Origin of the sequence: Klebsiella sp. 141240 (assembly GCF_050600805.1) — a bacterium.
GTDB classification, from domain to species: Bacteria; Pseudomonadota; Gammaproteobacteria; order Enterobacterales; family Enterobacteriaceae; genus Klebsiella; species Klebsiella aerogenes.
This window is the reverse complement of sequence record NZ_JAQIRK010000011.1, coordinates 1-112,841: the sequence shown is the minus strand read 5'-3', so window position 1 is coordinate 112,841 and position 112,841 is coordinate 1. Positions and strand designations below refer to the sequence as shown.

Genomic DNA, 112,841 nt, shown 5'->3' with positions numbered 1-112,841 from the left:
CAGGCATCAATTCGTAGGCCGGATAAGCGAAGCACCATCCGGCATATCAAGGGATTAGTAGCTGCTGGCGCTCTTACCGTCGCCGTGACCCAGGGCTTTCAGCAGGCTAGCCAACAGGCTTGATGCGCCGAAACGGTAGTGACGGGAATCAGCCCAATCGGCACCGAACAGTTCATCGGCAATCGCCAGGAACTGCTGCGCGTCTTCCGCGCTGCGCACGCCGCCGGCAGGTTTGAAGCCAACGGTTTTCTCAACGCCCATATCGCGGATGACTTCCATCATGATGCGCGCGCTTTCCGGCGTCGCATTTACCGGCACTTTACCGGTCGAAGTTTTGATGAAATCCGCGCCCGCTTTAATAGAGATTTCAGACGCTTTACGAATCAACGCTTCTTCTTTCAGTTCGCCGGTTTCGATGATCACTTTCAGCAGCACATTCGCCGCCGCACAGGCTTCTTTACAGGCTTTCACCAGATCAAAACCAACCTGCTCGTTACCAGCGATCAGGGCGCGGTACGGGAAAACCACATCCACTTCATCCGCGCCATAGGCGATTGCCGCGCGGGTTTCCGCCAGCGCGATATCGATATCGTCATTACCATGCGGGAAATTAGTCACCGTCGCGATACGGATGTCCGGCGTTCCTTGTTCGTTCAGCGTCTTACGGGCAATCGGGATAAAACGCGGGTAGATACAGACAGCGGCGGTATTGCCCACCGGGGTTTTCGCCTGATGACACAGCGCGATCACCTTCTCATTGGTGTCGTCATCATTCAGGGTGGTCAGATCCATCAGTTTCAACGCGCGCAGGCTGCTTGCTTTCAAATCAGTCATTTCATACTCCGACGGCGTATTGCCGGTTCAATAGTTTGTTCACCTTGCGAGCCTGTTACTATTGTAACAACCGCTCGCCATTACACTTCGACATTCATCACAGTTAATGAAAACTAATTACTAATTTGCATTACTGTAACGTGACATAACTCACAATTAACCATCGATTACCGCCAATCTACCGGTCATGTCCTGTTTAAGCATAATCGGCAAACCTAAGTTCTTATCGATGTTATTATTCTAACATATCAAAACGTATTATCTCGACGTTATGGCGCACAAATTGTGCAACCACTGGCCATAAATATACTTTCTAATTGAAATGTAATAGATTTTAGATTTACAAAAAATGATGGGATTATCACACCCTGCCAGAGCCGGGGACGACTTTGCCCAGAAGGTGGGCCGTTAGAGAGTGAGCGCGGTAAAGAGGCTTTTGGTATTCGCCAGTAGTGCCGCTTCAATTTCCTGCGCCGGTTCCGCGCGCAGTTCACATAACGCGTCAAAGACGCGGGCCGCCTGTTCCGGACGGTTTGGCTGCCCCTGAAAACCATTCAGCGGCATATCCGGAGCATCGGTTTCCAGCAGCAGTGAAGAAAGCGGCAGGCGCGCCATGACATCGCGAGTTTTGCTGGCGCGGGGATAAGTAATGGTGCCGCCAACGCCAATCTTATAGCCCAGTTGTACAAAACGCTCCGCCTGCTGCAGACTGCCGGAAAAACCATGCACCACCCCGGCACGCGGCAGGTTATGTTTTTTTAGCATCATCGCCAGCTTATCGTGCGTGCGCCGCGAATGCAGGATCACCGGTAAATCGTAACGCTTCGCCAGCCGCAACTGCGCTTCCAGCAGCGCCTGCTGGCGGTCGAATTGTGGATCGTCGCGGTAGAGATCGAGGCCAATCTCTCCGATGGCCACGAGTTTTGGATGACGCAGTGCAAGATAGCTTTCCAGTTGCGCTAACCCGCGGTCATCATGCTGTTCGATAACAATAGGATGCATCCCTAGCGCGGCATACAGCGGCTCGTGTTGCTCCGCCAGCGCCAGCACGCGAGCAAAGCGCCCGGCGGATATTGACGGCACGATAATACGCCCAACGCCCAGCTGCGCCGCCCTCGCGATACTCGCGGGTTCATCATCTTCAAACGGGGGAAAATCGAAGTGACAGTGGGTATCAATAAAGCGTAACGTCACGCCAGATCCTCGTTATTAAAGCTGGGGTCATTGGCCTGCGGCGCGGTGATAATCGCCTGTTGCGGCGCTTCATTCGCTACCGGCAGCGGCGGCACCACCACCGGCGTCGGCCTTGCCACACGCGGCGCATGGCGTAACAGCGGCGGTTGTTCGGTCAGCAGCTTCCCTACCGTGGCGAGGAAGTAGCGGCCGCACTGGCGCCCGGTTTTATAATCTTCCAGCAGCGCCGGCAGACGGCTGCCAAGCGCCATACTGCGCAGCGGCCGTTGCGGATAGATTTCGAATATCCGCAGTTTACCCGGCGGTTTTTCAATAAACTGCTGCGTCGCGCGATAGGTGGTTTCGTGGTGCTGCACCAGGTTCACAAAAGGCTGCAGACTGCTCTCCCCAAGCCAACGTTCCATTCGTTTAAACCACTGCGGAGTGTAGAACATCTGCGAAGGGACGGTACGGATCACCACGATAGTCTGCGCGCCGCGCCGCGCCGCTTCCTGCACCGGGATCGCATCGCTGACGCCGCCATCGAGGTAGTTCACGCCATCCAGCAGGACACCGCTACGGTAAAAACCGGGAATGGCGCTGGAGGCGCGGATCAGATCAAGCCAGGTCTGACGGGTGGGGGAAAAATAGTTTGCCGTGTAATCGTCACCGCGGCAGGCGCACATCCACAGCTCTTTACCCAGCGCGAACTGCTCCTCGGCATAGTTCATCGCCAGCGGCATTTGTTGTGAAGTGGAATCGACCAGCCAATCGAGATCGATAAGATTGCCGCCGCGTACGAAGCGCATCGGGTCGAAAAACTGCCGCGAGGTGGTATAACGCGTAATGACTTTACGGGCGTAGCCCTGCTGATTACAGATATAAGCGGAGATGTTTTGCGCGCCAGCGGAAGTACCAAGCATCAGGTCGAAAGGGTTAAATCCGGCGCGCATGAATTCGTCCAGAACCCCGGCTGTGAAAATACCTCGCTGACCACCGCCTTCGCACACCAGAGCAAGTTTGCCCGGACGGAAGGGTTTTACCGCTAACGGGGCGATATTGCCCAGCGTCACGGGAATGCGCTGCCCCACCCTGCTTTCCTGTTTGTCTATTTTGTATCATTAAAGTAACGCAAATTGTCGTCCCCTGAAACCGCAAAAGCCAGTCACATTGACTGGCTTTATGTAAGACGTTATGTCATCACTGCGCGGTTATTGATTCACGCCTTTCGGCACATGGCCTCTAGGGTCGTTTTCGCCCGGTAAACAGGCTGACCAGGAAAATGATAATACCGACAACAAAGACGATTTTAGCCGCCCACGCCGCGGTACCCGCCAGACCACCAAAACCCAATGCGGCGGCAATCAACGCGATGATCAGAAAAATAATGCCCCATCTAAACATACTGTTCTCCTTACCATATGATTAACGGTCGCTTTTCTGCGCGCTCAGGCCGCGCATACATCAACCCTGCGTACAACTCGCTCAGCGGTATCGCCGCTGGCGAATATCTTTTAATGAATACCTTTACTGCACTTTAAGATCGTTCTTCACGCTCTTAACACCGGTTACCGCTTTGGCAATGTCTGCCGCACGATCGACCTGCTTGCTCGATTCCAGGGTTCCGGAGAGGTGTACCACTCCGTTGCTGGTTTCCACCGTCACCTTACGCGACGGAACGATATCGTCCGCGAGCAGTTTAGCTTTGACTTCGCTGGTGATAGCGGTGTCGCCAGCATAGCCCTTCAGGCTTGCCGATTTTTCACCTGCCACGGTCAGCTTGTCGCTTACCGAACTCACCCCTTCGACGCCTTTCGCCGCGCTAACGGCCTGTGATTTTTGCTCAGCGCTCTCAACAGTCCCGCTTAAGGTCACGACTTTGTTTTCCGTTTTCACCGAGATATCGGTGCTACGGATACTTTTGTCATCGATCAGCGCCGCTTTGACACGGGCGGTGATCGTGCTGTCATCCATAAAATCGCCAACCTTGTTGATCGATTTATCGACGCTTTCTCCCGCGCTGGTCGCGGCGGCCTTCGCGCTATCGGTTGCGGTGGTTTCCGCATAGGTCGAGGCGCTTATCAACGCTGAGCCTAAGAAGAGAGGCAGCAATAGCCTGGCGCTCTTTAGTCTGGTCATTGGTATGCCCTCACGATGTCTGCTTTGGTAAAACAAATGGCTATTTATTCAGCCAGGTTTCTGAAAAGTGCTTAATAAATATAGTAGATGAGCGGAGATGCGGCGGAGGGTTTGAATAAAAAAGCTACGATTTGCGCAGATTTAAGAACTTTCTATGGTAAGGAGGAAGACGAGCAAAACAGGCTGGAGCGCAGCATCGCCGCGCTCCAGAGAGGTATTAGTGTTCGCGCGTTTTGCGGAACACCACATCAGGATAACGCTCTTGCGTCAGGTTCAGGTTCACCATCGTCGGGGCGATATAGGTCAGATTATCGCCGCCATCCAGCGCCAACTGAACTTCGTTCTTACGCTTGAACTCTTCGAATTTCTTCACGTCTGTTGATTCAACCCAACGCGCGGTGGCCACGTTGACAGATTCGTAAATCGCTTCAACGTTGTATTCGCTTTTCAGACGCGCTACTACCACGTCAAACTGCAGCACGCCGACGGCGCCAACGATCAGATCGTTATTAGCGATAGGGCGGAAGACCTGTACCGCGCCCTCTTCAGAGAGCTGTACCAGCCCTTTCAGCAGCTGTTTCTGCTTCAGCGGATCCTTGAGGCGAATACGACGGAACAGTTCCGGCGCGAAGTTCGGAATACCGGTGAACTTCATCATTTCGCCCTGGGTAAAGGTGTCGCCAATCTGAATGGTGCCGTGGTTATGCAGACCAATGATATCGCCCGGGTAGGCTTCTTCAACGTGCGAACGGTCGCCCGCCATAAAGGTCAGCGCGTCGGAAATCACCACGTCCTTGCCGATACGCACCTGACGCAGCTTCATGCCTTTCTCGTATTTGCCGGATACCACGCGCATAAAGGCCACGCGGTCGCGGTGTTTCGGGTCCATGTTGGCCTGAATCTTAAACACGAAGCCGGTGAATTTCTCTTCTGCGGCCGTCACTTCACGGGTATCAGTGTTACGCGGCATCGGCGCTGGCGCCCATTCCACCAGGCCATCCAGCATATGATCCACGCCGAAGTTGCCTAATGCGGTGCCGAAGAACACAGGAGTAATTTCGCCCGCCAGGAACAGATCTTTATCGAACTCGTTCGAAGCGCCCTGTACCAGTTCCAGTTCATCGCGCAGCTGCTGCGCCAGATCGTCGCCCACCGCGGCATCCAGCTCAGGGTTATTCAGCCCCTTAACAACGCGCACTTCCTGAATGGTGTGCCCTTTACCGGTCTGATAGAGGTAAGTTTCATCTTTATAAAGATGATAAACCCCTTTAAACAGCTTGCCGCAGCCGATAGGCCAGGTAATCGGCGCACAGCCGATTTTCAGCTCATTTTCGACTTCATCCAGCAATTCCATCGGATCGCGAATATCACGGTCGAGTTTGTTCATAAAGGTGAGGATCGGCGTATCGCGCAGACGGGTAACTTCCATCAGCTTGCGGGTACGATCTTCGACGCCTTTCGCCGCATCGATAACCATCAGACAGCAGTCAACCGCCGTCAGGGTACGGTAGGTATCTTCGGAGAAGTCTTCGTGCCCCGGGGTATCCAGCAGGTTAACCAGGCAGTCATGGTACGGGAACTGCATCACCGAGGTGGTGATTGAGATCCCACGCTGCTTTTCCATCTCCATCCAGTCGGATTTAGCATGCTGGCTGGAGCCGCGGCCCTTCACGGTGCCGGCGGTCTGAATCGCCTGTCCGAACAGCAGCACTTTTTCAGTGATGGTGGTCTTACCGGCATCCGGGTGAGAAATAATGGCAAAAGTGCGGCGTTTGGCCACCTCTTGCAGATAAGGAGACAACGTCATAATTCAATCTTCTAAGTAAACGCGGCAACGGGCCGCGCATGTGGAATACGAAAAATTGCGGCTATTTTACCCATCAATGGGGGGGAGGCAATTAGTGTTTACACAGGAGTTGCTCCAGTTCGCTTAAAGAGGTCACCGTCCAGTCGGGCTGCAGGTCTGCCGGCAGCGTTTGCTGGTGCGCATTCAGCCAACAGGTGGCAAGCCCGGCATTGACGCCGCCGCGGATATCCGACTCGGCGGTATCGCCGACCATCAATACCCTGTCGCGCGACGGATTACCCGCCTGCGCCAGCGCATAGTCGAAGATACGCACATCCGGCTTCGCGACGCCGACTTCCTCAGAAATAATCAGCAAATCAAAATGATCGCGCAGGCCGGTACGCTCCAGACGAGTCTGCTGCAACGAGGTAAAACCGTTGGTGATGATGCCCATTTTTACCTTGCCCTGCAGCGCATCCAGCAACGATACGGCGCCCGGCAGCGGCGCGCAGATTTCTGCCATCGCATTCATGAAAGCGTCGTTCAGTTCGCCCGGGGGGACGTTCAACCGTTCCGCCCAGCTATCAAAACGCTGATGCTGTAATTGTAGCGAGGTGATGGCGCCGTTTTGATAATCCACCCACAGCGGCTTATTAACGGCCTGATAGTCCTGAAAATCTTCGGCGGTAAATGTCACGCTATAGTCGAGAAACATCCGCTGTAAGCCGCTGAAAGAATCAAACGTAAACAACGTTTCATCGGCATCAAAGAAAATCCAGTCCCATTTCATCGTTTCACCTTGTCTTACATACTGATTGGCAGAGCCATGATAATTGCGTCTTCACGCCCGTCGGCCGTAGGGTAGTAATTGCGGCGGATAGTCGCCTCGTTAAAGCCTAAGCTTTCGTAGAGCGCGATGGCGGCGACATTCGATGCCCGCACCTCCAGCCACAGCGTGGCGACGCCGAGTTTTTCAACTTCATCAATAACATGTTCCAGCAGTTCCCGTCCCAGGCCGCGGCGCTGGTATGCGGGGTCGACGGCGATGTTAAAAAGCGTCGCTTCATCAAGAACAATCTGAGTAATGGCAAATGCCGCCATTTCCCCATCGACTGCTAGTTGGTAATTCAGATAACGTTCACCCTGATTGCTGGCAAAGGTTTGTTCGCTCCACGGAAAAGCGTGAGCGCGTTTTTCGATTTGCCAGGCTTTGGATAAATCAGCCGTGCTGAGGGTAGAAATCGTGTTCATGTGCGCAGATTTGTTGCCAGAGCGCGATGCGAGCCGGCGCGCTGCTCTGAAGTTCATCAAAAACGGGCGTCGAGACCTGGGCGCCCGCCAGCGACAGCGGCGTCTCGCAGCCCAGTCGCCAGCTGTTGCAGCGGCTATTTTGCGGCAGCATCGCTACCCGGTCCGGCGTAAGCTGCAGTACCTGATCGGCGCGAATCGAGAGCGCGCGCAGAATATCGCTAATGAGCGGTTCAGTCAGCGACGGCGGGGTTTCCGCCACCATCACCAGACGAATATGTTCAGGAAGCGAGATAGCGATTTCGCCCTGCAACGCCCCCGGGCGACGCAGCGACCACTGGGTAATTCCCAGTTGCTGTAATTGCCAGTCTCGTCGGGAAGTCATAGCGAAACACTCCTGTTAAACAAGCGCGCAATATAGCAAATCCGTCGTATCTGCGCCAACAAACTACTATAATCGGCGCCAGTCTTATTGAAGGAGTGTTTCATGTCAGCTTTTACCCCGGCAAGTGAAGTCTTGCTGCGCCACAGTGATGATTTCGAGTCCGCCCGCGTTCTGTTTGCCGGTGACCTGCAGGATGACCTGCCTGCACGTCTGGATACCGCGGCCAGCCGCGCTCACACCCAACAATTCCACCACTGGCAGGTCCTGAATCGCCAAATGGGCGACAACGTTCGCTTTAGCTTAGTGGCCGAGGCCGCCGACGTCGCCGATTGCGACACCCTGATCTACTACTGGCCGAAGAACAAGCCGGAAGCGCAGTTCCAACTGATGAACCTGCTCTCTTTGCTGCCGGTAGGGATCGATATTTTCGTGATCGGCGAAAACCGCAGCGGCGTACGTAGCGCCGAGCAAATGCTCGCCGAATACGCGCCGCTGAATAAAGTGGATAGCGCCCGCCGCTGCGGTCTCTACCACGGCCGTCTGGAAAAACAGCCCTCCTTCAACGCCGAACAGTACTGGAACGAGTACGCGCTTGATAACCTGACCATTAAAACGCTGCCGGGCGTGTTCAGCCGCGACGGCCTTGATGTTGGCAGCCAACTGCTGCTGTCAACCCTGCAACCGCATACCAAAGGTAAAGTGCTTGATGTCGGCTGCGGCGCTGGGGTGCTGGCCGCGGTACTGGCCAGCCATTCGCCGAAGGTACGCCTGACGCTATGCGACGTCAGCGCTCCGGCGGTTGAAGCCAGCCGCGCGACGCTTGCCGCGAATGGTTTTGAAGGCGAGGTCTTTGCCAGCAACGTCTTCTCTGAGGTCAGCGGCCGTTTTGACATGATCATCTCAAATCCGCCATTCCACGACGGCCTGCAAACCAGCCTGGAAGCGGCGCAGGCGCTGATCCGCGGCGCGGTCCGCCATCTGAACAGCGGCGGCGAGCTGCGTATCGTCGCCAACGCCTTCCTGCCGTATCCGCAGGTCCTGGATGAGACGTTTGGCTTCCACGAAGTGATCGCCCAAACCGGCCGTTTCAAAGTTTACCGCACGGTGATGACTCGCCAGGCGAAGAAATAATCATTGTTCCTTGCCGGCGGCGCTCCCAATGCGCCGCCGGTACTTCCCTCCGCTCTGAATAGCCGATTTTTGCAGCAATCGATAAAACCTGCATAATTAACTATTGACGTGTCGCCGAAAACCACTAGAATGCGCCTCCGTGGTAACGATACTTTTTATAGTGTCGATGGTATGCGAAGGTGGCGGAATTGGTAGACGCGCTAGCTTCAGGTGTTAGTGTCCTTACGGACGTGGGGGTTCAAGTCCCCCCCCTCGCACCATAATCCACGTTGATATCGCTCGCACTGTGCGAAGGTGGCGGAATTGGTAGACGCGCTAGCTTCAGGTGTTAGTGTTCTTACGGACGTGGGGGTTCAAGTCCCCCCCCTCGCACCAACGAGGCGATATCAGATTAAGAATACTGTGCGAAGGTGGCGGAATTGGTAGACGCGCTAGCTTCAGGTGTTAGTGTCCTTACGGACGTGGGGGTTCAAGTCCCCCCCCTCGCACCAATATTCTTACCCTTCTCTGTTTTATCCCATCAGCTTCAAATTCAACATTATCAGCATTATTCCACTAACCAACGCTACGCTTGACGGCAACAGTACGAAATGACGCAACTGACGGTGCCAGATCATAGCCGCCGATAGTAATAACCCCAAAGCAATCATCACGCGCCAGGCTTCCACCGGCAGACCAATCATGCCTAACACCATCACCAGGACGCCCGGCAGCAGAATTCCCCAACCACTCCCTAAAGCTCGCTGCAACATGGTTTTGCCTCTTACAACGATAATGATAACCAATATCATATGATAATTTTTATCATTTGTCATCTCAGGGCGTTCAACTTTTATTACTCTTGCACTCAGGGGTAATGACATACATTCATTGGGATGATAAATTAAGCAAATTAAATCTATATATTAAATTGTCTGATCATTTGCGCAGATATCCTTATATTATGCATTGTTTTATATTTTCCCCCTTTGGCAGCCATCATCTTGAAACTTAACTACTAATAATGATAGTACCTATATGACTGCACAAACCTGGCGGGCTCATTATGAGCAAAAATATCAGTATTCCTTACGACTTTTTTTATTACTTAATTGTGTTTCTGCTGCTCTGGCGCTGTTCAGCCCGCTGTTTACCATTGTCACCGTCACATTGCCGAGTGCGCTGATCTGTGCGGCCAGCATGGGCTTATTGTTATGGAATTGGAAATTCCCAAAACAGAAAATAAATATTCCTGTTATTTCTCTGTTATTTGGCGTGCTATGGGCCTGGCACATCGTAATAAAATCCTCATTGTTACCCCCTCCGCATTTTAACTTTCTGGTTATTGCCTTATTAAGCATCCTGTTTATTGGAACTATCGCTTTTTCTAACAATATCATCGCCTTTACTCTACATTCTCTACCGACTTTTATGGTGTGTCTGGCGCTGGCTGGCGGTGAACAATGGCTGCGGATGTTTTACTGCTTTGTCCTGCCTGTTGCCGGGATTACGTTGCAAAACATTATGCAAAAGCGCAGCGATAATTTTACCCAAGGGCTAATGGATAAATTGCTGCAAGAGCGTAACACCCTGAACGATCTCAGTATGCTTGATCCTTTGACCGGTCTTTATAACCGTCGCGGCTTGCAAAACCGGATGGATAACATCCTGGCAGTGGATTCGCGCGAACATTTCATCCTGCTGTTGGATATTGACCATTTCAAAGCCTACAACGATAACTATGGCCATATGATGGGCGACCAGGCGTTAATCCAGGTATCGGCGGCGATTCGTAATTCCGTGCGCTCACGCGATATCGTCGCTCGCTTTGGCGGTGAAGAGTTCATGGTCGTGCTAACCAGTAGCACGGCGGAAACCGCCTTCCAGACGGCAGAACGCATTCGCCAGCGGGTTTACGATTTAAAAATCGCGCATCGTTTTAACGAGAGCGTCGCTACCAATGTCACCATCAGTATAGGTATGACCCCGCTGGTGGATGGCGATATCGACAGTGCGATAAAACGCGCCGATAGCGCGCTATATGAAGCCAAAAATCAGGGGCGTAATATCATTCTCGTCAACTAACGCTTCCAGCCCGCCGCAAGGGATACGCGGCGCTGACAAATCGCTTGCGCTCCCTGCGCTGAACAACTAGTATCAGCAATCATTATCATTTAGATTTGTATCTGGAAATCTGATGGCTTACCGTACCTTCTCCTTCAGCGATGATATTATTTGGCGTGCGCCGCTTGCGCCCGTCGAGCACGCTTTGGCGAATGCGATACGGGAAAAGATCGCGGCGGTACGCCCGCATCTGCTGGATTTCCTGCGTCTGGATGAAGAAGCGCCGCCGCTTACCCTGACCCTCGCGGAATGGTCGCAACCCACCACCCTCATTTCGTTGTTGGCCACCTATTCCGATCATATTTATCGCCATCAGCCCGGCCAGCCGCGTGAACAAAAACCCCTGCTGTCACTCTGGGCGCAGTGGTATATCGGCCTGCTGGTACCGCCGCTGATGCTGGCGTTACTAACAGAAGAACAAGCTATTAGCCTTGAACCGGAGCATTTTCGCGTTGAGTTCCATGAAAGCGGGCGCGCGGCTTGCTTCTGGATTGACGTGCATGCCGACCATGATGCGCTAATGCTTTCCGCGCAAGCGCGTATGGATATGTTGGTCAATAAAGCCCTGAAGCCGGTGGTGGAAGCGCTGGAAGCTACCGGCGACATTAACGGTAAGCTTATCTGGAGCAATACCGGCTATTTGATTAACTGGTATCTCGGTGAAATGAAAAATCTGCTTGGCGACGAGCAGGTTAACGCGCTACGTCAACACTGTTTTTTTGCAAAACAACAGGCCAGTGGCGAGGATAATCCGCTGTGGCGGACGGTAGTCGTGCGCGAAGGGCTACTGGTACGCCGAACTTGCTGTCAACGTTATCGCCTGCCGGACGTTCAGCAATGCGGCGACTGCACGTTAAAGTAATCATCTGACGGGCGGCAATATGCCGCCCGTTGTTATTTTATGCGGTCTGCTCGTTCTCCTGCTCGGCGCGCTGCGCCTCTTCAGCTTCCTGCGCCAGCAGTTGCTTTTCGTACACCTTAAAGAACGGGAAGTAGATGATTGCCGATACGCAGGCAAGAATAACGACCAGGATCGCCGCGCGGAAATCCCATCCCAGAGCCCATGCGCCGCCAATCGGCGCCGGCGCCGTCCACGGTACGACCGAGATAACTCGGCCTATCAGATCCAACTTCATGGCCGCCCAGGCAATCACCGCGTTAACCATCGGCGCCAGCAGGAACGGAATAAAGAATACCGGGTTCATGACGATAGGCGTACCGAAGATAACCGGCTCGTTAATGTTAAACAGGCTTGGCACCACGCTTAAACGACCAATAGAGCGCAAATGCGCAGAACGACTGCGTAGATAACAGAACACCAAGCCCATCGTGGCGCCAGAACCGCCTACGACAATAAAGAACGTCCAGAACGCTTCCATGAAAATATGCGGCAGCGGCGCGCCCTGCGCCAGAGCCTGCTGGTTCATCCCCAGATTAGTGAGCCAGAACATCTGCAGCATACCGGAAACAATCGCCGCCCCGTGAATCCCTGCGAACCACAGCAGGTGGCCAATCAACACTGCCAGCAGAATAGCCGGTAATGAATCCGCGGCGGATACCAGCGGCTTAAAGATAGCCATAATGGCCTGCGGGATCAGCAGGTCGAAATGATGCTGGATAAACAAGCTCAGAGGATAGAGCGTCAGTACCACCACCAGAACCGGGATCAACAGATCGAAAGAGTTTTTGATCATCGGCGGCACTTGATCCGGCAGGCGGATCCCGATGTTGTGCGCCCTTAAGAAACGCATCATCTCAACACAGTAAATCGCGACCAGGATCGCGGTAAAGATCCCGGTACCTCCCAGGCTATCAACCGGCAGAGTGCCGTTGGTTTTTGGCGCAGCGATCAGTAGAAAGGCCATGATCGACAGCATGGCGCACATGAAAGGATCGAGCTGGTACGCCTTTTCATAATGTTTGCCCAGGTTGTAGGAAATCGCCGCGCAGATATAAATAGACATGATGCCCATGGTCATATCAAAAGGCGTCAGAATGCGTCCTTCGAACTCTTTGGCCAAATCCAGCCAGGCGCGGGCGAAGCCCCAGGTGGTATCCGGTGAAAACGGCGGATAGGCGAAGACCAAGAGAAAGGAGCCTACAATCATAAACGGCATGGCCGAGATAAATCCGTCACGAATAGCCATGACGTGGCGCTGCGATGAAATGCGCCCGGCAACGGGACTTATATAGTTCTCTACAAAGCGAAATATCAGATTAAACGCAGCATGGTTTGCAGACATAGCAGCCCTCCTGACAGGCTATCGAAACAGGACCAACAACGGTAATCTTGCCGCTATGCTGAAATTAACTGCAGACGGATTGTGGCTGACCGGGACTGACGGTTGCCATAATGCCAGCAGGAGGATCTCATGCGCGGCTGTTAGTTATCTTTGGTACAGGGAGTTACCATGTCAGTATTCATCGACGAGCGCGATCCTGCAACCGGTTACAGTAACCGGTTGCGGCGATTGTGAAGAAGATCCAGAAATCAGAATAATTCCTGATTATCCATCGACAATATTTACAGATTTCCGGCCTTGTGACAGATTTAAGCGGATAACTACCAGGAGAACCCCATGAGTCTGCAGTCCGTGAGGCAGTTTTTTGCTGAGCATGCCCCCGATATTGAAATCATCGAGTTGAATCAAAGTACGGCGACCGTTGCGCTTGCCGCCGCCGCGCATCGTGTCGAGCCGGGGCAAATCGCTAAGACTTTATCCTTAAAGGTAAAAGAACGGGTTATATTGATCGTCGCTAAAGGCGATGCTCGCCTTGATAATAAGAAGCTGAAAGACGCCTTCGGGGCAAAAGCGCGGATGCTCAGCAGTGATGAAGTCGTTACGCTAACCGGCCACCCCGTCGGCGGCGTCTGTCCGTTTGGCCTGGAAAACCCTCTGCCGGTCTATTGCGATGTTTCACTCAAGCAGTACGCCGAAGTTCTACCGGCAGCAGGGGCAATTCATAGTGCGGTACGAATTTCGCCTGAGCGCATGGCACAACTGACAGAAGCCGATTGGGTGGACGTCTGCCTGTAACTTGCCGGTTATTGCGCCAGGCACATTCCTGGCCCATCGTCGTTATTCGCCGGCAGACACAGCAGAATGTCCGCCGCGCTAAGCAGGCCAATATCAGAGTTAACGCCCAGTTTGGTCATCGCGTTAAATTTATGTGCGCGAATGGTTTTGATATTTCTATCAAGCTGGGTGGCAATTTCGGGCAATGAATAGCCATAGGTCATATAACGCAGTATCGTATGCTCCGTCGGGCTAAGAATTTGCCCACAGGAGCTGTAGCTGCGCTCCAGAATGCTTTCTTTATCCAATGGCGCCTGCTCGATCAGCTGCAGTAAACGTTCCTGCAGACGAGTAAGGCAAGATGATTTATTCAGAATCGTTTGCGGGCTTGAAGGTGTCAGATGACTGATCAGACGCATTTCCGCCGTATTATCCGCCAGTACAATTCGCTGTATTTCGGGTCGCGTTTGCGCTATTTCATGTAAAAAAAGCAGGCTTTCCAGACGAATACGTCGGCTACCGGAAAGAGAAAAAATAACGGCGATAAAGTTTTTGGAAGCGAATTCACGCTTTAAGGCCTGAGTATCTTTATAAAAATGAATGCTATATTTTTTACCTGCTTCATTATCTAAAATATAACGAAGCGCCATCTCAGTCATTGCGCATTTTTCTACGATAGCGACACATCGTGTTGTGAGATTTTTTTCCATTCCGTGTTATCTCCATAGGCTGAATACAGATTCAGTTCCTTCATTCCTTGAGCGCTATTGATCCAGGCATACATTTCTGCATTACTGCGTAACGAAAGTCGGCGCATGGCGCTATTTTTCTGCGCGCTTATCGTTTTATTGCTTTTTTTCAACAAGGCAGCAATCTGGTTAATTCCCCACCCTTTTGCCAGTAACCGCAACACTTTGCGCTCTGAAAAGGTTAAGATGACCGTATCGCTAGCATCATCACCTAAGTTGTCCATCTCGGGTGAAAAGAGTGTCTGGCTAATTCTTTCGGCAGAAGCTTTACCAGCTCGGATAACCTCAATGAAACGTTTGACCGGCTCGCTATCAGAAATCAGAGAACTTTCCGGCCGCATCAGAAACTCAACTGCCAGTGGGAAGCAGGAGTGACCAACCATAAAGATCCAGTGAATATCCCGGTATTGATTCATTAACGAATAATAATGCTCACAAATATCTCGCGGGCGTTCAATGTGACCGGAGAGGTCGACGAGAACCAGCACGGCGCGGCGAAGCTGAAGCAGCGTGAGTTCATCCTGTGAACCACAGAAACTCAGATCGTAATCAGGGAGATGCTCCCTTAAAATAGCCTTCAAACCCGATTGCATAACCGGTATTCTACTAATGATGACGCCAAATTTACCTTGTCCTGGCAACATAAAACCTCCACCTCCTGTCAAAGATTCACACCCGAAATAAATAACGGATGAATGGCTACTATAATATTATTTCGCCAATTGAATCTTTATCGTCCCTGGTGGGCATGACGTATGCCCTGAAGTTAATTCCATAACCGTGAGGGATATTTTTGCATTACTCTCACCAACGATTTACCCTAACACAAAATGATGCCATCAATAAATTAGAAAAAATTAAAAGCCTCATTAGAAAAATTACCTTAAGAATTAAATAAATAATTTATTTAATTTCTTTCCTAAATGCTTTCGGTGAGACCCCACTATATCGTCGAAAGAATCTCGAAAAATAAGCAGCATCAGTAAACCCCAAATAATCAGAAAGTTGGGTGATAGTCATGCTGGTATATTGCAGGTTACGCCGCGCTTCCAACATTAAACGTTGATGTAATACGCCTAATGCGCTGCAGCCATGAAATTCACGACACAAATAATTTAAATGCGTTGCGGAAAGCCCCACTAGCTTTGCATATTCAGCCAGCGGCAGATGTTCCCGGTAGTGGCTTTCAATCAGACGGGAAAAATGGCGCATGACGCTGCGCTTACGTTCGGCTTTGTCTTCTGTCACGGGTGTCGGCCGGCACTGGCGGTTTAACCATACTAATAGCGCTCCCAGCAGCGAATGGAGCATCATTTCGCGCGCATCATGCTCTTCGCAATATTCTTCACGTAAGGCGGTAAACAACGAACGAATATGGCCGCGGGAGCGTTTCACCGCCACGCACTGCGGCTGCGATAGCACATCAAGCGTGCGCCCAAACTGGCTTTCAAAGCGGCTCAGCAACGGCTGCGACAGCGACAGGACAAACCCTTGCGTGCCGGGCGAGAAACGAAAGCCATGAATACATAATGCCGGCACGACCTGTATACAGGCTTCGGTCATCACCCTGGTGACGCCTTCGATTTCAATTTCAGCGCGCCCCTTATGCAGATATAAAAGCTGCACCATTTCGGCATGTTGATGTACGCGGATATGCCACTCATAAAGGCTGCTGCGCTGCAAAATGGATTCGCAATGCAGCAGATCCGGCGTCGGCCAACCGCGCTCTTCGCCATACAGGGTAAAAACGGGAATCGTGTTCGCGGTTAACATGGTCTCTCCAGTTTTCGTTTGTCGTTACGTGACGCGCTCCATCGGCAGCCCCACATAATTTTCGGCAATGGTCGTTAGCCCGGCTCGAGAACCCAGATAGTAGCGGCGGTCGGCGGCCTGCATTTTTTTATCGAATTCATTCTGTTCAGGAAAGTCGTGCAACAGGCGAGTCATAAACCAGCTGAATCTTTCTCCTTTCCACACGCGGTCGAGAGCAAAGCGCGAATAGCTGGCAATAAGATCCGCGCGGCCATGGTGATAATATTCGCGCAGGATCCGCCATAAATAATTGACATCCGACGCCGCCAGATTCAGCCCCTTTGCGCCGGTTGGCGGCACGATATGCGCGGCATCTCCGACCAGAAACAGTCTGCCGTACTGCATCGGCTCAACGACATAACTGCGCAGCGGCGCAATGCTCTTCTCAAGTGAGTGACCAGTTACTAACTTATTTGCCAGATCCTCCGGCAGGCGGCGTTTTAGCTCATCCCAGAAGCGTTCATCAGACCACGCCGAGACGCTATCGCTTAGCGGCACCTGCAGGTAATAGCGGCTGCGGGTGAGTGAGCGCTGACTACACAATACAAATCCGCGTTCGTGATGAGCGTAAATCAGCTCCGGATTCACCGGCGGCGTATCCGCCAGCAAACCTAACCAACCAAACGGCCACACGCTTTCATACTCTTTGAGAATGTCACGTGGAATACTTTGCCGCGAAACGCCGTGGAAACCATCGCAACCGGCAATAAAGTCACACTCCAGTCGACACTTTTCGCCGCCGCTCACGTAGGAGACCACCGGCCGGTCGCTCTTAACATCCTCGATTGCCACCTCGCTAACGCCATAGATAATCGCCGCGCCGCTGTCGCGTCTTGCCGCCATCAGGTCACGGGTGACTTCAGTCTGACCGTAAACCATCACGCTTTTACCGCCGGTCAACTCGCTAAGCGGTACCGGTACCCGCTGGCCTTCAAATAAAAACTCCACGCCATGATGAACCAGCCCTTCCGCGTCCATGCGCTTCGCCACCCCCGCTTCACGCAGTAGTTCGACGGTACCGTTTTCAAGTATCCCCGCGCGGATGCGCCCCAGCACATATTCCGCACTCTGACGTTCAAGGATGACGGTATGAATACCAGCGTTATGCAGCAGTTGGCCTAACAGCAGCCCCGAAGGGCCCGCGCCAATAATGGCAACCTGTGTTCTCATAGGGTACTCGCTCTCGAAAGTTAATTATTTGTTTGTTTTTTGTTTATTAAAAGTTCACAGATGCATTTTTGATAACTCAAACGGGAAAAAGAAGGGATGAATGGCGGTAAAAATTGCACTTTCCAACGAAGTGGTGAAAGTGTGGCGCGGTTCAAATTTCAGCCAACGCCATTGATGGAGCAATTTTTGCACATTGTTTGATCCGGCACGCCGCACAACGGGGTGGAGTTCAGGTACAAGTATTAATAGAGACGCGGACAGCAGGTACTTATGCAGGCAGATAAATCAGAGCAGCGCGCCGTCACCCGGTTGTGCATCCAGTGTGCCCTTTACTTACTCCAGCACGGTGCGGAAAGCGCGCTGGTTGAGGAGCTTTCTACCCGCCTCGGGCGAGCGTTAGGTATGGATAGCGTTGAGAGCGCCATCTCCTCTAACGCGATTGTGCTCACCACGATTAAAAATGGTGAATGCCTGACTTCTACCCGCAAAAACAGCGATCGCGGAATTAACATGCACGTGGTGACGGAGGTACAACATATCGTGATCATGGCCGAACATAAGCTGTTGGATTACAAAGATGTCGAGAAGCGCTTTTCGCAGATCAAACCCTTGCGCTACCCGCGTTGGCTGCTGGTATTGATGGTTGGCCTCTCCTGCGCCTGCTTTTGTAAATTGAACAACGGCGGCTGGGATGGCGCGGTGGTTACCTTCTTTGCCAGCACCGTCGCCATGTATATTCGCCAGCTGCTGACCCATCGTTCCATGCATCCGCAGATTAATTTCTGCATTACCGCCTTCGTCGCTACCACGATTTCCGGGCTGATGCTGCGTCTGCCGGCCTTTAGCGACACGCCGACTATCGCCATGGCCGCCAGCGTGCTGTTGCTGGTTCCCGGCTTTCCGTTAATTAACGCCGTGGCCGATATGTTCAAGGGCCATATTAATACCGGGCTGGCCCGCTGGGCGATCGCCAGCCTGCTGACGCTGGCGACCTGTATTGGGGTGGTGATGGCAATGACCGTGTGGGGGCTACGCGGATGGGCATAATCTCTTATCTTTTCGACCTGGCGCAGGATATGGCGCTGGCGGCCATCCCTGCCGTCGGCTTTGCGATGGTGTTCAACGTTCCACAGCGCGCGCTGCGCTGGTGCGCGTTACTGGGGGCTATCGGCCACGGCTCGCGGATGATAATGATGAGCGCAGGCTTCAATATAGAATGGGCCACCTTTCTCGCCGCGTTACTGGTTGGCAGTATCGGCATTCAATGGTCGCGCTGGTATCTGGCGCACCCGAAGATATTTACCGTCGCCGCAGTGATCCCGATGTTCCCTGGGATTTCGGCTTATACGGCGATGATCTCGGCCGTTAAAATCAGCCATTTTGGTTACTCCGAAGAGATGATGATTATGCTGTTGAGCAACTTTTTAAAAGCCTCCTCCATCGTCGGGGCGCTCTCTATCGGGCTATCTATTCCCGGTTTGTGGCTCTATCGCAAACGCCCGCGCGTATAACCGGCAGCGCTGCTTCCTGGCCTCGCACTATGCTACTATGTCAGCAATTCCCCCACTCTTTGCTGTTCAGAGTTGAGATAGCGTTATGTCTTCACGAATTTTAACCACCGACTTTTGCGGTCTTGACGATTTCGTCGAGAACCACGCGGCCAGGCTGCAAAAATCAGCCAGCGGCGCCGTCGCCGTGTTTGCCAATAACGCCCCGGCGTTTTACGCGCTGACGCCGGAGCGCCTGGCGCAGTTGCTGGAACTGGAAGCGAAACTGGCGCGCCCCACCAGCGATATCGCGCTGGATGCGCAGTTCTTTGACGAGCCGAGCGCCGCGCCCGTCGCCGTGCCGATGGGGAAATTCGCCATGTATGCCGGCTGGCAGCCGGATACCGATTTTCAGCGTCTGGCGGCGCTGTGGGGCATCGCCCTGACGCAGCCGGTCACCCCTGAAGAACTGGCTGCCTTTGTCGCCTACTGGCAGGCGGAAGGCAAAGTTTTCCACCACGTGCAGTGGCAGCAAAAGCTGGCGCGTAGCGTGCAAATCGGCCGCGCCAGCAACGGCGGGCAGCCGAAGCGCGATGTGAACACCATTAGCGAACCCGATAACCAGATCCCGCGAGGTTTCCGAGGATGAGCATGAAAAACGTTGGCGATCTCATGAAGCGCCTGCAAAAAATGATGCCAGCCCACGTGCAACCGGCGTTTAAAACCGGCGAAGAGCTGTTGGCCTGGCAAAAAGAGCAAGGTAAGCTGCGTTCAGAGGCGCTGGAGCGGGAAAATCGGGCGATGAAAATGCAGCGCACCTTTAACCGCTCCGGGATCCGTCCATTACATCAGAACTGTTCATTTGATAATTACCGGGTCGAAAACGACGGGCAGATGATAGCCCTATCCCGCGCCCGCCAGTACGTTGAAGAGTTTGACGGCAATATTGCGAGCTTTATCTTCTCCGGCAAGCCGGGCACCGGTAAAAATCATCTTGCCGCCGCTATCTGCAACGAGCTGCTGCTGCGCGGTAAATCGGTATTAATCATCACCGTCGCCGATATTATGTCGGCGATGAAAGATACCTTTGGTAATCGGGAAACCAGCGAAGAGCAATTGCTAAGCGACCTGAGCCGGGTCGATCTGCTGGTTATCGACGAAATCGGTATGCAAACCGAATCGCGCTACGAGAAAGTGATCATCAACCAGATTGTCGATCGTCGCTCCTCCTCGAAACGCCCGACCGGCATGCTGACCAACAGTACCATGGATGAAATGAACAAACTGCTCGGCGAACGCGTCATGGATCGCATGCGCCTTGGTAATAGCCTGTGGGTAAACTTCACCTGGGATAGCTACCGCGATCGCGTTACCGGTAAAGAGTATTGAGAGATTTCCGAGCTCAAGCGGCGTTATACTGAAGAGATTCTTAAGTAACGACGAAGAGTACGTTTATGAAATCTTTGCAGACAGCTTTTTGCGCCGCTATCGCAGCCGGCGCGTTGATGGCGGCCCCCACCTACGCCGCCTCCTGGCAGGACTCACTCAATAGCGCCGCCAGCCAGCTCAGCAGCAGTTCCCAGCAAAGCGGCGGTGGTATGTCGATGTCGTCCTTAACCAGCCTGCTCAACGGCGGCAACCAGGCGCTCACCTCCAGCAGCATGAACAATGCCGCCGGCGTTCTCTCTTATTGCGCGCAAAAAAAACTGACCTCGGTCACCAACGCCGACAACGTGAAAAACCAGGTACTGGATAAGCTTGGCCTGAGCACGCCGGAGAAACAGAAACAGGATACCGGTTATCTGGAAGGGCTACAGGGATTGCTGAGCAGTAATAACGGCCAGCAGTTGAATCTGAACACCCTGGGCAGCAGCCCGCTGGCTGAAAAAGTGAAGACTAAGGCCTGTGACCTGGTACTGAAACAGGGCGTTAACTTCCTGTCTTAAATTTCCCCGCCGATGCCGCGTTTGGCGCTTTAGCGTCGCCAGCGCGGCCGCAATCGCTATTTTTACTTTTCTGCTCCTGTTTTCCCCGTGACGACAGGATGAGACATCGTACAAAAAAGACGCTTTCTAAACCAATTCTGAATCACAGCACACTTTCATGACACTACAATTGCAGCAGAAAGACGCTGCCATTACAGTGTAGCGTGAAAATCGATCTATCCGGCCAGCCCGCCGCTGGCGCACATGAGGGTTAGCTGTGTCAGAGTTGTTATCCATCGCCTTGTTTCTCGCCTCGGTGGTGATCTATGCCTGGAAAGCCGGTCGCAATACCTGGTGGTTCTCTGCCACTCTTGCGGTGCTGGGGCTGTTTGTTGTGCTCAATATCACCCTCTACGCCAGCGACTACTTCACCGGCGACGGTATTAACGACGCGGTACTCTATACCCTGACCAACAGCCTGACCGGCGCGGGCGTCAGTAAATATATTCTGCCGGGTATCGGTCTGGTGCTGGCGCTGGTCGCCGTATTTGGCGCCCTCGGTTGGATATTACGCCGTCGCCGCCACCATCCGCATCACTTTGGCTACAGCCTGATAGCGCTGGTACTGGCGCTGGCCTCCGTCGACGCCAGCCCGGCGTTCCGCCAAATCACCGAACTCGTGAAATCGCAGTCCCGCGACGGCGATCCGGACTTCACGGCTTACTACAAAGAGCCGTCGAAAAGCATCAACAATCCGCAGCTGAATCTGGTCTATATCTACGGCGAGAGCCTGGAGCGCACCTATTTCAATAACGAGGCTTTCCCGGAGCTCACGCCGGAACTGGGTAAAATCAAAAGCGAAGGACTGGATTTCAGCAATACCGCACAGCTTCCCGGCACCGATTACACCATCGCCGGTATGGTCGCTTCCCAGTGTGGTATTCCGCTGTTCGCGCCGTTCGAAGGCAACGCTTCCGCGGCGGTATCCAGCTTCTTCCCGCAAAATATCTGTCTCGGCGATATCCTGAAAAATTCCGGTTACGAAAACTACTTTGTACAGGGCGCCAACCTGCGCTTCGCCGGTAAAGACGTTTTCCTCAAATCCCACGGTTTCGATCACCTGTACGGCGCGGAAGAGCTGAAAACAACGGTGGCCGACCCGTCCTACCGCAACGACTGGGGCTTCTACGACGACACCGTGCTTGACGAAACGTGGAAAAAGTTCGAAGAACTCTCCCAATCCGGCAAACGCTTTTCGCTGTTCGCCCTCACCGTCGATACCCACCATCCTGACGGCTTTATTTCGCGCACCTGCGAGCGTAAACGCTATGACATGGATGGCAAAAAGAATCTCTCCTTCAGCGCCGTGGCCTGTAGCCAGGAGCACATCGCCGCGCTAATTGAAAAGATTAAGGCCTCGCCGTACTTCAAAAATACGGTCATCGTGGTCTCGTCCGATCATCTGGCGATGAAAAACAGCGCCTGGGATTATCTGAACAAACAGGATCGCAGTAATCTGTTCTTTATCCTGCGCGGCGACCAGCCTCAGCAGGATGTGCTGGCCGTGAAGCGTAATACCATGGATAACGGCGCGACGGTGCTGGATATTCTCGGCGGCGATAACTATATCGGCCTTGGCCGCAGCAGCCTTTCCGCAGAATCGCTCTCCACTATCTTCATGAACATGAAAGAGAAGGTGCTGGCATGGAAACCGGACGTCATTCGTCTGTGGAATTTCCCGAAGGAGATTAAGAGCTTCAGCATCGACTCGCAGAAGAACATGATCTCATTCTCCGGTAGCCATTTCCGTCTGCCGCTGCTGCTACGGGTCTCGGATCAGCGCGTCGAGCCGATTCCGGAAAGCGAGTATTCCGCGCCGCTGCGCTTCCAGTTGGCGGACTTCGCCCCACGCGACAATTTCGTATGGGTCGACCGCTGCTACAAGATGGGCCAACTGTGGCGGCCGGAACTGGCGCTGTCCACCGACTGGTGCGTCTCGCAAGGTCAGCTGGGCGGCGAACAGCAGGTACAGCACGTCGACAAGCCGCAATGGCAGGGCAAAACCGCCTTCAAAGATACCGTTATCGATATGGAGCGCTACAAAGGCAACGTCGATACGTTGAAAATTGTCGATAACGATATTCGCTATAAAGCCGATAGCTTTGTGTTTAATGTCGCCGGCGCGCCGGAGGAGGTCAAACAGTTCAGCGGCATCTCGCGGCCTGAGCTGTGGGGACGCTGGTCCAACGCCCAGCTCGGTGACGAAGTGAAGATTGAATATAAAGAACCGCTGCCGGAAAAATTCGATCTGGTGATCACCGCCAAGGCCTTCGGCCCGAACGCCAACCAGCCAATACCGGTGCGCGTCGGGAAAAGTGAGCAAGTACTTACTTTAGCCAATGAAGTGACTACGACGACGCTGCATTTCGACAATCCGGCGCGCAGCAACACCTTAACTATCACTCCGCCGGAGCCGCAGTCCACCAACGAAGGCAATATTGTCGGCCACGCGCCGCGCCAGTTGGGCATTGGCATGGTGGATATTAAAATCGTCGGTCGCGAAGGTTAACACCTACGGCCCGGCGTCTGCGCCGGGCTAGTTCAAGCGCAGGCACATCTCGTACTGCTGCAGCGCCAGCGGCGCATAACCCGCCGATTTAAACAGCGGCGTGAAGGTTTCCGGGATGGTCACCGAAGTGCTTAATCCCGGAAACTGTTGAGCCAGCGCGATCAGCATTTCCCGCCCCAGCCCGCGTCCGCGCGCCGCCGGCGTCAGCCATAAAAACTGCAGCTGCGGCTTGCTGGCAGTGGTTGCCAGCACGGCGAAGGCCTGCTGCTGCAGCGTCAACGCCCGACATGGCAAGGTAATAAAGGTCAGTGGATCCAGCAGCCACGGCAGTTGTCCTTCCTGCTCCAGGCTTGCATGACGCAGCAGACTCAGCAAATCGTAATCCTCCAGGGGAGACTCACGCGGCTCCGCTTGCGTCTCGCTGAGATAGCCGCACAGCCCGTGACGCACCGCAAAGCCCAATGACTGATACAGCGCCACCGCCCGGTGGTTATCGCGGATTACCTCCAGCCACATTCGCTGTACGCCCTGAACCCGTAAATCGGCGATAAGCGAGGTCATCAATTGTCGCCCTCGTCCTTTGCCGCGAAATCCGGGATGAATAGCAAAAGCCGCCAGTCGCGCATCGCGCCCGCGGCGGGCGATGAGCCCGATAGCCGCCGGTTCATCTCCTGCCAGCCACACCTTAGACTGCAACAGGTTTAACCCTTCGGCGCTAAAGCGCTGTACAAACAGATCTACCGACATCGATACCGGCACCAGATAATCGGCAAAGCAGTCATTCAAAATCGTAGTCAACTGCGCGCCGCTAAACTGGACGGCAGGAACGGCGGTGAACTCCATGCATTTCTCCCTGAGGCTGCTATGCTGAGGCGATGAAAACTAACACTATAAACCCCACTTTCACTTTTCGCCTGACCGAAGAAGGCGATCTGCCGCTGCTGCCCGCGCTGGAGCGTTCGGCGGCACAATCCTTTGCGCGCATTCCCGCTTTCGCCTGGCTGGCGGAAAGCCCGGTAATGAGCGTTGAACAGCACCGGCAATACCTGGAAACCGGCCATAGCCTGCTGGCGCTTGCTGACGACAGGCCCGTTGGTTTCCTGCTGAGCGAGCCGCTGGACGATGCCCTGTTTATTGTAGAAATCTCCGTCCACCAGCAGTGGCAGGGCCAGGGTATTGGCCGCGCCCTGCTTAGCCAAACTATCGACAACGCCCGCCGCGACGGCTTCCCGGCGGTGACGCTCACCACCTTTCGCGAGGTGCCGTGGAACGCGCCCTTTTATACCCGGCTGGGCTTCACCATCCTCAATGAACTGCGCCTACCCGAAGGGCTGGCGGCGAAACGCGCGCTGGAAACGGAGCATGGCCTGACGGCGGAAACCCGCTGTGCGATGCGCCTTGATTTTTAACGCCGCGAGAGGCGCCGCGCTGATTTTGTCACCGGTATATGGTACAAAGTACCATTCCCAATACATAACCTAATACATAACCTGATACCCGGAATGGCCTACTCGATCGATATCATCTCCTGCATCACCGACCGCTTTATGGCGCTGACCGCGACCGAAAAGCGCATTGCGCAGTTTATTCTCGACGACGTCGCCGCCGCGGCGGAAATGCCGATTGCCGAACTGGCGCGCCTGACCGACACCAGCCAGGCATCGGTGACGCGCTTTGCGCGTGCGCTGGGCTGTAAAGACGTACGCGAACTGAAAATGAAGCTCGCCCAGTCGCTGGCCATTGGTCAGCGCTTTATTCTCGACGTACCGGATCTGGAAGGCGTACAGGGAATTTATGAATCGATCATTAGCGTACTGGAAACCAACCGCCGGGCGCTGGATCTTGCGGCGCTGAAACGCGCGGTGGAATGGATTAGCGACGCCCGCCAGGTGCTTGCGCTGGGTATGGGCGGCGGCTCGACCATCTGCGCGCAGGAGATCCAGTATCGCCTGTTCCGCCTCGGGTTGCCGGTAGTCAGCCAGAGCGACGGCCTATTGGTACGCATGATGAGTTCGGCGGTGACGGCGAAAGATGTGGTAATTGTGCTGTCGCTCGGCGGCTATACCAAAGAGATGATTGAAAGCGCCGCTATCGCCCGGCAATACGGGGCGAAAATTGTCGCTATTACCCCGCCGGAAACGCCGCTGGCGGCGCAGGCCGATATCGTGCTGCCGCTTCTGGTGAGCGAAAACGACTATATCTTTAAGCCCAGCGCCTCACGCTATGCGATGCTGGCGATGGTAGATGTGCTGGCCACCGAGCTGGCGATGGCCAATAAACCGCAGGCGAAAGACCGCCTGCGCCGCATTAAGCTGGCGCTCGACGACCACCGCGACGGCGTCGACCGACTGCCGCTCGGCGATTAATCGCCGCAGGCGGCGATAAAGCGTTGCGCCTGCTGGCGGGTACGCGCCAACGGCTGCCCGGCGCGGTAGAGATCGCTGCCTAGCCCTGCCCCCGCGCAGCCCGCCTGACGCCAGCTGGGCAGATTTTCCGGCGTCACGCCGCCGACCGCCAGCACCGGCACCTCCGGCGGCAACACCGCTTTCAGCGCGCGGATATAGTCCGGGCCGAATGCCGATGACGGAAAGATTTTCAGCCATTGCGCCCCGGCATCCAGCGCGCTAAACGCCTCCGAGGCCGTCGCGCAGCCGGCGCACACCAACATCCCCTTATCTACCGCGCGGCGGATCACCGCCGGGGCCGTATTGGGCGTCACGATAAGTTTCGCCCCGGCTTCAGCCAGAAAATCAACCTGTTCAACCTTCAGCACCGTCCCCGCGCCAATCACCGCCCGCTCGCCAAACTGGCGCACCATCGCCGGAATACTTTGCTGCCAGTCCGGCGAGTTAAGCGGAATTTCAATATAGCGAAAACCCGCATCGATAAGCGCGGCGATATGCTCCGCCGCCTCACCAGGCTGAATACCGCGTAAAATCGCCACCAGTTTAACCTTGTCCATCAATCATCCTCGCTATACCCGAAAGAAACGCCGCCTCGCCGGAACAACAGGAAACGGCTAACCCGCGCGCCGCCATCGCCTGCTGATAACGGGTGCTGAGCGAGTGCTCACCAACCAGCACCACGCGGCTGGCGCGATAGCGTTCGCTAAAGGTCGCCACCTCCGCGCCAATCAACAGCCCGGAGAGATAATCGCTCACCGAAGTCGCCGCCAGCGCGCCTAACACCCGCGCGGCCCGAGCGCTGAATAACCCGTCCAGCAGCGCTGGCTGAGTTAGCCCTTTTTCCATACCGAGAGCGAAAGCGGCGTCATCGGGTTGTTGTACCGGCAGTTGCTGGCCGAGCAGCGAATGGTTAAGCAGCAGGTGATGCAGTTCGCCGGTCATCGCCGTGGCGAACTGGCGCACCACGCCGTTTTGCACCTGCACCCATTTGCAGTGGGTGCCGGGCATCACGTAACACTCCGCGGGCATCAGTTGCCAGGCGCCCAGCAGCTGCGTTTCTTCACCGCGCATCACGTCGTAATCTGCGGCCTGCGCCACTTTCAGCCCCGGCACGATCCACACGTTTTCCGCCACCTCATGTAACTGACCGTTGAGCGCCTCCAGCGCCAGCGGGCAGGCCAGATAAGGCACCGGTTGCCAACCGGCATCGCTGCCGATCATCCCCGCCATCACCACCGGCAGCGCGGGGTCGCCGCGCCACGGCGCCAGCTGCTGCTGAAATACCGCTTCGGCGCGCTGCCCGTTCAGACGCGTGACGCCGCAGGGCAGCTTCAGCTTGTCGATGCATTCGCCATCACGCATCCGCCATGCCCGCAGCTGCGTAGAGCCCCAATCGACGGCAATATACTCGTTCATGATTGCCCCTTACCCGCGTGAGGTATGACGTTTGCCAATCGGCAGCGGCGGCGGCGTTGGGCGGCTTTCACGCTCGCGGGTAATCATCTCCAGCGCCTGCTCGCGGCTCATGCTGCTGGCCGGGGTCAGTAACGTCACCACAACCGAAGCCACCAGGCTCGTCAGTACCGCCGGAATACACGGGTTGCCCCAGAACGCCAGCCAGTCGCTATCCACCAGCACCGCAACCGATGCTCCAGCGCCGCCGGCCAGCGCGGCGACCGCGCCCTGCCAGTTAAAGCGTGTCCAGAAACGACCAAGCATGGTGCAGATAAACATGCCGGACATAATCATCGAGATCATTTTGGTGATATAGCTGATGATGTCGTTGGAGGTCAGGGCAAACAGCAGCGCCAGCGCAATCACCAGAACCAGGAAGATCCGCGACAGGCGAATGGCTTTCTCCGGCGCGGGCATATGGCCGGTCACCAGGGTGTAGAGGTCGCGCAGCATGATGGACACCGCGGCGATGGCATCAGAGCTACCGGAAGACATATTGGCCGACATGCCGGCAATCAGGATCGCCATCGCCAGCACCGGCGGCAGCACCTGGGTGGCAAATAAGAAGGCGAAGCCGCTGTTTTCCAACTGCGGGTTCATGGTCCATACCGCCATACCGATGATCGCCGGCAGGAAGGAGAAGCCCAGATACAGCAGGCCGGTAATCGTGAAGGACTGACGTACCGAGGAGACGGTCTTCGCCGAGTAAATGCGCTGGCGATAAGAAGGCGTCGCCAGCACGCCGACGCCGATCACCATCGCCAATGATAGCGCCGGCAACACGCCTAATTTATCGACCGCGAACAAGCTTTGCGCCGCCGGATCGACGGCCTGCTGAATATGGCTCCAGCCGCCAACGTGATGAACCGCCAGCACCGCCATTAAAATAAAGCCGACGAACAGTACAATCGATTGAATGGTATCGATCCACACCACCGCGGAATAGCCGCCAATACCGACATAAACCACAAAAGCCAGCGCAATAATAATTTTTGCGACATTAATATCAATGCCGCTGGCCCACGCCAGATATAATCCGCCACCTAATATATGCGCCCCCAGCCAGCCGATAGAAGCAATAAAAATAAGTATCGCGACGAGGTTTTTAATTATTTTACTGCCGCCGGTGTAATACGACATTTCTTCACTCATGGTCATGAAGCGAAGTTTGCGTACCGGAGCGAATAACCATGCCACCAGCAGAATCCCCACCGCGCCGCCGAGGCCGTAAAGCATCCCGGCCCAGCCGTTGCTGTAGCCAAAGCCGACGGCGCCGACGCTGGAGCCGGTGCCCACCATGGTGCCGACCGTCGAGCCGAGAGTGAGGATCATCGGCAGCGAACGGCCGCCAAGTAAAAAGTCTTCGCCGGTTTTCTGTTTGCGCGAAACGTACCAACCTAAGGTAATCATCGCGCAGGCATAAACGGAAAACCAAATCATAAATGACATATTATTCATGGCTCACATCCAGACGTAATAAATAATATTCGTGCCGCTGAATATTATGAGTTAACAGGAACCATGCCTGAAAAAAGGCATAGCGAACCCAGTGGCACCGATTTATTTATTCACTCTGGTGCCGATATCACACTTTTTTGATGCTCCCTCCCGGAAGGGAGGGATTTATTTTTAGGTTTCGAGCGTTATTGTCGTGCAGCGTTAAAACAGGTCACATCCACTTCAACTTTGCAATCCACCACCAGGTCCGCCACGCAGCAAATGCGCGCTGGCGGATTATCGCCAAAGAACTCGCGAAATACCTTATTGAACGACTGGAAATAGCGCGCGTCGGTGAGGATCACTTTGACGTGCACTACGTCCGCCAGGCCGTAGCCGGCTTCGCTCATGATGTCGACGCAGTTCTGGATCGCCAGCCGCGATTGTTCGACGATGCCGCCTTCTACGACTTCGCCATTTTTCATTGGCGTCTGCCCGGAAACGTACAGCCAGCCGCCGGCTTCCACCGCGCGGGCGAACGGCAGATGCTGACCGCCGGTTCCGGTACCGCCTTCTACGCCATAACGTTTGATACTCATATTCAACTCCTTAGTCCATCCGACGGCGCAGGAAACGCCCTGCCCGCCCGGTAATTTTCTTATCACTGCCGTAGCTCATCACGCCGTTGACCATCACCGCCTCAATGCCGTCCGCCGGTCGTTTCGGATCGGAGAAGCTAGCAACATCGCGCACCGTCTGCGGGTCAAACAGCACCAGGTCGGCGAAGTAGCCAATTTTCACCAGCCCGCGATCCGCCAACTGGAAGCGGGCCGCCGACAGCCCGGTCATCTTGTGTACCGCGGTAGTCAGCGGGAATAGCTGCTCGTCGCGGCTATAGTGGCCGAGTACCCGCGGGAAGGCGCCCCACAGGCGCGGATGCGGCATCGGATCGTTCGGTAGCCCGTCAGAGCCAATCATGGTGACCGGATAGCGCATCACCCGCCGTACGTCCTGCTCATCCATGTTGTAGTAGATAGCGCCCGCCGGCATCAGCCGCGCCGCGGCGTCGTGCAGGCTCACCTGCCACTCATCGGCGATCTGCTGCAACGTTTTCCCGGCCTGTTCCGGCTGCGCTTCGGACCAGGTGATCACGATATCAAACTCGTCGGTCACCTGTTTCATATCCAGCGTCGACGAGCTGGCGGAGTAGGGATAACAGTCGCAGGCGATATCCTGCTGCTGGCGCATCTCATCGAAAAACGCCAGCGTCTCTTTGGTACGCCCCCAGTTTTTCGCCCCGGCGCACTTGTGGTGCGAAACCACCACCGGCACGTTGCCGTGGCGGCCGATGCGGAAGGCTTCGTCCAGCGCCTCGAGAATCGGCTCAAACTCCGAGCGTAAATGGGTGGTATAGACGCCCTTCCCGGCTGCCAGCTCTTCCGCCAGCGCCATCACCTCTTCGGTAGTCGACTGGAAGGCGCTGGCATAGGCCAGCCCGGTACTGAGCCCTAACGCCCCCTGGCGCAGCGCATCGCGTAGCTGTACGCGCATGCCGGCGATTTCCGTCTCGTTCGCCGGACGAAACAGATCGTCCATATGGTTATTGCGCAGCGCGGTGTGACCGATTAACGTGCCGACATTCAGCGACGGTCGCGCCGCTTCCACCGCATGGGCATAAGCCTCCACGGTGGGATAGATAAAGTGCTGCTGCTCGCCGAGGAGATTCATCGGGTCCGGCACTTCCCCGCGCATGGTAGCGGTCGCCGCGCTAATCCCGCAGTTGCCGACGATCACCGTCGTCACCCCCTGGCTGAGCTTCGGCAAGTACTCTGGCATGCGGATAACGTTGATATCATCATGGGTATGCACATCAATAAAGCCCGGCGCCAGTACCCGCCCTTGGCCATCAATTTCCTGCTCCGCCGCGACGTCCAGCGCCGGGGCGATAGCCATTATTCGGTCGCCCTTCACCGCCACATCGGCACGGTATTGCGGCCCGCCGCTCCCGTCGATCACCGTGACGTTTTTGAAAAGCCAGTCAACTTTCATAGCAATTACTCCCTTTCGACATGCCGATAAGTTAACCATTTACAAGCGCAAAAAACAGTGGAAAACTACGCAAAACCCAGATCATTTTGTGATACTTTTATTCAAAACGAATAACATTTTTATATTAAAAATATATTTATCAAATAGTTATAAATGATACCCAGCGATTAACCGATTATAAACCCTGAAAGGATAGTGTTATGAAATACCATTCAGCACCGCTCATCCCGCACAAATCCGCCCTCATGTTCGCACCGGCTAATCTGCTGGCGGAAGAGGTCTGTCTGCCCGCCGCGCTGTTAAAAAAGTCGGCGCTGGAAAACAATATTTCATGGATGCAGCGCTATGCCGACGCCCGCGGCGTGTCGCTGGCGCCGCATGGTAAAACGACAATGACGCCATGGATATTTCAGGCGCAGCAGCGAGCGGGAGCGTGGGGGATCGGCGTGGGCAGCGCCTGGCAGGCCAGCGCGGCGATGGCCAGCGGCATCCAACGCGTCCTGATGGTCAATCAGCTGGTCGGCAAGGCCAATATGCAGGTGGTCGCGCAGCTAAAAGCCCACTATCGGGCAGTGGATTTTATCTGCTGCGTCGATAGCGAGGCCAACGTGCGCGCCCTTTCCGCGTTTTTCGCCGCCCAAGGACAAACGCTGGATGTGCTGATTGAACTTGGCGTGCCGGGCGGGCGCTGCGGCTGTCGTAGCGTCGATGACGCGCTGGCGCTGGCGCAGCGGGTAAGCGACCTGCCGGGACTACGGCTACGCGGGCTGGAATTGTATGAAGGGGTGCTGCACGGCGACGATCCGCAGCCGCAGGTGGAAGCGCTATTACAGCAGGCCGCGGCGCTTGCCTGCCGCATGGAGCCGCTGGTTGACGGCGAATTTATTCTCACCGGCGCGGGCACCGTCTGGTATGACGTGGTGTGCAACATCTGGCTGGCGGCGGCAAAACCGCGCCGCTGCCGTATCGTCATCCGCCCTGGCTGTTATATCACCCACGATCGCGGGATCTACGATCTCGCACAACAAGAGCTGATCGCCCGCGATCCAATTGCCTGCGATCTCGCCGGCGATCTCACTTCAGCGCTGGAGCTGATGGCGATGGTGCAATCGGTACCGGAGGCGGATCGCGCGGTGGTGAATTTCGGCAAGCGCGACTGCGCTTTCGACGCCGGGCTGCCGCAGCCGATCGCCCATTATCGTAACGGCCAGGAGTTAGCGCTGCGCGCGGAGTCGATCGTCAGTATCGGCATCATGGATCAACACTGCATGCTGCGCCTGGCGCCTGGCAGCGATGTGCAGGTCGGCGATATTCTGCTGTTCGGCACCTCGCACCCGTGTCTGACCTTTGATAAGTGGAAGACGTTGCTGCTGGTCGATGACGACTACAACGTGCTGGACGAGCTCGACACGCTATTTTGACAGGCATCCCGGGTGGCGGCGCTTCGCGCCTTACCCGCCCTGGCGCAAGGCGCAAATCTCATCATGCAATGAACGGCTGATGGCGACCCCCTGCCGCTCACTCTGCTGGCGGCAGGCGAAACGCCGCTCGCCCGGCAGCCGCGCCCCCTGATCCTGCATCGCATTGAACAACGTTTCGGCGCGCGCCAGCTGCTCTGGTGCCTGCGCGCCGAGAAAGCGCTGCGGATCCAGCGCCAGGATAAGCTCACCGCCGTAGGGGAGACCGCCCGCGCCGTTATCCCACGCCAGCGATTCGGCGCTGGTCATATCGCCGATAAGCGGCCCAGCCAGCAGCTCGACCATTGCCGCCAGCGCCGAGCCCTTATGTCCACCAAAGGTTAACATCGCGCCGTTCAGCACCTCTGCGGCATCGGTCGTTGGCTGTCCCTGACTGTCGATTCCCCACCCTTGCGGTAGCGCTTTACCGGCGCGCTGATGCAGTTGGATCTCGCCGCGCGCCGCGGCGCTGGTCGCCATATCAACAATAAACGGCGGCTTATCCCGCCGCGGCCAGCCAAAAGCGATAGGGTTGGTGCCGAACAGCGGACGCGTGCCGCCCGCCGGGGCTACCCAGGCGTGGCTTGGCGTACAGGCCAGCCCCACCAGCCCTGCCTCGGTCAACGGCTCAATATCGGCAAACAGCGCGGAAAAATGGACGCAGCGATTAATCGCCAACGCCGCAATGCCGTTGTGCCGCGCCTTCTCCAGCAATAACGGCAGCGCGCGCTCGTAGGCCAGCAGCGAAAAAGCGCCACCGGCGTCCGCCCGCACAATCGCCGGCGCCTGGTCGTGGATTTGCGGCTCGGTATCAGGCGATACCTTACCTTTACGCAAGGTATCGACAATGCCCAACAGCCGCCACAGGCCGTGGGAAGCGCAGCCGTCGCGCTCTCCGGCGGCCACATTACGTGCAATGGCCGCCGCATGGTCGGCGCTAAATCCATTGGCGCTGAGTACCTCCAGCGCCAGATCATAAGCTTCAGGTAACGATAGAGTTACCGATTCCATACTGTTCTCCTTTACTCTTCTTCGTCTCCGCTAAAGTTAGCCTGCGGCAGGCAGCTGCGCGCGCCCCAGTAGTAAATCCCCAACGACATCGCCGCCACCAGCACCGTATCCCAGGGGTGACCGATAACATTAAGCCCGCCGAAGCTGCCCAGCCAGGAAAAGAGGATAATCAACGCATAAAAAACGATCAGCCACAGCGAAGACTTCACCTGCTGCGCCAGGCTCACGGTATGTTCCGGCACCTTACCTTTGCACATCACGTAGACGACAAACATCACGATTTGCAGCCCCAACAGCCACGAGAGCGTATTCCAGCCGGACCAGTAGACTATCAGCGCCGAGATCATAAACGATATCGGGCCGATGATGCCGAAGGCGCGCACGCGGAACGGCCGCGGTAGATCCGGCGCGTTGCGGCGCAGCCCGGCGGCAGTCACCGGGGCGATGGCGTAGCTCAGCACCAGGGCAGCCGACACCACGCTAATGAGCTGTTCCCAGGAGGGGAACGGCAGCGTCCAGAAAATCGACAGTCCAAAAGTCAGCCATAGCGCCGGGCGCGGAATACCGGACTCTTTATCAATATGGGTAAAGGCTTTAAAGAAGGTACCCGCCTTCGCCCAGCCGTAGATCACCCGCGGCGTCGCGTTCATATAGATATTGCCGGTGCCGCTCGGGGAGATGATCGCATCGCTTATCACCATAAAGGCCAGCCAGCCCATGCCGAGGGTAATAGCGATATCGCGATACGGTAGCGAGAACTGTTTGCTCACCTCGGCCCAACCGCCGTTCAGCATCTCGGTGGGGATACTGCCAAGGAACGCCAGCTGCAGCAGCACGTAGATAATCGTCGACAGCACCACTGATAAAATCAACGCAATAGGGATAGTCCGCTGCGGCTTTTGTACTTCGCTGGCTACCGAGATAATCGGCGTCAATCCCAGATAAGCGAAGATAATTCCGCCCGCGCTGATCGCCGCTTCCACCCCGGACATGCCAAATGGCGCAATACCCTGAGCGTGCAGATTCTCCGGTTTAAAGAAGGTGAACAGCGTCACCACCACCAGCAGCGGCACCAGAAACTTGAGCACGCTGATGAAGTTGTTCGATCGGGCGAAGGTCTTGACGCTGTAGTAGTTCAGCGCAAAGAAGAAACAGAGCAGCAGGAACTGCACCACCCACCCCAGCAGCGTCGGCGAACTGGAGCCCGGCTGGGTCAACGCCGGAAACCAGGCCGCGGCATATTGCCGGGCGGCGACGATTTCAATCGAAATCAGGCTGGAGAACGCGATCAGGGTGATGAATCCCAGCAGATAGCCCATCAGCTCACCATGGGAAAAGACCGGGTAGCGAATAATGCCGCCGGCGCGCGGCAGCGCCGCCCCCAGCTCGCAGTACACAATCCCCAGTAGCAATACCGCAAAGCCGCCGATCACCCACGACGCGATCCCGGCCGGACCGGCGATGGATGCGACGTGGCTGGCGGCGAATAACCATCCGGAGCCGAAAATCGCCCCCAGGCCGATAAAGGTGAGATCGGTTAGGGTCAACTGTTTTTTAAACTTACCCGACTCTGCAACGCGGGTTTGACTGTTATGCGTAGAGTGAATGGTCATGGTGATGCCCTTGCGTCAATGAGAGGAGGAAATCGCTTCCCGGGTCCACTGGCCGTTGACCAGGCGCAGCAGGTTCAAAGGGTTCGCATCCTGCAGCGCCGGCGGTAACAGGGCGGCTGGCGCGTTCTGCAGACAGACCGGGCGCAGAAAGCGCTCAATCGCCCGGCTGCCGACCGAAGTCCCGCGGGCGTCGGTGGTCGCCGGCCACGGGCCGCCGTGGACCATCGCATCGCACACTTCCACGCCGGTGGGATAACCGTTAAACAGCACCCGTCCGGCCTTTTCGCAAAGCAGCGGTAGCAGGCTCGCCGCCAGCGGGCCATCATCCGCCTCAGCATGCAGCGTCGCGGTGAGCTGCCCCTGCAGCGCTTTCACCACCGCCTGCAGTTGGGCCACGTCGTCCACTTCCACCAGTAGCGATAGCGGGCCGAAAACTTCGGTCTGCAGCAGCGTATCCTGCGCCAGCAGATCCTCGACCTGAGCCTGCCACAGCAGGGTTTGCGCCTGCCCGGCGCCGGCGGCGATGCCGCTCGCCAGCTTCTCGATACGCGGGTGCGCCGCAAGCGCCGCCACGCCCTGGCGGTAGTGCTGAAGGGTCGGCGCATTGAGCAACACCTGCGGCGAAGAGCCCGCTACCGCCGCACACAGCGCCGACTTAAAGCGTTCCAGCCCGGCGCCGCGCAGCGCCAGAATCAGCCCCGGACGGGTACAGAACTGGCCGCCGCCGAGGGTGAATGACGCCACCAGCTCGTTCGCCAGCGCCTCTGCCCGCGTCTGCAGCGCCTGTGGCAGAATAATCAATGGGTTAATCGCCGACATTTCAGCAAACAGCGGGATTGGCTGCGGGCGCTGCTGCGCCAGCTGATACAGCGCCTTACCACCAGCCAGAGAACCGGTAAAGCCAACGGCCTGAATCGCCGGATGGCGGACTAATTCGGCGCCGATATCGGTCCCGAAAATCATATTGAATACGCCGCCGGGTAAACCGCACCGCACTACCGCCCGGACGATCGCTTCAGCAGTCAGCTCGGCGGTGGCCATATGGCCCGGATGGGCCTTCACCACCACCGGGCAGCCAGCCGCCAGCGCCGAAGCGGTATCGCCGCCGGCGGTGGAAAAGGCCAACGGAAAGTTGCTGGCGCCGAACACCGCCACCGGTCCTAACGCCTGCTGATACTGGCGCAGATCCGGGCGCGGCAGCGGCTGGCGATCGGCTAAGGCGGTATCAATACGGGCGGCGAAGGTATCGCCGCGCTGGATCACGCCAGCAAACATCCGCAGCTGGCCGCTGGTGCGCGCCCGTTCTCCCTGCAGCCGCGCCAGTGGCAGCGCGGTCTCCTGCCCGGCGATAGCAAAAAACGCCTCGCCCAGCGCATCCAGTTCATCAGCAATGGCGTTGAGAAAGCGCGCCCGCTGCTGCGGCGTGGTTTGTGAATAGACGGCAAAGGCCTGCTGCGCGGCTTCTGCGGCCTGAGCGGCTTCCTCGCGTGAAGCCGGATAAAAGCGGTGGCCGGTGGCTTCGCCGTCCACCGCCCGCAGGCTCAATAGCGTCGCCTCACCGCTGGCAATACGGCGTCCGGCAATAAACTGCCGTCCCGCCGTGGTCTGAGATGCATTCATATTGACTCCTGAGCTCAGAGGCCGACATCCGGCAGCGTCGGACGAGTCGCCAGCGCCTGTTCAACGATCGCCACCACCTGCTGGCGCGTTTCGCCTTCCAGCGCCAGACGCGGCGGACGGGTGATGGCGCTACCGCGACCCAGCAACTCTTCACACAGCTTGATGCACTGCACCAGATCCGGACGCGCATCGAGATGCAGCAGCGGCATGAACCAGCGGTACAGCGCCATCGCCTCTTCGTAACGCTGCTGGCGCGCCAGGCGGAACAGCGTTTCCCCTTCGCGCGGGAAGGCGTTGGACATCCCGGAGATCCAGCCTTCCGCACCGACGGCGATGCTTTCCACCACCACGTCATCCAGCCCGGCAAACAGCACAAAGCGGTCGCCAACGGTGTTACGCAGGTCGATAAAGCGGCGGGTATCGCCGGAGGAGTCTTTAAAGCAGACGATATTGTCGCAGTCGGTCAGGGTGGCGAGAATGTCCGGCGTCACGTCGTTTTTGTAAATCGGCGGGTTGTTGTAGACCATAATCGGCAGGTCGGTAGCGCTCGCCACGCTGCGGAAGTGGGCCGCGGTTTCATGCGGTTTTGAGGAGTAGACCAGCGCCGGCATCACCATGATCCCGTCAACGCCGACGCGCTCCGCCTCTTTCGCCATTTTCTGGGCAAAGGCGGTGGTGAACTCGGCCACCCCGGCGATGACCGGAATTTTTCCGCCGGCGGCATCCTTCGCCACCTCGATAATCTGCAGTTTTTCATCGGTGCTCAGCGAGGTGTTTTCACCTACGCTGCCGCACACCACCAGCCCGGAAACGCCGTCTTTAACCAGGTTTTTCATCACCGCGTGAGTAGCGTCTAAATCGAGGGAGTAATCGCTACGAAACTGCGTGCTGACCGCCGGGAATACGCCACTCCAGTGAATCGCTTTTTTGCTCATGCTCGGTTCCTTGTCGTCGTTTTGTTAAGTCAAAGTGAATGAATGGTGAATATTCACTGACAGATTGACGTGTCGCGGAACCGGCGGCTTGTCGGTTTTCCCTCAATACGATGACGAAATTAGCACAGTCGACAAAAGTGTGAGCCAGCGTTTATCCGAGCAGCGTGAGGCGAAAATCACGCGGCGTCGAGCCGGTCATGGCCTTGAACTGGCGGCTGAATGCGCTGTGATCGGTATACCCGCACTGCAAGGCGATATCGGTAATCGGCGTATCGCCGGCCAGCAGTTCGGTGGCTTTTTCCAGCCGCACTTTGTGGATCATCTGCCGCGGGGTGAGATGAAAGATCCGCTTGCAGTAGCGTTCGATCTGCGCAATCGACATTCCGCTTAAGGCGGTTAACTCTTCCATGGCGATCGGCCGGTGATAGTGGCGGCGAATATGATCGTCGACGATCGCCAGCCGCTGCCACGCCGGATGGCGGGCGTGGGCCTCCTGCAGATCGTGCGAGATCCCGGCCATGCCGATCACCTGGCCGCTGATATCGCGTAGCGCCAATTTCTGCGTCAGGCACCAGCCGCGCTCGCGGCCATTGTAGAGATGCATTTCCAGCTGATCGCGCAGGGTCACGCCTTCCCGCAACACCCGAAGATCCTGCTCGGTGTAACCCTGGCCCAGCGCGGAAGGAAAGACATCGGCGGAGGTTTTGCCCAGCAGCGAGGAGACGCTTTTGAAACCACAGCGGCGGGCCAGCGTCAGGTTCGCCAGCAGATAACGCGCTTGGCTATCTTTGATAAAAAAGACCACATTAGGAATAGCATTGAGCAGGGGCGCAATCAGCGCCAGCGCATTCAGCAGCGCCGGCATATTTTCCGGCCGCTGGCGCGCCAGCCCTTCGCAGATCTGGCTTAGCTCATCGACGGCCAGCTCAGGTTGGTTAACCGCGCGCGGCGGCGCCGCATCAGAAACACCGATCATAAGGCCTCCTCATGGTAAGTGACCGAAGGATATTTATTCACTTTCCGTTAACACCACAAGCAGCAAGCGCTGGATTTGCGATCCTGGATCCGCTTTACGCCTTCCCCTGATTTAGCCACTGGCGCAATGGTCACTTTCGGTTTACCACAGCATTAAGCAAATGATTAATAAGAAATAACTATGTGGAATAGAAATATACCGCGCTCAGTACTATGCAGATTTCGTCATTTTCTCTGACGAAAGCGCTCAAGCAGGTCGGGAAAGGTTGCGCCAGCATGATGAAACATGTTGTTAACTTTCGGAGAGCCTGATGACCGCGCCACGCCCCCCTATTACGCTGAGAGCTATTGATTCACACACCGGCGGCGAACCGACCCGCCTGATCGTTGACGGCTTCCCCGATCTCGGCGGCGGTAGCATGGCGGAACGCCGCGACCGCTTCGCCCGCGACTTCGACCATTGGCGTCAGGCGGCCATTCTCGAACCGCGCGGCAATGACGTACTGGTCGGCGCGCTGCTGTGCAAACCGGTCTCGGCAGCGGCTACCGCTGGCGTGATTTTCTTCAACAACGCCGGTTTTCTGAATATGTGCGGCCACGGCACCATCGGGCTTATCGCCTCGCTGGCCTGGCTTGGACGTCTCCAACCCGGCGTACATCTGATTGAAACGCCGGTCGGCGACGTAAGCGCCACGTTGCACGACGATGGCAGCGTATCGGTGCAAAACGTCCCGGCCCGCCGCTGGAAAAAACAGATCCGCGTTGAGACCGCGCTGGGTCCCGTCATCGGCGATATTGCCTGGGGCGGTAACTGGTTTTTCCTGATTAACGACCATCCATTCGCCATTACCCCCGAACATATTCCACAGCTCACCGACTACGCCTGGGCGGTGCGCGAGGGATTGGAGACGGCGGGGATCCGCGGCGACGACGGCGGCGTTATCGACCATATCGAACTCTTCGCCGATGACGATACCGCCGACAGCCGCAGCTTCGTGCTCTGTCCGGGAAAGGCCTGGGATCGCTCGCCATGCGGTACCGGCACCAGCGCCAAGCTGGCCTGTCTGGCGCAGGATGGCAAGCTGCAGCCGGGGGAAATTTGGCGTCAGGCCAGCATCATCGGCAGCCAGTTTACCGCCTGCTACCAGCGTACCGCTGAAGGCATCATCCCAACGATCCGCGGCGAAGCCTGGGTGTGCGGCGATAACCAATTGATCCTCAACCCTGACGATCCCTTCTGCTGGGGGATCGCGCCGTGAAGCAGTGTGATGTCATCGTGATCGGCGCCGGGATCATCGGCGCCGCCTGCGCGTGGCAGCTGGCGAAGCGGGGGCAGAGCGTGACGCTCATCGATAACGGTCAGCCCGGCGCCACGGCGGCCGGTATGGGCCATCTGGTGTGCATGGATGACGACCCCGCCGAGCTTACCTTGTCGGCGTGGTCGCTGGAACGCTGGCGCGCTATCACGCCGCGGATGCCCAACAATTGCGCCTGGCGCGGTTGCGGCACGCTGTGGCTGGCGGAAAGCGAAGAAGAGATGGCCGTGGCTGACGACAAACAGCGGCGGCTGGCCGGCTATCAGGTCCACAGCGAACTCCAGACCCCGCAGCAGATCGCCGGGCGCGAGCCGCTGCTTCGCGGCGGGCTGGCCGGCGGGCTATGGGTGCCAGGCGATGGTATCGTCTACGCGCCGAACGTCGCCCGCTGGCTGATAGCCGATGCCGGAGACCATCTCACCTGCCTGCGCGATAGCGCACAGACGATTGAAGAGCCGCAGGTGCTGCTCGCCAGCGGCCAACGGCTACAGGCGCGGGCGATCGTGGTGGCCTGCGGACTTGAAGCCAACGCGCTGTTAGCGGAAAACTGGCTGAGACCGAAAAAAGGCCAACTGGCGATTACCGATCGCTACCGGCCGCTAGTGCAGCACCAGCTGGTTGAACTGGGTTACGGCGCCAGCGCCCACGGCGGCGGCACCTCGGTGGCGTTTAACCTTCAGCCGCGGCCCACCGGCCAGCTGCTGATTGGCTCTTCGCGTCAGTTTGATAACCGCGAGCGCGAGTTGGATCTGCCCTTGCTGGCGCAGATGCTCGATCGCGCCCGCCATTTCGTACCAGCGCTGGCGACATTGAATATCATCCGCTGCTGGAGCGGCCTGCGCGCCGCCTCGCAGGATGGTAATCCGCTGATCGGCCCACACCCCACCCGCCGTGGCGTATGGTTAGCGCTGGGCCATGAAGGGCTGGGCGTCACCACCGCCCCAGGCACGGCAGAACTGCTGGCGGCGCAGATCCTCGATGAACGCTGCCCATTGGCTCCCGACGCCTGGCTCCCGGCTCGTTTGTCTCAACAGGAGGCGATTGCATGAATGCCACTCTCAACATCACCGTCGATGGCCAGCCTCTGACGGTGCCGGAAGGGATCAGCGTGGCGGCGGCGCTGGCGTTGACTGGCGATCCTACCACCCGCCAGGCGGTTAACGGCGAGCTCCGCGCGCCATTTTGCGGTATGGGCGTCTGCCAGGAGTGCCGGATAGCCGTCGATGGCCTACGGGTGCTGGCCTGCCAGACCTTGTGCCGGGCCGGTATGCAAATAGAAAGGAGCCGCTATGCAAACGCTGCGCTGTGACATTTTAATCCTCGGCGCCGGCCCCGCAGGGATGGCGGCCGCGCTCTCCGCCGCCGCCTGCGATAAACAGGTCATCATCCTCGACGATAACCCCGCCCCTGGCGGGCAAATCTGGCGTGCCGGTCCGCAGGCGACGCTACCCGACCTGGCCCGGCGCTACCGCCACGCCATCGCCGCATCTGCCGCCATCCTGGTGGTGAACGGCGCGCGGCTGATTGCCCGCCCCTCCGAGCACAGCGTGCTGTTTGAAACCGCCGACGGCGGCGGCGTGGTTCACTGGCAGAAACTGATCCTCTGCTGCGGCGCGCGCGAGCTGTCGCTGCCCTTTCCCGGCTGGACCTTACCCGGCGTGACCGGCGCGGGCGGCCTGCAGGCGCAAATCAAACAGGGCCTGTCACTGAAGGGAGAAAAAGTGGTGATTGCCGGCAGCGGTCCGCTACTGCTGGCGGTGGCGGATACGGTGAACAAGGCCGGAGGCGAAGTAACGAATATCATTGAGCAAGCGCCGCTCCCGGCGCTGCTACGCTTCGCCAGCGGGCTGTGGCGCTGGCCGCAGAAACTGCGCCAGTTAGCGACGCTGGCCCCGAAAGGCTATCTCAGCAACGCGCAGGCGATCCGCGCTCACGGCACAACGCGGCTGGAAGCGATTACGTTACGCCAGCGCGGCGTCGAGCGGACTATCGCCTGCGATCGGCTGGCTATCGGCTACGGGCTGATACCCAATATCGAGACGGCGCTGCTGTTCGGCTGCGCCACGGCGCAGGAGGCGATACAGGTTAACCGCTGGCAGCAGACCAGCATCGCGGATATCTACGCCGCCGGCGAGTGCACCGGTTTCGGCGGCAGCGAACTGGCGCTGGCGGAGGGCGAAATCGCCGGTTTTGCCGCCGCCGGGGCCAGCCATCAAGCGCAGGCGATTTTTGCCCGCCGCGCCCGCTGGCAGCGCTTCGCCGAAGCAATCAACCGTACCTTCCGGCTGAGGGAGTTCTTGAAAAACGCCGCGACGCCGGAAAGCCTGCTGTGCCGATGCGAAGATGTACGCTGCGGCGACGTTGACGCCGCCGGAGGCTGGCCGCAGGCCAAACTTAGCCTGCGCTGCGGAATGGGCGCCTGTCAGGGGCGCACCTGCGCCGCCAGCGCCCGCTGGTTGTACGGCTGGCCGCTACCGCAGCCAAGAGAACCGCTGGCCCCCGCCCGCGCGGAAACGCTTATTGCCCTCGCCCGGCCGAGCGCCGAGCCTTAACCGCTACTCTTCTTCATCACCGCGCGCGGCAGGGACGCCAAGCGCAATAAACTCCTCCAGCAGCGTGGTCAACTGGCGCATCTTCTCCGCCGTAAACTGCGCTTCTATCTGCCGGTAGGCCTCTTCCACCTGCGCCTGGGCGCTCTCATACAGCGCCAGCCCTGCGGGCGTCAGCGACAGGTAGAGCTTGCGCTGATCGTTGACCGGTTTTAAGCGCAGCACTAAACCGTCGCGCTCCATGCGCGTCAGAATCCCGGTCAGGCTGGGGCGCAAAATGCAGGCGCGCCAGGCCAGGTCGTGAAAATCCATCGATGGGTTTTCCGCAAGGATACGCACAATACGCCACTGCTGTTCGGTCAGGTTGTGGCGTTTAACGATCGGCCGGAAATGGCCCATCGCCGCTTCTCGCGCCTGCAGCAGCGCAATGGTTAATGAATCATGCATGGTATCCCCTCAACAACGCTCACCAAAACTTATTAACAATTTAATAATTAGCCATAATCCTGCCATGTACAACCGGTTTCTGCACCTGAAAAGTACCAGCCGCTATCAAAAATAAATATATGTAATTGATATAGAAGATATAAATAAAAAACATGTAAATATTGTGTTAATCCGATCACAAAACATTCACTTCTATTTGCCAAACCGGCGCGCAAAGAATAAAAGATGATCATTAACATATTAATGAAATCCCTTTGAATCCAAAATCAGTACCAGAGGAGTGGTGAATGAAAGGTACCATCTTCGCCGTTGCGCTCAATCATCGCAGCCAGCTCGACGCCTGGCGCGAAGCGTTTCAACAGGCCCCCTACAAGACGCCGCCGAAAACCGCGGTCTGGTTCATCAAACCCCGTAATACCGTGATTGGCGATGGCGAAGCCATTCCCCATCCGCAGGGCGAGACCGTACAAAGCGGCGCGACGGTGGCGCTGATTGTCGGCAAAACCGCACGTAAAGTGGCGACGGAAGAGGCGGCGAACTATATCGCCGGCTACGCGCTGGCTAACGACGTTAGCCTTCCGGAAGAGAGTTTTTATCGCCCGGCGATAAAAGCCAAATGCCGCGATGGCTTCTGCCCCATCGGCGCGCTGTCGGCGGTGCGCAATGTTGATGACCTGACCATCATCACCGAAATCAACGGCCGCGAAGCAGATAGCTGGCATACCGGCGATCTGCAGCGTAACGCCGCGCAGCTGCTTAGCGCCTTGAGCGAGTTCGCCACCCTCAATCCCGGCGACGCGATCCTTATCGGCACGCCCCACTCTCGCGTTACGCTGCGCCCCGGCGACCGCGTACGTATTCTCGCCGACGGTTTCCCGGCGCTCGAAAACCCGGTTGTCGCAGAAGGAGAGCTGGCATGAAACAGGCACGCATTGAATGGCAAGGACAGGTACGTGACGTGCTGGTCGATGAACGCGACCAGGTGCGCCTGCCCGATGGCACGGTATTGAAAGAAGGTGAATTCCGCTGGCTGCCGCCCGCCGACGGCACGCTGTTCGCGCTGGGGCTGAATTACGCCGATCACGCCAGCGAGCTGGAGTTTAAACCGCCAACCGAGCCTTTGGTATTCATCAAAGCGCCGAACACTTTTCTTGGCCACCAGCAGCAGTCGGTACGCCCGGATAACGTCGAATACATGCACTACGAAGCCGAACTGGTGGTGGTGATCGGGAAAACCGCGCGCCGCGTCAGCGAAGCCGAGGCTATGGATTATGTCGCTGGCTATACCGTGTGCAACGACTACGCGATCCGCGACTATCTGGAAAACTACTACCGCCCGAACCTGCGGGTGAAAAGCCGCGATACCCTGACGCCGATCGGCCCGTGGATCGTCGCCAAAGAGGCGATCCCGGCCCCGCATAATCTGGCCTTGCGCACCTGGGTCAACGGCGAACTGCGCCAGCAGGGCACCACCGCCGATCTGATCTTCAGCATCCCGTTCCTCATCGCTTATTTAAGCGAATTTATGACCCTGCAACCGGGCGACATGATCGCCACCGGCACGCCGAAAGGGCTATCCGATGTGGTGCCGGGCGACGAGGTGATCGTTGAAGTCGAGGGCGTGGGCCGCCTGGTCAACCATATCATCAGCCAGCAAGCGTATGAGGAGACACTGTCATGAAAAAGATTAACCATTGGATCAACGGTAAAAACGTTGCCGGCGCAGACTATTTTCATACCACCAACCCGGCCACCGGCGAGGTACTGGCTGAAGTCGCCTCCGGCGGTGAAGCCGAAATCAACCAGGCGGTAGCGGCGGCGAAAGAGGCCTTCCCGAAGTGGGCTAACCTGCCGATGAAAGAGCGCGCGCGCCTGATGCGCCGCCTGGGGGATCTGATCGATCAGAACGTCCCGGAGATCGCAGCGATGGAAACCGCCGATACCGGCCTGCCGATCCACCAGACCAAAAACGTGCTGATCCCGCGGGCGTCGCATAACTTCGAATTTTTCGCCGAAGTGTGCCAGCAGATGAACGGCAAGACCTATCCGGTCGACGACAAGATGCTTAACTACACCCTCGTGCAGCCGGTTGGCGTCTGCGCACTGGTGTCGCCGTGGAACGTGCCGTTTATGACCGCCACCTGGAAGGTGGCGCCATGCCTGGCGCTGGGCAATACCGCGGTGCTGAAAATGTCCGAACTGTCGCCGCTGACCGCCGATCGTCTGGGCGAGCTGGCGCTGGAGGCCGGGATCCCGGCAGGCGTGCTCAACGTGGTGCAGGGCTATGGCGCCACCGCTGGCGACGCGCTGGTACGCCATCATGATGTGCGCGCCGTCTCCTTCACCGGCGGCACCGCCACCGGGCGCAACATCATGAAGAACGCCGGCCTGAAAAAGTACTCCATGGAGCTCGGCGGAAAATCGCCGGTGCTGATTTTTGAAGACGCCGATATTGAGCGCGCGCTCGACGCCGCGCTGTTCACTATCTTCTCGATCAACGGCGAACGCTGCACCGCCGGTTCGCGTATTTTCATTCAGCAGAGTATTTATCCGGAGTTCGTTAAGCGTTTCGCCGAGCGCGCCAACCGCCTGCGCGTAGGCGATCCGACCGATCCGAATACCCAGGTCGGCGCGCTGATTAGCAAACAGCACTGGGAGAAAGTGTCCGGCTACATTCGCCTCGGCATCGAAGAGGGCGCCACCCTGCTGGCCGGCGGCGCGGATAAACCGTCCGACCTGCCGGCGCATCTGAAATCCGGCAACTTCCTGCGCCCGACGGTACTGGCGGATGTCGACAACCGCATGCGCGTCGCCCAGGAAGAGATTTTTGGCCCGGTCGCCTGCCTGCTGCCGTTCAAAGACGAAGCGGAAGGGCTGCGTCTGGCCAACGATGTAGAATACGGTCTGGCGTCGTACATCTGGACCCAGGACGTCAGCAAAGTGCTGCGCCTGGCGCGCGGTATTGAAGCCGGAATGGTGTTCGTCAACACCCAGAACGTGCGCGACCTGCGTCAGCCGTTCGGCGGCGTGAAGGCCTCCGGCACCGGCCGCGAAGGCGGCGAGTACAGCTTTGAAGTGTTCGCCGAAATGAAGAACGTCTGCATCTCGATGGGCGACCATCCGATCCCGAAATGGGGAGTCTGATATGGGTAAGTTAGCGTTAGCAGCAAAAATCACTCACGTGCCGTCGATGTATCTGTCTGAGCTGCCGGGGAAAAACCACGGCTGCCGTCAGGGCGCGATCGACGGGCATAAAGAAATTGGCAAGCGCTGCCGTGAAATGGGCGTCGATACCATCATCGTGTTCGATACCCACTGGCTGGTCAACAGCGCCTATCACATCAACTGTGCCGACCATTTTCAGGGCGTCTACACCAGTAACGAACTGCCGCATTTTATTCGCGACATGACCTACGACTACGACGGCAACCCGGAGCTGGGCCACCTGATTGCCGACGAGGCCGTCAAGCTTGGCGTACGCGCCAAAGCGCACAATATTCCGAGCCTGAAGCTGGAGTACGGCACCCTGGTGCCGATGCGCTACATGAATAGCGATAAGCATTTCAAAGTGGTATCCATTTCCGCCTTCTGTACCGTTCACGATTTTGCCGACAGCCGCAAGCTGGGCGAGGCCATCCTCAAGGCCATCGACAAATATGACGGCACCGTGGCGGTGCTGGCCAGCGGTTCGCTGTCGCATCGCTTTATCGACGACCAGCGCGCCGAAGAGGGGATGAACAGCTATACCCGCGAGTTTGATCATCAGATGGATGAGCGCGTGGTGAAACTGTGGCGCGAAGGCAAATTCAAAGAGTTCTGCACCATGCTGCCGGAGTACGCCGACTACTGCTACGGCGAAGGCAACATGCACGACACGGTGATGCTGCTCGGTCTGCTGGGTTGGGATAAATACGACGGCAAGGTGGAGTTTATCACCGAGCTATTCGCCAGTTCCGGTACCGGCCAGGTGAACGCCGTGTTCCCACTGCCGGCGCAGGCGTAAGGAGGCCGTATGCCGCATTTTATCGCCGAGTGTAGCGACAATATCCGCGAACAGGCCGATTTACCGGGCCTGTTCGCCAAAGTCAACGAGGCGCTGGCCGCCACCGGCATCTTTCCGATTGGCGGTATTCGTAGCCGCGCCCACTGGCTGGATACCTGGCAGATGGCCGACGGCAAGCAGGATTACGCCTTCGTGCATATGACCCTGAAGATCGGCGCCGGACGTAGCCTGGAGAGCCGTCAGGAGGTGGGCGAAATGCTGTTCGCGCTGATTAAAGCCCACTTTGCCGCGCTGATGGAGAGCCGCTATCTGGCACTGTCGTTCGCCATGGAAGAGCTCGACCCGACGCTGAACTACAAACAAAACAACGTGCACGCGTTATTTAAATAACGTGCAAATTGCCCGGTGGCGCTGCGCTTACCGGGCCTACAACGGCCATGAATTTGTAGGCCGGATAAGCGAAGCGCCATCCGGCAATACAATGCCACAGGAATCACTATGCTCGATAAACAGACCCGAACCCTGATTGCCCAGCGGCTGAACCAGGCCGAAAAACAGCGTGAACAGATCCGCGCGATCTCGCTGGATTATCCGTCGATCACCATTGAGGACGCCTACGCCGTCCAGCGCGAGTGGGTCGAGATGAAGATCGCCGAAGGCCGCGTGCTCAAAGGTCATAAGATTGGCCTGACCTCTAAAGCGATGCAGGCCAGTTCGCAGATCAGCGAACCGGACTACGGCGCGCTGCTCGACGATATGTTCTTTCACGACGGCAGCGATATTCCCACCGACCGCTTTATCGTGCCGCGTATTGAAGTCGAGCTGGCCTTCGTGCTGGCCAAACCGCTGCGCGGCCCGAACTGCACGCTGTTTGATGTTTACAACGCCACCGACTACGTCATCCCGGCGCTGGAACTTATCGACGCGCGTTGCCACAACATCGACCCGGAAACCCAGCGCCCGCGCAAAGTGTTCGACACCATCTCCGACAACGCCGCCAACGCCGGGGTGATCCTCGGCGGCCGGCCGATTAAACCAGATGAGCTCGACCTGCGCTGGATCTCCGCCCTGCTGTATCGCAACGGCGTGATTGAAGAGACCGGCGTCGCCGCGGGCGTGCTCAATCATCCGGCCAACGGCGTGGCCTGGCTGGCCAACAAACTGGCACCGTACGATGTCCAGCTCGAGGCCGGGCAAATCATCCTCGGCGGCTCCTTCACCCGCCCGGTCCCGGCGCGCAAGGGTGATACCTTCCACGTCGACTACGGCAACATGGGCGCCATCAGCTGCCGCTTTGTTTGAGGAGAGCAACATGAACAACGCATTTAAAGAGGCGCTCAAGGCCGGGCGTCCGCAAATCGGCCTGTGGCTTGGGCTGTGCAGCAGCTACAGCGCCGAACTGCTGGCCGGCGCGGGCTTCGACTGGCTGCTGATCGACGGCGAACACGCGCCCAACAATGTACAAACGGTGCTGACCCAGCTTCAGGCCATTGCGCCCTACCCCAGCCAGCCGGTGGTGCGTCCGTCGTGGAACGATCCGGTACAAATCAAACAGCTGCTGGATGTCGGCGCGCAAACCCTGCTGGTGCCAATGGTGCAGAACGCCGACGAGGCGCGGCTGGCGGTAAAAGCCACCCGCTACCCGCCTGCCGGCATCCGCGGTGTCGGCAGCGCGCTGGCCCGCGCCTCGCGCTGGAATCGCGTCCCGGATTATATCCACCGGGCCAATGACGCCATGTGCGTACTGGTGCAGATTGAGACCCGCGAAGCGCTGAAAAATCTGCCGCAGATCCTCGATGTCGAAGGGGTGGATGGCGTGTTTATCGGCCCGGCGGATCTGAGCGCTGATATGGGCCACGGCGGCAACCCACAACACCCGGAAGTGCAGGCCGCCATTGAAGATGCCATCCAGCAAATCCGCCAGGCCGGAAAGGCGCCGGGGATCCTGATGGCCAATGAACAGCTGGCGAAACGCTATCTCGAACTGGGCGCGCTGTTCGTCGCCGTCGGCGTCGATACCACCCTGCTGGCCCGCGGCGCAGAAGCGCTGGCGGCCCGTTTTACCCACACCGCAACCACCACAACCGATAACAATAAATCCGTCTATTGAACGGATAATGTGGAGCGCAACATGACTACCTCTACCCTGCAACACAATGATAATAAAGCCGTTGAAGTAGAAAACCGGGTGATCAAAAAGCTGTTCCGCCGCCTGATTACCTTCCTGTTTGTTCTCTTTGTTTTCTCATTTTTGGATCGCATTAATATCGGCTTCGCCGGCCTGACGATGGGTAAAGATATCGGCCTGACCTCCACCATGTTCGGCCTGGCGGCGACGCTGTTCTACGTCACCTACGTGCTGTGCGGGATCCCCAGCAATATCATGCTGGCGAAAGTTGGCGCGCGCCGTTGGATCGCCGGGATCATGGTGGTCTGGGGGATCGCCTCGACCTGTACCATGTTCGCCACCAGCCCGCATACGCTATACATCCTGCGCATGCTGGTCGGCATCGCCGAGGCCGGTTTTCTGCCGGGGATCCTCGTCTATCTGACCTGGTGGTTCCCGGCCTACCATCGCGCCCGCGCCAACGCCCTGTTTATGATCGCCATGCCGGTGACCATGATGCTCGGCTCGATACTTTCCGGCTATATTCTGGCGCTCGACGGCCTGTGGAACCTGAAGGGCTGGCAGTGGCTGTTTCTGCTGGAAGGCCTGCCGTCGGTGGTGCTCGGCGTCGTCACCTGGTTCTTCCTCAACGACACGCCGGATAAAGCCAACTGGCTGGATAATGAAGAGAAACAGGCGCTGAAGGCGATGATCGATCGCGAACGGGAACATGCGGCGATCGTCCCGGCTTCGCCGCGTTCCACGCTGCGCGAAGTACTGACGCCAGCGGTGCTGATGTATACCCTCGCCTACTTCTGCCTGACCAATACCCTCAGCGCCATTAATATCTGGACGCCGCAGATCCTGCAGAGCTTCAACACCGGCAGTAGCAACATCATGATTGGCCTGCTGGCGGCGATCCCGCAGTTCTGCACCATTTTCGGCATGATCTGGTGGAGCCGCCGCTCCGACCGGCGCAAAGAGCGCAAGATGCATACCATCCTGCCCTACCTGTTCGCCGCGGCGGGTTGGCTGCTGGCTTCGGCAACGCACCACAGTCTGATCCAGCTGATCGGCATTATTATGGCTTCGGTGGGATCTTTTACCGCGATGGCCATTTTCTGGACCACCCCGGATCGGGTGATCAGCCTGCAGTCGCGCGCGGTAGCGCTGGCGGTGATCAACGCCATCGGCAACGTCGGCTCTGCCGTCAGCCCGCTGTTGATCGGCATTTTGCGCGATACCACCGGCAGCTTTAGCTCCGGGCTGTGGTTTGTCGCCGGGCTGCTGATCGTCGGCGCGCTGGTGCTCACCCGCATTCCGATGAGCCAGCGTGAGGACGCTGCCGCCGCGCCGGGCTTAGCGGCGCAAAAAGGCCACTAAGGAGCGGGTATGTGCCAGCATTCAATCGCCAACATCGACATCAATAAAGATTACGACGAGAGTCTGGGCACCGAAGAGGTGCACTATCAGTCGTTTGCCCGCATGGCGGCCTTTTTTGGCCGCGACATGCAGGCGCATCGCCACGACCGTTATTTTCAGATGCACTTTCTTGATACCGGACAGATTGAGCTACAGCTTGATGACCACCGCTATTCGGTGCAGGCGCCGCTGTTTGTGATAACGCCGCCTTCGGTGCCGCACGCCTTTATTACCGAGTCCGATAGCGATGGTCACGTGTTGACGGTGCACGAAGAACTCATCTGGCCGCTGCTGGAGGTGCTTTATCCCGGCACGCGGGAGACCTTCGGCCTGCCGGGGATCTGCCTGTCGCTGGCGGATAAACCTGACGAGCTGGCGGCGCTGGCGCACTACTGGCAGCTGATTCGCCGTGAATCCACCGCTCAGTTGCCGGGGCGCGAGCATACCCTGGCGCTGCTGGCGCAGGCGGTATTTACCCTGCTGCTGCGCAACGCCAGGCTCGACGATCATGCCGCCAGCGGGATGCGCGGCGAGCTGAAATTATTCCAGCGCTTTAACCAGATGATCGACAGCCACTTTCATCAGCACTGGACGGTACCGGATTACGCCAACGAGCTGCATCTGACCGAATCGCGGTTGACCGACATCTGCCGCCGCTTCGCCAACCGCCCGCCGAAGCGGCTGATATTCGACCGCCAGCTACGCGAGGCTAAGCGGCTGCTGCTGTTTTCCGATAGCGCGGTCAATGAGATAGCCTGGCAGTTGGGGTTTAAAGATCCCGCTTATTTTGCGCGCTTTTTTAGCCGCCAGGTCGGCTGCTCGCCCAGCAGCTACCGGGCGCAAAAAGTACCGGTGTCGTAATTCCCCGGTGGCGCTGCGCTTGCCGGAGCTACGGTCCATAGGGCCAGTTAGCGCCGCGCCACCCGCCAAAAGCTGCAGAGATCACAAAATTTACTCCCGCCTGAAAAGTACCCGCCGTTGTCGCAAACGTCCCTTCACGACAAGCGCAATAACCGCTTCAATTAAACAACAAAAACAAAACATATATTTAACATTATTATTCCGATAAATACTGAAGAGGCCCCTATGAAACCTGAAGATTTCCGCGCCGACGCGAAGCGCCCGTTAACTGGCGAAGAGTATTTAAAAAGCCTGCAGGATGGCCGCGAAATTTATATCTACGGCGAGCGCGTGAAGGATGTCACTACGCACCCGGCTTTCCGTAATGCCGCGGCTTCTGTCGCTCAGCTGTACGATGCGCTGCACAAACCGGAGATGCAGGATTCCCTGTGCTGGGGCACCGATACCGGTAGCGGCGGCTACACCCATAAATTCTTCCGCGTGGCGAAAAGCGCCGACGACCTGCGCCAGCAGCGCGACGCCATCGCCGAGTGGTCGCGCTTAAGCTACGGCTGGATGGGCCGCACCCCGGACTATAAAGCCGCCTTCGGCTGCGCGCTGGGCGCCAACCCGGCGTTTTACGGCCAGTTCGAGCAGAACGCCCGCAACTGGTACACCCGCATTCAGGAAACCGGCCTGTACTTTAACCACGCTATCGTCAACCCGCCGATCGACCGCCACAAGCCGGCTGATGAAGTGAAGGATGTCTACATCAAGCTGGAAAAAGAGACCGATGCCGGGATCATCGTCAGCGGCGCGAAAGTGGTCGCCACCAACTCGGCGCTGACCCACTACAACATGATCGGTTTCGGCTCCGCACAGGTGATGGGCGAGAACCCGGACTTCGCGCTGATGTTCGTCGCGCCGATGGATGCCGAAGGCGTCAAGCTTATCTCCCGCGCCTCCTATGAAATGGTCGCCGGCGCGACCGGATCCCCGTACGACTATCCGCTTTCCAGCCGTTTCGACGAGAACGACGCGATTCTGGTAATGGATAAGGTACTGATCCCATGGGAGAACGTGCTGATTTATCGCGACTTTGACCGCTGCCGCCGCTGGACGATGGAAGGGGGTTTCGCCCGCATGTACCCGCTGCAGGCCTGCGTGCGCCTGGCGGTAAAACTGGACTTTATCACTGCCCTGCTGAAGCGTTCTCTGGAATGTACCGGCACCCTCGAATTCCGCGGCGTACAGGCCGACCTCGGCGAAGTGGTGGCGTGGCGCAACATGTTCTGGGCGTTAAGCGATTCCATGTGCTCGGAAGCGACGCCGTGGGTCAACGGCGCATGGCTGCCGGATCACGCCGCGCTGCAGACCTACCGCGTAATGGCGCCGATGGCCTACGCCAAGATCAAGAACATCATCGAGCGTAACGTCACCAGCGGCCTGATTTATCTGCCGTCCAGCGCTCGCGATCTGAACAACCCGCAGATCGACCAGTATCTGGCGAAATACGTGCGCGGCTCCAACGGTATGGATCACGTTGAACGTATCAAGATCCTCAAACTGATGTGGGACGCGATCGGCAGCGAATTCGGCGGTCGTCATGAACTGTATGAGATCAACTACTCCGGTAGCCAGGATGAAATTCGCCTGCAGTGTCTGCGTCAGGCGCAGAGCTCCGGCAATATGGACAAAATGATGGCAATGGTCGACCGCTGCCTGTCCGAGTACGACCAGAACGGCTGGACGGTGCCGCATCTGCACAATAACGCTGATATCAACATGTTGGATAAGCTGCTGAAGTAATTCACAGCGGGAGGTCATAATGCAATTAGATGAACAACGCCTGCGTTTTCGCGATGCCATGGCCAGCCTGTCGGCGGCGGTTAACGTTGTCACCACCGCAGGCGAAGCAGGCCGCTGCGGCATTACCGCCACGGCGGTTTGCTCGGTGACGGATACGCCGCCATCGGTAATGGTTTGTATCAACGCCAACAGCGCGATGAACCCGGTCTTTCAGGGCAACGGCAAGTTGTGCATCAACGTGCTGAACCACGAGCAGGAAATCATGGCCCGTCACTTCGCCGGGATGACCGGGGTGACGATGGAAGAGCGGTTTGCCCTCAGCGGCTGGCAGCAGGGCGCGCTCGGGCAGCCGGTGCTGAAAGGCTCGCTGGCCAGCCTCGAAGGCGAGATAAGCCAGGTGCAAACCATTGGTACCCACCTGGTTTATCTGGTGGAGATCCGCAATATTACCCTGAGCCCGCAAGGGCACGGCCTGATTTACTTTAAACGCCGTTTCCATCCGGTGATGATGGAAATGGAAGTCGCGGTGTAATGGCCTCGTCAGCTCCTCTCCGCCAGGGGAGGAGCCTTATCTTACATGACCATCTTCCCGGTCATAATACCCTGTGATCTCAATCACATATTTATCTCCTGTTCACTTCATAGCCAACCGCTTACCCCAGCTAGCGACCGCTTAACCCCCCATACAACCACTCACTCATTTACCCAACTTTACGCGCGCGCAGTTCTGGCAAGATCGACGTTAGCCTAGCTAATCAATACCTCAACCAACCCAAACACAAAACCAGACGGCTTCGGCCAATTATTAATCTAATTAACGCCAGGTTTTACTATGGATACCAAAAAACTACTCAAGCACATACCCTGGGTGATTCTTGGAATCATCGGGGCATTTTGCCTCTCAGTCGTCGCGTTGCGCCGCGGTGAGCACGTCAGTGCGCTGTGGATCGTCGTCGCGTCGGTTTCCGTGTACCTCGTCGCCTACCGTTATTACAGCCTGTATATCGCGCAGAAGGTGATGAAGCTTGACCCAACGCGCGCGACGCCGGCGGTCATTAATAACGATGGCCTGAACTACGTGCCAACCAACCGCTACGTGCTGTTCGGCCACCACTTCGCCGCTATTGCCGGCGCCGGCCCGCTGGTCGGCCCGGTACTGGCCGCGCAGATGGGCTATCTGCCGGGCACCCTGTGGCTACTGGCCGGCGTGGTGCTGGCGGGCGCGGTACAGGACTTCATGGTGCTGTTTATCTCCTCGCGGCGCAACGGCGCCTCGCTGGGCGAGATGATTAAACAGGAGATGGGGCCGGTACCGGGGTCTATCGCCCTGTTCGGCTGCTTCCTGATTATGATCATCATCCTCGCGGTGCTGGCGCTCATCGTGGTGAAAGCGCTGGCGGAGAGCCCGTGGGGCGTCTTTACCGTCTGCTCGACGGTGCCTATCGCGCTGTTTATGGGTATTTATATGCGCTTCCTGCGCCCTGGCCGCGTCGGTGAAGTCTCGGTTATCGGTATCGTGCTGCTGGTGGCGTCTATCTGGTTTGGCGGCATCATTGCCCACGACCCGTACTGGGGCCCGGCGCTGACCTTTAAAGACACCACCATCACCTTTACCCTGATTGGCTACGCGTTTATCTCCGCGCTGCTGCCGGTATGGCTGATTCTGGCGCCGCGTGACTATCTGGCCACTTTCCTGAAAATCGGCGTGATCGTCGGCCTGGCGCTGGGGATCGTTATCCTCAACCCGGACCTGAAAATGCCGGCAGTGACCCAGTACATTGATGGTACCGGCCCGCTGTGGAAAGGCGCGCTGTTCCCGTTCCTGTTTATCACCATCGCCTGCGGCGCGGTCTCCGGCTTCCACGCGCTGATCGCCTCCGGTACCACGCCGAAGCTGCTGGCCAACGAAACCGACGCCCGCTTTATCGGCTACGGCGCGATGCTGATGGAGTCGTTCGTCGCCATCATGGCGCTGGTCGCGGCATCAATTATCGAACCGGGTCTCTACTTCGCGATGAATACCCCGCCGGCAGGCCTTGGCATCGTCATGCCGAACCTGCACGAAATGGGCGGTGAAAACGCGGCGATGATCGCTGCGCAGCTGAAAGAAGTGACCGTCCACGCGGCGGCTACCGTCAGCTCCTGGGGCTTCGTAATTTCACCAGAGCAGATCCTGCAGACGGCGAAAGATATCGGCGAACCTTCAGTACTGAACCGCGCCGGCGGCGCGCCGACGCTGGCCGTCGGTATCGCTCACGTGTTCCACAAAATCATCCCGATGGCGGATATGGGCTTCTGGTACCACTTCGGTATCCTGTTTGAAGCGCTGTTTATCCTCACCGCGCTGGATGCCGGTACCCGCGCAGGCCGCTTTATGCTGCAGGATCTGTTGGGTAACTTCGTGCCGTTCCTGAAAAAAACCGACTCGCTGGTCGCCGGTATTATCGGTACCGCCGGCTGCGTCGGCCTGTGGGGTTACCTGCTGTATCAGGGCGTGGTCGACCCGCTGGGCGGCGTGAAGAGCCTGTGGCCGCTGTTCGGTATTTCTAACCAGATGCTGGCCGCGGTGGCGCTGGTGCTCGGCACGGTGGTGCTGATCAAAATGCAGCGCACCAAATATATCTGGGTTACCGTTATTCCGGCTGCGTGGCTGCTGCTGTGCACCACCTGGGCGCTGGGTCTGAAACTGTTCAGCACCAACCCGCAGATGGAAGGCTTCTTCTTTATGGCTCAGCAGTATAAAGAGAAGATTGCCGCCGGCGGCGAGCTGACCGCGCAGCAGGTCGCTAACATGAACCATATCGTGGTTAACAACTACACCAACGCCGGCCTGAGCATCCTGTTCCTGGTGGTGGTGTACAGCATCATCTTCTACGGCATCAAAACCTGGCTCAATGTCCGCAACAATAAGGTGCGTACCGACAAAGAGACTCCGTACGTGCCGGTACCGGAAGGCGGCGTGAAAACCTCGTCACATCATTAACCCTGATGCCGGATAGCGCTACGCTTATCCGGCCTACCAAAAACGCATTAACGTAGGCCGGATAAGGCGCGAGTCGCCATCCGGCTTTATTCGTTATCTGGAACTTACAATGTTTGGTAACTTAGGTCAGGCAAAAAAATATCTCGGTCAGGCGGCGAAAATGCTGATCGGCATTCCGGATTACGACAACTACGTCACCCATATGCAAACCAACCATCCGGATCAGCCGTACATGACTTATGAAGAATTCTTCCGCGAACGCCAGCAGGCCCGCTACGGCGGCGACGGCAAAGGCGGCGTACGCTGCTGTTAATGGAGGCAATAATGGCACCGATTGCAGTCACCCTATTAACCGGTTTTCTCGGCGCAGGAAAAACCACCCTGCTGCGCCATATTCTTAACGAGCAGCACGGTTTCAAAATCGCCGTGATTGAAAATGAATTTGGCGAAGTGTCCGTTGACGATCAGCTGATCGGCGACCGCGCCACGCAGATTAAAACCCTGACCAACGGCTGTATTTGCTGCACGCGCTCCAACGAACTGGAAGATGCCCTGCTCGATCTGCTCGACAGCCGCGATCGCGGCGAGATTGCCTTCGACCGACTGGTGATTGAGTGCACCGGCATGGCCGACCCGGGGCCGATTATTCAGACCTTTTTCTCCCATGAGGTGCTTTGCGAACGCTATCTGCTGGACGGCGTGATCGCCCTGGTTGACGCCGTCCATGCCGACCAGCAGATGGATCAGTTCACCATTGCCCAGTCGCAGGTCGGCTACGCGGACCGGATTCTGTTAACCAAAACCGATGTCGCCGGCGACAGCGAAAAGCTGCGCGAACGGCTGGCGCGCATCAACGCGCGGGCGCCGATTTATACCGTCATCCACGGCGATATCGATTTAAGCCTGCTCTTTAATACCAGCGGTTTTATGCTGGAAGAGAAGGTCGTAAGCGCCACACCGCGCTTTCATTTTGTGGCAGAAAAACAGAACGACGTCTCGTCGATTGTGGTCGAACTCGACTATCCGGTGGATATCAGTGAAGTCTCACGGGTGATGGAAAACCTGCTGCTCTCCTTCGCCGAGCAACTGATGCGCTATAAAGGCATGCTGTGGATCGACGGCGAGCCAAATCGCCTGCTGTTCCAGGGCGTGCAGCGCCTCTACAGCGCCGACTGGGATCGCCCGTGGGGCGATGAAACGCCGCACAGCACGCTGGTGTTTATCGGCATTCAGCTGCCGGAAGAGGAAATCCGCGCCGCGTTTGCCGGGCTTCGTAAATAGCCGACGCAAGGAAGTATCCCTCCCCCAATGGGAGAGGGATACTTCATGATGGGTGGTTTAGCGGCGAACGACCACCAGCTTCTGATTCACAAACTCTTTGATACCTAGGTCGGAAAGCTCACGGCCAAACCCGGAGCGCTTCACGCCGCCAAAAGGCAGCTCCGGCGCGGTATCCGTTAACCAGTTGATATAGACCATTCCAGTCTCAATCCCCGAAGCCATGCGCTTCGCCCGCTCAATGTCCTGACTGAACACCGCGCCGCCCAGGCCGTAGTGAGAGTCGTTGGCGAGCGCAATCGCCTCATCATCGTCTTTCACCACGTAAATCTGCGCCACCGGGCCAAAGAACTCCTCGAAGTACGCCGGGTTATCACGGGTAATTCCCGTCAGAATGGTGGGTTCATAGAAGTTGCCTTCGCCGGAAACCGGCTTGCCGCCAAGGTGTAATTTGGCGCCATGCTTCACCGCCTCGTCGACCTGCTTGCTTAAGGTTTCCAGCGCATCTTTCGAGGAAAGTGGGCCAAGCGTAGTGCTTTCATCCAGCGGATCGCCGATCTTCACCTGGCGGAAGGCATCGCTAAATTTGGTCAGGAACGACTCGGCGATCTTTTCATGCAAAATAAAGCGCTTAGCGGCGGTGCAAACCTGCCCGGCGTTGTTCAGCCGCGCCTGTACGCCAATTTTCACCGCGCGTTCCAGGTCGGCATCGTCGAGCACTACAAACACATCGTTGCCGCCCAGCTCCAGCGTCGCTTTCTTGATATGCTTCGCCGCCTGCGACGCCACGATGCCGCCCGCTTTTTCCGAGCCGGTCAGCGCCACGCCCTGCACCCGGTCATCCGCGATAATTTTCGCTACCTGATCCTGAGAGATAAACAAGTTGGTCCACGCCCCTTCCGGCGCGCCAGCCTCGCGCACCAGATGCGCGAAGGTCTCGGCGCAGTGCGGAACGATGCTGGCATGCTTGGCAATCACCGGGTTACCGGCCGCCAGATTTGGCGCCAGCACGCGCATTAACTGGTAATAGGGGAAGTTCCACGGCTCCACCGCCATCAAGACGCCGATGGGATGATGCTCAACCCAAGCTTCGCCAAGCTCGGAGGGATACTTCACCGGCGCCAGGAACCGTTCGGCGTTGTCGGCATAATAGCGGGCGATCTGCGCACAGAGTTTGACCTCGCCGCGGCTCTGTTTAATGAGTTTGCCCATCTCCTGGCTGGCGATTTTCGCCAGCTCCTCCGCCCGGCTGTCGATAAGGTCGGCCAGCTTATGCAGCACCGGCAGACGCTGCGCAATATCGCCTTTCGCCCACGCAGAATGATAAAGCGCATTTGCCTGCTGCAGCGCCGCCTCCACGTCAGCATCGCTGTGTGCGGGATAGCTTTTAATAAGCTGATTATTCGCAGGATTCACTGTCTGATAAGCCATATCGCATGTCTCCTTGTTATCGCTATTAATGCAGTCAAAAATGCCGCTAAGGATATTAAGGGTAGTCGAGATAGCTGGCGATGCGGGTAAAGTTAGGTATATCCGGAATATTCCATGAGAGTGGATAGCAGGGACGCCCCTAAGGGCGCCCCGGCATAACGGCTTTATCAATGTGGTAACGTGGCTATCTCTTCGGCAGCCAGACCGGTAATTTTCAGCACGGTTTCACGTGCAATACCGTCGGCAAGCATCATCCTCGCAATCCGCAGCGCCTCGGCGTGCCGCCCTTCTTGCCTGCCTTCTTGCCGTCCTTCTTGCCTGCCTTCAAGCCGCCCTTCACGTTTGCCTTTTCTGCGGCCAACTTCCTGTAATCTTTCTGCGATGGTCATCAATCTCTCCCTGTGTTGAGGAACCCGATGCGCGACTTCGCGAATAAACCGGCCAAATCGGCGCGCGTTGCCAGTTTGCAGTAAATAATTAAATAGCGTTTTTAGCTGCCTGTCATTAGCGTAACCGCTAAGTAAAATTGACGTTAGCTGCTCGACTATGCCCATTAAATCGCGCTGACGAATATGTTTTTGGATAAGTTCTAATAGCGCCACGCGTCGATGTCCCACAATTTCATCATCCGGGATAACCGTAATATCCACCAGTGGAAAGGGTGACGAATAAAGCGCCTTCGCGAGTTGTGGGTCAGCGAACCTATCGAGCCAGTTAAGCGACCACGGATACGGAGACACGGAACCATGGTAGAACAACATAGGTACCACCAGCGGCAAGGTTTTATGGCCGCCGTCGAGATGACGTTGCATCGCAGCAATAGCATAACGCATCAGGCGAAACGCCATCTGCGCATCGGGTGAACTCTGATGTTCGATAACAACATAGATGTAGCCCTCGCCAGAAACCGTTTTTAGCGACCACAGCACGTCCGAATACCAGGCTCGCAGGTTCTCCTCAATAAAACTAGCCGATTCAAGCTGTAACGAATTGAGATCGCAGATCTGATGTAGCGCGGGCGGTAAATGGATCGCCAGAAAATCACGGGCGGTATCAGCCTGCGTAAGAAACTTTTTGAAAACCGCATCATGCGGCGTAGACGTTGTGGACCTTTCCATGTGTTCGCCCCTGCCAGCCAATTCTGCTGCGACTCTACGCTGCAGATCTCCCTCTGACACCTGGCAAAAAGCGTTTTCTCGAGCCGTGCCGAAAGCTAATTTCTGCGTGCTGCAATCGTTATCTTACCCTGGCAGCCCACTCGCAAATTGACCCGCGCATACAGGAAGTTGTGCCGATTTTTGCATGACCTCGCCGTCAGGTTATATGCTTAACCCTATGGAAAAACTCGCTGAATTAAAACGCGCCAAACTGCTGGCGCTGTCGCTGCTGCTGATTGCGGCGGCGCTGTTTATCACTACGCTGCTGCTACCGCCGACGCCATGGGTCAGCGCGCTGAAGGCTATTTCCGAAGCGGCGATGGTCGGGGCGCTGGCCGACTGGTTTGCGGTGGTGGCCCTGTTTCGCCGCATTCCGCTGCCGTTTGTCGCCCGCCATACGGCGATCATTCCGCGCAATAAAGACCGGATCGCCGATAATCTTGGCCATTTCGTGCAGGAGAAGTTTCTTGATACCCCATCTCTGGTGGCGCTGATCCGCCGCTACGAACCGGCCCTGATGCTCGGTAACTGGTTCAGTCAGCCCGAAAACGCCCGCCGTGTCGGCCAACATCTGCTACAGGTGATGAGCGGTTTTCTCGAGCTCACCGACGACACCCGCATTCAGCGTCTGCTGCGGCGCGCGGTGCACAAGGCTATCGATAAGGTCGACCTGACCCAGACCAGCGCCATGATGCTGGAGGGGCTGACCCGCGACAATCGTCATCAGAAGCTGTTGGATTCACTGATAAGCCAGCTTATCGCCCTGCTACAGCGCGACAGCTCCCGCGCCTTTATCGCCCGCGGCATCGTGCACTGGCTGGAGACCGAACACCCGCTGAAGGCCAAACTGTTACCCACCGAGTGGCTTGGCGAGCACAGCGCCGAGATGGTGACAGACGCCGTGAATACGCTGCTCGATGAGGTCACTCAAGACCGCACGCATCAAATTCGTCAGGCCTTCGACCGCGCGGCGCAGAAGCTTATCGACAATCTGAAATCGGATCCGCAAATGGCGCAAAAAGCCGATAACATCAAAGCGTATCTGAAAAACGATGAGACCTTTAATCGCTATCTGGGCGAGGTGTGGGCGGATCTGCGCGGTTGGGTGAAAAACGATATCAGCAGTGACGATTCGCGCATCAAGCAGCGGATCGCCGAGGCCGGTCAGTGGTTCGGCGAAACCCTGGTGCGCGACGACGCGCTGCGTGAATCGCTGAATGAGCATCTGGAGCAGGCGGCGCATCGGGTGGCGCCGGAATTCGCCGCCTTCCTGACTCGCCATATCAGCGACACGGTCAAAAGCTGGGACGCGCGCGATATGTCGCGACAGATCGAGCTCAACATCGGCAAGGACCTGCAGTTTATTCGCATCAACGGCACGCTGGTTGGCGGCACTATCGGCCTCGGCCTGTGGCTGTTATCGCAAATTCCGGCGCTGCTGCATCTGCATATTGGCTGACAATGGTAGCATCATAACTATTCTGACGATCACTACCCGACGGCAAGGAGACGGCTATGTCATGGATTTCGCGATTGAGCGCCCGCTACGGCGCATCGCTGTTCTTTCCGATGGCGCTGATCCTGTATGACTTTTCCGCCTACCTGACCACCGATCTCATCCAGCCGGGAATCCTGCACGTGGTGCGGGATTTCAACGCCGATGTGGCGCTGGCGCCGGCCTCGGTGAGCCTGTATATGGCCGGCGGGATGGCGCTGCAGTGGCTGCTGGGGCCGCTTTCCGATCGTATTGGCCGCCGGCCGGTACTGCTAAGCGGCGCGCTGATTTTTACCCTCGCCTGCTTCGCCACCCTGTGGACGACCTCAATGACCCAGTTCCTGATTGCCCGCTTTGTGCAGGGCACCAGCATCTGTTTTATCGCCACCGTTGGTTACGTCACCGTGCAGGAGGCCTTTGACGAAAAGCGGTCAATCAAGCTGATGGCGGTGATTACCTCCATCGTGCTGGTGGCGCCGATCGTCGGCCCGCTTTCCGGCGCGGCGCTGATGCACTTTATCCACTGGAAAGCGCTGTTTGGCATTATCGCCGCGATGGGGCTGGTGGCCTGGCTGGGTTTACTGTTTAACATGCCGGAGACGGTGCGTCGCGGCGACGTGCCGTTCAGCCCGCTCGGCGTGGTGCGCGATTTTCGCGACGTCTTCCGCAACCGCATCTTTTTACTCGGCGCCGCCACGTTGGCGCTGAGCTATATTCCGCTGATGAGTTGGGTGGCGGTGTCACCGGTGATTTTAATGGACGCCGGCGGGCTCACCACCAGCGAGTTTGCCTGGAGCCAGGTGCCGGTTTTCAGTGCGGTGATTATCGCTAATCTGTCGGTGGCGCGCTGGGTGAAAGACCCGACTCGCCCGCGCTTTGTGTTAAGCGCAGTCCCCATCCAGATGGTTGGTCTGGCGATCCTGATTATCGGTAATCTGACGTGGCCGCACGTCTGGCTGTGGTCGGTGCTCGGCACCTGCTTCTACGCCTTCGGCATCGGGCTGATTTTCCCGACGCTGTTCCGCTTTACCCTTTTTTCCAATGACTTGCCGAAAGGGACCGTTTCCGCCTCGCTGAATATCGTGATCCTTAGCGTCAGCGCATTGTCGATTGAAGGCGCGCGCTGGTTATGGTTCCATGGCGGTAGATTGCCGTTCCACCTGCTGGCAGTGGCCGCCGGGATCGTCGCCGCCTGCTGTCTGGCGGGGCTACTCCACAATCTGCGCCAGCGTTCAGAGGCGGTCATCGAAGCCCGGCAATCCTGACTAACTCACCGAGATTAACCACGCATGAGCGATATTGAACTCAGCCCGGCGCAGCGCGATCTGCTGCGCGAGCGGCTAAGCAAGTACTGCGAAGAGACCTTTAACCTGGAGCTGGAACAGTTCGACGCCGAGTTTTTTGTCGACTTTATCGCCAAAGAGCTGGGGCCTTTGTTCTACAACGCCGGCATTGAAGAGGCCATCCGCACCCACCTGGCATGGAGCGAACGTATCCAGGAAGAGATGGATTTGAAGAAGGTCTATTAACGCCACCGGGATGGGCGGGTGATCAATAAATACACACAAACAACATGGTTATAATGGCGACTCTTTCATCATCTCCCGTGTACGGGGAAGGAAAATCATGTCGCTCATCACCGATCTACCCGCCCTCTTCGATCAATTCTCAGAAGCTCGCCAGAAAGGCTTTCTCAGCGTAATGGAACTCAAAGAGCAGAACGTACCGCTGGTCGGTACCTACTGCACTTTTATGCCCCAGGAGATAGCCATGGCGGCGGGCGCCGTGGTCGTCTCACTGTGTTCCACTTCTGATGAAACTATTGAAGAGGCGGAGAAAGACCTGCCGCGCAACCTCTGCCCGCTGATTAAAAGCAGCTACGGCTTTGGCAAAACCGATAAATGCCCCTACTTTTATTTCTCCGATCTGGTGGTCGGCGAAACCACCTGCGACGGCAAAAAGAAGATGTACGAGTACATGGCCGAATTCAAGGCGGTACACGTAATGCAACTGCCCAATAGCGCCAGCGATGCCGCCTCCCGCGCGTTGTGGAAAGCGGAAATCAAACGCCTGCAGCAGGTCGTTGAAACCCGGTTTGCCACGCCCATTAGCGAAGCGGCGTTGCGTGAAGCCATCGTACTGAAAAATCGCGAACGCCGGGCGCTGGCCAACTTCTATCGCCTCGGGCAACTCAATCCGCCGGCGCTTAGCGGCAGCGATATTCTGAAGGTGGTTTATGGCGCGACCTTCCGCTTCGACAAAAGCGCGCTGATTGACGAACTGAACGCGATGGCGGAACGTATCCATCAGCAATGGCAAGGAGGCCAACGGCTGGCGTCTCGTCCGCGTATTCTGATCACCGGCTGCCCGATCGGCGGCGCGGCGGAAAAAGTCGTCCGCGCTATCGAAGAAAACGGCGGCTGGGTGGTGGGCTACGAGAACTGTACCGGCGCGAAGGCCACCGAGCGCTGCGTGGCGGAAGATGGCGACGTCTACGATGCCTTAACCGATAAATATCTCGCCATCGGCTGCTCCTGTATTTCACCTAACGACCAGCGCCTGCAATTGCTAAGCCAGATGGTTGAGGAATACCAGGCCGACGGCGTGGTCGATGTCATTCTGCAGGCTTGCCATACCTACGCCGTGGAATCGCTGGCGATTAAGCGTCACGTTCGCCAGCGGCACGACATTCCTTATATCGCGATCGAGACCGATTATTCGACGGCAGATCTCGGCCAGCTCAGTACCCGCGTCGCCGCGTTTATCGAAATGCTATAAGGAGCAAGCGTGATCTACTCGGTAGGTATTGATTCCGGCTCCACCGCCACCAAAGGCATCCTACTGGCAGACGGCGCCATCGTGCGCCGTTTCCTCATTCCGACGCCCTTTCGCCCCGCCGATGCCATTCACGAGGCCTGGGAGACGCTGCGCGCGGACCTCGCGACAACGCCTTTTTTAACCCTCACCGGCTATGGTCGCCAGTTGGTCGATTTCGCCGATAAACAAGTCACCGAGATTTCCTGTCACGGGCTCGGCGCGCGCCTGCTGGCGCCGGAAACCCGCGCGGTGATTGATATCGGCGGCCAGGACAGCAAAGTCATCCAGCTTGATGAGCAGGGCAACCTCAGCGACTTTCTGATGAATGACAAATGCGCCGCTGGTACTGGGCGCTTTCTGGAAGTTATTTCACGGACCCTCGGCGCCAGCGTCGACCAGTTGGACACTATTACCGAAGGCGTAGAACCGCACGCCATCACCAGCATGTGTACGGTTTTTGCCGAATCGGAAGTCATCAGCCTGCGTTCCGCCGGAGTCGCGCCGGAGTCAATTCTGGCCGGGGTGATCAACGCCATGGCGCGGCGCAGCGCGAACTTTATTGGCCGCTTATCGGCACAGGGGCCATTGTTGTTTACCGGCGGCGTCAGCCGCTGCGTCGCCTTCGCCCGCATGCTGGAGAAGCATGTTGGCATGCCGGTCGCGACCCATCCCGACGCCCAGTTTGCCGGGGCGATCGGCGCGGCGCTGATCGGCCAGCACCAGCGGAGACGCGGATGAGCAAATATCTATTCTTATTCCATTCAACGGTGGGCGTCGTGCGGATGCGCAAAGCCCTGCAGGCGGCAGGGATGACCTTCGAGGTAAAAGATATTCCCCGCCAGCTGCGCAGCGGCTGCGGGCTGTGCGTATTGATTGAGGGGGGCGAAAAAACAGCGCGAAGTTGGATAATCGCCGGGCATACAGCGGCGCTTTATCAGCAAAACGGGGAAGCGTGGCGCTGCATCGCCCGCTTCCCGCAGGAGGATTAATCGGTAACCACAAACCGCGTCGGCGCGAAGCAGTTCAGTACTCGATGGACCAGAAACACCATAGTCAGCGTCGCCACCAGCGAGACCGTGACCGAAGTAATACGGTACAGGTCGCTGAACACCAGATCCTGATTCGGATGCAGGTTCTGGCCAAACATAATACCGATGGTGGTGATACTGGCGAAACCTACGCCCGCGCCCACTTTTTCCATCACGTGCAGGCGGGCGCTAAAGGCCAGGCCAAGACCAATTAGCGGCATCATCAGGATCATATGGTTGCTGAAATCATAGATAATCAGCTGCACCACCAGAATGTACAGACAAGCCAGCACGACCCCCGCCACACGCCAGATCGAGCTTATCACCGCGCCGCGATAGTGCATCGGAAACAGGATCAGCACCCCGGCCATTAGCGCCGATAGCGAATCGCTCAGATCGCAGATCTGAAAGATCACAAAGATAATGGTCGCAACCGTGCCGGAAAGCAGCGATTCATGGCGGATCCGCGCGGCGTCTTTCTCTATGCGCGGCGGCGGCTTACGCGGTTCAACATCCGGGATCAAATAGTGCAGCAGCGCGCTCAGCGCCACCGCCATCACGCAGGCCTCCATATTGGAGAACATCAGCGTGTGCCAGTTGCTGGTGGGATAGCTCATAAAATTGAGCATCGTGCTCTGGCACACCACGCCCATCGATCCCAGCAGGAACAGCGGCCCCTGGCTCATAAAGCGAAAACGCATCACGTACAGACCAAAGACGACTAATGTCATAATTACCGGCCACTGCGACAGATAGCCGACGATGAGCACCATTTCGACGCAGTTAACCGCCGCGCTGAACACAAACTGCCGGGCGACGTGGCGATTAAAAACCGGCACCAGCGACAGCAGCATCAGCGGATAAACCACGAAAAACACGCCGTACTGCACGTCGTAGAAGGTCGAAATACTCAGCGCGATGGTGCCGGCGACGGCGATGCGTATCGTCTGACGAAAATCATTGGCCGTGTAGACGATATTGCCATGCGGGGTAAAGACGCGCGCGAGGGTGTTAATAGACATAGTGCAACAAACTCACCAGATGGATCTGCAGGCCGGCAAAGGTGCGGGCGAATGGCCCATCGCTATTGTACAACTGGACGGTGGCACGGGCCCCGGTGGGCAGCGGCTTATCCAGCGGTTGATCCAGCGCAACGTGGATCCGCATGCGCTGCGCATCGCGCACCCAGCGGGTAGACTGCTCAGGCTGCGACAGCTGGCCATTCACCGCTTCCTGACCGGCAAGAATACCGGCGTCGCTGCTGGTCACGTGCGCCGGGAAGACTTTACCCGGCAGGGCATCGAACACCACCGCCGCATCGGTATTCACCGCCGTATGGCGCAGGCTTTTTTCACGAAAGTCGGCGACGATATCGGTATTGTTGTTAACCAGCGCCAGCACGGCGGTGGCGGCGGTGGCGTAAATACCCGGATTAAGCTGCAGGTTGCTGACCATACCGTCGGTCTCAGCGCGCACCTGGGTCCAGCCGAGGTTGAGCTGCGCCTCTTCCAGCGCGTTGCGGTATTTCTGCAGCGTCACGTTGCGCTTGTCGTCGCGCTCGCCGCGCTGGATCAGCAGGTTCTGAATCTGCGCATTCAGGGCGCTGACCGATTGTTCGCTGGTCTGCCATGTCGTGCGCACCTTATCGAGATCCGATTGCGACACGTTTTGCATGGTGCTCAGGCGCTGGTAGCGGTCGAGAGTGACTTTGTCATTACGCGCGGTGTACTGCGCGGTGCGCAGGTTGGCGCGAGCGGCGGCGATTTGCGCATCCAGCTGCTGGTTGCTCAGTTTGGCCTGTTGAAGAGCGATTTGCGCCGCTTCAACTTTATTAATGAATGGCGTGGGATCGAGCTCATACAGCAGGTCGCCCTTTTTCACCTGGCTATTGTTGTGCACGTAGACGTGCGAGACGTAGCCGGAGACCCGCGACGAGACCGGAGTCACCACGCGCATCACGGTGGAATCCGGGGTTAGCGGGATCCAGATATCGGCAACGATAAACCAGGCGAATATCACCAGGAAAGCGGCAATACTTACCCTTACCCAGCGGGCAAATTTTTGTTCTGGCGTCATCATAGTGTTTTAGATCTTGTTATCTTCTTCGCGGATTGTCCGCAAGTTGCAGGCGATTTGATTTAACGTGGCGCTGAAGGTGTCGAGATCCGCATCGGGGATGGTTTCCGTCACGCGCTGTTGATAGGTCTCAATGACGCGGTTCAGCTTTTCCAGGATAGTACGGCCTTCCGCCGTCAGCGTAAGCAGGCGGATGCGTTTGTCATATGGCGATGTTGAGCGCAGTAGATACCCCTGCTTTTCCAGCTGCGTGAGAGTGCGCATCAGCGGCGGCAGCTCAATACCCTGCACTTCCGCCAGTTCGCTTACCGAGACGTTGCACCCCAGCTGATGCAGCTGCATCAGCACCGTCCAGCTTGACTGGGTCAGGCCGGTATCGGTAATGGCGCTGTCGATAATCGCGCGCCACTGGCGCACCACCATCGCCATGCGCATCCCCATCGGGCGGCGGGCAAACAGTTCGTCTTCGGTCATGTTACTTTCCTCACTTAGCTGTGGGGAAAATAATACTTATCATGGTAAGTATCAAGAAACGATGGGAGTAGAAGCATCAATTGATAAATTTTGTGAATGTAATTCCCCGGTATCGCTGACGCTTACCGGGGCTACAAAAAAGCACTTTTTAATTGATCTGATCCCGGCGCAACCCGACATCTTTCAGCTGTTCGTCGCTCATTCGCTGCAATACTTTGCGCGTTTGCCCACGAAGCCACCATTTTCTAATCGCTCGCGCCAGAAATACCCAACCGATAAACGGCTGTTTTGCCCGATTTTCGTGAAATTCCATCCTCTACCTCCTCGCCTTGCCAGAGGCTTTATCTTCACGGATCCGGGCCCAAACAATACAGATTCACAAAACACTTTTCTTTAACATACAGATTGGCTAAAACGTACACCATGCCCCATTTTTGACCGCCATCTGTACTGGTTTATCTATCTGTATGGCGATAATTAAGGATACAGCATGACCCGCTACCAACATCTGGCCAGCCTGCTGGCCGAGCGTATCGAACAAGGGCTGTATCGCCACGGCGAAAAGCTGCCGTCGGTGCGCAACCTGAGCCAGGAGCATGGCGTCAGCATCAGTACAGTTCAGCAGGCCTACCAGACGCTGGAACAGCAACAGCTGATCGTGCCGCAGCCGCGCTCCGGCTATTTCGTCGCCCCGCGCAAAGCCCAAGCGCCGGTGCCGCCGATGTCACGCCCGGTGCAGCGCCCGGTGGAGATCACCCAGTGGGACCAGGTGTTGACCATGCTCGATGCGCGCAATGATAAATCAATCATTACCTTCGGCGGCGGCTCGCCGGACGTCACCCAGCCTAGCCTTAAGCCTATCTGGCGCGAACTCAGCCGGGCAATTCAGCACAACCTCAGCGAAGTGCTCAACTACGACGAACTGGCCGGGCGTCGCGAACTACGCGAACAGATCGCCCGCCTGATGCTCGACGGCGGATCGGTCGTCACCGCCGACGATCTACTGATCACCAGCGGCTGCCACAGCGCACTATCGCTGGCGCTGCTGTCGGTGTGTCATCCCGGCGATATCGTCGCCGTCGAATCCCCCTGCTACTACGGCACCATGCAAATACTACGCGGCCTGGGGCTGAAAGCCATTGAGATCCCAACCGATCCGGAATCCGGGATCAGCATCGAGGCCTTAGAGCTGGCGCTGGATCAGTGGCCAATCAAAGGGGTGATCCTGGTGCCTAACTGCAACAATCCGCTGGGATACATCATGCCTGACGCGCGCAAACGCGCGGTGCTGTCCCTTGCCCAGCGCCACGATATCGTGATTTTCGAAGATGATATTTACGGCGAGCTGGCGACGGAATACCCGCGCCCGCGTACGATTCATTCATGGGATATCGACGGTCGGGTGATACTTTGCAGCTCGTTTACCAAGACCATCGCCCCCGGCCTGCGCATCGGCTGGATTGCCCCCGGTCGCTACTACGATCGTCTGCTGCAGATGAAGTACGCCGCCAGCGGCACTAACGTCCCTTCAACCCAACTGGCGGCCTGTAACTTTATTCGCGAAGGCCATTACCACCGCCACGTGCGGCGGATGCGGCAGATCTATCAGCGTAATATGGAGATCTATACCTGCTGGCTGCGGGAGTTTTTCCCCTGCGGGATCTGCGTTACCCGGCCAAAAGGCGGCTTTATGCTTTGGGTCGAGCTGCCGGAACAGGTGGATATGGTCTGCGTCGCCAAGCAGCTGTGTCGGCTGAAGATCCAGGTTGCTCCGGGATCGCTGTTTTCGGCATCCGGGAAGTATCGCAACTGCTTAAGGATCAACTGCGCCCTGCCGCCAATCGAGAAGCATAAAGAGGTGATGGTCAAGCTGGGGGAAGCGGTGAAGGTGGCGATGGAGTGATTTTCCGCTGACGCTGTACTCACCGGAGCGATGGGTTTATCACCCTGCGCCAGTTCGTTGCCAGGCAAGAGATTGCTATCTTCTTCTCTGCTCAGTCGAAGTGCTGGCGAAAATAGTAAGAGTTATTGATAATTACTATGGGTGTATCTCGCGGATCGCCAATTTAATTATACTTGGCATAATATGCTGCAAAATAAGCAGGTGAGCAGTAAAAATCAGGAAATTAGCTATAGTGAATAAGACAATAAACAAAAAAACATTAGATACACCACTTTATTATATTTAATACAACCAAGTATAACATTTTGATTTTAAATAATAATCACCGCAAACACTCTTAGGCCACTCATAATTGCCTTCCTGCGATATTCCCGATACATTCACCCTTTCCCCGACGGGAAATACCAAATAAAAAAACACAACAATATTACCGGGATGAATCTAATGAAAATAACCAAAGATCGGGTGGTTTACGCCATGTCGCGCGATAACGTTCCTGTCGCCACCGTCAACAGTGGAAGTGAAGTGTTATTCGAAACCTGCGACTGCTTCTCCGACCAAATTACCTCAGCCGATGCCGTCTTTAATGAACTGGACTGGCAGCGCATTAACCCGGCGACCGGCCCCGTCTTTATTGAAGGCGCAGAGCCGGGCGATTGCTTAAAAGTCAGCATCAAACGCATCACCCTGACGGCTCAACAGGCGGTGATGGTGACCGCGCCGCAGCTCGGCGTCATTGGTGATGAACTGCATGAGCCCACGGTCACCATCGTCCCAATCGTCGAGGATCATGCGGTCCTCCCGGGGAACGTGCGCGTGCCATTGAAGCCGATGATCGGCGTCATTGGCGTTGCTCCAGCAGGAGAACCCATATCCTGCGGCACGCCGGATAGTCACGGCGGCAATATGGACTGCAAAATGATCGCCGCCGGCAGCACGCTGTGGTTGCCGGTCAACGTGCCCGGCGCGCTATTCGGGCTGGGCGATTTGCACGCCGCGATGGGGGATGGCGAAGTGTCTGTCTGCGGTCTGGAAGTGCCGGGCGAAGTCCTCGTCGAGTTAACCGTTGTTAAAAACCGTCAGCTACCCTTACCGATGCTGGAAAACAACGAAACGATTTTCACCCTCGCCTCCGCCGTTACCCTCGACGATGCGGCAGCCCTTGCGGCACGTAATATGGCCCATTTCATCGCCGACAATACCGCATTAACGCTGGCTGAGGCGATCAACGTGCTGAGCATCGCCGGAGACCTACAAATTTGCCAGGTCGTTGATCCGCTGAAAACCTGCCGCTACGCGCTGCCGAAAACGGTCGCCGAACAGCTTTCTCTGTCGATTGATGGGGGCAAGCATGAGCGTTGAACAGTTCGGCTATAAACAGGAGCTCCATCGAGCGCTGACCTTCCGCGATCTGCTGGTTTACGGCATGATTTTTATGGTGCCCATCGCCCCTTTCGGCGTCTTCGGCTACGTCTGGGATGGCGCGCAGGGCATGGTGGCGCTGGCTTATCTGATCGGCATGGTGGCAATGTTTTTCACCGCCATGAGTTACTGGTCGATGTCGCGCGCATTCCCGGTTTCCGGTTCGGTATACGCTTACGCTCAGCGCGGAATACACCCTATCGTCGGCTTTTTTGCCGGCTGGCTGATATTGCTGGACTACATTCTGGTGCCATCGCTGCTGTATATCGTCAGCGCGGCGGCGCTGGGGCCGATGCTGCCGGGCGTTCCGGGCTGGGTCTGGATTATCGGCTTTATCGCAATTAACAGCCTGATTAACTTACGCGGCATTACCTTTACCGCGCGGGCGAATAATACCATTTTGGTTGCTGAAATCGTGGTCCTCGCGATTTTTGTGGTGCTGGGATTGATTGCACTTTATTACGGAGCCGGGGCAGGCCACCTGACGCTCGACCCCTTGTATAATGCCGATAAATTCAGCCTGCCGCTGGTGATGGGCGCAGTCTCGATTGCCGTACTCTCTTTCCTCGGCTTCGATGGTATATCGACGCTGTCGGAAGAAACCAAAGGCGGCGTCGATACCGTCGGCAAGGCCTCGTTAGGCGCCCTGATGCTGGTGGGTACGCTGTTCATTGTCCAGACCTGGATTGCCGCGGATCTGGCGCAGGGTATGAAATTTGGCAGCCTCGATACCGCGTTCTACGACACCGCCAATCTGGCCGGCGGCCAATGGCTGAAATACGTCACCATGTGGTCCACGGTGATTTCCTGGGGGATCGCCAACGCGCTGGTTGCTCAGGCGGCGGTTTCACGCATCCTGTTTGCGATGGCTCGCGATAAGCAGCTCCCGCAGCTGCTGGCGAAGGTGCATCCACGACTGAAAACCCCGTATGTCAGTACCTTATTTGTCGCGCTGATTTCACTGGTTTCCGGTCTCTGGTTCTACGGCGATATCGACAACCTCAGTCGGCTGGTGAACTTCGGCGCGCTGATGGGCTTCCTGGTGCTGCACGTGGCGGTGATCAACCACTATCTGATCCGCCAAAAGTCGCGCAATCTGGTGATGCACCTGCTCTTCCCGGTGATTGGGCTGTGCATTATCGGCTTTGTCATTTATGAGATGGATGTTGAAGCCAAAGTGCTCGGCCTGAGCTGGCTGGCCGTCGGCGTGGTCTATTACGCCATTATGCGTCTGGTGCTTAAGCGCAACGTGGAGCTGAATCTGGAAGGGTAAACACCACCGGGCGTCGGGCTCGCCGTTATTTGCGGGCCCGGTAGCCCCTGAGTATTTCCCCGCTCGCGCTGCGCTTAGCGGGGCTACTGGTTCACAGCCGTTTGCGGGCCGGTAGCCCGGAAAAGGCGCGGCAAGCGCCGCCTTCGGCGGTATTTCCCCTACTAATTCGAAGCTATCAACGTTTACCTACAACAGTTTCGAAGAAGAGATATATATTACTTTAACCATTTTGGTATATTATATTCAGGCAAAGGCGCCGCTATATATGAATCTTTCCTGTTACTCCCTTGTTGACAAGTTAACTCATAGAAACCCCATTTATCATTTTTATCCGAATAAAAAACAGTATATTTCCCAGTATTAAAACCAAAGTATTTTTCATTTTTATTATTGATTTTTAGATCGCCACACTTTGCTTCGTCACGCCATTCATAATTGATGGCGATTTTTAACACATAGTAAGCAACATCACCAATCAATTTAGGAACCAGTAGAAACAAAAAAACTGACATAATAAAGGCACCCGTTAATGTAAATATTCGATACCCTTTCGCCTTATCACCGTAAATGATAAATAATCCATAACAAATTGGTTGTGATAGCCATAGGAAGAACATAAGGAATGCCGTGGCTTTCCAGCAATATTCTAACCATGGCGAGGAAGATAGCGCCAGATTGCTGATTTGCCAGAAAATACTGGCTGAATAACTACTGGTAAATGTAAAAACACCGGAAAACACGGTAACAGCAAAGCCGATAATTTTAAGGGTTTTTGCTGTATTTTTTCTGGCAATATCTAAAACAGTCAAAATGCTGCTAATAAGGATAGAGACTGAAAATAAAATTGCTAACCAATACGTTATGGCGTTTACAAACACATTAGCAGACAACAATAAGAGCAAGAAAATTGACCATGCAGATAGCGATAGAATGCCAGCACACCGAGTCAATAAGTGATCATTGCCTGTGCGTACAAAGAAACTGATATATTCCCTAATCCGTATTTCTTGAGTACAAGTAAAAATTAGAACAAGTACAAAAAGAAATGCAACCAGGTAATTTTTTAAAGGAAACTTATAGGGAATTAAATAGATTGCGATTATGCCGTAAAGAACTACCGCAGCATCCAATTTTTTCCGTTTAAAATACTGAAAAAACGTCCTCCATACTTGAATAATTTCCATATTAAAACCTCATTTATTTGAACATAACATTCACGAATGCATCTAAGACACTGAGTTAACACTAATAATGCACACAGACTGTAATGATTTCTCCTAATTTTCTGTGTAGAATTTGTCCATTGCTATTTGATGAGACAACCCAATGGCTGAGCTGAACCTGAGTACCCTGACGGAAGCAGACATCATCACCAAACGCGTTATGCCCGCCATCCTTGATGCTGGCTGGAACGACACAACGCAAATCAGACAAGAGGTCAAACTCCGGGACGGTAAGGTCATCGTGCGCGGCAAAGTCGCGGCGCGTAGAACGGTGAAATCCGCCGATATCGTGCTCTACCACAAACTCAATATGCCACTAGCTGTTATCGAGGCCAAAGCCAATAAGCATGAAATCGGCAAAGGTATGCAGCAGGCTCTAGGTTATGCACATCTGCTGGATGTTCCCTTTGCATTTGCTTCTAACGGCGATGGCTTTATCTTCCACGATAAAACAGCAACCGGTGCGATTGAGCGAGAAATTACCCTCGACGAATTCCCAACGCCTGATGAACTGTGGCAGAAATATTGCCTCTGGAAAGGTTATACCGCCGCCCAGATGCCGATCGTTACACAAGATTATTACAACGACGGCAGCGAGAAACGGTTGCGCTACTACCAGCTTCAGGCCATCAACAAAACGCTGGAAGCCGTGTCAACCGGGCAAAAGAGATTATTACTGGTCATGGCAACAGGAACGGGTAAAACGCTGACGGCGTTCCACATCATCTGGCGCTTATGGAAAGCTGGCGTAAAAAAACGCATCTTGTTCCTGGCTGACCGAAACGTCCTTGTTGATCAAACCCGACTTGATGACTTTCAGCCTTTCGGTTCTGCAATGACCAAAATCACCGGGCGCACTCTCGATCCCGCTTTCGAAATCCATCTTGCGCTTTATCAAGCGTTAACCGGCAATGAAGAGCATCAAAAAGCGTTTAAGCAGGTTTCACCAGATTTCTTTGATCTGATTATCATCGACGAGTGCCACCGCGGTAGCGCCTCTGAAGACAGCGCCTGGCGTGAAATTCTGGATTATTTCAGCACCGCTACCCAGATTGGTATGACTGCCACGCCGAAGGAAACGCACGAGATCTCCAATAGCGACTATTTTGGCGATCCGATCTACACCTATTCGTTGAAAGAAGGCATTGAGGATGGGTTCCTCGCACCTTACAAAGTGGTACGTGTCGATATTGATGTTGATTTACAGGGCTGGCGGCCCGTGCGTGGCCAGAGTGACCTCAACGGTGAACTGATTGACGACCGAATCTATAACCAGAAAGATTTCGACCGCACGATGGTCATCGACGAGCGTACTGAACTGGTGGCAAAAACCATTACCGATTACCTCAAACGCACCAATCCGATGGATAAAACCATCGTATTTTGCGAAGACATTCCTCATGCTGAACGAATGCGTCGGGCGCTGATCAATCTCAACCCGGAGATGGTAAAACGTAACGATAAATACGTGATGAAAATTACCGGCGACGACGAGGAAGGAAAAGGTCAGTTGCAGAATTTCAGCGACAAGAAAAAAGAATGGCCGGTAATTGTGACCACCTCAGAACTGATGACCACCGGCGTGAACGTCAAAACCTGCAAACTGATCGTGCTGGATCAAACCATCCGCTCGATGACCAAATTTAAGCAGATTATCGGCCGTGGTACTCGCATCGAAGAAAGCTACGGCAAACTGTGGTTCACCATTCTCGACTTTAAAAAGGCCACTGAGCTCTTCGCCGATGAGCGTTTCGACGGTATCCCGGAAAAAGTGATGGAAGCCACTGCGGATGACATTACCGACCCGAATTCCGGGTTCGATGAAAAGCTGGATGAAGACGATTTTGACGTTTTTGCAGAGGACGACGTTACAGGGGCAGATGAAGATCCGGCAACGTATACAACCGGCTCATTCGACAATTCAGGCCTACTTCCGGAAGAAGAAGACAACCGAATCCGCAAATTCCATATTAACGGTGTCACCGTAAGCGTCGTGTCTCAGCGCGTTCAGTACTATGATGCCGACGGCAAGCTGGTCACCGAGTCATTCAAAGATTACACCCGCAAAACCGTGCTCAAAGCCTGCGCCTCACTGGATGATTTTGTTCAGAAATGGCAAGATGCTGACCGCAAAGCGGCGGTAATCAAAGAGCTCGAATTGCAGGGAATCCTTTGGGATGTACTGGCGGAAGAGGTTGGCAAAGATCTCGACCCGTTCGACATGCTCTGCCATGTGGTGTATGGTCAGCCGCCGCTCACGCGCAAAGAGCGTGCAGACAACGTTCGCAAGCGTAATTATTTCACTAAATATTCCGATGTCGCGCAGACCGTGCTCAGTAATCTGCTGGACAAATACGCTGATGCCGGCGTCGAAGAAATCGAGAATATTCAGGTGCTGAAGCTCAAACCGTTCGACCAGATGGGAACTCTGCAGGAGATCATCACCGACGGTTTTGGCGATAAAGGCACCTATATGCAGGCAGTGATCGACCTGGAAAGCGAAATTTACCAGCTTCCTTCCCGCTCCGCCTGAACATCCTGATTACGCCACCTGCGGCCCGTCTGCCGCAGGTGGCTTTGTTTTTTTATAAAGGGACGACCCCATGTCAATCAGCTCGGCTATCAAATCATTACAAGACATCATGCGCAAAGATGCAGGTGTCGATGGCGACGCACAGCGTCTGGGTCAGCTCTCCTGGTTACTGTTCCTGAAGATCTTCGACGCCCAGGAGCAGGCGCTGGAAATCGAGCAGGAAAAATACAGGCTGCCCATGCCGGAGCGCTACCTGTGGCGCAACTGGGCGGCCGATAACGAAGGGATCACCGGCGATAAACTGCTGGCGTTCGTCAACGACGACCTGTTTCCAACGCTGAAAGATCTGCCCGCGCAGATTGATATCAATCCGCGCGGCTATGTGGTTAAGCAGGCGTTCAGCGATGCCTACAACTATATGAAAAACGGTACCCTGCTGCGTCAGGTGATCAACAAGCTGAACGAGATCGATTTTACCCGCGCCAGCGAACGTCATCTGTTCGGCGATATCTACGAACAAATACTCCGGGATTTACAGGCCGCAGGCAACGCGGGTGAATTCTATACCCCACGCGCCGTGACCCGTTTTATGGTCGACCGCGTTGATCCGAAACTCGGCGAGTCGATTATGGATCCGGCTTGCGGCACCGGCGGCTTCCTCGCCTGCGCGTTTGACCACGTGAAAAACAATTATGCGCACACGGTGGCTGACCGCCAGATCCTGCAACAACAGATCCACGGTGTGGAGAAGAAACAGCTGCCGCACCTGCTTTGTACCACCAATATGCTGCTCCACGGCATTGAGGTACCGGTACAGATCCGCCACGATAACACCCTGAACAAGCCGCTCTCCTCCTGGGACGAGCAGATGGATGTGATTATCACTAACCCTCCCTTCGGCGGCACCGAAGAAGACGGTATCGAGAAGAACTTCCCTTCCGATATGCAGACCCGCGAAACGGCGGATCTGTTCCTGCAATTGATTATTGAAGTGCTGGCGAAGAACGGTCGTGCGGCGGTGGTACTGCCGGATGGCACGCTGTTTGGCGAAGGCGTGAAAACCAAGATCAAAAAGCTGCTCACCGAGGAGTGCAACCTGCACACCATCGTGCGTCTGCCGAACGGCGTGTTTAACCCGTACACCGGGATCAAAACCAACCTGCTGTTCTTTACCAAAGGCCAGCCGACGAAAGAGATCTGGTTCTACGAGCATCCGTACCCGGCGGGCGTGAAAAACTACAGCAAAACCAAACCGATGAAGTTTGAAGAATTCCAGGCCGAGATCGACTGGTGGGGCAACGAAGCCGACGGCTTCGCCAGCCGCGTTGAGAACGAGCAGGCGTGGAAGGTCAGCATCGACGAGGTAATTGCCCGCAACTTTAACCTCGATATCAAAAACCCGCACCAGGCGGAAACCGTCAGCCACGATCCGGACGAACTGCTGGCGCAATATGCCAAACAGCAGGAAGAAATTCAGACCCTACGCCACCAGCTGCGCGATATTCTCGGCGCGGCGCTCTCCGGTAAGGAGGCCAACTGATGGCGGTGGAAAAACTGATTGTCGACCATATCGACACCTGGACCACGGCGCTGCAAACCCGCTCCACCGCCGGGCGCGGCAGCTCGGGCAAGATTGACCTGTACGGCATTAAGAAGCTGCGCGAGCTGATTCTGGAGCTGGCGGTGCGCGGCAAGCTGGTGCCGCAGGATCCGAACGATGAACCGGCGTCGGTGCTGCTGGAGCGTATTGCGGCGGAAAAAGCCGAGCTGGTGAAGCAGGGGAAAATTAAAAAGCAGAAGCCGCTGCCGGAGATTAGCGAGGAAGAGAAACCTTTTGAGCTGCCGGCGGGGTGGGAATGGGTTGCATTACAAGAAATATGTTCATTAGAAAATGGTGACAGAAGTAAAAACTATCCGAATAAGTCAACACTAGTAGAGACAGGAGTACCATTTGTCAACGCAGGTCATCTTGAAAATGGAAATATACGACAAGAAGACATGACATTCATTACACCAGAACATTTTAGCATTCTCCGTTCAGGAAAATTCCTCAATGGTGATATTTTATTTTGTCTTAGAGGTTCTCTAGGTAAATCAGCAATTGTACAAAACCTATCAGGAGCAATTGCTTCATCACTAGTAATCGTTCGTGTTTTTAAGCCTACATTTAATAAATATATTCATTTGTATTTCGATGCGCCATTATCTTATGATTTTATAAATAAATATGATAATGGGACAGCCCAACCTAATCTGGCAGCTACAGATTTAGCTCGTTTTTTAGTTCCATTACCACCCTTAGATGAGCAGTCTCGCATTGTTAATAAAATTACGGAGCTAATGACACTCTGCGACCAACTGGAACAGAACTCCCTGACCAGTCTGGATGCTCATCAACAGCTGGTTGAAACCCTACTAACTACGCTAACCGACAGCCAGAACGCCGATGAACTGGCCGAAAACTGGGCGCGTATCAGCGAGCATTTCGATACGCTGTTTACCACCGAAGCCAGCATTGACGCCTTAAAGCAAACCATTCTGCAACTGGCGGTGATGGGTAAATTGGTGCCGCAGGATCCGAACGACGAACCGGCTTCTGAACTGCTCAAACGTATTGCGCAGGAAAAAGTGCAATTGGTAAAAGACGGGAAAATTAAAAAGCAAAAACCACTGCCGCCGATTAGCGATGAGGAAATACCGTTTGAACTGCCGGAGGGGTGGAAATGGTGCCTATTCGAAGACGTCGTTGATATTCAAAGCGGTATAACTAAAGGAAGAAATTTAGCCAACCGAAAACTAATTACTATTCCTTATCTACGCGTAGCTAACGTTCAGCGTGGTTATCTTGATCTATCAGAGGTTAAAGAAATTGATATTCCTGAGGAAGAGCAAGATAAATATCATGTTATTAAAGGTGATCTTTTAATAACAGAAGGTGGTGACTGGGACACTGTTGGTAGAACAACTGTGTGGTGTCATGAATGGTATATAGCTAATCAAAACCATGTTTTTAAAGGAAGAATTATAGGAAAGGAGATTGATCCATACTGGCTTGAGACATACATGAATAGTCCTTATTCAAGAGATTATTTTGCTAGTGCCAGCAAGCAAACAACCAACTTAGCATCCATTAATAAGACTCAATTAAGAGGATGTCCTGTAGCGATCCCTCCAAGTAGTGAAGCAAACAAAATCATGCTCAAATTAAATGATTTTAATGAATCATGTGAAAAACTTAAATTACAGCTCCAATCCGCCCAACAAACCCAGCTCCACCTGGCCGACGCCCTCACCGACGCCGCCATAAATTAACCCGCCCCCAGAAACCAATAAAGCGGCTAAATGGCCGCTTTATTCTCATCATCAGAAATAATGTTTCTCTTCATCCACACCGTTATTTTCATTGATTTTCAGCTGGACTTTCCTTCTATTCCCTGATGATATGTACAGGTATTTATCGCGAGACGCCCGTGCTGCAACACGAGCGCCTCGCTAATCACAATCACTATTCATAGGAAATAGCCATCATGACTACCCCGCATTCTATTGCAGAATTCAACGATCCAGAAGTCTCCCCGGAAAATAACCGTAAAGGCACCGTCAGTTACGCGAGCCGCTTTGAAGATCATCAGCGTATCCCGGCGATTATCATGAAAGGCCAGTGGCTGGAAGCCGCCGGTTTTGCCACCGGCACTAAAATTGATATCAAAGTAATGGAAGGCTGTATCGTGATTACCGCGAAGCAGCCTGAGCCCGAACTGGTGGAGTCTATGCGCCAGCTGCATAAGCTGTCGGCGCGCAAACAGAAGCAGGTGCATGAGTTTATTGCCGTCATTGCCAACAAGCCCCGCAGGCAGAAACATTAAAACCAGCCACCCGGCAGCCCCTGCGCTGCCGGGTTGACATCGCGGCTAAACCGCCGCGCTATCCATCTGTTTTTCAAACGCCTGGCGGATCAGTCCCATCACATACGGCAGTTGGGCAATATCGCTGAAACCGACCTCCACATCACCATTGCCCCAGCGACCAAGATCCGTTACGTCTTTCGCCATTCCTTTCGGGTCAACCAGCTCATGGAACGGCATATTCAGCGACAGGCGCAGTCGGCTTTTCTGCGGTACCACGTCGACAAAATTGGTCTCCGCCTTGAAGGCAATATACAGCTTCAGCACCTCCTGGGTGATGCTTGCATCCAGCTTTAAAATTTCCGGCGCCAGCTGGTCAAACAGCATCCGGCTGTGCGAACCAACTTCCAGTTGATGAAAGTCCGACAGACTGTAGTTCATGGTTTTTTCAGGCTGCTGGCGATACTGGCTCAGCACCTCTTCACTCAGCGCAGGCGCGCGCCAGACCTGAACGGCACGCTTCGCCAGACGCTCGGCCCGCGCATCCATTGCCGCTTCATCCCATTTCTCGCACTGCCCTAACCCGGCGTTTAAATGCAGCGGGCTTTCCTTGAAACCGCCAGCAATATCGCGTTTTTCCACAAAGGCTTTATCACTGTAACGCGAGTTATAGCCGGTTAACGTCAGATTCCCCAGCGTATGCAGCCGTTCTTTATGTATCCGCTGCCAGTCGCTGCCCAACTCTTCACGCCATTTTGCCGGCAGATTTTCATTCTGCGGCATAATGTGTTCAATCGTATATTCATCCACCGCCACGCGCTCTTTACGCTGATAATTTTCCAGACGACGCAGCCAGTAACTGCGGCTGCGGAAGTTATACAGATCGCGCTCTTTTAATTTAAGGCTGAATTCATCATCATCCGGAAAACGTCGGTAGCTCGGCAGTTCCAGTAAATGCGCCTGAATACTATCCAGATAGTTTTCTTTATTTAATACCTTATAAAACGTGGCGAAGGTTTTGTTTAGCGAGTTAGTGGGAATGGCGCAAACCGCGCGGCGGAAAACATACGACTCAATCAGCCTTATTGCACTCAGGAAATCGTCGGGCAATAAATCACCCTCACGGTAATCGTGATACATCGCCAGCAGGAATGGATAGGCAACATCGACCTTTAACTCGCGCAAATCCTGAAACGCAGTCGCGAGAGATTTATCGCTCTCTTTGCCCAACGCCATCGCACAAAAATATTCCGCATAGCGTTGAATATCCGCCACCAGCGCATCGACCCCCGCTTCGGCGACAGGCAGGCTACGCGCATGCAGCTTAAAGGCTTCATAAACTTCATCGGTACGGGGAATATCCCCCGTTTTGACCGTCAGATAATGGCGCATAAAGCTGTCGAAATATTCACTGTAGCCTTTCTGCCCGAAGGCAATTTCCATCGGCCGCCAGTGGTCATCATACAGCCGCGTCTGATGCTCCGGCTCCAGCCCCATCAGAATAAAGTTACGCACTAAATCGGCCTGGCTGAGCGCTTTCCCTGTGGAGTTCATGCTTTCAAAAATCAGCTGCGGATTGTCCTGCCCGCGATTGAGCGCCACGTCGACAATCAATAGCTTTGATAATCCACGACACAGCGAAATCAGGTCATCGCCTAATTTACTGATTTGCTCATCGAAGAATTCAAAATTGGCCGCAATACGCTGCGAACCGTTTTCAGGCAGCGGTTTTTGTTTTATCAGCGCCAGCAGGCTGTCTTTATCGGTCTCCGTCAGCAGCAGCTTATAGCCTCTCTCCCCGGATTCATAAGGGTTGAGCAAATAGTAATTGCGTAATTTCATAGCAGAAAAGCCGTCAATCAGCTCTTCATCGCCAAGGTGACGGGATAGCGCTTCAAGCAGCAACATTGCGGTGGTCAGACGCTGCTGACCATCAATAACCAGCAACGGAGAAATCCCCGACACCTGATACAGCCCCTGCTCGATATAAACAACGGAGCCAATAAAATGCGCAGAAATATCATCGCGCTGCCCGGCACGAATAATATCGTCCCAAAGTTGGCGACATTGTTGCTCAGACCATGAATAGGTACGTTGGTAGATCGGGATAACAAATTGCTGTGAGCGTTTGAGAAAATCAAGTAATCGGGCTTCTGTGGCTTTCATTTTCAGAGCTCTCTTCCATGAAAAATTAAGTATGCCAATAATAACCACGCCTTTTAAGAAGTTAAATGTAAATACTGATATAAGGCATGATCGCATACTCCTTCCCCGCTCGCGCTGCGCTTAGCGGGGCTACTATTCAGTCGCCAAAAAACACCATCCCCTTATACGGTTGTTCGCGGCAGGCGGCCAGGCGCTGGGCGAGGTTGCCAACATGTAGTTCCAGCTTGTGGCCGTCGGGGTCGAGGAAATAGTGCGATTCGCCTTCGCTACGGTTTAGCTTCCATACCGCTACGCCAGCGACCTCAAGACGGGCGGCAAAGCTGGCGAAATCCGCCTCGCTGATGCTAAACGCATAATGGGTGTAGTCGCTCTCCTCCGGCGGAGTGACGCGCCGCTGCGGATCCAGCGACAGGCACAGCCACAGATCGCCGCAGGAAAGATACGCGCCGCTATCCCAGCGCGCGTGCAGCGTCATGCCGAGTAGCTGATGATAAAACGCCACGCTCGGCGCCAGCTGGCTGACCGCCAGGGTCAGATGATTTAATCCGCTCAACATATCTGTTCCTCCGGTGAGATGCGCTAACCATACCCAATCCCACCCTAAACCACCATTGTGGCAGCGAAAGGACACCCTGCTGGCCGCTAAGACCGGCAACTTCGCCCCCGGTCTCTTTCTGACGCCGCGTAATAGTGTATGTTCTCAACTATCGACATTGAACAACCCGGTAACGAGATGAGACGTATTGAGATAGTACTGCGGGAGCTGGAGAGGCTGAGCCAGGCCGTGACGCTGGAGGATTTAGCCAGGGGCTCGAACGCCTTCACCGCAGAGCAAATCGGCTTTAACCTCGGGCTGGCGCGCAACTCGGTGAGTAAAGATCTCAATCAGCTATGGAGCGACGGGCTGGTGATTAAAACGCGCGGCCGCCCGGTATTCTTTTTACATCGCCGGACGACGGAAACGCTACTCGACCGTACGCTGACGGAAAGCGAACGCGAGCCGGCAACACTCGCCGATCTCCTGCCGCAGCCACAAGATAACAATGAGGCTGTCGATCCGTTCGCCATGCTGATCGGCCACGATCGCAGCCTGCACGATGCCGTGGAAAAGGGTAAAGCCGCGGTGCTGTATCCCCACGGCCTGCACGTCCTGCTGACCGGCCCCTCCGGCGTGGGTAAAACCTTTTTTGCCGAGCTGATGCACCGCTACGCCTGCGAGCATGCCGGTGAAAAACGGCCGCCGCTGGTCTACTTCAACTGCGCGGAATACGCCAACAACCCGGAGCTGCTGTCATCGCATCTCTTTGGCCACCGCCAGGGCGCTTTTACCGGGGCGATGGAAAACAAAAGCGGGCTGATCGAACAGGCCGACGGCGGCTATCTGCTGCTGGATGAAGTGCATCGCCTGCCCTATGAAGGGCAGGAAAAGCTCTTCTCGCTGCTGGATAAAGGCGAATATCGCCCGCTCGGCGCCAGCGGCCCGGCGCGCAATATCGCCGTACGTCTGATTTGCGCCACCACCGAGCCCATCAGTTCATCGCTATTACGCACCTTCCAGCGCCGTATTCAGGTCACCATCGATCTACCCGGTATTCGCCAGCGTTCGGTAGAGGAGCAGATTGAGCTGATCATCGGCTTTTTACAGCGTGAAAGCCGCAAGATCGAACGCACGGTAAGCGTAGATAAACCCTTGCTGCTGTGGCTGCTGAACAAGCCGCTGGAGGGCAATATCGGCCAGCTCAAAAGCGATATCCAGTTTTTATGCGCCCAGGCATGGGCATCCGGGATGGCGGCCCATAACGAAGTATTGCTACTGGATAGCAAACTGGCGGACGGCCCGATCAATGCCACGCCGGAGCAACGACAGCTGGTCGATGCGCTGTTTAATGGCCGCAACCTACTGAATATCGACGCCCGCACGCTACCGCAGTTGAAAAGCCCGGCAGCCGATGACAGCGTCGAGGAGAGCGACCTGTTCTACAGTTTCCTGACCCGCGAGTACGTTAACCTGCGCAACAGCAACGTGCCGCCCGCCGAGACGCTGGCGATCCTTAAAAATAAGCTCAGTTCGATTTTTGAATATGGCCTCTATAGCCGCGATAACGCCAGCCATGCCCCACGCTATGGCGATCGGATTGAAGAGCGGGTGGGTCTGCTGATCGGTTACGTTGAGCAGGTACTCGGCTTCGCCCTGCCGGAAAACCTGGTCAACCCGCTGCGTAAACACTTTCTCGCTCTCATCAGCTACGTACAACGCGGCCTGATCCCGCAGTTATACTCTTCGAGCCTGATCCTCGATCGCTGCAAAGATGAATACGATAATGCCACTCTGTTGTGCAAGAAGATCAACGATCTGCTGCATATCCAGTGCCCGGCCACCGAGGTGGTCTGGCTGTGCCTGTTCCTCAAAGAGTGCCGCCATTACCGCCAGCGCATCAGCGCCAGCCCGGACTGCGGGGCGATCCTCATAGCCCATGGCGCCACCACGGCCACCAGCATGGCGCAGTACGTCAATCGGGTGCTGGAGCGCGAATTGTTCAACGCTATCGACATGCCGTTCGAGCAATCGGTGCACGATACGCTGGAAAAACTGATCCAACTGATCCACAGCAAAGGCTGGCAGCGGCTGATCCTGATGGTTGACATCGGATCGCTGGTCCATTTCGGTAGCACCATCAGCAAACTGTTCCAGATTGATGTCCTGCTGATGCCGAATATCACCCTGACCAGCCTGCTGGAGATCGGTCTCGATCTCAGCTACGAAACCGGCGATCTGCCGCGGTTGGTCAATCTGATGCAGGAAAAAGGCATCGCCAGCCAGCTGTGCACACCGCAGCAGGAGAACGCCGGCAAGGTGCTGGTGATCTCCTGCATTACCGGCATGGGTACGGCGGAAAAAATCAAAAAGGTGCTGGAGGAGAGCTTTGGCGAGCTGATGTCGCAGGATACCCGGATGGTTATCCTCGATTACAACGAAGTTCGCAGCCCGGAGCGCCTGCAGCAGGCGATCAGGGCGCATGAACGGCTGGCGGGTATTGTCGGGACATTCCAGCCGGGGCTGCCCGATATCCCGTTTATCTCGCTGGAGGAGCTGTTTTCCGAGCAGGGGCCGGAGCTGGTGCTCAGCCTGCTGACCCCCGATTTGTCCAGCAGTGAACGTCGTCTGGAGATGGAGCGCAGCGCTTCACGGTTTATCAGCGCCCTGACCATGGAAAGCATTATCAACCATATTTCGGTGCTCAATCCGCAGCGCATATTAAAAGAAATGGAAGGGATCCTGAACCATCTCAGGAACGCGCTGGCCATCGCGCCTAACCGCCAGGTGACACTACGCTTTCTGATCCACTGCTGCTGTATGGTCGAGCGTATCGTGATTAACCGTAAACCGTTACAGATGGCGCTGGAAACGCGGCCGGATATGGACGCTCAGGCATTTAGTGTCATCAAATCGGCTTTCCATCCGGTTGAAGAGGCCTACGCCATCCGTTTATCCGATGCCGAGTACATTTATATCTACGAATTATTATTTAGTTAACGCCTGTTCTGGCGCGGCTTTGCGACCCGCCAGCCCTTTCCTCTTTGGTAGATGACACAAATTGTGGCACGCGCTTTGCTCTTATTAGTGCGTCAACGATTCGGCGCCAGGAGGCCACTTTGTCATCCACTGAACCTACCACCCAGTTACCCCAGATTCTGCTGCTGACGCACGGCGGCTGGGGCACGCAACTTTGCGACAGTCTGCGCATGGTGACCGGCGAAATCGCCGGCGTCAGCGAAATCGCGCTTATGCCGGTCGATACCCTCGGCGAGTTTTATCAGCGCGTCGAAGCGGCCGTACAGGCGATGCCGGCAGGCTCGCTGATTTTGACCGATTTTCTCGGCGGCACCACCTCCAACGTCGCCGCGCGCCTGAGCGCGGATTACCCCATCGCCGTCGTCTGCGGGCTCAACGCCTCGCTGCTGCTGGAGGCGTTGGATCTGCGCGAACAGGGTCCGCTCACCGGCTGCGTTAATGCGCTGGTCGAAGCCGGACGCAGCAGCTGCCGCGACGTTGTCGCCCACGTGAACCAGTTAACCTCTTAAGGAGCCCATCATGGCAAAAATCGTTTTATGTCGTATCGATAGCCGTCTGATCCACGGTCAGGTCGTCACCAAATGGGTCGGCCAGTCGCAGGCCAATCGTATCGCCGTGGTCAGCGACGAGCTGGATGCCGATCCGTTTATGAAAAATATCTATTTAATGGCCGCGCCGCCGAACATCAAAGTCGACTGTTACGGCAACGCCAGCTTCGCCGCCGCCTGGAAAGAGAATCAGCTCGGCGATGGCAATGTGCTGGTACTGTTCCCGTCGCTGTCGGCCGTTCAGGAAGCCGTCCAGTTGGGCTTTGACGTGCAGACGATTCAGGTTGGCGGGCTGGGCGGCGGGCCGAACCGCAAGGCCGTGTTCCAGAACATCACCCTTGATGAAAAAGACGTCGGCATCCTCGGCGCTCTGAAAGATAGCGGCATTCAGGTGTTCTTTCAGACCATCCCGGAAGATAAACCACAGTCACTGGACGACATCCTGAAAAAATTCTAACCAGTTGATAAAAAGGTAAAAAACTATGGATCCCTTACTTTTTGCGAGCCTGATGGGGTTGTATTACTGGTTCGCCCGCTTACGTTTAGGCTATACCTTCTCCGCCATGTTGCTGCAGCCCGTGGTGATCGCCGTATTCGTCGGCCTGCTGCTGGGCGATATGAAAACCGCGATGATCATCGGCGCGGGTATGCAGCTGGTCTATCTTGGTGTGACCTCCACGCCTGGCGGCAACGTGCCGTCGGACCCGGCGCTGGCCGCCTGTATCGCCATTCCGATCGCCGTGAAGGCCGGGATGGAGCCCAACCTGGCGATCGCGCTGGCAATCCCGTTTGGCGTCATCGGGGTATTCCTCGATCAGCTGCGCCGCACGCTCAACGCCGCGTGGGTGCATATGGCCGACAAACACGCCGAAAGCGCCAACATGGCGGGCATCATGCGCTGCGCCTTTATCTATCCGGCGCTGCTGGGGCTGGTGCTGCGCTTCCCGGTGGTCTTCGCCGCCAACTACTTTGGCCAAAGCGTAGTGGAAAAATTCCTCAAACTGATGCCGCACTGGCTGACCCACTCGTTTGAAATTATGGGCGGTATCCTGCCGGCGCTGGGCTTTGCCATCACCATCATGGTGATCGGCAAAAAGAGCCTGCTGCCGTGGTTTATCGGCGGATTTTTCGCGGTGCTCTACCTGAAGGTGGACATCATGGCGATGGCGATTTTCGGCACCTGCGTCGCCTTCCTGATTAAAGGCCTGGCCAAAAATGAAGGAGCTGCATGATGAGTAGCGATGTAATGGAACATGAACTGGTTGAACGCGCCCGCGAAACCCAGGCGCTGAGCAAAGCCGATATCACCAAGGCCTGGCTGATTTACTGGCTGGGGGCGGAGGTATCCAGCTCCTACGAACGTCTGCAGAGCCTGATTTTCTGCGCCTCAATGACGCCCATCATCAAAAAGCTGTACCCGGGAAAAGAGGAGCAGGCCGAGGCGCTCAAACGCCACCTGAACTTCTTTAACTCGGAACAGACTTTCGGCTCGGTTATCCAGGGTATCTCCATCGCCATGGAAGAGCAGAAAACCCGCGGCGAGCCGATCAGCGATGCTTCAATCACCGGGATCAAAACCGGCCTGATGGGGCCGCTGGCCGGGATGGGCGACTCGATTATCTGGGCCGCGGTGATGCCGTTGCTGATTGCCATTTTCATCCCTTTCGCCGCCAGCGGCAGCGCGTTCGGCGGGATCGCCCCGCTGATCCTCTACCCGGCGATCACCATGGCGATAAGCTACGGACTGGTGCATAAAGGCTACACCCTGGGCCGTGACTCCATTATCGGCCTGCTGCAAGGGGGGCGAATTAAAGAATTGATTTACGGCGCCAACGTGCTGGGTCTCATCATGATGGGCGCGCTGTCGGCAAGCTACGTCAAAATCACCACCCCGCTGAAAATCAGCGCGCTTAAAGGCTCGGAAGTGGTGGTCCAGCAGATCCTCGACTCGATTGCCCCCGGCCTGCTGCCGCTGGCGGCGGTGTTCGCTATCTATTTCTACTTACTGAAAAAAGGGCCGCGCTACACCACCATTTTACTGTCAATCGTTGCTATCAGCATCGTCTGCTCGCTGTTGGGAGTGCTGTAAATCATGAACGGCAATATCTACCAGCAACTGGGCTTAAAACGGGTGATTAACGCCTGCGGCAAAATGACCATCCTCGGCGTGTCCGCCGTCGACCCGCAAGTGATGCAGGCCACCGCGCAGGCGGCGGGGGCCTTCGTCGAAATCGATAAATTAACCGACCGTGCGGGCGAGCTGGTTTCCGCCCACACCGGCGCGGAAGACAGCTATATCACCTCCTGCGCCTCCGCCGGGATCGCTATCGCCGTCGCGGCGGCGATCACCCGCGGCGAGCCGGAAAAGGTGGCGCAGATGCCGGACAGCAGCCAGTGGCCGAACGAGATAGTGATACTGCGCGGGCATAATGTCGATTACGGCGCGCCAATCACCAGCGCCATCCGCCTCGGCGGCGGGCGCATTGTCGAAGTCGGTTCCAGCAATCTGGCGGCGCGCTGGCAGCTGGAGAGCGCGGTGAACGCACGCACGGCGGCGCTTCTGTATGTGAAATCGCACCACTGCGTGCAAAAAGGCATGCTCGGTATTGACGATTTCGTGCAGGTCGCTCGCCAGCATAATCTGCCGCTGATCGTCGATGCCGCCGCCGAAGAAGACTTGCGCCAGTGGGTCGCCAGCGGCGCGGACATGGTTATCTACAGCGGAGCGAAAGCCTTTAACGCCCCAACCTCAGGCTTTATTAGCGGCAAGCGCACCTGGATCGCCGCCTGTAAAGCCCAGCACCACGGTATCGCGCGGGCGATGAAAATCGGCAAAGAGAATATGGTCGGTCTCGTCTACGCGCTGGACCGTTACCGGACGGCGGCGCCGGCGCCTGACGCCGCCGCGCTGCGTCCATTCGCCGAGGCGATTTCCGCGCTACCCGGCCTGTGCGCCGATATCGAGCAGGATGAAGCCGGTCGCGCCATCTGGCGCATTCGGGTCAGCGTCGACGCCAATGAACTGGGACTCAGCGCCCGTGAGGTTGAAGCTCAGCTACGCGGCGGCGATATCGCTATTTACGCCCGCCGCTACTATCTGCATGAGGGCCATTTTAGCCTTGACCCCCGCACCGTCGGCGAAGGAGAAATGTCGCTCATCGTCGCGCGCTTACAGGAGATTACGCAGCATGCAGCGGATTAACTTTTATCGCCAGCGGGTGGCGATTAACGTGCTGGCGAAGGATATCGCCAACGCCCGGGAAATCTATGACGCCGCTGAAGGGCACGCGGTGATTGGCGTACTCTCGGCGCAATTTACCGACGTTGAGCAAGGCGTTGCAGAAGTGCGCCGCTGGATGGCGGAAGTGCCTTCTATTTCCGTCGGTCTCGGCGCCGGCGATCCGGCGCAGTTTTACAAAGCGGCAATGATCGCCGCGCAGGTCCACCCCGCTCACGTCAACCAGACCTTCACCGGCAGCGGCTTTGCCGCCGGGGCGCTGGCGGCGACCGGCGGCCAGCAAACCTTTATTAATGCGCTGGTCAGCCCCAGCGGCACGCCCGGTGAAGTACGTATCTCCACCGGCGTGCGCAGCGCCAAGGGCATCCCGGCCCAGGTTTCCTGCGATGCGGCGGTCAGAATGATGTTGGATATGGGCGCGCAGGCGGCTAAATTTTTCCCGATGGGGGGCGAAAAGTCGCTGGCGGAGCTGAAAGCGCTCGCCCAAAGCGCGGCAGAAAACGGTATGACGCTGATTGAGCCCACCGGGGGCATCGATCTCGATAACTTTGCGCTGATTCTGCAAACCTGCCTGCAGGCCGGCGTCGCACAGATTATGCCGCACGTGTACAGCTCCATTATCGATCCGCAAAGCGGCAATACCCGCCCGCAAGATGTCCATGCTCTGATGAACATCGTCAAGGAACTGGTCGATTAATCCCCCCGCGCGTGCGGTGTAGGCCACTATTACCGCACGCGCTAACTGCCTGATCTGCGGAAGGTCACTGTCAATCTGTGAGCCTCCACGCAATAACCGCATCCCGCCGTGCAAAGCGCCCTCTCATATTGATAGCGATCAAGAATAATCATACCGTCTGGTCGGTATGATCCGGGCCATGAACATGGAAGCCCAGCATCGTAAAAAAGACCCCGTCCGTTTGCATCGTCAACTGCTTGAATCGGCGGCGATGATTGCCGGCCGGGACGGTATCGCCGCCCTGTCGCTGAACGCCGTCGCCCGCGAAGCTGGCGTCAGCAAAGGCGGGCTCATGCACCATTTTCCCAATAAACAGGCGCTAATTTTCGCCCTGTTCGCCCGGCTGTTGGCGATTATGGAAAAGGCGATTAGCGAGCTGATGGCCGCCGATAACATCGCTTACGGGCGCTTTACCCGCGCCTATTTGCGCTATCTCTCCAACCCGGAGCTGACGGATACCCACGAAAGCCGGCAACTGATGGTGCTGTCGCTGGCGATGCCCGACGAACCGGTGCTGCGAAAATGCTGGCGCGACTGGATGCTGGATCATCTGGCGCAGGGCGATGCGCTCGATAACGGCCCAACCGGCACGCTGGTGCGCTATGCCGCCGACGGCATCTGGTTATCGGAACTGACCGAAGGGCGCACCATGAGCAGCGAACACCGCCAGGCGCTGGTAAACGATCTGACAAAAATGACGCTTCCCGCGTGAAGCGAGTAGAGTGAGGCCGCGATGCGCTACAACATCAATGCCCGTCTCATTTATGACGCAACGGACGGCACCCTAACATTACCGGGCGGCAATGAGCCGGATAGCCAGCTATCCATTACCGCCAACGCGCTGCTCTATTTTTTTCTTCGCCATACCGGCGTCGTCAGTCGCGATGAAGTGTTGAAAAAGGTCTGGGACGATAACGGCTTAACCTCATCCAACAGCAATCTCAATCAATACCTGAGCATGCTGCGCAAAACCTTCCGCCACTACGATATCGATAACATTATTGTCACCGTGTCGCGCGGCATGCTGCAGCTGAATCAGGATCTCAGCATCGAACTGCTCGATGCCGAGCCGACGCCCGCCGATGCCGTTCTCACATGCGCTACGCCTGATGAAGCCGCCCCCGCTGCGGCGCCAACGCCGCCCGCCGCATCTCTACATGCGCGTGGTATGTGCTGGTATCTGGCCGGCGGCTGTCTGCTGCTCATCGCCCTGCTGCTGGTGGCATTTAGTCTCGCCGGCACCCACGTCGCCCGGCCAATCAATCTGACGCTGATGAGCCACAGCCAGTGCGAACTGCTGGCCAGCGATGAAATGCTGCGTTCGGTTTCCGCCACGGCCTACGGTAAGAATTTTGATGAGGTGCGTCAGCGGCTGAAGCTCAGCTGCAAGCCGGGGGAGCGTTTCGTTTTCTTCTACGGCGACCGGCTGGAGACTAACGGCCTGGGCCGGGTATTTCTCGCCCACTGCGCGATGCACGAAGACAACCCATTTAGCTATTGCGATAACTACTTTTACTACTCCTGGAAGCCGCAATGAGACTCGCGCCCCGCCCCTTTTTCGCCCTCTCCGCCCTCGCATTTATCGCCGCCGCCGGTTTTAGCGCCTGGCGCCTGTTGCCGGATGCCAACGATGGCGTGATGAGCTGCTCCACCAAAGCGATCATGCGCTTTGAAAACATGGAAAAAGAGAATGTGAACGGCAATATCCATTTTAATTTTGCCGCCAACGGTAACGGTTCGATGGTGGTGGAAGGCTATACCGACTCCGCCGCCGGCTGGCTCTACCTGCAGCGCTACGTCAAATTCAGCTACACCAGCCAACGTATCTCGGCAACTGAACGCCACTACCGCATTAAAAAATGGGAATCCAGCGCCTCGTCCATCGACGAATCGCCGAATGTCATCTTTGACTACTTCATGCGCGAGATGTCCGACAGCCACGATGGCCTGTTCCTCAACGCGCAGAAGCTTAACGACAAAGCTATCCTGCTGAGCTCTATCAACTCACCGCTCTACATCTGCACGCTGAAGTCCGGCAGCACGCTTAACTAACCCGTCACCCCTGAACCGCCGCGAGGAAAATGCGCCCTCGCTCACGCTCCGTTATTGCCCCCTCTTTCCACGATGCTAAAAGCGCACGTTTTGCATTTAGCTTCGACGCCAAAACTTGCGCATACCCACAATTATCACGCGGCTATATTACCGCCTGCTGGCAAGTAATTAGCATCTTATTAACATTCACCTCTCGCCGATAAACAGTCTAAAAAAGCGCCGTATCATCATAAAAATCAACACGCATAAAACAGAACGAAAAGATAAATGGAAGGCTAAATAAGGCTAAATCACAGAGTAAAAACCTAAAATATTCATCTCCACGGATTTAAATTTCACTTCTTTCCCCATTCCCTATAGTGAACCCCGAACGCCGCTTCCGCGTGTTGATGCCGTTACGCGGACGGTTTTCCCGAATAACAAAACCTGTTCTGGAGGAAATCACGATGGGTGATGCATTGGGGCTTATCGAAACCAAAGGTCTGGTGGCCTGTATTGAAGCAGCGGACGCGATGTGTAAAGCCGCCAACGTCGAACTGATCGGCTATGAAAACGTCGGCTCTGGCCTGGTCACCGTGATGGTGAAAGGCGACGTCGGCGCGGTGAAAGCGGCGGTGGATTCCGGTGTGGAATCCGCGCAGCGCATCGGCGAAGTGGTGACCTCGCTGGTCATCGCGCGTCCGCATAACGACATCAACAAAATCGTCATTAAACACAAGGCCTGAAGGCCAGGAGAACGCAAATGGGTGATGCATTAGGTCTGATTGAAACCAAAGGTCTGGTGGCCTGCATTGAAGCGGCGGATGCGATGTGTAAAGCCGCCAACGTCGAACTTATCGGCTATGAAAACGTCGGCTCCGGCCTGGTCACCGCGATGGTGAAAGGCGACGTCGGCGCGGTGAAAGCGGCGGTGGATTCCGGCGTGGAATCGGCGCAGCGCATCGGCGAAGTGGTGACCTCGCTGGTTATCGCCCGTCCGCATAACGACATCAACAAAATCGTCTCGCATTACAAGATTGCGGACTAACGGAGAATCCTGATGAAAGAAGCGCTTGGTCTTATCGAAACCAAAGGTCTGGTGGCCTGCATTGAAGCCGCGGACGCGATGTGTAAAGCCGCCAACGTCGAGCTTATCGGCTATGAAAACGTCGGTTCCGGCCTCGTCACCGCAATGGTGAAAGGCGACGTCGGCGCGGTCAACGCGGCGGTCGACTCCGGCGTGGAAGCGGCGAAACGCATTGGCGAAGTCGTCAGTTCTCGCGTCATTGCGCGTCCACATAACGACATCGAAAAAATCGCGGCGCAGCACAAAGCATGACCTGACAGGGCGCGCCCCGTCTCCACTCTTTTCGTCTGATGAAGGATAGACTCATGATTGAACTGGATAACGATTTGCAGTCCCGGCAGAACGCGCGGGAACTGGTGCGCAACGCCAAAAAGGCGCAGGCGATTCTGGCCACCTTTTCGCAACAGCAAATCGACGCCATCGTGAAAAACGTGGCCCAGGAAGCAGCGCACCACGCCGAAGCGCTGGCGAAAATGGCCGCGGAAGAGACCGGTTTTGGCAACTGGCAGGACAAAGTGCTGAAAAACCGTTTCGCCTCGCTGCGCGTCTACGACGCCATCAAAGATATGAAGACCGTTGGCATCATTCATGACGACCCGGTAAAAAAAGTGATGGACGTGGGCGTGCCGCTCGGCGTGATTTGCGCGCTGGTCCCCTCAACTAACCCAACTTCTACGGTTATCTACAAAGCGCTGATCGCCCTCAAGGCCGGCAACGCCATTATCTTCTCCCCGCATCCGGGCGCGCGTCAGTGCAGTTGGAAGGCGATTGAAATCGTCAAACGCGCGGCAGAAGCGGCCGGCGCCCCGGCAGGCAGCGTTGACGGCATCACCCAGTTAACGCTCGAAGCCACCTCCGAACTGATGCACAGCAAAGACGTGTCGCTGATCCTCGCCACCGGCGGCGAAGGCATGGTGCGAGCGGCATACGCTTCCGGCACCCCGACCATCAGCGGCGGCCCGGGTAACGGCCCGGCGTTTATCGAACGCAGCGCCGATATCCACCACGCGGTGAAAGATATCGTCACCAGTAAAACCTTCGATAATGGCGTGATCTGCGCCTCCGAGCAGTCGATTATCGTCGAACGCTGCATTTACGACGAGGTTCACCGCGAGCTGGAAGCGCAGGGCGTCTACTTCATGAATGAAGATGAGGCGGCGAAAATGGCGGCGCTGCTGCTGCGCCCGAACGGCGCCATCAACCCGAAAGTGGTCGGCAAAACCGCGCTATACCTCAGCCAGATGGCGGGATTCTGCGTCCCGGCCAGCACTAAAGTGCTGATCGCCGAGCAAACCACCGTATCGCCGAAAAACCCCTACTCGCGCGAAAAACTGTGCCCGGTACTCGGCCTGTACGTGGAAGAAGACTGGAAAGCCGCCTGCCACCGCGTGGTGGAGCTGCTGACCAACGAAGGACTCGGCCATACGCTGGTGATCCACACCCGTAATCAGGACGTCATCCGCCAGTTCAGCCTCGAAAAACCGGTCAACCGCATTCTGATTAATACTCCGGCGGCGCTCGGCGGTATCGGCGCGACCACCAACATCTCTCCGGCGCTGACCCTCGGCTGCGGCGCGGTCGGCGGCGGCTCCAGCTCCGACAACGTCGGCCCGATGAACCTGCTCAATATCCGCAAAGTCGGCTATGGCGTGCGTTCGATTGACGAGCTGCGCGCGCCGGGCAGCCGCCCTGAGCCCCAGCCGACCATCGTTACTCCGGCGAGCGATCCGCAGCGCAGCATTCTTGATGACGCGCGTTTCAACGCCCCGGCCAACGCCGCGCCAGCGCGCACTGCAGGCAACGATGACCGTTTCGCCAGCGTAGGCGCCGCCAGTATGGAAGGTGAAATCAACGAACAAAACGTGGAACGCGTTATTCGCCAGGTGCTGGAGCGCCTCGCTAAGTAACGCACTGATATAAGGCGATAAACGATGATTCTCGCAAAGGTAACCGGCCATGTCGTCGCCACGCAAAAATGCGATGAGCTACGCGGCAGCAACCTGCTGTTGATCACCCGCTTAGATGACAAACAGCAGCCGATGAAAGACCAGACCTGGGTCGCCGTCGATAACGTCGGCGCCGGCATGCACGACATCGTGCTGGCGGAAGAGTACTTCGCGCTCAATAAAGACCGCTACAAAGCGATGTCGGTGGTCGCCATTGTCGAGAACGTGTTTCGGGACGCCTAACAGGAGTGAATAGCCCAATGAGTGAATTTTTACTGAAACCGCGGATTTGCTTCGGTCAGAACGCCCTCTCGGTGCTGAACGAACTTTCCGCCCGCAGCGTGCTGCTGGTGACCGATAAAGCGATGGTGAAGTTTGGTCTCGCCGAGCGCGTCACCGCCCTGTTGCGCCAGCGCGGGATCGCCTGGCAGATGTGGGACGACGTAGTGGCGGATCCGGATATCGCCACCGTGGTGCGCGGCATGAAGTTAATGGATAACCACTATCCAGATCTGGTTATCGCGCTCGGCGGCGGTTCGGTAATCGATGCCGCCAAAGCGGTTATTTTCTCCCTGGCGCAAACCCGTCCGCAGACTGACCGCCCGCGTCCATGCTTTGTCGCTATCCCAACCACCAGCGGTACCGGCTCGGAAGTCACCGCCTTTTCGGTGGTGAAAGCCAACGCGGAGAAGCTGGTGCTGGTGGATGCGTCGCTGCTGCCGGATATCGCCATTCTTGACCCGGCGCTGGTGGCTTCGGTGCCGCCGGCCATTACCGCCGACACCGGCATGGACGTGCTGTGTCACGCCCTTGAGGCCTACGTCTCCCGCGCCGCCAGCGACTTTTCCGACGCGTTGGCGGAGAAAGTGGTGCAGCAGGTATTTCGCTATCTGCCGACCTGCTGGCGCAGCGGCGACAACCTACAGGCGCGTGAAAAGATGCATAACGCCTCCTGCATGGCGGGGATGGCCTTCACCAACGCCTCGCTTGGGATCACCCACAGCCTGGCCCACGCCCTCGGCGGCATCTTCCGCGTGCCACATGGCCGCGCCAACGCCCTGTTGATGGCGCAAGTCGTCGCCTGGAACGCCGATTTCGACGGTCAGTGCGACACCCTTGCGGCAACGAAATATGCCCGTCTGGCGCATCTGCTGGATCTGCCAGCCGCCTCGCCGCGCCAGGGCGTCGCCAGCCTGCTGGTCGCCATTCAGGCTTTAAAAGAAGAGATGAGCATGCCCTCCGGCATTAGCGACACCGGCATTGAGGCGGCTGAATTCGAACGCCGTTTGCCGGAGATGGTCGGCCAGGCGCTGCGCGATAGTTGTACCCCTACCAACCCACGCGCGCCGGACGCTAACACGTTAACCGAGCTTTATCGCCGGGCCTGGTCCGGTCATCCCGTACAGGGCCACTGATAACAAGATTTGGAGAACCTTACCCATGGCACACTACAGCTTAACGCCGCGCGTCAAAGTGCTGGCAGACCGTTTACGCTCACAGGCAAGCAGCCTGTGCACCGAGCACGCCGCGATCCTCAGCGCGCTGGATAGCGATATCGCAGGCATTCCCGCCGCCGTCAAACCGGCTCGCCGTTTCTATGAACTGATGCGCCAGCTGCCGCTGACCATTAGCGCCGACGAACTGATCGTCGGTAACCAGACCCGTAAACCGCACGGGGCGATTTTCCATGATGAAAGCGCCGCGCATCGGCCATCCGTATTCCAGTTCCTCAACCTCAACAGCGATCTCGATTCACCGGACTACAACCTGGTCGTCGAAAAAGGCGTGCTGGCGATTAAGCACCAGTTGGAAGAGAAAACCCGAGCCCTCGGTAGCGCCGTTAGCCGCAGCGGTATGGATGAAGTCAACGGCTGCCGCGCCGCCATCTACGCCTGCGATGCCCTGCTCGCGCTGGCGCAAAATCTGGCCAACAGCGCCGAGCAGCTGGCAGCTGCAGAAACCAATACTTATCGCAAAGCCGAGCTGCTCGATAGCGCGGCCATTCTGCACCACGTTCCGGCCCATCCGGCGCGTAATTTCAAAGAAGCCTGCCAGGCGTTCTATCTGTTCCAGCTGGCGCTACAGCTGGATAACGGCAGCTATGCGGTTAACCCGCAAGGGGCGGATAAAGCGCTGCTGCCTTACTTCCAGCGCGATATCAACAGCGGCGCGCTGAATAACCAGCAGGCCTATGAAATCGTGGAGTGCCTGTGGTTCAAGCTGGCGGAACTGAGCGAAGTCCGCGCCGCCTGCGCCATTGACGGCTATCCGATGCTCGACGCCATGCTGCACGGCGCCTCTTTTGACAACGCCGAAGTGAACGAACTCTCGGCGATGTTTATCAGCGCCCAGCGCAACCTCAGCGCGCTGAATCTGCCGGTGCGTCTGTTTAGCGGCGCACAACAGGTCAGCCACGCGCCGTTCGCCGCCTGCGCCGACACGCCGGCGATAGAAGGCTTAACCCCGCGTATGCAGCGCCTGCGTAACCACTACCTGACGGTACGCCCGAGCGTCTCTATCTATCGCGCGCTGGCCTTTACCGAAGTGGTCAAAGCCAACCCTGGCATGCCGACCATTTTGCTGCGCGCCAAAGCTTTCCGCCACGCCTGTGAAACCGCGCCGATTCTGATTCAGGACGATGAGCTGATCGTCGGCCATCCGTGCGGCAAGCCGCGTGCGGGCGCCTTCTCGCCGGATATCGCCTGGCGCTGGGTACGCGATGAGCTCGACACCATGAGCACCCGCCCGCAGGATCCGTTTGAAATCAGCGAAGCGGATAAAAAAACCATTCGCGAAGAGATCGTCCCGTTCTGGGAAGGGCGTTCGCTGGATGAGATTTGCGAAGCGCAATACCGTGAGGCCGGCGTCTGGGCCTTCAGCGGCGAGACCTTCGTCAGCGATCTCTCCTATCACCAGATTAACGGCGGCGGCGATACCTGTCCGGGCTACGACGTGCTGCTGTTCACCAAAGGGATGAACGGCATTAAAGCCGATGCCGAGGCGCATCTGGCCAGCCTGAGCATGGAAAACCCGGAAGATATCGACCGTATCTACTACTACAAAGCGGCGATTGAAACCTGTGAAGGTGTGGTCAACTACGCCCGCCGCATCGCCGCCCACGCCCGCGAACTGGCGGCTAAAGAGCAAAACGCCCAGCGCCGCGCCGAGCTATTGACCATCGCCGAAGTGAACGAAAACGTGCCGGCCAATCCGCCGAAGACCTTGCAGGAAGCGCTGCAGAGCATCTGGACCGTCGAATCGCTGTTTGAAATCGAAGAGAACCAGACCGGGCTGTCGCTGGGCCGCGTCGACCAGTACTGCTACCCGATGTTCGAAGCCGATATCCGCGAAGGCCGTCTGACCCACGAGACCGCGCTGGAGCTGCTGCAGGCGTTCATCATCAAATGCGCTGAACTGATGTGGATGTCGAGTGAGCTGGGAGCGAAATATTTCGCGGGTTATCAGCCGTTTATCAACCTCACCGTTGGCGGCCAGAAACGTAGCGGCGGCGATGCCTGTAACGATCTGACCTATCTAATTATGGACGCGGTGCGTTTCGTGAAGGTTTATCAGCCGTCGCTGGCCTGCCGTATCCACAACCAGTCGCCGCAGAAATACATGGAAAAAATCGTCGACGTGGTGAAAGCGGGAATGGGCTTCCCGGCCTGCCACTTCGATGACTCCCACATCAAGATGATGCTGCGCAAAGGCTTCGATTTTGAAGACGCCCGCGACTACTGCCTGATGGGCTGCGTTGAACCGCAGAAATCCGGGCGCATCTATCAGTGGACCTCCACCGGCTACACCCAGTGGCCTATCGCAATTGAATTCGTACTCAACCGCGGGCGGATGGTGCTGTTCGATAGCTATCAGGGGCTGGACACCGGCGACCTGCGCGACCTGCGCACTTTCGACGAATTCGACGCGGCGGTAAAACAGCAGATCGCCCATATCGTGCGCCTGTCGGCCATCGGCACCGTCATTAGCCAGCGCGTCCATCGCGATGTGGCGCCGAAGCCGCTGATGTCGCTACTGGTCGAAGGCTGCATGGAGAGCGGCAAAGATGTCGCCGCCGGCGGCGCGATGGTCAACCACGGTCCGGGGCTGATTTTCTCCGGTCTGGCGACCTACGTCGACTCGATGGCGGCGATCCGCAAGCTGGTGTTCGAAGAGAAGAAATACACCCTTGAGCAGATCCGCGATGCGCTGCTGGCCAACTTTGAAGGTTACGAAGCGCTGCGCCGCGACTGCCTGAACGCGCCGAAATACGGTAACGACGATAACTACGTCGACCAGTACGCGCTGGATATTACCGAATGGACCGAGAAAGAGTGCCGTAAGTACAAGATGCTCTACTCGACCCTTAGCCACGGCACCCTGTCTATCTCCAACAACACGCCAATCGGCGAGCTGACCAACGCCACGCCGAACGGCCGCCTGGCGTGGATGCCGCTCTCCGACGGCATCAGCCCTACCCAGGGCGCGGATAAACAAGGCCCGACGGCGATTATCAAGTCGGTCAGCAAGATGAACGTGGAAACCATGAACATCGGCATGGTGCACAACTTCAAGTTCCTCAAAGGGCTGCTGGATACCCCGGAAGGCCGCCATGGCTTGATTACCCTGCTGCGTACCGCCTCGATTCTCGGCAACGGCCAGATGCAGTTCAGCTACGTCGATAACGAAGTGCTGAAGAAGGCGCAGCAGGAGCCGGAGAAATACCGCGACCTGATCGTTCGCGTCGCCGGCTACAGCGCCTACTTCGTTGAGCTGTGCAAAGAGGTCCAGGACGAGATCATCAGCCGTACGGTGATTGAGAAGTTCTAGTTCTCTTAATGGGAATTATTTGAGCTGTATTTGAGAAATAACCGGAAGTTCTCCGTCCCGTAACGGGACGGAGCGGGAGGCAAGCGTGATCGCAAAACAAGAATTAACGGGCCGAATTTTCAATATCCAGAAATATTCGATCTATGACGGCGATGGCATTCGCACGCTGGTGTTTTTTAAGGGCTGCAACATTCGCTGCCCGTGGTGCGCCAACCCGGAAGGGCTGAGCAGTCAGTTCCAGGTGATGTTTTCGCACGACAAATGCATTAACTGCGGCGACTGCGTCAGCGTCTGTCCGGCGGGTATTCATTATCGGGCGGAAGAAAACGGCGAAATGAAGCACTTCGTCGACCGCAATAAAGACTGCATTGGCTGTCGCAAATGCGAAGAGATTTGCACCCAGAACGCGCTGGACATTATGGGCAAGGACGTCACCGTTAGCGAGCTGATGGAGATCATCATGCAGGACTACGACTTTTATATCTCCTCCGGCGGCGGTGTCACCATCGGCGGCGGCGAGATGAGCCTGCAGACCGATTTTGCCGTCGCCTTATTCAGCGAATGCAAAAAGATGATGATTAACACCGCCGTCGAAACCCAGGGCACCACCCCGCTTGCCAACTACCAGAAGCTGGCGCCGGTCACCGACACCTTCTTATTCGACATAAAGCAGATTAACAGCGAACACCACAAGGCGATGCTTGGCATCGGCAACGAAGGAATCCGCCGCAATCTCGAATGGCTGGTGGATTCCGGCGCCAACGTCATTGTGCGTATGCCGCTCATTCGCGGCTACAACGACTCATTCGACGCCATTACCGGCGCCATTGATTACGTACAGAAGCTGGCGAAGCGTGGAAATATCCGCCGCATAGACATGCTGCCGTACCACCAGTTGGGACGCAAAAAGTACGAACGCCTGGATATGCCCTACCCGATTACCCAGGACCCGTCTTATTCACCGGACGAACTGGACCGGCTGGAAACCTTCTTCCAGCAATTTGATTTTGATATTCGCTTAGTCCGCCATTAACAGGAGCCGACCATGAAAAGTTTAGGCGTAATTGAAACGCGAGGATGGGTCGCCGCCATTCAGGCCGTCGACGCCGCCTGTAAAGCCGCGGGAGTGACCTGCATTGGCTATCGCAAACCAGGCTCCGGGCTGGTGAGCGTCTGCTTTGAAGGGGAAATCAGCGCCATCCACACCGCTATCGAACGCGGCGTGGCAGTGGCTGGCGCCGAGCACACCGTGAAGTCGCTGGTGATCGCCCGCCCGGAGCGCTGCGTGGTTGAAGCGTTAAGCAACCTCAAAGGCAACCCGCCGCCTGCGAAAAAAGCGGCCGAGCCTGTGGTTATCGCCGCCCCGGAACCTATCGCCCCCCCTGCCGCCCCGAACGAAGCGGAAGAGAAGCATCCGGCGCTGAAGAAAGGGAAGAAGTCATGATCGACACCCTGGTTCGCGAAAAAATCGCCGCCCGCCTGAGCGCAACGGCGCCGGCGATCCCGGTGGGGATCTCCAACCGCCACGTCCATCTCGCGCAACAGGACGTCGAGGCGTTGTTCGGCAAAGGCTACAGCCTGACGCCATTTAAACCGCTGCGCCAGCCGGGGCAGTTCGCCGCCCAGGAGTGCGTGACCGTTGTCGGGCCGAAGGGCTCGCTGACCAACGTCCGTGTCCTCGGGCCGACCCGCCCGGTTTCGCAACTGGAAGTGTCGCGCGCCGACTGCTTCACGCTGGGGATTAAGGCGCCAGTTCGTGAGTCCGGCCAGCTGGAGAATGCCGGTAGCGCGCTGCTGATTGGGCCCGCTGGCCACGTTGAACTCCATTCACAGGTGATCTGCGCCTGGCGGCATATTCATATGTCGCCGCAGGACGCACGCCGACTCAACGTTAGCAATGGCCAGAAGGTCAGCGTGCGCAGCAACGGCGAGCGCCAGCTGACTTTCGATGAAGTGGTGGTGCGGGTGCGCGATGACTTCGCGCTGGAGTTTCACATTGACACCGAAGAAGCCAATGCCGCCGGGTTGAAAAACGGCGCGCAGGTGACGCTCATCGGCTAACGGAGGCTCGCCATGACCGACGAACAGATTGAAGGTTTAGTTGCGCGTGTTTTGCAGCGCCTGCGCCCGCCGGTACTGGTGATGGTGACCGCTGCTGACGGCTATCGCGCGGCTATCCGCCAACGCCTGGCGGGAAGCGGCTATCCGCTACGCCTCGCGCTGGAGGATGGCCTCGCTGACGCCGCCGCGTGGCGGGAGGTCGGCGAGATAATTCCCTCTTCGGCCTGGCAGGATGCCCTTCCGTCAGCGCCGTGGCGGGCGGTACTGCTGCCGTTTCTCGATTATCCGCTGGCTGCAGACCTGCTGAACGGCACGCTCAGCAGCCCGCTCGCCCGCTGCGCGCATGAGGCGCTGCTGAAGGGTATTCCCGTGCTGGCGCTGCGCTATCACTGCGATCCGCTCAGCGAACTCAACCAACTGTGCGGCGCTCAGGCCGACAGCGCCTATGCCGGGCATCTGCAGGCCACGCTGGCTCGTCTGGAAGCCTGCGGCGTCTTCCTCGGCACCATGAATGAGCTGCTGGCGACGCTGGACGCGCCCACCGCGCCAGCCGCCGCCAGCCGCGAACCGCGCCGTTATCTCACCGTCACAGACGTGGTGAATAATCCGGCGCTGGCGGCGGCCCCGCACGCGCAGCTGACCGATGCGGCCATTGATTATTTAAAAAACAGAAAGATATGACCTTACCCAACTATGAACCTGGAGCTTAACGATGTCTTCGAAAACAAAATGCTGGTTATGGATGCTGCTGGTTATCCTCTCCGAAACCTCGGCAACCTCGACGTTAAAAATGTTCGGTAGCAGCGAAGGCAGCACAAAAATGCTGCTGCTCGGCCTGCTGATTGTCCTCTACTGCACCTGCTATTACTCGCTCTCAAGGGCGGTGAAAGATATCCCGGTAGGCCTGGCGTACGCCACCTGGTCCGGTACCGGCATCCTGGTGGTCTCGACGCTGGGAATGGCCTTCTACGGCCAGCACCCGGATACCGCCGCCATCATCGGCATGGCGGTCATCGCCAGCGGCATCGTTATCATGAACCTGTTCTCGAAAATGGGTTCTGAAGAGAGCGAAGAAGCCGCGCCCGCCGCGCCAATCGCGTCTATGGATAAGAAAATCGCCAACTAACAGGAAAGGAATACCCTATGTTTAATCTAGGATTTTTATGGCTGGCGCTGTCTATCGGCTCCGAAATCACCGGCACCTCGATGATCAAAAAAACCAACGGCTTCAGCAAACTGGCGCCTTCAGTGCTGGTGGTCTGCGCCTACGGCCTGTGCTACTTCGCCCTCACCCGCGCGATGAGCACCATTCCGGTGGGCGTAGCCTACTCGCTGTGGTGCGGCTTCGGTATCGTCGGCGTCACCATCTGCTCCATGATCCTCTATAAACAGAAGCCGGACCTGGCGGCCATTATCGCCATGGCGCTGATTATCTCCGGCGGCGTGATCATGAACGTCTTCTCGACCATGTAATACAAGGCGGGTTTACCCCGCCGTGATTTCGTGGCAGGATAAAAAGATGAACAGAAACGTTATCGTTACCTACCCCCGTCGTTGGTGGCTGCCTGCATAACAGGCGGCAAGATACACGTTTCCATTTTCAAAGCCGCCGGAAGGCGGCTTTGTTATTTTCAGGACGTCTTTCGGCTGAACAGTCTGATAAGGAGTCCTTGATGAACCATCCACAAACCATTCTCACCGGCGACCGCCCGACCGGCCAACTACATCTTGGCCACTACGTCGGCTCGCTGCGCCAGCGCGTCGCGCTGCAGCACGACCACCAACAATTTATTCTGATCGCCGACCTGCAAGGGCTCACCGATAACGGCAGCAACCCGCAAAAAATCAGCCACCATATCCTCGAAGTCATGGCCGATTATCTGGCCGTCGGCATCGACCCCAGGCTCACCACTATTTGCCTGCAGTCCGCTCTGCCCGCGCTGGCTGAGCTCAGCGCGCTGTATATGAATATCGTCACCGTCGCTCGCGTGGAACGTAATCCGACGGTAAAAAATGAGATTGCCCAGAAGGGATTCGCCCGCTCGCTGCCGGTTGGCTTTCTCGCCTATCCGATTAGCCAGGCCGCCGATATCACCGCCTTCAAGGCCGAGCTGGTGCCGGTGGGCGACGATCAGCTACCGATGATTGAGCAGACCAACGAAATCGTCCACAAAATGAACAGCCTCACCGGCGAACCGGTGCTCCACCACTGCAAAGCGCTACTCAGCGAAGTGAGCCGCCTGCCGGGCGTCGACGGTAATGCCAAAATGTCGAAATCGCTGGGCAATACGCTGACGTTATCAGCCAGTGAAGAGGAGATTCACCGCGCGGTCAGCGCGATGTATACCGACCCGACACACCTGAGAGTCTGCGATCCGGGGCATGTCGACGGCAACGTGGTGTTCACCTATCTCGACGCTTTCCTTAGCGATAAGGCGCGGGTTGCTGAGATGAAAGCCCACTATCAGCGCGGCGGGCTGGGCGATCGCCAGTGTAAGAATGAACTGGAAACCTGTTTGCAGGAGCTACTGGCGCCGATCCGTGAACGCCGGGCCACTTACAGTCAGGATAAAGGAATGCTACTGGAATTGTTGCGCCAGGGCAGCGAACGCGCCCACCAGCTCACGCAGCAGACGCTGCATGAAGTGAAGCGCGGGCTGGGGCTGCCGGTACTGTTCTGAGCTTCAGAGCCCTGCCCCGGTCGCGCTACGTTTACCGGGGCTCGTTTTACACCCTGCCTTTATGCATCTTCACGCAGTTGCGCCCCTCGCGTTTGGCGGCGTACAGCGCATTATCGGCATCGCGCAACAGCAGGTTGTAATCGGGATGGCCGGAGTGCACGGCATAGCCAATGCTGGCGGTGATCGGGATCTGCGTATCGCCGCCAACGTTAAACGCCAATTGGCTAATTTTCTTCCGCAGGCGGTCGAGGATGGTAAACGCTTCTGACAAGCCGGTCTCCACCAGCACCAGCAGAAACTCTTCCCCGCCGTAGCGGAAGATATAGTCGCTGGAACGGATATTATCGCTGAGCAGTTCCGCGACATGTTTAATCGCCCGGTCGCCGACCATATGGCCCCAGTTATCGTTAATGCCTTTGAAATGATCGATGTCGACGATCGCCACCGTCATCGGCAACTCATGCTCCATCGCCAGCGTCACTTCATGCTTCAGCACCACCGGCAAATAGCGGCGGTTAAGTAGGCTGGTTAACGCATCTTTGCCATTTTGCATCTGCGACAGGCTGCTAAAAATCACCCCCAGTTGGCTGCCTATTTGCTGGCAATGAATATGGATCCCCTGAATCAGGTTTTGTGTATTTTTATAATCCATGGCAGAGGCGGATGCTCGCCATCCTATTAATAAGTCGTCGACCTGCGAAATTAATGCGGCGATTTCGTCCATCTGGCTATTTTTGTTAAAATAGCGCACGCACTTATGGCGGAACCATAGGCCAAATTCCGACTCAGATAATAACGTAGCGTTAGTATGTGCTTTATTTTCGCTAACAATATTAAAAATCGCCGTATTTTCCCAACCGGAAAGCGCCGCCTGCTGTTTGCCATATTCCATCGGGACATTGTCCATCAAACTATACAGGCGATACGCCTCTTCGTTTTTGGTCGCCCGATAGTGCGATAAGGTATAGGCATGGCACATCATCTCAACGGCCATATTAATCGCCATAATAGCGTAATAAATGGCATCGACGGCAATCTGGCGGTCGCTAACGTGGCTGCGGATATACTCGATAAGCCCGGCCTTAATCTGCCGGGCGCCGCGCAGAACCGCCTCCGCCGGGATGCCGATCCGCGCGTGGATGCTGCCAATCTGATATTGCCGTTCCGCCAACGCCGGCAACTGCGCTTTATCGCTGGTCAGGATCTCCTTCACCCATAGCGCCAGCGAGCGGCTCAGACGCTCCTGAACTAAATCATAAGTCAGGTGGCGGGCAATATCCGGATCCTGAAAAATAAAATCATAAAACCGGGCCGCTAACGCTTCCGATTGCTCCTCTGCGATATTTTTAAGTACCTCCTTAACGGCTGGCGTCAGGCTGTCATACAGAGGTAGCCACTCCTTAAAAATAACAGAGATATATTTTTTGCTTTCATCGTTCATGAATAAAGCGCTCGCCGGGCGTTAGTCTATTTCGGGGTTGCCGATCATACATGAGTTGCCGCAGGTCAACCAGACGAAGAAAATCATAGGGATAGCGTAGTTCTCAGCCATTACAGTGAGGGGCTCGCAATTCCATAGTTTATATATGGACTTTGGCGCAACCGATGTTAGTATCCAGATTATAAATATGCGTGTTTCATTTAAGGCCAGGATTGCTGATGATGACCACTCTAAAAGCACATCTTCCCCACCGGTTGGCAACGTAACAGGATTTTGCGCCGGACGGCCTTATCTCCTCTTTTTTTATCGTCCCGCCGGGCGAAATAGCGAAACGCGCACCACTCAGCAATATGGAACAGAGCGAGTCGCGTATGGACAAGAACAAACGACGTTGGACCGGGTATATCGTAGTTGCAGCGGTAATCATCGCCGCAGCATGGTGGATGTTGCGCCCGGCCGGGCTACCGCCGGGCTTCGCCGCCAGTAATGGCCGCATCGAGGCGACGGAAGTCGATATCGCCACCAAAATTGCCGGGCGTATCGAGACGATTCTGGTCAAAGAGGGGCAGTTCGTCCATAAAGGCGATGTGCTGGCGCGGATGGATACGCGGGTACTTAACGAGCAGCGCCTCGAAGCCGCCGCGCAAATCAAAGAAGCGCAAAGCGCGGTTGCCGCCGCCAACGCGTTACTCGACCAGCGGCAGAGCGAAATGCGCGCCACCGAAGCGGTGGTGAAGCAACGCCAGGCGGAGCTAGACTCCACCGCTAAACGCCACGTCCGTTCCAGCACCCTTTCACAGCGTGGCGCCGTCTCCGCTCAGCAGCTGGATGACGATCGCGCGGCCGCTGAAAGCGCCCGCGCGGCGCTGGAATCGGCGAAAGCGCAGGTCTCTGCCGCCCGCGCCGCCATTGAAGCCGCCCGTACCAGCATCATTCAGGCCAAAACCCGCGTTGAAGCCGCCGAAGCCACCGAACGGCGGATCCTCGCCGATATCGACGATAGCCAGCTGAAAGCGCCGCGCGACGGCCGCATCCAGTATCGCGTTGCTGAGCCAGGCGAAGTGCTGGCCGCCGGGGGGCGGGTATTGAACATGGTCGACCTGGCTGACGTCTATATGACCTTCTTCCTGCCAACGGAACAGGCGGGTCTCCTGGCGCTCGGCAGTGAAGCGCGCTTGATCCTGGATGCCGCGCCAGAGCTGGTGATCCCGGCAAATATCAGCTTTGTCGCCAGCGTCGCGCAATTCACGCCGAAAACGGTAGAAACCAGCGACGAGCGGCTCAAGCTGATGTTCCGCGTCAAGGCGCGCATTCCGCCAGAACTACTGGAGCAGCATCTGGAATATGTCAAAACCGGCCTGCCTGGGATGGCCTGGGTACGACTGGATAAGCAGAAAAGCTGGCCTGAAGCGCTGACGGTGAGGTTGCCGCAATGAAACTGACGCCGCAGGATACTTCGCCCCCCGTCGCCCTGCTGGAAAACGTTGGCCAGCAGTTTGGCGCTACCATCGCGTTGCGCGATATCAACCTGGCGATTCCGGCGCGGCGTATGGTTGGCCTGATTGGCCCGGACGGGGTCGGTAAATCAAGCCTGCTCTCGCTTATCGCCGGGGCGCGGGCCATCGCGCAGGGTAACGTGATGGTGCTCGGCGGCGATATGCGCGACGTTCGTCACCGCCAGCAGGTATGCCCGAAAATCGCCTGGATGCCGCAGGGCCTGGGGAAAAACCTCTACCATACGCTATCGGTCTATGAAAACGTCGACTTCTTCGCTCGCCTGTTTGGTCACGATAAAGCCGAGCGTGAACTTCGTATCAACGAACTGCTGCAGAGCACCGGGCTGGCGCCGTTTCGCGATCGCCCCGCCGGTAAACTCTCCGGTGGAATGAAACAAAAACTTGGGCTGTGCTGTGCGCTGATCCACGACCCGCAGCTACTCATCCTTGATGAACCGACTACCGGCGTCGACCCGCTCTCCCGCGCGCAGTTCTGGGATCTAATCGACAGCATTCGCCAGCGTCAGCCGGAAATGAGCGTGCTGGTCGCCACCGCCTACATGGAAGAGGCTGAGCGCTTCGACTGGCTGGTGGCGATGAACGCCGGCGAGATTCTGGCGACCGGTAGCGCGGCGGCGCTCAAAAAACAGACCGGTAGCCAGACACTGGAACAGGCATTTATCGCCCTGCTGCCGGAAGCGCAGCGCCTGGCGCATAAAGACGTGGTCATCCCGCCGCGCGACAGCAGTGAGGAAGAGATCGCCATTGAAGCGCGCGGCCTGACCATGCGCTTCGGCAACTTTGTCGCCGTCGACCACGTTAACTTTCGTATCGCCCGTGGCGAAATTTTTGGCTTCCTCGGCTCTAACGGCTGCGGCAAATCCACCACCATGAAGATGCTAACCGGCCTGTTGCCCGCCAGCGAAGGCGAGGCCTGGCTGTTTGGCCAACCGGTCGATCCGAAAGATATCGCCACCCGCCAACGAGTGGGTTATATGTCGCAGGCCTTCTCGCTCTATAGCGAACTGAGCGTACGGCAAAACCTGGAGCTGCACGCCCGCTTGTTTCACATTCCGGACCATGAAATAGCTGGCCGGGTCGCAGAAATGAGCAAACGCTTTATGCTGACCGAGGTTGAAGACGCGCTTCCCGCTGACTTACCGCTGGGGATCCGCCAGCGTCTGTCATTAGCGGTAGCGGTAATCCATCGCCCGGAGATGCTGATCCTCGATGAACCCACCTCCGGCGTTGACCCGGTGGCACGCGACATGTTCTGGCAGCTGATGGTCGACCTGGCGCGGCAGGATCGCGTCACCATCTTCATTTCTACCCACTTTATGAATGAGGCGGAACGCTGCGATCGCATCTCGCTGATGCACGCCGGCAAGGTGCTGGCCAGCGATACGCCGCAGGCGCTGGTTGAGCAACGTGGCTCCGCCAGCCTCGAAGAGGCGTTTATCGCCTGGCTGCAGGAAGCGGCGGATGCCGCGCAACCGACCGTTTCTGTCTCTACAACGCCCGCGCCGCCTGCTGTCGCATCACAGCAGAAGAATGCGTCCCCACGCCAGTCATTCAGCCTGCGTCGCCTGTTTAGCTATAGCCGCCGCGAAGCGCTGGAATTGCGCCGCGATCCGGTGCGATCGACGCTGGCGCTGCTGGGGACGGTGATCCTGATGTTTATCATGGGGTATGGGATCAGCATGGATGTCGAGGATCTGCGCTTTGCCGTCCTCGACCGCGATCAAACGATCAGCAGCCAGAACTGGTCGCAGAATATCGCGGGCTCACGCTACTTTATCGAGCAGGCGCCACTGCAGAGTTATGACGAATTGGATCGTCGAATGCGTAACGGCGAGCTGGCGGTGGCAATAGAAATCCCGCCAAACTTTGGCCGCGATATCGCTCGCGGTACGCCGGTGCAGATTGGCGTGTGGGTGGACGGCGCAATGCCGAATCGCGCGGAAACGGTGCGCGGATACGTGCAGGCGATGCATCTGGCCTGGCTGCAGGAGATGGCCGGGCGGCAAAGTAGCCCGAATCGTGAGACCTCGCTCATTTCCATCGAGACCCGCTATCGCTATAACCCGGACGTGAAAAGCCTGCCGGCCATCGTCCCGGCGGTGATCCCGCTGCTGCTGATGATGATCCCGGCGATGCTCAGCGCGCTCAGCGTAGTGCGTGAAAAAGAGCTCGGTTCGATCATCAACCTGTACGTGACGCCGACCACCCGCAGCGAATTCTTGCTCGGCAAACAGCTGCCTTACATCGTGTTGGGGATGTTTAACTTCTTTCTACTGTGCGCTTTATCGGTCTTCGTATTTGGCGTCGCGCATAAGGGGAGTTTCCTGACCCTCTCCCTGGCGGCGCTGCTGTATGTCACCATCGCCACCGGGCTGGGTTTGCTGATTTCGACATTTATGAAGAGCCAAATCGCCGCTATTTTCGGTACCGCGATTATTACGCTAATTCCGGCCACCCAATTCTCCGGGATGATCGATCCGGTGGCATCTCTGGAAGGGCCAGGTCGCTGGATCGGGCAAATCTACCCGACCAGCCATTTCCTGACCATCGCCCGCGGCACCTTCTCCAAGGCGCTGAATATTAGCGATTTGTGGGTTTCGTTCATTCCACTATTGATTGCGGTGCCGCTGGTGCTCGGGCTGAGCGTGTTGCTGTTGAAGAAACAGGAGGGATGATGCGCGGATTACGCAATATCTATAACCTCGGCATCAAAGAGCTGCGCAGCCTGCTCGGCGATAAAGCGATGCTGGCGCTGATCGTGTTTGCTTTTACCGTATCGGTTTACTCCTCGGCCACGGTAATGCCCGGCTCACTGCACCTGGCGCCTATCGCCATTGCCGATATGGATAAATCACAGCTCTCATCGCGGATCATTAACGGCTTTTATCGGCCGTGGTTTTTAACGCCGGAGTTGATCAGCGCCGATGAAATGGATGCCGGGCTGGATGCGGGACGATACACATTCGCCATCAATATTCCGCCAAACTTCCAGCGCGATGTGCTGGCCGGTCGCCAGCCGGAAGTGCAGGTCAACGTCGACGCCACGCGAATGAGCCAGGCCTTTACCGGCAACGGCTATATCCAGAATATTATCAGCGGTGAAGTGAACAGCTTTGTCGCCCGCTATCGCGACAACAGTGCGCTGCCGGTAGAGCTGGCGGTGAGGATGCGCTTTAACCCTAACCTTGAGCAAGAGCGCTTCGGCGCGGTGATGGCGATTATTAACAACATCACCATGCTGGCAATTGTCCTCACCGGCTCGGCGCTTATCCGCGAGCGAGAGCACGGCACCATTGAGCACCTGCTGGTGATGCCGGTAACGCCGTTTGAGATAATGATGGCAAAAATCTGGTCGATGGGGCTAGTGGTACTGGTTGTCTCCGGGCTGTCGCTAGTGCTGATGGTGCAGGGAATTTTGCAGGTACCGATTGAGGGGTCGATTCCGCTGTTTATGCTGGGAGTTGCGCTCAGCCTGTTCGCCACCACCTCCATTGGCATTTTTATGGGCACGCTCGCCCGTTCTATGCCGCAACTGGGGCTACTAATGATCCTGGTGCTGCTGCCGCTGCAGATGCTCTCCGGCGGATCCACGCCACGGGAGAGTATGCCGCAGCTGGTTCAGGACATTATGTTGACCATGCCGACCACCCATTTCGTCAGCCTCGCGCAGGCGATACTTTACCGTGGCGCCAGCTTTGCCATCGTCTGGCCGCAGTTTTTAATCTTGTTCGCTATCGGCAGCGCTTTCTTTACCATTGCGCTGATGCGTTTTCGCAAGACAATTGGTGAGATGGCATAAAACCTGGAGCTGGCGCTGCGCCGATGGCTTATTTTTGACGATTCATAAAGCGGCGCAGACCCCAGGTGAAGGCCATCGCCATACTGAAAAGAATGAATAACAGCACAATCCAGCTGATAGAAATGCGCAGCAACGTGCCGGGCGTCATAAATGGCTGAAGATAAACGGTGAAAGAGTGGGCAGGCGATTTCCCCAGCAGTTGATAGGCGCTATCGGTAAGCCACACGCCAACCCGGCAAAACAGCCAGATAATCGCCGGCCAGCAGAGCAGAACCAGAAAGGTAAAGCGCTCCTGAATGTAAGTAACGATCTGGCGCAACGGCGGCCAGTTAAGCAGGATTTTCATTTATATTCTCATATTGCCAGCCGATGACCTGCAACATTCATCGCAAGGCACTTCGGGCAGCATCCATACAGGCAATCTACCCTATTTGTATATCAAATTTACCGTCACTTAAACCAGATCAAGTTAACAAAGTGTTAATGATGTCTCTCATTAACGCCAAAAGAGTGGATAACACCTGTCGATCGTGGAAATAAGTGGGGAGAGAAGTATTAAGCGGTGGGAATAAATTTTCAAGTCTACAAGTGGCTGATTTTTATAGCTGATAGCAGCGCGCCATTATTTCGCCGCTGGGCAATATAATGGCGCGGAAATATAAGTGGGTGATTAATCGTAGCTGCTGATAATTATTTTCCTGTTCGCATCATTCGGTAAATTCACCGTTTGGGTAACCACCCCATGAGAAGGGACTGCCATATTTTGCGTGTTAATGAGGTAAGTATTTTGCCCACAACGCTGTTGAGCCTTTTCGTTAATGATATTGGTGCTGCAGGTAGGTGTCGCCACACGCCCGGAGATCGTTAATGTAGCGGTATCAGCAGCGAATGCAGGCAAGCTCAATCCATAAGCTAATGTCAGAATCCCAATTAGCGGTTTTTTCATTGAATTTATAACCAGTTAACAGGATGAGAAATAAGCGATTTGCTTTCTATTTTTCTCCCTCAGGAGAAGTGATGCGTTGATGTCATCACGCAGGAAAGATAATCCATATAATTAATAAGGACAATTATACTGAGAGCTATTAGTGCGATAGGTATTACTGATGTTAACGAACCAGGCGGCCGGGTCGGGTATTTTCCCGGAGGCGGTGCTGCGCACCTTTTCCGGGCTACGGGGTCTGTAGCCCCGGTAAGCGCAGCGCCACCGGGGAGATGGCGGCGCGTCTGGCCGCAAAACACAAAAACAAAAGGCCCAGTCTTCCGACTGAGC

General features: G+C 56.6%; 111 protein-coding genes and 3 tRNA genes. 75 read left to right on the top strand and 39 right to left on the bottom strand.

The genetic code is table 11. The features are described from left to right. Positions 1–54: 54 nt before the first annotated feature. From deoC to PGQ95_RS18615, 9 genes are all read right to left on the bottom strand, one after another. Positions 55–834 carry a deoxyribose-phosphate aldolase gene (gene deoC / locus PGQ95_RS18655; protein WP_015368381.1) on the bottom strand — a complete coding sequence of 260 codons (780 nt, stop codon included), beginning with the start codon at positions 832–834 and terminating at the stop codon, positions 55–57. A 408-nt stretch (positions 835–1,242) separates the two neighbouring features. Next, positions 1,243–2,028, bottom strand: a complete 786-nt coding sequence (locus PGQ95_RS18650; RefSeq protein WP_087858212.1) for a TatD family hydrolase — start codon at positions 2,026–2,028, stop codon at positions 1,243–1,245. Next, positions 2,025–3,098 carry a patatin-like phospholipase family protein gene (locus PGQ95_RS18645; RefSeq protein WP_047065126.1) on the bottom strand — a complete coding sequence of 358 codons (1,074 nt, stop codon included), beginning with the start codon at positions 3,096–3,098 and terminating at the stop codon, positions 2,025–2,027. The genes PGQ95_RS18650 and PGQ95_RS18645 overlap by 4 nt, the downstream gene beginning before the upstream one ends. Before the next feature lie 151 nt (positions 3,099–3,249). Continuing rightward, positions 3,250–3,411 carry a DUF1328 domain-containing protein gene (locus PGQ95_RS18640; protein ID WP_015368384.1) on the bottom strand — a complete coding sequence of 54 codons (162 nt, stop codon included), beginning with the start codon at positions 3,409–3,411 and terminating at the stop codon, positions 3,250–3,252. A gap of 123 nt (positions 3,412–3,534) precedes the next feature. Further along, positions 3,535–4,146 carry a molecular chaperone OsmY gene (osmY, locus tag PGQ95_RS18635; RefSeq protein ID WP_020079668.1) on the bottom strand — a complete coding sequence of 204 codons (612 nt, stop codon included), beginning with the start codon at positions 4,144–4,146 and terminating at the stop codon, positions 3,535–3,537. Positions 4,147–4,363: 217 nt separating this feature from the next. Then, on the bottom strand, positions 4,364–5,953 hold the full coding sequence (gene prfC / locus PGQ95_RS18630) for a peptide chain release factor 3 (RefSeq protein WP_045395922.1): 1,590 nt from the start codon (positions 5,951–5,953) through the stop codon (positions 4,364–4,366). Positions 5,954–6,044: 91 nt separating this feature from the next. Next, complete coding sequence (gene yjjG, locus PGQ95_RS18625) at positions 6,045–6,722, bottom strand: pyrimidine 5'-nucleotidase (protein WP_411325758.1); 678 nt, start codon at positions 6,720–6,722, stop codon at positions 6,045–6,047. Positions 6,723–6,736: 14 nt separating this feature from the next. Continuing rightward, on the bottom strand, positions 6,737–7,183 hold the full coding sequence (gene rimI / locus PGQ95_RS18620; RefSeq protein ID WP_087858214.1) for a ribosomal protein S18-alanine N-acetyltransferase: 447 nt from the start codon (positions 7,181–7,183) through the stop codon (positions 6,737–6,739). Continuing rightward, the gene (locus PGQ95_RS18615; RefSeq protein WP_015368390.1) at positions 7,152–7,565 is read right to left on the bottom strand and encodes a DNA polymerase III subunit psi; all 414 of its coding nucleotides are present in this window, start codon (positions 7,563–7,565) and stop codon (positions 7,152–7,154) included. Before PGQ95_RS18615 ends, rimI begins: the two co-directional genes overlap by 32 nt. Before the next feature lie 102 nt (positions 7,566–7,667). Between PGQ95_RS18615 and rsmC the strand changes: the two genes are divergently transcribed. The 4 genes from rsmC (at position 7,668) to PGQ95_RS18595 (ending at position 9,187) form a co-directional block, all read left to right on the top strand. Further along, positions 7,668–8,696 carry a 16S rRNA (guanine(1207)-N(2))-methyltransferase RsmC gene (gene rsmC / locus PGQ95_RS18610; RefSeq protein WP_087858215.1) on the top strand — a complete coding sequence of 343 codons (1,029 nt, stop codon included), beginning with the start codon at positions 7,668–7,670 and terminating at the stop codon, positions 8,694–8,696. 173 nt (positions 8,697–8,869) lie between these two features. Next, positions 8,870–8,956, top strand: a tRNA-Leu gene (locus PGQ95_RS18605). Positions 8,957–8,984: 28 nt separating this feature from the next. Further along, positions 8,985–9,071, top strand: a tRNA-Leu gene (locus PGQ95_RS18600). Between the two features lie 29 nt (positions 9,072–9,100). After that, positions 9,101–9,187: transfer RNA gene (locus PGQ95_RS18595), tRNA-Leu, on the top strand. A gap of 21 nt (positions 9,188–9,208) precedes the next feature. Here the strand turns inward: PGQ95_RS18595 and PGQ95_RS18590 are convergent. Continuing rightward, positions 9,209–9,448, bottom strand: a complete 240-nt coding sequence (locus PGQ95_RS18590; RefSeq protein ID WP_123273287.1) for a DUF1435 domain-containing protein — start codon at positions 9,446–9,448, stop codon at positions 9,209–9,211. Between the two features lie 265 nt (positions 9,449–9,713). Here PGQ95_RS18590 and PGQ95_RS18585 point away from each other — a divergent pair, with 265 nt between their 5' ends. After that, the gene (locus PGQ95_RS18585; RefSeq protein WP_430918998.1) at positions 9,714–10,760 is read left to right on the top strand and encodes a GGDEF domain-containing protein; all 1,047 of its coding nucleotides are present in this window, start codon (positions 9,714–9,716) and stop codon (positions 10,758–10,760) included. Between the two features lie 112 nt (positions 10,761–10,872). Continuing rightward, positions 10,873–11,661: a siderophore-iron reductase FhuF gene (gene fhuF, locus PGQ95_RS18580; RefSeq protein ID WP_087858218.1), complete on the top strand. Its 789-nt coding sequence runs from the start codon at positions 10,873–10,875 to the stop codon at positions 11,659–11,661. Between the two features lie 37 nt (positions 11,662–11,698). Here the strand turns inward: fhuF and PGQ95_RS18575 are convergent, their stop codons facing one another. After that, the gene (locus PGQ95_RS18575; protein WP_213317829.1) at positions 11,699–13,042 is read right to left on the bottom strand and encodes a PTS sugar transporter subunit IIC; all 1,344 of its coding nucleotides are present in this window, start codon (positions 13,040–13,042) and stop codon (positions 11,699–11,701) included. A 336-nt stretch (positions 13,043–13,378) separates the two neighbouring features. Here PGQ95_RS18575 and PGQ95_RS18570 point away from each other — a divergent pair, with 336 nt between their 5' ends. Beyond that, positions 13,379–13,837 carry a YbaK/EbsC family protein gene (locus tag PGQ95_RS18570; protein ID WP_087858220.1) on the top strand — a complete coding sequence of 153 codons (459 nt, stop codon included), beginning with the start codon at positions 13,379–13,381 and terminating at the stop codon, positions 13,835–13,837. Positions 13,838–13,845: 8 nt separating this feature from the next. Here the strand turns inward: PGQ95_RS18570 and bglJ are convergent, their stop codons facing one another. The 4 genes from bglJ to pobA all read right to left on the bottom strand — a co-directional run bounded on the left by bglJ (position 13,846) and on the right by pobA (position 17,547). Further along, positions 13,846–14,526 carry a DNA-binding transcriptional activator BglJ gene (gene bglJ / locus PGQ95_RS18565; RefSeq protein ID WP_228306553.1) on the bottom strand — a complete coding sequence of 227 codons (681 nt, stop codon included), beginning with the start codon at positions 14,524–14,526 and terminating at the stop codon, positions 13,846–13,848. Next, a complete protein-coding gene (locus PGQ95_RS18560; RefSeq protein WP_087858222.1) occupies positions 14,487–15,209 on the bottom strand; it encodes a helix-turn-helix transcriptional regulator in 723 nt (240 codons plus the stop codon). The genes bglJ and PGQ95_RS18560 overlap by 40 nt, the downstream gene beginning before the upstream one ends. 259 nt (positions 15,210–15,468) lie before the next feature. Beyond that, a complete protein-coding gene (locus tag PGQ95_RS18555; protein WP_087858223.1) occupies positions 15,469–16,338 on the bottom strand; it encodes a helix-turn-helix domain-containing protein in 870 nt (289 codons plus the stop codon). A 24-nt stretch (positions 16,339–16,362) separates the two neighbouring features. Next, positions 16,363–17,547, bottom strand: coding sequence for a 4-hydroxybenzoate 3-monooxygenase (pobA, locus tag PGQ95_RS18550; RefSeq protein WP_213794989.1), 1,185 nt, complete (start codon positions 17,545–17,547; stop codon positions 16,363–16,365). Between the two features lie 270 nt (positions 17,548–17,817). Here pobA and PGQ95_RS18545 point away from each other — a divergent pair, with 270 nt between their 5' ends. From PGQ95_RS18545 to opgB, 6 genes are all read left to right on the top strand, one after another. Next, a complete protein-coding gene (locus PGQ95_RS18545) occupies positions 17,818–18,594 on the top strand; it encodes a threonine/serine ThrE exporter family protein (RefSeq protein WP_087858225.1) in 777 nt (258 codons plus the stop codon). Beyond that, the gene (locus PGQ95_RS18540; protein WP_348854255.1) at positions 18,585–19,058 is read left to right on the top strand and encodes a threonine/serine exporter; all 474 of its coding nucleotides are present in this window, start codon (positions 18,585–18,587) and stop codon (positions 19,056–19,058) included. The genes PGQ95_RS18545 and PGQ95_RS18540 overlap by 10 nt, the downstream gene beginning before the upstream one ends. An 85-nt stretch (positions 19,059–19,143) precedes the next feature. Then, the gene (dnaT, locus tag PGQ95_RS18535) at positions 19,144–19,683 is read left to right on the top strand and encodes a primosomal protein DnaT (RefSeq protein ID WP_087858226.1); all 540 of its coding nucleotides are present in this window, start codon (positions 19,144–19,146) and stop codon (positions 19,681–19,683) included. Positions 19,684–19,685: 2 nt separating this feature from the next. Then, the gene (gene dnaC / locus PGQ95_RS18530) at positions 19,686–20,423 is read left to right on the top strand and encodes a DNA replication protein DnaC (protein ID WP_026612409.1); all 738 of its coding nucleotides are present in this window, start codon (positions 19,686–19,688) and stop codon (positions 20,421–20,423) included. A 65-nt stretch (positions 20,424–20,488) separates the two neighbouring features. Then, entirely contained in the window at positions 20,489–20,980 is a 492-nt protein-coding gene (locus PGQ95_RS18525; RefSeq protein ID WP_015368407.1) for a DUF2501 domain-containing protein, read from the top strand. A 256-nt stretch (positions 20,981–21,236) separates the two neighbouring features. After that, positions 21,237–23,528: a phosphatidylglycerol--membrane-oligosaccharide glycerophosphotransferase gene (gene opgB, locus PGQ95_RS18520; RefSeq protein WP_213317826.1), complete on the top strand. Its 2,292-nt coding sequence runs from the start codon at positions 21,237–21,239 to the stop codon at positions 23,526–23,528. A gap of 27 nt (positions 23,529–23,555) precedes the next feature. Here opgB and PGQ95_RS18515 read toward each other — a convergent pair whose 3' ends face one another. Further along, positions 23,556–24,371, bottom strand: coding sequence for a GNAT family N-acetyltransferase (locus tag PGQ95_RS18515; protein ID WP_213317825.1), 816 nt, complete (start codon positions 24,369–24,371; stop codon positions 23,556–23,558). Between the two features lie 32 nt (positions 24,372–24,403). Between PGQ95_RS18515 and PGQ95_RS18510 the strand changes: the two genes are divergently transcribed. Together PGQ95_RS18510 and PGQ95_RS18505 are read left to right on the top strand one after the other, a co-directional pair. After that, the gene (locus PGQ95_RS18510; RefSeq protein WP_316425152.1) at positions 24,404–24,937 is read left to right on the top strand and encodes a GNAT family N-acetyltransferase; all 534 of its coding nucleotides are present in this window, start codon (positions 24,404–24,406) and stop codon (positions 24,935–24,937) included. Between the two features lie 93 nt (positions 24,938–25,030). Continuing rightward, entirely contained in the window at positions 25,031–25,894 is an 864-nt protein-coding gene (locus PGQ95_RS18505) for a MurR/RpiR family transcriptional regulator (RefSeq protein WP_015368411.1), read from the top strand. On the opposite strand, the gene PGQ95_RS18500 is transcribed toward PGQ95_RS18505, so the two are convergent. The 5 genes from PGQ95_RS18500 to PGQ95_RS18480 all read right to left on the bottom strand — a co-directional run bounded on the left by PGQ95_RS18500 (position 25,891) and on the right by PGQ95_RS18480 (position 30,874). Further along, positions 25,891–26,490 (bottom strand): 2-dehydro-3-deoxy-6-phosphogalactonate aldolase, encoded by a 600-nt coding sequence (locus tag PGQ95_RS18500; protein ID WP_368750033.1) that lies wholly within the window; start codon positions 26,488–26,490, stop codon positions 25,891–25,893. The genes PGQ95_RS18505 and PGQ95_RS18500 overlap by 4 nt on opposite strands. Beyond that, positions 26,477–27,349 carry a 2-dehydro-3-deoxygalactonokinase gene (locus tag PGQ95_RS18495; RefSeq protein ID WP_048230082.1) on the bottom strand — a complete coding sequence of 291 codons (873 nt, stop codon included), beginning with the start codon at positions 27,347–27,349 and terminating at the stop codon, positions 26,477–26,479. The genes PGQ95_RS18500 and PGQ95_RS18495 overlap by 14 nt, the downstream gene beginning before the upstream one ends. 9 nt (positions 27,350–27,358) lie before the next feature. After that, positions 27,359–28,846, bottom strand: a complete 1,488-nt coding sequence (locus tag PGQ95_RS18490) for a sodium:solute symporter family protein (RefSeq protein ID WP_020079685.1) — start codon at positions 28,844–28,846, stop codon at positions 27,359–27,361. A gap of 185 nt (positions 28,847–29,031) precedes the next feature. Continuing rightward, positions 29,032–29,424, bottom strand: coding sequence for a RidA family protein (locus PGQ95_RS18485; RefSeq protein WP_015368415.1), 393 nt, complete (start codon positions 29,422–29,424; stop codon positions 29,032–29,034). 10 nt (positions 29,425–29,434) lie between these two features. After that, positions 29,435–30,874, bottom strand: a complete 1,440-nt coding sequence (locus PGQ95_RS18480) for an N-acyl-D-amino-acid deacylase family protein (RefSeq protein WP_087858234.1) — start codon at positions 30,872–30,874, stop codon at positions 29,435–29,437. Here PGQ95_RS18480 and PGQ95_RS18475 point away from each other — a divergent pair. Both PGQ95_RS18475 and PGQ95_RS18470 read left to right on the top strand, forming a co-directional pair. Continuing rightward, complete coding sequence (locus PGQ95_RS18475) at positions 30,852–31,031, top strand: hypothetical protein (RefSeq protein ID WP_042929906.1); 180 nt, start codon at positions 30,852–30,854, stop codon at positions 31,029–31,031. The genes PGQ95_RS18480 and PGQ95_RS18475 overlap by 23 nt on opposite strands. Positions 31,032–31,074: 43 nt before the next feature. After that, positions 31,075–32,295 carry an amino acid deaminase gene (locus tag PGQ95_RS18470; RefSeq protein ID WP_430918991.1) on the top strand — a complete coding sequence of 407 codons (1,221 nt, stop codon included), beginning with the start codon at positions 31,075–31,077 and terminating at the stop codon, positions 32,293–32,295. A gap of 30 nt (positions 32,296–32,325) precedes the next feature. On the opposite strand, the gene PGQ95_RS18465 is transcribed toward PGQ95_RS18470, so the two are convergent. From PGQ95_RS18465 to PGQ95_RS18445, 5 genes are all read right to left on the bottom strand, one after another. Further along, positions 32,326–33,342: an Ldh family oxidoreductase gene (locus PGQ95_RS18465; protein WP_430918988.1), complete on the bottom strand. Its 1,017-nt coding sequence runs from the start codon at positions 33,340–33,342 to the stop codon at positions 32,326–32,328. 11 nt (positions 33,343–33,353) lie between these two features. Continuing rightward, positions 33,354–34,955 (bottom strand): APC family permease, encoded by a 1,602-nt coding sequence (locus PGQ95_RS18460; protein ID WP_316425146.1) that lies wholly within the window; start codon positions 34,953–34,955, stop codon positions 33,354–33,356. Between the two features lie 15 nt (positions 34,956–34,970). Further along, positions 34,971–36,575, bottom strand: coding sequence for an aldehyde dehydrogenase (NADP(+)) (locus tag PGQ95_RS18455; protein ID WP_430918986.1), 1,605 nt, complete (start codon positions 36,573–36,575; stop codon positions 34,971–34,973). 14 nt (positions 36,576–36,589) lie between these two features. Beyond that, a complete protein-coding gene (locus tag PGQ95_RS18450; protein ID WP_008807565.1) occupies positions 36,590–37,510 on the bottom strand; it encodes a dihydrodipicolinate synthase family protein in 921 nt (306 codons plus the stop codon). Between the two features lie 151 nt (positions 37,511–37,661). Further along, entirely contained in the window at positions 37,662–38,486 is an 825-nt protein-coding gene (locus PGQ95_RS18445) for an AraC family transcriptional regulator (protein ID WP_087858240.1), read from the bottom strand. Between the two features lie 310 nt (positions 38,487–38,796). Between PGQ95_RS18445 and PGQ95_RS18440 the strand changes: the two genes are divergently transcribed. From PGQ95_RS18440 to PGQ95_RS18425, 4 genes are read left to right on the top strand one after another with little or no spacing between them, the layout of a single operon-like run. Continuing rightward, entirely contained in the window at positions 38,797–39,744 is a 948-nt protein-coding gene (locus PGQ95_RS18440; protein ID WP_430918984.1) for a 4-hydroxyproline epimerase, read from the top strand. Continuing rightward, entirely contained in the window at positions 39,741–40,850 is a 1,110-nt protein-coding gene (locus PGQ95_RS18435) for an NAD(P)/FAD-dependent oxidoreductase (RefSeq protein ID WP_430918982.1), read from the top strand. The genes PGQ95_RS18440 and PGQ95_RS18435 overlap by 4 nt, the downstream gene beginning before the upstream one ends. Next, the gene (locus PGQ95_RS18430; RefSeq protein ID WP_213317814.1) at positions 40,847–41,110 is read left to right on the top strand and encodes a (2Fe-2S)-binding protein; all 264 of its coding nucleotides are present in this window, start codon (positions 40,847–40,849) and stop codon (positions 41,108–41,110) included. Before PGQ95_RS18435 ends, PGQ95_RS18430 begins: the two co-directional genes overlap by 4 nt. After that, the gene (locus PGQ95_RS18425; protein ID WP_430918980.1) at positions 41,091–42,353 is read left to right on the top strand and encodes an FAD-dependent oxidoreductase; all 1,263 of its coding nucleotides are present in this window, start codon (positions 41,091–41,093) and stop codon (positions 42,351–42,353) included. The genes PGQ95_RS18430 and PGQ95_RS18425 overlap by 20 nt, the downstream gene beginning before the upstream one ends. A 3-nt stretch (positions 42,354–42,356) precedes the next feature. Here PGQ95_RS18425 and hpaR read toward each other — a convergent pair whose 3' ends face one another. Next, positions 42,357–42,797, bottom strand: coding sequence for a homoprotocatechuate degradation operon regulator HpaR (gene hpaR / locus PGQ95_RS18420; RefSeq protein ID WP_045395485.1), 441 nt, complete (start codon positions 42,795–42,797; stop codon positions 42,357–42,359). Between the two features lie 287 nt (positions 42,798–43,084). Here hpaR and PGQ95_RS18415 point away from each other — a divergent pair, with 287 nt between their 5' ends. From PGQ95_RS18415 to yjiA, 14 genes are all read left to right on the top strand, one after another. Further along, positions 43,085–43,717 carry a fumarylacetoacetate hydrolase family protein gene (locus PGQ95_RS18415; RefSeq protein WP_430918978.1) on the top strand — a complete coding sequence of 211 codons (633 nt, stop codon included), beginning with the start codon at positions 43,085–43,087 and terminating at the stop codon, positions 43,715–43,717. Further along, a complete protein-coding gene (locus PGQ95_RS18410; RefSeq protein ID WP_430918976.1) occupies positions 43,714–44,478 on the top strand; it encodes a fumarylacetoacetate hydrolase family protein in 765 nt (254 codons plus the stop codon). The genes PGQ95_RS18415 and PGQ95_RS18410 overlap by 4 nt, the downstream gene beginning before the upstream one ends. After that, positions 44,475–45,941, top strand: coding sequence for a 5-carboxymethyl-2-hydroxymuconate semialdehyde dehydrogenase (gene hpaE, locus PGQ95_RS18405; protein WP_009485357.1), 1,467 nt, complete (start codon positions 44,475–44,477; stop codon positions 45,939–45,941). Before PGQ95_RS18410 ends, hpaE begins: the two co-directional genes overlap by 4 nt. A 1-nt stretch (position 45,942) precedes the next feature. Then, on the top strand, positions 45,943–46,800 hold the full coding sequence (gene hpaD, locus PGQ95_RS18400; protein ID WP_009485358.1) for a 3,4-dihydroxyphenylacetate 2,3-dioxygenase: 858 nt from the start codon (positions 45,943–45,945) through the stop codon (positions 46,798–46,800). 9 nt (positions 46,801–46,809) lie between these two features. Then, a complete protein-coding gene (locus PGQ95_RS18395; protein ID WP_213797743.1) occupies positions 46,810–47,190 on the top strand; it encodes a 5-carboxymethyl-2-hydroxymuconate Delta-isomerase in 381 nt (126 codons plus the stop codon). Between the two features lie 108 nt (positions 47,191–47,298). Further along, on the top strand, positions 47,299–48,102 hold the full coding sequence (hpaH, locus tag PGQ95_RS18390) for a 2-oxo-hept-4-ene-1,7-dioate hydratase (RefSeq protein ID WP_002887487.1): 804 nt from the start codon (positions 47,299–47,301) through the stop codon (positions 48,100–48,102). Positions 48,103–48,112: 10 nt separating this feature from the next. Further along, positions 48,113–48,910 (top strand): 4-hydroxy-2-oxoheptanedioate aldolase, encoded by a 798-nt coding sequence (gene hpaI, locus PGQ95_RS18385; RefSeq protein WP_430918974.1) that lies wholly within the window; start codon positions 48,113–48,115, stop codon positions 48,908–48,910. Between the two features lie 21 nt (positions 48,911–48,931). After that, positions 48,932–50,290, top strand: a complete 1,359-nt coding sequence (gene hpaX, locus PGQ95_RS18380; RefSeq protein ID WP_430918972.1) for a 4-hydroxyphenylacetate permease — start codon at positions 48,932–48,934, stop codon at positions 50,288–50,290. Positions 50,291–50,299: 9 nt separating this feature from the next. Continuing rightward, positions 50,300–51,190 (top strand): 4-hydroxyphenylacetate catabolism regulatory protein HpaA, encoded by an 891-nt coding sequence (hpaA, locus tag PGQ95_RS18375; RefSeq protein WP_004182836.1) that lies wholly within the window; start codon positions 50,300–50,302, stop codon positions 51,188–51,190. 225 nt (positions 51,191–51,415) lie between these two features. Continuing rightward, a complete protein-coding gene (gene hpaB / locus PGQ95_RS18370; protein ID WP_002887473.1) occupies positions 51,416–52,978 on the top strand; it encodes a 4-hydroxyphenylacetate 3-monooxygenase, oxygenase component in 1,563 nt (520 codons plus the stop codon). Positions 52,979–52,997: 19 nt separating this feature from the next. After that, positions 52,998–53,510 (top strand): 4-hydroxyphenylacetate 3-monooxygenase reductase subunit, encoded by a 513-nt coding sequence (locus tag PGQ95_RS18365; RefSeq protein WP_002887467.1) that lies wholly within the window; start codon positions 52,998–53,000, stop codon positions 53,508–53,510. Positions 53,511–53,810: 300 nt separating this feature from the next. Continuing rightward, positions 53,811–55,961 carry a carbon starvation CstA family protein gene (locus PGQ95_RS18360; RefSeq protein ID WP_045395482.1) on the top strand — a complete coding sequence of 717 codons (2,151 nt, stop codon included), beginning with the start codon at positions 53,811–53,813 and terminating at the stop codon, positions 55,959–55,961. A gap of 109 nt (positions 55,962–56,070) precedes the next feature. Continuing rightward, positions 56,071–56,274 (top strand): YbdD/YjiX family protein, encoded by a 204-nt coding sequence (locus tag PGQ95_RS18355; protein ID WP_002887451.1) that lies wholly within the window; start codon positions 56,071–56,073, stop codon positions 56,272–56,274. Positions 56,275–56,285: 11 nt separating this feature from the next. After that, complete coding sequence (gene yjiA / locus PGQ95_RS18350) at positions 56,286–57,242, top strand: GTPase (RefSeq protein ID WP_087858253.1); 957 nt, start codon at positions 56,286–56,288, stop codon at positions 57,240–57,242. A gap of 57 nt (positions 57,243–57,299) precedes the next feature. Here yjiA and PGQ95_RS18345 read toward each other — a convergent pair whose 3' ends face one another. Both PGQ95_RS18345 and PGQ95_RS18340 read right to left on the bottom strand, forming a co-directional pair. After that, complete coding sequence (locus PGQ95_RS18345; RefSeq protein WP_430918970.1) at positions 57,300–58,670, bottom strand: NAD-dependent succinate-semialdehyde dehydrogenase; 1,371 nt, start codon at positions 58,668–58,670, stop codon at positions 57,300–57,302. Positions 58,671–58,837: 167 nt separating this feature from the next. Then, positions 58,838–59,788: an Rpn family recombination-promoting nuclease/putative transposase gene (locus PGQ95_RS18340; RefSeq protein ID WP_113374530.1), complete on the bottom strand. Its 951-nt coding sequence runs from the start codon at positions 59,786–59,788 to the stop codon at positions 58,838–58,840. Between the two features lie 205 nt (positions 59,789–59,993). Here PGQ95_RS18340 and PGQ95_RS18335 point away from each other — a divergent pair, with 205 nt between their 5' ends. The 6 genes from PGQ95_RS18335 to PGQ95_RS18310 all read left to right on the top strand — a co-directional run bounded on the left by PGQ95_RS18335 (position 59,994) and on the right by PGQ95_RS18310 (position 65,128). Then, the gene (locus PGQ95_RS18335; protein ID WP_162750224.1) at positions 59,994–61,286 is read left to right on the top strand and encodes a DUF445 domain-containing protein; all 1,293 of its coding nucleotides are present in this window, start codon (positions 59,994–59,996) and stop codon (positions 61,284–61,286) included. A 56-nt stretch (positions 61,287–61,342) separates the two neighbouring features. Continuing rightward, positions 61,343–62,587 carry a multidrug efflux MFS transporter MdtM gene (mdtM, locus tag PGQ95_RS18330; RefSeq protein ID WP_348854244.1) on the top strand — a complete coding sequence of 415 codons (1,245 nt, stop codon included), beginning with the start codon at positions 61,343–61,345 and terminating at the stop codon, positions 62,585–62,587. A gap of 24 nt (positions 62,588–62,611) precedes the next feature. Continuing rightward, positions 62,612–62,851, top strand: coding sequence for a DUF2164 domain-containing protein (locus tag PGQ95_RS18325; protein ID WP_015704280.1), 240 nt, complete (start codon positions 62,612–62,614; stop codon positions 62,849–62,851). A 97-nt stretch (positions 62,852–62,948) separates the two neighbouring features. Further along, positions 62,949–64,100, top strand: a complete 1,152-nt coding sequence (locus PGQ95_RS18320) for a double-cubane-cluster-containing anaerobic reductase (RefSeq protein ID WP_047043832.1) — start codon at positions 62,949–62,951, stop codon at positions 64,098–64,100. 9 nt (positions 64,101–64,109) lie between these two features. Beyond that, the gene (gene yjiL / locus PGQ95_RS18315; RefSeq protein WP_430918967.1) at positions 64,110–64,877 is read left to right on the top strand and encodes a putative 2-hydroxyacyl-CoA dehydratase activator YjiL; all 768 of its coding nucleotides are present in this window, start codon (positions 64,110–64,112) and stop codon (positions 64,875–64,877) included. Continuing rightward, entirely contained in the window at positions 64,874–65,128 is a 255-nt protein-coding gene (locus tag PGQ95_RS18310) for a DUF3343 domain-containing protein (protein ID WP_213317803.1), read from the top strand. The genes yjiL and PGQ95_RS18310 overlap by 4 nt, the downstream gene beginning before the upstream one ends. Here PGQ95_RS18310 and PGQ95_RS18305 read toward each other — a convergent pair. From PGQ95_RS18305 to PGQ95_RS18290, 4 genes are all read right to left on the bottom strand, one after another. Next, entirely contained in the window at positions 65,125–66,189 is a 1,065-nt protein-coding gene (locus tag PGQ95_RS18305; RefSeq protein WP_430918965.1) for a DUF2955 domain-containing protein, read from the bottom strand. The two genes, PGQ95_RS18310 and PGQ95_RS18305, sit on opposite strands and share 4 nt — an antisense overlap. Next, positions 66,179–67,246: an HlyD family secretion protein gene (locus PGQ95_RS18300; protein WP_430918963.1), complete on the bottom strand. Its 1,068-nt coding sequence runs from the start codon at positions 67,244–67,246 to the stop codon at positions 66,179–66,181. Before PGQ95_RS18300 ends, PGQ95_RS18305 begins: the two co-directional genes overlap by 11 nt. A 6-nt stretch (positions 67,247–67,252) precedes the next feature. Continuing rightward, on the bottom strand, positions 67,253–67,717 hold the full coding sequence (locus PGQ95_RS18295; RefSeq protein ID WP_049047305.1) for a MarR family winged helix-turn-helix transcriptional regulator: 465 nt from the start codon (positions 67,715–67,717) through the stop codon (positions 67,253–67,255). Positions 67,718–67,865: 148 nt separating this feature from the next. Then, the gene (locus PGQ95_RS18290; RefSeq protein WP_064571553.1) at positions 67,866–68,030 is read right to left on the bottom strand and encodes a DUF1127 domain-containing protein; all 165 of its coding nucleotides are present in this window, start codon (positions 68,028–68,030) and stop codon (positions 67,866–67,868) included. Between the two features lie 177 nt (positions 68,031–68,207). Between PGQ95_RS18290 and PGQ95_RS18285 the strand changes: the two genes are divergently transcribed. The 3 genes from PGQ95_RS18285 (at position 68,208) to PGQ95_RS18275 (ending at position 72,315) form a co-directional block, all read left to right on the top strand. Then, positions 68,208–69,620, top strand: coding sequence for a PLP-dependent aminotransferase family protein (locus tag PGQ95_RS18285; protein WP_047063727.1), 1,413 nt, complete (start codon positions 68,208–68,210; stop codon positions 69,618–69,620). A 444-nt stretch (positions 69,621–70,064) separates the two neighbouring features. Then, the gene (locus PGQ95_RS18280; RefSeq protein WP_046883369.1) at positions 70,065–70,982 is read left to right on the top strand and encodes an acetamidase/formamidase family protein; all 918 of its coding nucleotides are present in this window, start codon (positions 70,065–70,067) and stop codon (positions 70,980–70,982) included. Next, positions 70,972–72,315: an APC family permease gene (locus PGQ95_RS18275; RefSeq protein WP_046883370.1), complete on the top strand. Its 1,344-nt coding sequence runs from the start codon at positions 70,972–70,974 to the stop codon at positions 72,313–72,315. The genes PGQ95_RS18280 and PGQ95_RS18275 overlap by 11 nt, the downstream gene beginning before the upstream one ends. A 215-nt stretch (positions 72,316–72,530) precedes the next feature. Here PGQ95_RS18275 and PGQ95_RS18270 read toward each other — a convergent pair whose 3' ends face one another. Continuing rightward, complete coding sequence (locus PGQ95_RS18270) at positions 72,531–73,499, bottom strand: hypothetical protein (protein WP_046883371.1); 969 nt, start codon at positions 73,497–73,499, stop codon at positions 72,531–72,533. A 142-nt stretch (positions 73,500–73,641) separates the two neighbouring features. On the opposite strand from PGQ95_RS18270, the gene hsdR reads away from it, so the two are divergent. From hsdR to symE, 4 genes are all read left to right on the top strand, one after another. Continuing rightward, positions 73,642–76,071, top strand: coding sequence for an EcoAI/FtnUII family type I restriction enzme subunit R (gene hsdR / locus PGQ95_RS18265; protein WP_046883372.1), 2,430 nt, complete (start codon positions 73,642–73,644; stop codon positions 76,069–76,071). Positions 76,072–76,141: 70 nt separating this feature from the next. Continuing rightward, complete coding sequence (locus PGQ95_RS18260; protein ID WP_046883373.1) at positions 76,142–77,611, top strand: N-6 DNA methylase; 1,470 nt, start codon at positions 76,142–76,144, stop codon at positions 77,609–77,611. Next, positions 77,611–79,383 (top strand): restriction endonuclease subunit S, encoded by a 1,773-nt coding sequence (locus tag PGQ95_RS18255; protein WP_046883374.1) that lies wholly within the window; start codon positions 77,611–77,613, stop codon positions 79,381–79,383. Before PGQ95_RS18260 ends, PGQ95_RS18255 begins: the two co-directional genes overlap by 1 nt. Before the next feature lie 215 nt (positions 79,384–79,598). Further along, positions 79,599–79,937, top strand: coding sequence for an endoribonuclease SymE (symE, locus tag PGQ95_RS18250; RefSeq protein WP_046883375.1), 339 nt, complete (start codon positions 79,599–79,601; stop codon positions 79,935–79,937). Positions 79,938–79,982: 45 nt separating this feature from the next. Here symE and PGQ95_RS18245 read toward each other — a convergent pair whose 3' ends face one another. After that, entirely contained in the window at positions 79,983–82,082 is a 2,100-nt protein-coding gene (locus PGQ95_RS18245; protein ID WP_046883376.1) for a GmrSD restriction endonuclease domain-containing protein, read from the bottom strand. Positions 82,083–82,218: 136 nt separating this feature from the next. Then, positions 82,219–82,638, bottom strand: coding sequence for a FosA5 family fosfomycin resistance glutathione transferase (fosA, locus tag PGQ95_RS18240; RefSeq protein WP_046883377.1), 420 nt, complete (start codon positions 82,636–82,638; stop codon positions 82,219–82,221). A gap of 177 nt (positions 82,639–82,815) precedes the next feature. On the opposite strand from fosA, the gene dagR reads away from it, so the two are divergent. From dagR to trpS, 24 genes are all read left to right on the top strand, one after another. After that, positions 82,816–85,617 carry a transcriptional regulator DagR gene (dagR, locus tag PGQ95_RS18235; RefSeq protein WP_046883378.1) on the top strand — a complete coding sequence of 934 codons (2,802 nt, stop codon included), beginning with the start codon at positions 82,816–82,818 and terminating at the stop codon, positions 85,615–85,617. 119 nt (positions 85,618–85,736) lie between these two features. Further along, positions 85,737–86,165, top strand: coding sequence for a PTS sugar transporter subunit IIA (locus PGQ95_RS18230; RefSeq protein ID WP_015368461.1), 429 nt, complete (start codon positions 85,737–85,739; stop codon positions 86,163–86,165). 10 nt (positions 86,166–86,175) lie between these two features. Further along, the gene (locus tag PGQ95_RS18225; protein ID WP_015368462.1) at positions 86,176–86,661 is read left to right on the top strand and encodes a PTS system mannose/fructose/N-acetylgalactosamine-transporter subunit IIB; all 486 of its coding nucleotides are present in this window, start codon (positions 86,176–86,178) and stop codon (positions 86,659–86,661) included. 25 nt (positions 86,662–86,686) lie between these two features. After that, positions 86,687–87,436, top strand: a complete 750-nt coding sequence (locus PGQ95_RS18220; protein WP_430918957.1) for a PTS mannose/fructose/sorbose/N-acetylgalactosamine transporter subunit IIC — start codon at positions 86,687–86,689, stop codon at positions 87,434–87,436. After that, complete coding sequence (locus tag PGQ95_RS18215; RefSeq protein WP_015368464.1) at positions 87,433–88,293, top strand: PTS system mannose/fructose/sorbose family transporter subunit IID; 861 nt, start codon at positions 87,433–87,435, stop codon at positions 88,291–88,293. Before PGQ95_RS18220 ends, PGQ95_RS18215 begins: the two co-directional genes overlap by 4 nt. A 3-nt stretch (positions 88,294–88,296) precedes the next feature. Beyond that, complete coding sequence (gene dgaE / locus PGQ95_RS18210; RefSeq protein WP_045365312.1) at positions 88,297–89,406, top strand: D-glucosaminate-6-phosphate ammonia lyase; 1,110 nt, start codon at positions 88,297–88,299, stop codon at positions 89,404–89,406. Further along, positions 89,393–90,139 (top strand): 2-dehydro-3-deoxy-phosphogluconate aldolase, encoded by a 747-nt coding sequence (dagF, locus tag PGQ95_RS18205; protein ID WP_045365309.1) that lies wholly within the window; start codon positions 89,393–89,395, stop codon positions 90,137–90,139. The genes dgaE and dagF overlap by 14 nt, the downstream gene beginning before the upstream one ends. A gap of 166 nt (positions 90,140–90,305) precedes the next feature. Then, entirely contained in the window at positions 90,306–90,890 is a 585-nt protein-coding gene (locus tag PGQ95_RS18200; protein ID WP_015704263.1) for a TetR/AcrR family transcriptional regulator, read from the top strand. A gap of 21 nt (positions 90,891–90,911) precedes the next feature. Then, a complete protein-coding gene (locus PGQ95_RS18195; RefSeq protein ID WP_015704262.1) occupies positions 90,912–91,715 on the top strand; it encodes a winged helix-turn-helix domain-containing protein in 804 nt (267 codons plus the stop codon). Further along, a complete protein-coding gene (locus tag PGQ95_RS18190) occupies positions 91,712–92,230 on the top strand; it encodes a FidL-like protein (RefSeq protein ID WP_015368469.1) in 519 nt (172 codons plus the stop codon). The genes PGQ95_RS18195 and PGQ95_RS18190 overlap by 4 nt, the downstream gene beginning before the upstream one ends. Positions 92,231–92,676: 446 nt before the next feature. Next, positions 92,677–92,955: a BMC domain-containing protein gene (locus tag PGQ95_RS18185; protein ID WP_012542984.1), complete on the top strand. Its 279-nt coding sequence runs from the start codon at positions 92,677–92,679 to the stop codon at positions 92,953–92,955. Between the two features lie 17 nt (positions 92,956–92,972). Further along, positions 92,973–93,257, top strand: a complete 285-nt coding sequence (locus tag PGQ95_RS18180; RefSeq protein ID WP_002442227.1) for a BMC domain-containing protein — start codon at positions 92,973–92,975, stop codon at positions 93,255–93,257. Between the two features lie 12 nt (positions 93,258–93,269). Next, positions 93,270–93,548 (top strand): BMC domain-containing protein, encoded by a 279-nt coding sequence (locus tag PGQ95_RS18175; RefSeq protein WP_004146125.1) that lies wholly within the window; start codon positions 93,270–93,272, stop codon positions 93,546–93,548. 53 nt (positions 93,549–93,601) lie between these two features. After that, positions 93,602–95,203 carry an acetaldehyde dehydrogenase (acetylating) gene (locus PGQ95_RS18170; RefSeq protein WP_430918953.1) on the top strand — a complete coding sequence of 534 codons (1,602 nt, stop codon included), beginning with the start codon at positions 93,602–93,604 and terminating at the stop codon, positions 95,201–95,203. A 24-nt stretch (positions 95,204–95,227) separates the two neighbouring features. Then, a complete protein-coding gene (locus PGQ95_RS18165) occupies positions 95,228–95,485 on the top strand; it encodes a EutN/CcmL family microcompartment protein (protein WP_015368471.1) in 258 nt (85 codons plus the stop codon). A 17-nt stretch (positions 95,486–95,502) separates the two neighbouring features. Beyond that, positions 95,503–96,657: a 1-propanol dehydrogenase PduQ gene (locus tag PGQ95_RS18160; protein ID WP_430918951.1), complete on the top strand. Its 1,155-nt coding sequence runs from the start codon at positions 95,503–95,505 to the stop codon at positions 96,655–96,657. A gap of 25 nt (positions 96,658–96,682) precedes the next feature. Next, positions 96,683–100,069: a choline trimethylamine-lyase gene (cutC, locus tag PGQ95_RS18155; protein WP_430918949.1), complete on the top strand. Its 3,387-nt coding sequence runs from the start codon at positions 96,683–96,685 to the stop codon at positions 100,067–100,069. An 85-nt stretch (positions 100,070–100,154) separates the two neighbouring features. Next, positions 100,155–101,102, top strand: coding sequence for a choline TMA-lyase-activating enzyme (gene cutD, locus PGQ95_RS18150; RefSeq protein WP_045395444.1), 948 nt, complete (start codon positions 100,155–100,157; stop codon positions 101,100–101,102). 12 nt (positions 101,103–101,114) lie between these two features. After that, positions 101,115–101,513, top strand: coding sequence for a BMC domain-containing protein (locus tag PGQ95_RS18145; RefSeq protein WP_430918947.1), 399 nt, complete (start codon positions 101,115–101,117; stop codon positions 101,511–101,513). After that, entirely contained in the window at positions 101,510–102,130 is a 621-nt protein-coding gene (locus PGQ95_RS18140; protein ID WP_015368476.1) for a phosphate propanoyltransferase, read from the top strand. The genes PGQ95_RS18145 and PGQ95_RS18140 overlap by 4 nt, the downstream gene beginning before the upstream one ends. Before the next feature lie 12 nt (positions 102,131–102,142). Then, positions 102,143–102,811 carry a hypothetical protein gene (locus tag PGQ95_RS18135; protein ID WP_430918945.1) on the top strand — a complete coding sequence of 223 codons (669 nt, stop codon included), beginning with the start codon at positions 102,143–102,145 and terminating at the stop codon, positions 102,809–102,811. Between the two features lie 31 nt (positions 102,812–102,842). Next, positions 102,843–103,256: a DMT family transporter gene (locus PGQ95_RS18130; protein WP_087859652.1), complete on the top strand. Its 414-nt coding sequence runs from the start codon at positions 102,843–102,845 to the stop codon at positions 103,254–103,256. A 17-nt stretch (positions 103,257–103,273) separates the two neighbouring features. Then, on the top strand, positions 103,274–103,603 hold the full coding sequence (locus PGQ95_RS18125; protein WP_004204123.1) for a DMT family transporter: 330 nt from the start codon (positions 103,274–103,276) through the stop codon (positions 103,601–103,603). Between the two features lie 200 nt (positions 103,604–103,803). Further along, positions 103,804–104,811, top strand: a complete 1,008-nt coding sequence (gene trpS, locus PGQ95_RS18120; RefSeq protein ID WP_430918943.1) for a tryptophan--tRNA ligase — start codon at positions 103,804–103,806, stop codon at positions 104,809–104,811. Between the two features lie 46 nt (positions 104,812–104,857). On the opposite strand, the gene PGQ95_RS18115 is transcribed toward trpS, so the two are convergent. Further along, entirely contained in the window at positions 104,858–106,252 is a 1,395-nt protein-coding gene (locus PGQ95_RS18115; protein ID WP_430918941.1) for a diguanylate cyclase, read from the bottom strand. Positions 106,253–106,623: 371 nt separating this feature from the next. Here PGQ95_RS18115 and PGQ95_RS18110 point away from each other — a divergent pair, with 371 nt between their 5' ends. The 3 genes from PGQ95_RS18110 to PGQ95_RS18100 are packed head-to-tail and all read left to right on the top strand — an operon-like array spanning position 106,624 to position 111,568. Then, complete coding sequence (locus tag PGQ95_RS18110) at positions 106,624–107,688, top strand: HlyD family secretion protein (RefSeq protein WP_113374576.1); 1,065 nt, start codon at positions 106,624–106,626, stop codon at positions 107,686–107,688. After that, a complete protein-coding gene (gene rbbA, locus PGQ95_RS18105; protein ID WP_430918939.1) occupies positions 107,685–110,444 on the top strand; it encodes a ribosome-associated ATPase/putative transporter RbbA in 2,760 nt (919 codons plus the stop codon). Before PGQ95_RS18110 ends, rbbA begins: the two co-directional genes overlap by 4 nt. After that, positions 110,444–111,568 carry an ABC transporter permease gene (locus PGQ95_RS18100; RefSeq protein WP_430919029.1) on the top strand — a complete coding sequence of 375 codons (1,125 nt, stop codon included), beginning with the start codon at positions 110,444–110,446 and terminating at the stop codon, positions 111,566–111,568. Before rbbA ends, PGQ95_RS18100 begins: the two co-directional genes overlap by 1 nt. 28 nt (positions 111,569–111,596) lie before the next feature. Here PGQ95_RS18100 and PGQ95_RS18095 read toward each other — a convergent pair whose 3' ends face one another. Both PGQ95_RS18095 and PGQ95_RS18090 read right to left on the bottom strand, forming a co-directional pair. After that, entirely contained in the window at positions 111,597–111,914 is a 318-nt protein-coding gene (locus PGQ95_RS18095; protein ID WP_020079735.1) for a hypothetical protein, read from the bottom strand. A 324-nt stretch (positions 111,915–112,238) separates the two neighbouring features. Next, positions 112,239–112,514 carry a DUF2574 family protein gene (locus PGQ95_RS18090; protein WP_020079736.1) on the bottom strand — a complete coding sequence of 92 codons (276 nt, stop codon included), beginning with the start codon at positions 112,512–112,514 and terminating at the stop codon, positions 112,239–112,241. Positions 112,515–112,841: the final 327 nt, after the last annotated feature.

Excerpts from the sequence above, each read along its gene's own strand:
- deoC (WP_015368381.1), bottom strand. The coding sequence starts at position 834 with ATGACTGATTTGAAAGCAAGCAGCCTGCGCGCGTTGAAACTGATGGAT.
- PGQ95_RS18640 (WP_015368384.1), bottom strand. The coding sequence starts at position 3,411 with ATGTTTAGATGGGGCATTATTTTTCTGATCATCGCGTTGATTGCCGCC.
- osmY (WP_020079668.1), bottom strand. The coding sequence starts at position 4,146 with ATGACCAGACTAAAGAGCGCCAGGCTATTGCTGCCTCTCTTCTTAGGC.
- prfC (WP_045395922.1), bottom strand. The coding sequence starts at position 5,953 with ATGACGTTGTCTCCTTATCTGCAAGAGGTGGCCAAACGCCGCACTTTT.
- yjjG (WP_411325758.1), bottom strand. The coding sequence starts at position 6,722 with ATGAAATGGGACTGGATTTTCTTTGATGCCGATGAAACGTTGTTTACG.
- rimI (WP_087858214.1), bottom strand. The coding sequence starts at position 7,183 with ATGAACACGATTTCTACCCTCAGCACGGCTGATTTATCCAAAGCCTGG.
- PGQ95_RS18615 (WP_015368390.1), bottom strand. The coding sequence starts at position 7,565 with ATGACTTCCCGACGAGACTGGCAATTACAGCAACTGGGAATTACCCAG.
- rsmC (WP_087858215.1), top strand. The coding sequence starts at position 7,668 with ATGTCAGCTTTTACCCCGGCAAGTGAAGTCTTGCTGCGCCACAGTGAT.
- PGQ95_RS18590 (WP_123273287.1), bottom strand. The coding sequence starts at position 9,448 with ATGTTGCAGCGAGCTTTAGGGAGTGGTTGGGGAATTCTGCTGCCGGGC.
- PGQ95_RS18585 (WP_430918998.1), top strand. The coding sequence starts at position 9,714 with ATGACTGCACAAACCTGGCGGGCTCATTATGAGCAAAAATATCAGTAT.
- fhuF (WP_087858218.1), top strand. The coding sequence starts at position 10,873 with ATGGCTTACCGTACCTTCTCCTTCAGCGATGATATTATTTGGCGTGCG.
- PGQ95_RS18575 (WP_213317829.1), bottom strand. The coding sequence starts at position 13,042 with ATGTCTGCAAACCATGCTGCGTTTAATCTGATATTTCGCTTTGTAGAG.
- PGQ95_RS18570 (WP_087858220.1), top strand. The coding sequence starts at position 13,379 with ATGAGTCTGCAGTCCGTGAGGCAGTTTTTTGCTGAGCATGCCCCCGAT.
- bglJ (WP_228306553.1), bottom strand. The coding sequence starts at position 14,526 with ATGGAAAAAAATCTCACAACACGATGTGTCGCTATCGTAGAAAAATGC.
- PGQ95_RS18560 (WP_087858222.1), bottom strand. The coding sequence starts at position 15,209 with ATGTTGCCAGGACAAGGTAAATTTGGCGTCATCATTAGTAGAATACCG.
- PGQ95_RS18555 (WP_087858223.1), bottom strand. The coding sequence starts at position 16,338 with ATGTTAACCGCGAACACGATTCCCGTTTTTACCCTGTATGGCGAAGAG.
- pobA (WP_213794989.1), bottom strand. The coding sequence starts at position 17,547 with ATGAGAACACAGGTTGCCATTATTGGCGCGGGCCCTTCGGGGCTGCTG.
- PGQ95_RS18545 (WP_087858225.1), top strand. The coding sequence starts at position 17,818 with ATGCAGGCAGATAAATCAGAGCAGCGCGCCGTCACCCGGTTGTGCATC.
- PGQ95_RS18540 (WP_348854255.1), top strand. The coding sequence starts at position 18,585 with ATGGGCATAATCTCTTATCTTTTCGACCTGGCGCAGGATATGGCGCTG.
- dnaT (WP_087858226.1), top strand. The coding sequence starts at position 19,144 with ATGTCTTCACGAATTTTAACCACCGACTTTTGCGGTCTTGACGATTTC.
- dnaC (WP_026612409.1), top strand. The coding sequence starts at position 19,686 with ATGAAAAACGTTGGCGATCTCATGAAGCGCCTGCAAAAAATGATGCCA.
- PGQ95_RS18525 (WP_015368407.1), top strand. The coding sequence starts at position 20,489 with ATGAAATCTTTGCAGACAGCTTTTTGCGCCGCTATCGCAGCCGGCGCG.
- PGQ95_RS18515 (WP_213317825.1), bottom strand. The coding sequence starts at position 24,371 with ATGGAGTTCACCGCCGTTCCTGCCGTCCAGTTTAGCGGCGCGCAGTTG.
- PGQ95_RS18510 (WP_316425152.1), top strand. The coding sequence starts at position 24,404 with ATGAAAACTAACACTATAAACCCCACTTTCACTTTTCGCCTGACCGAA.
- PGQ95_RS18505 (WP_015368411.1), top strand. The coding sequence starts at position 25,031 with ATGGCCTACTCGATCGATATCATCTCCTGCATCACCGACCGCTTTATG.
- PGQ95_RS18500 (WP_368750033.1), bottom strand. The coding sequence starts at position 26,490 with ATGGACAAGGTTAAACTGGTGGCGATTTTACGCGGTATTCAGCCTGGT.
- PGQ95_RS18495 (WP_048230082.1), bottom strand. The coding sequence starts at position 27,349 with ATGAACGAGTATATTGCCGTCGATTGGGGCTCTACGCAGCTGCGGGCA.
- PGQ95_RS18490 (WP_020079685.1), bottom strand. The coding sequence starts at position 28,846 with ATGAATAATATGTCATTTATGATTTGGTTTTCCGTTTATGCCTGCGCG.
- PGQ95_RS18485 (WP_015368415.1), bottom strand. The coding sequence starts at position 29,424 with ATGAGTATCAAACGTTATGGCGTAGAAGGCGGTACCGGAACCGGCGGT.
- PGQ95_RS18480 (WP_087858234.1), bottom strand. The coding sequence starts at position 30,874 with ATGAAAGTTGACTGGCTTTTCAAAAACGTCACGGTGATCGACGGGAGC.
- PGQ95_RS18470 (WP_430918991.1), top strand. The coding sequence starts at position 31,075 with ATGAAATACCATTCAGCACCGCTCATCCCGCACAAATCCGCCCTCATG.
- PGQ95_RS18465 (WP_430918988.1), bottom strand. The coding sequence starts at position 33,342 with ATGGAATCGGTAACTCTATCGTTACCTGAAGCTTATGATCTGGCGCTG.
- PGQ95_RS18460 (WP_316425146.1), bottom strand. The coding sequence starts at position 34,955 with ATGACCATTCACTCTACGCATAACAGTCAAACCCGCGTTGCAGAGTCG.
- PGQ95_RS18455 (WP_430918986.1), bottom strand. The coding sequence starts at position 36,575 with ATGAATGCATCTCAGACCACGGCGGGACGGCAGTTTATTGCCGGACGC.
- PGQ95_RS18450 (WP_008807565.1), bottom strand. The coding sequence starts at position 37,510 with ATGAGCAAAAAAGCGATTCACTGGAGTGGCGTATTCCCGGCGGTCAGC.
- PGQ95_RS18445 (WP_087858240.1), bottom strand. The coding sequence starts at position 38,486 with ATGATCGGTGTTTCTGATGCGGCGCCGCCGCGCGCGGTTAACCAACCT.
- PGQ95_RS18440 (WP_430918984.1), top strand. The coding sequence starts at position 38,797 with ATGACCGCGCCACGCCCCCCTATTACGCTGAGAGCTATTGATTCACAC.
- PGQ95_RS18430 (WP_213317814.1), top strand. The coding sequence starts at position 40,847 with ATGAATGCCACTCTCAACATCACCGTCGATGGCCAGCCTCTGACGGTG.
- PGQ95_RS18425 (WP_430918980.1), top strand. The coding sequence starts at position 41,091 with ATGCAAACGCTGCGCTGTGACATTTTAATCCTCGGCGCCGGCCCCGCA.
- hpaR (WP_045395485.1), bottom strand. The coding sequence starts at position 42,797 with ATGCATGATTCATTAACCATTGCGCTGCTGCAGGCGCGAGAAGCGGCG.
- PGQ95_RS18415 (WP_430918978.1), top strand. The coding sequence starts at position 43,085 with ATGAAAGGTACCATCTTCGCCGTTGCGCTCAATCATCGCAGCCAGCTC.
- PGQ95_RS18410 (WP_430918976.1), top strand. The coding sequence starts at position 43,714 with ATGAAACAGGCACGCATTGAATGGCAAGGACAGGTACGTGACGTGCTG.
- hpaE (WP_009485357.1), top strand. The coding sequence starts at position 44,475 with ATGAAAAAGATTAACCATTGGATCAACGGTAAAAACGTTGCCGGCGCA.
- hpaD (WP_009485358.1), top strand. The coding sequence starts at position 45,943 with ATGGGTAAGTTAGCGTTAGCAGCAAAAATCACTCACGTGCCGTCGATG.
- PGQ95_RS18395 (WP_213797743.1), top strand. The coding sequence starts at position 46,810 with ATGCCGCATTTTATCGCCGAGTGTAGCGACAATATCCGCGAACAGGCC.
- hpaH (WP_002887487.1), top strand. The coding sequence starts at position 47,299 with ATGCTCGATAAACAGACCCGAACCCTGATTGCCCAGCGGCTGAACCAG.
- hpaI (WP_430918974.1), top strand. The coding sequence starts at position 48,113 with ATGAACAACGCATTTAAAGAGGCGCTCAAGGCCGGGCGTCCGCAAATC.
- hpaX (WP_430918972.1), top strand. The coding sequence starts at position 48,932 with ATGACTACCTCTACCCTGCAACACAATGATAATAAAGCCGTTGAAGTA.
- hpaA (WP_004182836.1), top strand. The coding sequence starts at position 50,300 with ATGTGCCAGCATTCAATCGCCAACATCGACATCAATAAAGATTACGAC.
- hpaB (WP_002887473.1), top strand. The coding sequence starts at position 51,416 with ATGAAACCTGAAGATTTCCGCGCCGACGCGAAGCGCCCGTTAACTGGC.
- PGQ95_RS18365 (WP_002887467.1), top strand. The coding sequence starts at position 52,998 with ATGCAATTAGATGAACAACGCCTGCGTTTTCGCGATGCCATGGCCAGC.
- PGQ95_RS18360 (WP_045395482.1), top strand. The coding sequence starts at position 53,811 with ATGGATACCAAAAAACTACTCAAGCACATACCCTGGGTGATTCTTGGA.
- PGQ95_RS18355 (WP_002887451.1), top strand. The coding sequence starts at position 56,071 with ATGTTTGGTAACTTAGGTCAGGCAAAAAAATATCTCGGTCAGGCGGCG.
- yjiA (WP_087858253.1), top strand. The coding sequence starts at position 56,286 with ATGGCACCGATTGCAGTCACCCTATTAACCGGTTTTCTCGGCGCAGGA.
- PGQ95_RS18345 (WP_430918970.1), bottom strand. The coding sequence starts at position 58,670 with ATGGCTTATCAGACAGTGAATCCTGCGAATAATCAGCTTATTAAAAGC.
- PGQ95_RS18340 (WP_113374530.1), bottom strand. The coding sequence starts at position 59,788 with ATGGAAAGGTCCACAACGTCTACGCCGCATGATGCGGTTTTCAAAAAG.
- PGQ95_RS18335 (WP_162750224.1), top strand. The coding sequence starts at position 59,994 with ATGCTTAACCCTATGGAAAAACTCGCTGAATTAAAACGCGCCAAACTG.
- mdtM (WP_348854244.1), top strand. The coding sequence starts at position 61,343 with ATGTCATGGATTTCGCGATTGAGCGCCCGCTACGGCGCATCGCTGTTC.
- PGQ95_RS18325 (WP_015704280.1), top strand. The coding sequence starts at position 62,612 with ATGAGCGATATTGAACTCAGCCCGGCGCAGCGCGATCTGCTGCGCGAG.
- PGQ95_RS18320 (WP_047043832.1), top strand. The coding sequence starts at position 62,949 with ATGTCGCTCATCACCGATCTACCCGCCCTCTTCGATCAATTCTCAGAA.
- PGQ95_RS18310 (WP_213317803.1), top strand. The coding sequence starts at position 64,874 with ATGAGCAAATATCTATTCTTATTCCATTCAACGGTGGGCGTCGTGCGG.
- PGQ95_RS18305 (WP_430918965.1), bottom strand. The coding sequence starts at position 66,189 with ATGTCTATTAACACCCTCGCGCGCGTCTTTACCCCGCATGGCAATATC.
- PGQ95_RS18300 (WP_430918963.1), bottom strand. The coding sequence starts at position 67,246 with ATGATGACGCCAGAACAAAAATTTGCCCGCTGGGTAAGGGTAAGTATT.
- PGQ95_RS18295 (WP_049047305.1), bottom strand. The coding sequence starts at position 67,717 with ATGACCGAAGACGAACTGTTTGCCCGCCGCCCGATGGGGATGCGCATG.
- PGQ95_RS18290 (WP_064571553.1), bottom strand. The coding sequence starts at position 68,030 with ATGGAATTTCACGAAAATCGGGCAAAACAGCCGTTTATCGGTTGGGTA.
- PGQ95_RS18285 (WP_047063727.1), top strand. The coding sequence starts at position 68,208 with ATGACCCGCTACCAACATCTGGCCAGCCTGCTGGCCGAGCGTATCGAA.
- PGQ95_RS18280 (WP_046883369.1), top strand. The coding sequence starts at position 70,065 with ATGAAAATAACCAAAGATCGGGTGGTTTACGCCATGTCGCGCGATAAC.
- PGQ95_RS18275 (WP_046883370.1), top strand. The coding sequence starts at position 70,972 with ATGAGCGTTGAACAGTTCGGCTATAAACAGGAGCTCCATCGAGCGCTG.
- PGQ95_RS18270 (WP_046883371.1), bottom strand. The coding sequence starts at position 73,499 with ATGGAAATTATTCAAGTATGGAGGACGTTTTTTCAGTATTTTAAACGG.
- hsdR (WP_046883372.1), top strand. The coding sequence starts at position 73,642 with ATGGCTGAGCTGAACCTGAGTACCCTGACGGAAGCAGACATCATCACC.
- PGQ95_RS18260 (WP_046883373.1), top strand. The coding sequence starts at position 76,142 with ATGTCAATCAGCTCGGCTATCAAATCATTACAAGACATCATGCGCAAA.
- PGQ95_RS18255 (WP_046883374.1), top strand. The coding sequence starts at position 77,611 with ATGGCGGTGGAAAAACTGATTGTCGACCATATCGACACCTGGACCACG.
- symE (WP_046883375.1), top strand. The coding sequence starts at position 79,599 with ATGACTACCCCGCATTCTATTGCAGAATTCAACGATCCAGAAGTCTCC.
- PGQ95_RS18245 (WP_046883376.1), bottom strand. The coding sequence starts at position 82,082 with ATGAAAGCCACAGAAGCCCGATTACTTGATTTTCTCAAACGCTCACAG.
- fosA (WP_046883377.1), bottom strand. The coding sequence starts at position 82,638 with ATGTTGAGCGGATTAAATCATCTGACCCTGGCGGTCAGCCAGCTGGCG.
- dagR (WP_046883378.1), top strand. The coding sequence starts at position 82,816 with ATGAGACGTATTGAGATAGTACTGCGGGAGCTGGAGAGGCTGAGCCAG.
- PGQ95_RS18225 (WP_015368462.1), top strand. The coding sequence starts at position 86,176 with ATGGCAAAAATCGTTTTATGTCGTATCGATAGCCGTCTGATCCACGGT.
- PGQ95_RS18220 (WP_430918957.1), top strand. The coding sequence starts at position 86,687 with ATGGATCCCTTACTTTTTGCGAGCCTGATGGGGTTGTATTACTGGTTC.
- PGQ95_RS18215 (WP_015368464.1), top strand. The coding sequence starts at position 87,433 with ATGATGAGTAGCGATGTAATGGAACATGAACTGGTTGAACGCGCCCGC.
- dgaE (WP_045365312.1), top strand. The coding sequence starts at position 88,297 with ATGAACGGCAATATCTACCAGCAACTGGGCTTAAAACGGGTGATTAAC.
- dagF (WP_045365309.1), top strand. The coding sequence starts at position 89,393 with ATGCAGCGGATTAACTTTTATCGCCAGCGGGTGGCGATTAACGTGCTG.
- PGQ95_RS18200 (WP_015704263.1), top strand. The coding sequence starts at position 90,306 with ATGATCCGGGCCATGAACATGGAAGCCCAGCATCGTAAAAAAGACCCC.
- PGQ95_RS18195 (WP_015704262.1), top strand. The coding sequence starts at position 90,912 with ATGCGCTACAACATCAATGCCCGTCTCATTTATGACGCAACGGACGGC.
- PGQ95_RS18190 (WP_015368469.1), top strand. The coding sequence starts at position 91,712 with ATGAGACTCGCGCCCCGCCCCTTTTTCGCCCTCTCCGCCCTCGCATTT.
- PGQ95_RS18185 (WP_012542984.1), top strand. The coding sequence starts at position 92,677 with ATGGGTGATGCATTGGGGCTTATCGAAACCAAAGGTCTGGTGGCCTGT.
- PGQ95_RS18180 (WP_002442227.1), top strand. The coding sequence starts at position 92,973 with ATGGGTGATGCATTAGGTCTGATTGAAACCAAAGGTCTGGTGGCCTGC.
- PGQ95_RS18175 (WP_004146125.1), top strand. The coding sequence starts at position 93,270 with ATGAAAGAAGCGCTTGGTCTTATCGAAACCAAAGGTCTGGTGGCCTGC.
- PGQ95_RS18170 (WP_430918953.1), top strand. The coding sequence starts at position 93,602 with ATGATTGAACTGGATAACGATTTGCAGTCCCGGCAGAACGCGCGGGAA.
- PGQ95_RS18165 (WP_015368471.1), top strand. The coding sequence starts at position 95,228 with ATGATTCTCGCAAAGGTAACCGGCCATGTCGTCGCCACGCAAAAATGC.
- PGQ95_RS18160 (WP_430918951.1), top strand. The coding sequence starts at position 95,503 with ATGAGTGAATTTTTACTGAAACCGCGGATTTGCTTCGGTCAGAACGCC.
- cutC (WP_430918949.1), top strand. The coding sequence starts at position 96,683 with ATGGCACACTACAGCTTAACGCCGCGCGTCAAAGTGCTGGCAGACCGT.
- PGQ95_RS18145 (WP_430918947.1), top strand. The coding sequence starts at position 101,115 with ATGAAAAGTTTAGGCGTAATTGAAACGCGAGGATGGGTCGCCGCCATT.
- PGQ95_RS18140 (WP_015368476.1), top strand. The coding sequence starts at position 101,510 with ATGATCGACACCCTGGTTCGCGAAAAAATCGCCGCCCGCCTGAGCGCA.
- PGQ95_RS18135 (WP_430918945.1), top strand. The coding sequence starts at position 102,143 with ATGACCGACGAACAGATTGAAGGTTTAGTTGCGCGTGTTTTGCAGCGC.
- PGQ95_RS18130 (WP_087859652.1), top strand. The coding sequence starts at position 102,843 with ATGTCTTCGAAAACAAAATGCTGGTTATGGATGCTGCTGGTTATCCTC.
- PGQ95_RS18125 (WP_004204123.1), top strand. The coding sequence starts at position 103,274 with ATGTTTAATCTAGGATTTTTATGGCTGGCGCTGTCTATCGGCTCCGAA.
- trpS (WP_430918943.1), top strand. The coding sequence starts at position 103,804 with ATGAACCATCCACAAACCATTCTCACCGGCGACCGCCCGACCGGCCAA.
- PGQ95_RS18115 (WP_430918941.1), bottom strand. The coding sequence starts at position 106,252 with ATGAACGATGAAAGCAAAAAATATATCTCTGTTATTTTTAAGGAGTGG.
- PGQ95_RS18110 (WP_113374576.1), top strand. The coding sequence starts at position 106,624 with ATGGACAAGAACAAACGACGTTGGACCGGGTATATCGTAGTTGCAGCG.
- rbbA (WP_430918939.1), top strand. The coding sequence starts at position 107,685 with ATGAAACTGACGCCGCAGGATACTTCGCCCCCCGTCGCCCTGCTGGAA.
- PGQ95_RS18100 (WP_430919029.1), top strand. The coding sequence starts at position 110,444 with ATGCGCGGATTACGCAATATCTATAACCTCGGCATCAAAGAGCTGCGC.
- PGQ95_RS18095 (WP_020079735.1), bottom strand. The coding sequence starts at position 111,914 with ATGAAAATCCTGCTTAACTGGCCGCCGTTGCGCCAGATCGTTACTTAC.
- PGQ95_RS18090 (WP_020079736.1), bottom strand. The coding sequence starts at position 112,514 with ATGAAAAAACCGCTAATTGGGATTCTGACATTAGCTTATGGATTGAGC.